Below are 115,343 nucleotides of genomic sequence, written 5' to 3' on the forward strand. Positions count from 1 at the left end.
GCAGTGTAAAAGGACATTGGCCGAAATCTCTTTTCCACCTTTCCATTCTTTCACTTTTTCACTTCTCTCCTTTTTAAAAGAATTTAATCTCTTCTCCTTCGATCTCACTCAGCAGGAGATTAGCCAACCGACTCGTGCCCAAACGGAACCATTTATTAGTCAACCATTTGTCGCCGAGCACTTCTTTTACGATTGTGTAATAGGTGAGTGCATCCATCACACTGTTGATTCCGCCTGCGGGCTTGAAGCCGATCTGTATTCCCGTCTCGTCGTAATATTCCTTGATGGCTTGGCACATCACGTAAGCGGCCTCGGGTGTAGCAGCAATTTTCTCCTTGCCTGTTGATGTTTTGATGTAGTCGGCACCTGCATACATCGATAAAATGGAGGCTTTTTTGATGTCGGAAGCATTACGGAGGCAGCCCGTTTCGAGGATAACTTTCATTGCAGCAGTGCCACACGTCTGCTTCAACTCGCTGATATCGTCACACACGCCTTCGTAATCGCCGCTGAGAAACTTGCCTACCGGCATCACGATATCAATCTCCGTGGCTCCGTCTTTCACGGCTAATGCCGTCTCGGCAATCTTTACTTCGATGAGCGCCTGCGATGAAGGGAAACTCCCGGAGACGCAAGCAATCTCCACGCCGTCTACTTCTAATGTCTCGCTCACAATCGAAGCAAAACACGGATAAACGCAGATCGTGGCTACGTGGGGTAGATTTGGGTAGGCGGCGTCAAACTGATTGACACGCTCGGTGAATGCCATCACACTCTCATCAGAGTCTGTTGTCTTGAGCGTTGTGAGTTCGATGCTACCGAAAAGGAACTTTTTTGTCTCTAAATTGTCGTTTTCGTGCACTTTTTCAGCGATGATTTGCTGCACGGCCGTGCGCACTTCATCGTCGTTGATGTCTGTGTTGTACTTGTTGAGAACCTCTTCATAGCGACTCTTTTGCGGCTCATCATGATGGTGATGATGATGAGTTGGTTCGACGTTTGGTGTTGTTGTCATTTTTATTTCAGTTTATTGTTATTAAGATGTCGTGTTTGATCGCGTGCAGTTTTCTTATCCATGTTTTTCCGAAAGGCTTCGGTTAAGTCGACACCAGTCTGGTTTGCAAGGCAGAGTAGCACCCAAAGCACGTCTGCCATTTCGTCTCCGAGATCGTGATTCTCACCTTTTTTGAAGCTCTGATCACCGTAAGTGCGGGCCATAATACGTGCCAATTCGCCCACTTCTTCGGTCAGACACGCCATATTTGTCAGTTCCGAAAAATAGCGCACACCGTAAGTCTTCACCCATTTGTCCACGAGTTGTTGGGCCGAGACAAGCGAAAGTATCTCTGTTGGAGCCTTTTCGGGGTGCGGGTGTTCCATCACCATCGTCACCGGACCATCGTTGACGAGTTCCACCTGCATGTCGGCGCCGAATTCACCAGTGGCCACCGGTTTGCCCAACAGTGTGGAGAGGCGTTTGCAAAAGGCTTCATAGAGCGGGATTGCCACCGTGTGCGGTGCGGCATTGATCCATGACGGACGGTTGCCTTTGCGACAATCGCCCATCAAAGTGAATTGACTCACCACGATGATTTCGCCCCCGATGTCGGTCACAGAGCGATTCATTACGCCTTGTTCATCGTCGAAAATGCGCAATGCAATCGTCTTTTTTGAGAGCCATTCCAAGTCTTCGCCAGTGTCGTCGGGCGCAATTCCCACGAGCACTAAAAGTCCCTGACCAATCGTTGATTTCACTTTTCCATTGATAGTGACCGTTGCTCGTTTCACCCTTTGTATGACAAGTCTCATTTTACAAAGGTATTTAATTTTGTGAAAACAACCAAATCTCTGCTCCTAAAATCATGATTTTGGTGTTGGAGAGTAATTCTTTGATACGATTTTGAGCCAATCGAAGCAGTTTGTTGATGCCGATTGATTCGCAGATTTTTGATGCTTGAGTCTTTTTGCAACTTATTGATAATCAATAGGTAATATGGATTTGTGGTGAGAATGGCATAAAAAAGATTTACAACTAACGCTTTATGAGAGTCCCACTAAGTCTCTTTTGCACGCTGATTAATGCTTTTTCGTCGTGCGATGAACTGTTTCTTGCGCTTGAAAATGGGCCAACACGATCTTGGCGCGTAGTCTTCCGACGATTGATGTGAGCGTATGGAAATCAGCTTCTTTGATGTTTTGCACTGTCTTTAAGGTTTGGAGAAGTGCCTGTTTACTTTTGGGACCGATACCGCGAATGTCGTCTAACTCGCTGTGCAACGCACGTTTGCTGCGTTTGTTACGGTGGAAAGCGATGGCATAACGGTGCACCTCGTCTTGGATATGTGCCAAAACGCGGAATAATTCTGATTTGATATTGAGCGCAATGGCAATCGGGGGAAATCCGTAAAGCAATTCGTTGGTGCGGTGACGATCGTCTTTGACCAGGCCAGCAATGGGAATATTCATTCCCAATTCGTCTTCTATGACTTTCCGAACGACTTCCATCTGCCCCTTTCCACCGTCGGTGATGATGAGATCGGGCAGCCGTTCGCCTTCGGACAATATCTTGCTGTAACGCCGACGTACCACTTCCTGCATCGATGCGTAGTCGTCTGGTCCTGTGACTGTCTTGATGTTGTATTTTCGATAATCCTTTTTCGACGGTTTCATCGCTTTGAAAACGATGCAGCCTGCCACCGCATCAGTGCCCGAAATGTTTGAATTGTCGAAACATTCGATCTGGAATGGGAGTTTGGGCAGGTGTAATTTGTCTTGCAGCTCTTTCATTAAGCGTGTCGCTCTTTGCTCCGGATTGAGCTTTTCGGTTTGTTTCAATCGATCGAATTTATATTGCTTGCAGTTCATTTCCGACAGTTCCAGCAGGCGTTTTCTCTCTCCTTGGCGCGGAATAACAAATTTTACACCTTTTAATTTCCACTCTATCTCGAATGGCACAAGGATCTCTCGGGCTGTGCTTTGCAGTCTTTCGCGGATGTCGGTGATAGCTGTGATGAGCAAATCGGCATCTGCTTCGTGTAATTTCCGCTTATATTCGAACGTAAAACTCTGGTTGATCGTACCGTTTTTGACGTGAATGTAATTGATGAAAGCATTCTTGTGGTTGTCATCATTGGTGATCGTGAAAACGTCGATATCATCGATTGTGTGGCTCACAACCTCGCTTTTAGTGCAGAAATGCTTGATCAGCAGATACCTCTTTTTCAAGACTTCGGCTTCTTCAAACTTCAATTCGTCTGCTTTTTTTTGCATCATCTCATAGATTACTTGACTCACTTTGCGGACATTCCCTTTCAAAATCTCTCGCGCCTGGGCGATGTTCTCTCGATATTCTTCATAAGAGATCTTGCCGATGCAGGGCGCGTCGCAGTTCTTGATATGAAATTCCAAACAGGCTTTATATTTTCCTTGTTGGATATTTTCAAGTTCAAGCAGATAGTGACAAGTGCGGGGTTTGCAGAGTTTGTTGATGAGTTCGAGCATTGCGTTCATACCTGTGACATTGCTGTAGGGTCCATAATAAGTGCCGAGCCTATGGTCTATGATGCGCGTTTTGAGTATTCGAGGAAATGTTTCGTTGGTAATGCAGATGCTGGGGTAGGTTTTTCCGTCTTTCAGCAACACATTGTAACGAGGATTGTATTTCTTAATGAGACTGTTTTCCAGTAGGAGTGCGTCTTCTTCTGTTTTGACAACTGTGTAAGAAATGTCATGAATCTTGCTCACAAGTACCTTTGTCTTGAATCGGTCCACCTCTTTGTGAAAGTATGATGCCACACGATGCTTCAATCGCTTAGCCTTTCCTACATAGATAATGGTGTGGTTATCGTCATAGAATTGGTAGCTGCCAGGCTTTTCGGGCATGTTTGAAACGATATTCTTTAAGCGTGAAAGACGCTTCTCGTCTTCGTTCTTTGTCATTTGATTTCTCCTTTATTTAAAGGCGATTTGTGCCTTTGTGTTTCACGTGGAACGCTATTCCCCTCCGCTGAACGATGTGAGTCTGTCGGCGATTGATGATCAACCGGGTTGTGAGTAAGATAAAGCTGTTTCCTCATTAGATGGTTTTCGTCTTGTGAAAAGCATCTGTTTGCACTGCGAAAAGCCGTTATTCGCATTTCGTTTAACGGCTTTTCGCAAGTGCTCTAAATATTCCTGATTTCTCGCTTGTTGCCTTGTGTCTTCTTGCTATACTTTTATAAGGCTGGAGATTTCAAGCTCGTTGTCGAAAGCTTCACGTCCGTTCATGCCCTCATTGACCAATTCGATGATGAAATTTGCATACACTTTCTTCGGATGGAATTTCTTAACGAGATCATAAGCTGCTTTCATCGTTCCGCCGGTTGCTAACAAATCGTCGTGTAAGAGAATAACGTCGGTTTCATCGATGGCGTCCTTGTGAATCTCGATCGTGTCTTTCCCATATTCCTTGGCATAGCTTTCTTGAACGGTCTCACACGGCAGTTTGCCGGGCTTTCTGCACAGGACGATACCGGCATTCAGACGTAATGCCAATGCGGATGACATCACAAAGCCTCGACTTTCGATGCCAACGATCTTGGTAATACCTTTGTCCTTGTAAAGCTCATACATCTCTTCGGTGATCTCTTTGAGACACTCTGGGTTTTTAAATAAGGTGGTGACATCTCTGAAATTGACGCCTTTTTTGGGCCAATCTGGAATACATCTCAGATTGTCTAACAATAGTTTGTTGTTCATTTTCAATGCGTTATGAATTTATTTAATACCTGTTTGTTTCACGTGAAACGATTATCTGTGGAGTAAAACGAGCAAAACATTGATGTCACTCGGCGATACTCCGGGGATGCGACTGGCTTGTGCGAGTGTCTCCGGATTGATTCTTGCAAGTTTTTGACGACCCTCAGTGGAGATTTCGTGCAGTTTTTCGTAGTCGAATCTGTCTTTGATCTTGATGCCTTCAAGGCGATGCATCTTCTCTGCTACGATTTTTTCTCGTTCAATATAACCATTATATTTCATTTTGATCTCGGCTGCTTCGGCTATTTCTTCACACCGGTTCGGGGCTGAATCAATCAATGTCTTTAATTCGGGAATGATCGTTGAGAGATTACCCAATGTGATTTGCGGACGCGCAATGAGATCAGCCACCTTGCAACCTTCATGAAGTGGGGTGGTGCCGATGGCTTCTAACTGCGCATTTATTTCTTTTGGTTTCACCGAAGTGGTGTTGCAGAAGTCTATGATACGAGTAATGGCTTCTTTCTTTTGCATCCACCAATCATACCGATTACGGTCGGCCAGTCCTATTTGATAGGCTCTCTCGGTGAGACGAGCATCAGCATCGTCTTGCCTTAATAAAATTCGGTATTCTGCACGGGATGTAAACATCCGATAAGGCTCGTCTACTCCTTTGGTGGTTAAGTCATCAATGAGTACTCCGATATAGCTTTCGTCCCGATTCATCGTGAATGTTTGGTTGCCAGTGCACTGTAAGGCGGCGTTGATCCCGGCTACAATTCCTTGTCCTCCAGCTTCTTCGTAACCTGTGGTTCCGTTGACTTGGCCGGCGAAGAACAGACCTTTCACGACCTTGGATTCTAATGTTTGTTTGAGTTGTGTCGGATCGAAGTAATCGTATTCGATCGCGTAGCCAGCTCGATAAATTCTTGCTTCGCGCAGAGCTGGTATCTGGTGAAGTGCGTTTAACTGTATGTCCATTGGCATACTGGATGAAAAACCGTTGAGATACATCTCATTTGTGCTTTCGCCTTCTGGCTCTAAAAACAGCGGGTGTTGATCTTTGTCTGGGAAAGTGACAATTTTGGTTTCGATGGATGGGCAATATCGTGGGCCCGTACTTTGAATTTGTCCGTTGAAAAGGGGCGAATCTGCAAGTCCTTGGTTAAGAATTTCGTGCGATTCTTTCGTTGTATAGCATGTCCAACACGGCAATTGTTTCAACTTCCGATTTTCACCGATATAACTGAATTGGTGAAAATCGGTTTCACCGTCTTGTCTTTCCATATCTTCGAAATGTACACTTCGGGCGTCGATGCGTACCGGTGTGCCTGTCTTCATTCGTGAAACGCGAATGCCGTGACGTGAGATACTTTCGCTGAAATGGTAAACTGCGGGTTCAGAGCATCGTCCGCCGGGAATCTGATAGCGTCCGATGTGCATCAATCCATTAAGAAATGTACCTGCGGTAACGATAATGCTTTTGGCTCGAAACTCTGCTCCCCATATCGTTCGAATGCCAACGGCTTCACCATTCTCTACAATCAGTTCGTCGGCTTGATCTTGCCAAATGCTTAAATGATCGATTTCATCGAGCTTTTTACGCCATTCTAAAATGAATTTCATGCGATCGCATTGGGCACGAGGACTCCATACGGCTGGTCCTTTACCACGATTAAGCATTCGAAATTGTATCGCTGTGGCATCGGTTATTTGTCCCATTTGTCCGCCGAGAGCATCGATCTCACGTACGATTTGCCCTTTCGCTATTCCTCCTACAGCTGGGTTGCAGCTCATTTGGGCGATTTTGTTCATGTCCATTGTGATGAGGCAGGTTTTTGCACCGAGTTTAGCAGCGGCTGAAGCAGCCTCACAGCCCGCATGTCCACCACCAATAATGAGGACATCATATTTAAATTGCATACGCTATAAGTTTCTGGATTGTTGAGCTTTTAAGCCAAGCGCAACGTATTCTCTCGTTACTTATTCCTTAGGATATTGCTAATCGCTTTCAATTTTTTTGTTTGTCGATTTGCAATCTCGCTTTCTTTACTTAAATTCTCTGCTTTTTCTTTTTTCCGCAAAAGTAAGAATTTTAATTTGATTTTTGGTGAAAAACCTTTGATTAATCACTAAAATATAGTATTTTTGCACACAAATTAGGGGTGAAACATCCTTATAAGTGGGTATTGTTTCACTTGAAAAGTGTGTCAGAAAGTTAGAAAAGCAAAACGGAAAATCAAAAAAATAACAATTAAATAATTAAAAATCAATCATTTATGTGGTTAATTAATTCATCTATCGGTAGGAAGGTGATCATGTCGGTAACCGGCATTGCGCTTGTCTTATTCCTGACATTTCATATGTCGATGAACGTAGTGGCACTCTTTTCGGGTAGTGCTTACAATTTGATTTGTGAATTTCTGGGTGCCAACTGGTATGCCGTCGTTGCTACAGTGGGCCTGGGTGCACTCACAGTGATTCACATTGTCTATGCATTTATCTTGACAGCGCAGAATCGTAGAGCACGTGGCGCAGAGCGTTATGCCGTTACCGACTGGAGTCCTAAGGTAGAGTGGGCATCGAGAAATATGCTGGTGCTGGGTTTGATTATTGTATTGGGTCTGCTGTTGCATCTTTTCAATTTTTGGTATAATATGATGTTTGCCGAGCTTCTGCATCTTCCCACGCGCTTCAGTCCGTCTGATGGCTTTGCATATATTCAGGAAACGTTCAACAATCCGGTGTTTGTCGTGCTCTATGTTGTATGGTTAGCAGCCCTTTGGTTTCATCTTTCGCATGGCTTTTGGAGTGCAATGCAGACCTTGGGAATCAATGGAAAGATTTGGTTCGACCGTTGGAAGACGATTGGTTTGGTTTATACGACCTTGCTGATGTTAGGCTTTTTAGTTGTCGTTTTAGCTTTCGCGTTCGGCTGTGCACCCAGTCTCTGTTGTCGATAATTCATCCTTTATTACGTAAAAAATAACGATTATGTCACAAATAGATTCAAGAATTCCCGAAGGTTCACTGTCAGAGAAGTGGACAAACTATAAAGCTCATCAGAAGCTTGTTAATCCCGCAAACAAACGTAAACTTGATATCATCGTCGTAGGAACGGGTTTGGCGGGTGCATCTGCTGCTGCTTCGCTTGGTGAAATGGGATTCCGCGTGTTCAATTTCTGTATTCAAGACTCTCCGCGTCGTGCCCATTCGATTGCTGCACAAGGTGGTATCAATGCAGCAAAGAACTATCAGAACGATGGTGATGCAGTCTATCGACTGTTTTATGATACGATTAAAGGAGGCGATTACCGTGCTCGTGAGGCTAACGTTTATCGTTTGGCAGAGGTCAGTGCATCGATTATTGACCAGTGTGTAGCGCAGGGGGTTCCTTTCGCTCGTGAATACGGAGGTATGCTTGCGAACCGTTCTTTCGGCGGAGTGCAGGTTAGTCGTACGTTCTATGCAAAGGGACAGACCGGTCAACAGTTGTTGCTCGGTGCGTATTCGGCCCTGAGCAAGGAAGTGCATAATGGCACGGTAAAACTCTATACACGCTATGAGATGGAAGATCTCGTTGTTATCGACGGCAGGGCCCGCGGTATTATAGCCAAGAACTTGGTAACAGGCAAGCTCGAAAGATTCGCTGCACACGCTGTATGTATCGCTACCGGCGGTTATGGTAACGCCTATTTCCTCTCTACAAACGCAATGGGCTGCAACTGTACGGCTGCTATTCAGTGTTATCGTAAGGGTGCTTATTTTGCCAATCCAGCCTTTGTGCAGATTCACCCGACGTGCATTCCCGTTCACGGAGATAAGCAATCGAAATTGACTTTGATGTCGGAGTCGCTGCGAAATGATGGTAGAATTTGGGTACCTAAGAAGCTTGAAGATGCCCAAAAACTGCAAGCTGGAACGCTTCAGGGTAGAGATATTCCCGAAGAAGATCGTGACTACTATCTTGAGCGGCGCTATCCTGCATTCGGAAACCTCGTTCCTCGTGATGTTGCCAGCCGTGCAGCGAAAGAGCGTTGTGACAAAGGCTTTGGCGTGAACAATACAGGTTTGGCCGTGTTCCTTGATTTTTCGGAAGCTATCGGACGGTTAGGTCGTGATGTAGTAGAGCAGCGTTATGGCAACCTTTTTGATATGTACGAGGAGATAACGAATGTAAGTCCCTATGAAAACCCAATGATGATCTACCCCGCAATTCATTACACAATGGGTGGAATATGGGTAGACTATGAACTGCAAACATCCATCAAGGGGCTGTTTGCACTCGGAGAGTGTAACTTCTCAGACCATGGCGCCAATCGATTAGGTGCCAGTGCGCTGATGCAAGGCCTTGCAGACGGCTATTATGTGATACCTTACACGATGCAGAATTACCTGAGCGATCAGATCACAGTGCCTCGTTTCTCTACAGATTTGCCCGAGTTTGAAGCGGCTGAGAAAGCTGTTCAGGCTGAAATCGACCTTATATATAATGTAAAGGGAGATGAGAGTGTCGACCATATTCATAAGAAACTCTACACGATCTTATGGAATAAGGTAGGTATGGCGCGTAATCTCGAAGGCTTGAAAGAGGCGCTTGTCGAGCTCAAAGCATTGCGCAAAGAGTTTTATGAGCACGTGCGCATTCCCGGAGAGAAGGAAGGTCTCAACGTGGAACTTGACAAAGCGATCCATCTTCGTGACTTTATTACGATGGGAGAGCTGATGGCTTACGATGCCATTAACCGTAACGAGAGTTGTGGCGGGCACTTCCGTGAAGAGTCGCAAACCGAGGAAGGCGAGGCCAAACGTGATGACGAGCACTATATGTATGTTGCTTGTTGGAAGTATGAAGGTTCTGATGATACCGAGCCTACGCTGTTAAAAGAGGATCTTAACTATCAATATATTAAGGTGCAAACACGAAATTACAAGTCGTAATTGCGTTTGTGAGTTTATAGGGTTACAAGTTTGTAAGTTAGATACGACTCATGTTTCCTTCGAAAAGAGGTATAGTCTCTATTAAAAACTCATCGACTCAATGACTCATCAACTTAAAAACTAACATTATAATGGATAAAAATATCAGTTTTACGCTTAAAGTTTGGCGTCAGAACGGCCCCACAGCGAAAGGTCATTTTGATACGTTCGAGATGAAAGACATCCCAGGTGACACCTCATTTCTCGAAATGTTGGACATTCTTAACGAACAGTTGATCGAAGAAAACAAAGAACCCTTTGTCTTTGATCACGATTGTCGCGAGGGCATTTGCGGTATGTGTTCGCTCTATATCAATGGACATCCGCACGGACCGGCCACCGGAGCCACTACGTGTCAGCTCTATATGCGCCGCTTCAACGACGGAGACGTCATCACGGTAGAGCCTTGGCGTTCGGCCGCATTCCCTGTAATTAAAGACTGTATGGTCGATCGAGGAGCCTTCGATAAGATTATCCAGGCCGGCGGTTACATCAGCGTACGCACCGGTCAGCCGCAAGATGCCAATGCAATTCTTATCCCCAAAGAGGCTGCCGACGAGGCAATGGACTGCGCTACGTGCATAGGTTGTGCTGCTTGTGTGGCTGCCTGCAAGAACGGTTCAGCTATGTTGTTCGTCAGTTCGAAGGTAAGTCAGTTGGCATTGTTGCCCCAAGGCCGTCCCGAAGCTGCTCGTCGAGCTAAAGCTATGGTGATGAAGATGGAGGAGTTAGGTTTTGGTAACTGCACGAATACGCGTGCCTGCGAGGCCGAATGTCCGAAGAACGAGTCGATAGCGAATATTGCTCGTCTTAACCGCGAGTTCATCGCTGCCAAACTCAACGACTAATTATCAATTACGCTTGGCGTAATTCAAATATTAAGGGCACATCGGTTATGGATCGATGTGCCCTTTTTCATGACCATTTGCATCATTTCCCGTTTCTTTTTGTTGTCTTGATACTGATTGATTATCGGTGAAACCTATTCCGATTAACCGTTAGCTGCCGTGCAATTAATGGTCAATCGCAGGCTGAATAGCGGTTAGTCGCAACGCGCTTAACGGTGGGCTGAAATGGTTTGATGCTCGAAAAAAGAGGCTGTTTGCTTGCCTCTCAGAAAGATAATGCGTATATTTGTCAACTGAATTTATAAAAATTACAAAGCCAAACAGATGCAACAACACGATATGAAGGCCGCACTGAAACATGATAAAGCTCTGAGCCAAATCTCTGTTGAGATTGAAGGGCACATTGCTCTTGTTGAATATGATTTACGCGATGGGATGCTTGACATTGTGCACACGTATGTTCCAAAACCTTTGGAAGGTCGTGGAATCGCTTCCGAATTGGTTCGTGCAGCTTATGATTATGCTCGCGAACAGGACGTTAAACCTGTGGCCACATGTTCTTATGCCGCGGCTTGGTTGGAAAGGAATTCCCAAAAAGTGCGATGAAAAGGGGAATTTTTGCTTTTGTTATGTGCATGATCGCCATGTGCATGACTGCTCAACGGGAGGGGAGAACAGCCGAATCGTTGAGAAAACAAGGGCTTGTCAATGTGCAACGATTGGATCCGTCCATCTTCGTTTCGTTGATGTATGCTCGTGCCGATAACTTTACGGGGAGCGTGCTTTATGACGATTTGCGCACAGCATATCTGCATCCGCAGGCGGCTGAAGCATTGGTCAAAGCGCAGCGACGGTTAAAGGTTTTGCGGCCGGATCTGAGTCTGAAAGTATATGATGCTGCACGGCCAATGACGATACAGCAACGGATGTGGAATCTGGTGAAAAACACGTCTAAAAATATATATGTCAGCAATCCCGCTCATGGCGGAGGACTCCATAATTATGGGTTGGCCGTGGATATTACACTATGCACTCTGCGCGGCGACAGCATTCCGATGGGCACTCGTGTGGATGCCATGACGCCGCTTTCGCATATCGATCGTGAGGGAGAACTGGTTGCTGCGCATCGCATCAGCCGTCAGGCACAACGCAATCGGGAACTCCTGCGTGCTGTGATGCAGTTTGCTGGATTCCGTCCGTTGCGCACCGAGTGGTGGCATTTCAATTTCAAGACGCGTGCCCAAGCCCGAAAGTCATATCGGGTGATCCACTAATATGTTTGGTAATGATTGATTCTTTGACCTTAGATTTTGCCAATCAGCATGCCGATGATGATGTGCAGCAGTTGGCTTTGCAGGCTGCACGTTGGCCAGGAATAGACCTTCTGCAAGCGATTGATCAGATTCGGGGGCACCGAACAGCACGTATCAAATTACCATCATGGGCCGCTGTGCCTGACATTGTTTATCCGCCGCATCTTTCGATGGAGCAATGTTCATCCGAACAAACGGCTGTTTACAAGGCCAACATTGCTCAACGACTGGGCGGTGAATCGTTTGTTGATCTCACGGGAGGCTTTGGAGTGGATTTTGCTTTTATCTCACAGGGATTCAAAAAGGCTGTTTATGTGGAGCAACAAGCGCATTTATGCGAGGTGGCTCGACATAATTTCGGGTTGCTTGGATTGTCGCAAGCACGTGTAATGTGTGTGGATAGCATTGCGTTTTTGCATGAAATGGAGCCTGCGAGTTTGATTTTCGTCGATCCGGCACGCCGTAATGAGTATGGCGGGAAGGCCTTTGCGATCGGTGATTGCACGCCTGATATTCGACAAATCGAAATGGAGTTGCTTGAAAAAGCGACCCATGTGCTGATTAAACTGTCGCCGATGCTTGATTGGCATAAGGCAGTTGCCGATCTTGAAAGTATCGACCGTGTGGTCGATGAAGTGCATATTGTGGCCGTGAAAAATGAATGTAAGGAATTGCTTCTGGTGCTTTCGAAAGGTGGAAAGCATAAGAATAAACCGCGGCAAGTGTTGTGTGTGAATGATGGCAGCGTCTTCTCGTATATCGAAGACGATGAAACGAAGAGTTCATTAAGACTTTTTGAGGCTGAAATACACAGCGGAATGCACCTCTATGAGCCGCATTCCGCTGTTATGAAAGCTGGATGTTTCGGTCTGCTTTCGAATAAATTCAATGTTGAAAGCCTTGCTCACGACTCTCATTTATTTGTTTCCGAAGACGTCGTTACGGGTTTTCCAGGCCGTCATTTTCGTATAAATGAGGTGGTTTCAATGAATAAAAAGGTACTCAAAAAAGCCTTTTCTTATATTCGGCAAGCCAATATCGCTGTGCGAAATTTCCCTCTTTCCGTGGCTGAACTGCGTCGGAAACTGCGTTTGAAAGATGGTGGCGATATCTATCTTTTCGCTACTACCGATGTTGTTGGCCGTCATGTACTGCTTATTTGCAGCAAAATGGGGTAGGGGATCAGTTTAGAAGCGGATCGGTCCAAACCTCAACACCGATGCATATTTGCCGTTTTGGCGAAACTGATAAATCGTAAACAGCCGACTATTATCCACTGGTGAGCTACCACCTTTATAAAAAGGTGCACCGTCATCTTCTATATCCATCGACAAGTCGGGGTAATCGGCCTCCATCTTTTTAGCAATCAACTGTGTGAAACGCTGTGCGCTGTGTTTATCTTTCGATAAAACTGTAAACCGTGCTTCGTTAAGTACGATGTTGCCAGACTTGTTTTGTCCGAATTTGAAGTTCACTTGGTGAAACCGAATGCCCATAAACTGCACGTCATTATACGTCAGTTGTTGTTCGGTAGCTATCGCCGGTTTTCCGAATTGAGCTTCGATCTGTTGCACGGCTTGTGTATAATCCATGCCGAATGTCATTCCCGACACACTGGCTTCTTGTTTTGCGCTTCCGGTTACGGACAAGATTAGCGCAAAGGCAAGAGTGAATAATTTTTTCATTTTTTGTTGTTAATCGTGTGGTTTTATGCCGCAAAGTTAATCAAAAAAGTCTTAAATGGCCAAGACTTTGTTAAAAAACATTGACTAAAAGGGTGAAATGGAAAGAAAAAAGGAAGTCGACTCACTTATGAGTCGACCTACTTCATTTGTTATTTTCAGTTGAGTTTACTCTTCTACAACAGAAAAATCATCTTTACCTACGCCGCAAAGCGGGCACACCCAATCCTCGGGGATGTCTTCAAAAGCTGTTCCAGGTTCGATGCCACTGTCGGGATCGCCTACTGCGGGATCATAAATATAACCGCAAGTTTCGCAAATGTACTTTTTCATCATGTTTTGTTTCTTAGTTATTAATCAATCTATTGTTTATCAAAATCTATAATTTTGTTTGCAAAATTCGTTCCACCCGGTCGGCGATTTGTGCCGGGGTGATGTCGTTCAAGCATGCATAATCGCCGCGTAAACAGGGTTTGTTGCCGTAGACGGAGCATGGACGACAGGGCAAATCCAATTGAACGGCATTGTCGGCCAACTGATTCCATCCCATAAAACCGGCCAAAGGATGAGTTGCTCCCCATACACTAACCACTTGAGTGGCTGTGAGTGAAGCCAGATGCATATTAGAGCTGTCCATCGAAATCATCGCATCAAGATGACTCATGAGTATAAGTTCCTGTTCCAATCCTGCCAAAACGTCGGGTACACAAATGCACTGCGCATGACGTACAGCCATGTCGGCGAGTTGTTTTCGCTCTGTTTCGCCGCCTCCAAACAAGAAAATGCGACACGAGGAGTGCCTTTGGGTCAGCAAATCAATTACTTCTTCCATCTTCGGGAGCGGATAAATCTTGCCGCGATGGGCCGCAAATGGCGCAACACCGATCCATTGTTGGAAAGACTTTTTACTACCGATGGCCGCAGGAAGGAGTTGCAAGTTGCCTCCGCTTGGTGGAAAGATAGACCGGAAATCGAGTTTCACGGGATAACCAAGACGTGCAAACACGTCGGCGTAATTTTGAAAAGCGGTGGGCTGTTGCACCAATTTCTTACAGTGTTTGGCCGTGAGCCAACGTTTTCCTCGGCGTTGTTTATTGATGTGTGCCACCTTATTGCGGCTGAGACAGAACCGCATTCGTAAGTATTTCGAGCGCAACACGTCGTGCAGATCGGCCACAGCCGTAAAGCGTTTGGCTGCCAACCGACGATAGAGTGCATTGAGTCCGCCGACACCTCGATACTCTTTCTTTATGTCGCAGCCATAAAGCCAACGTTAGGTGGCAACTTTTCGAAAAGTACACGAGCAAAAGGTCGACTCAAAACAGTGATGCGCACCTCGGGATATTGCTTGGCCAACGAATCAATGACGGGCACAGCCATGGCCACATCGCCCATAGCGGAAAACCGAATGACGAGGATGTGCTCCGTTTTCATTTCTTGGCGTAAAGCACGGGATTGGTGGACGGATCGTTATACATCTTCATTTGTCTGTAAACTTTCATATATTTCCGTCCCGCCTCGATGTCGTCGAGCAGCTGATCGATAGCTGTTCCGAGATCAATTTGCTGTTCGAGCAGCACGTTCAACTTGCTGCGACACTTGTCTATGTGTGCATCGTCGGCATCGGTGCGCTCTGCTTGTTCGCGCATATGATAGATTTTCAGGGCCAAAATAGACAATCTGTCCACTGCCCAAGCCGGACTCTCGGTGTTGATCCGTGCATCCGGCAACACATTTACATCGCTATATTTCTGCCGAAAATGGCTGTCGATCTGCTCCACAAGGTCTGTCCGGTCTTGATTAGACAGATCTATGCGGCGTTTCAGCGACAAGGCATCAGCGGGATTAATGTGGGGATCTCGGATGATATCTTCTAAATGCCATTGCACCGTGTCGATCCAGCATTTCAGATAGAGTCGGTTGTTGATCGACTCTCTTTCATACGGGTTATTGATCGGTGTATCCACGTTGTCTTTCACGTGATAATCTTCAATGGCTTGATTGAAAATTCGGTTACAGCTTTCGCTAAATGACATGGCTCGATATGTTTTTTATTTGATGCAAATATAGAAATTTAAGCGATCATAACCAAAAAAAAGTACTGTTTTTTAGTTTTTTAGGGTTTCTCTGCATGCCTTTTTACCGGCATTTCTCACATTGTATTGAGAATGCCTTATATCCCATTGAATTTCAAATATATACAAATCTTTTTGCAACTAACTGTTATATACCGTGTAAATAAGCATTAATGACACGACAACTGAGCGTTAGTTGCTCTGTGATTAACGGTTAATTGCAGCATGCAGAATCGTTTCCCGGGTGTTAATTCCGTCTTTCCATCACGAAGTATCGTGGTCTGCGCTTCACTTCGGTGTATATTTTTCCGACGTAAACACCGGTGATTCCGACGCCGGTCGTTACTACGCCGCCGATAAACCAAAGTGAAGTGAGGGTAGAAGTCCAGCCTTGTATCGTATTGCCTTGGGCGTATTCAATCAACGCAAAGCCAATCATCACAACCGAAACCAATGTCATCAGCAGCCCGATGACGGTAATCCATTTGAGCGGAGCTGTCGAAAACGACGTTATTCCGTCGACAGAGAAGCTGAGCATCTTATGCAATGGATACTTGGATTGCCCTGCCGTGCGCGCAGTCCGATTGTAAAACACGAAACCTTCATTGAATCCTAACTGACGAACTAAGCCTCGGAGAAAGAGATTCCGTTCAGGAAACGCCAGCAGTGCACGTACAGTCCGTGCGGTCATCATTCGATAATCGGCGTGGTTATAAATCATTTCCTGATCCACGGAACGCATCAGTCGATAAAAAGTTTGTGCCGTAAAGCGTTTGAAGAACGCATCTGTTTTGCGCTCTTTACGCACGCCATAGACGATGTCGCAGCCCTGCTTGACTTGCTTAACCATATCGATAATGGCGTTCTCATCATCTTGCAGGTCGGCATCTATCGATACAGCAGCATCGCATTGGTCGACAGTCTGCTCCAATCCGGCCCACAATGCGCGCTGATGTCCTACATTATGAGACAGTCGGATACCTGAAATGTTGGCGAATTTCTCGGTGAGTTGACAAATCAAAGGCCACGTCTTGTCACTGCTTCCATCGTCGACAAGCATTAAACGAGCCTCTGTTGCCGTCTCGTCTCGCAGCCTATCGACCACTGTCTGCAACTTATCCACTGCCCAACAGAGCACTTCCTCTTCGTTGTAACACGGAATAACAATATAAATTTTCATCATTTTTAGCGTATGGGGGGGTGGTTAAAAAGCCTCTATCCGAGATGTTCGGCATCCCGAATAGAGGCTTTTCGTATCATTTCAAACTGTCAGCCTTATTTCATTTTAGCCTTTAATAGGGTGGGAATTTCGCTCGTTTCGCGTGCAACCGGTACGCCGGCAGCTTCAAAAGCAGCCACTTTCTCGGCCGCAGTACCCGATCCGCTGGAGATGATTGCACCCGCGTGGCCCATCTGTTTGCCTTTGGGTGCCTCGCGACCGGAAATGAATGCCACTACGGGTTTGGTCACACAGCGTTTGATATAATCAGCAGCGCGCTCCTCGGCATCGCCTCCTATCTCGCCGATTAGTGCGATACTGTCGGTCTCCGGGTCGTTTTGGAACAGTTCGAGAAGGTCTTGGAAGTAGAGGCCTACGATGGGATCGCCACCTACTCCCACAGCAGTTGACTGTCCAAAACCGTTTGCCGTGAGGTTAGCTACGACCTCGTAAGTCAGCGTTCCGCTGCGACTGATTACGCCGGTATGTCCTTTCTTGAAGATGTTTGTTGGCATAATGCCCACCATGCTCTCATCAGGTGAGATGAGTCCGGGGCAGTTCGGCCGATGAGATTGGCCCCTTTGTCACGGATATAGCGGTAAGCCTCTACCACATCGAGCGTCGGAACGCCCTCGGTGATACAGATAATAAGTTTAATGCCGCTGTCGGCAGCCTCGAGCATCGCATCTTTTGCAAACGCAGCCGGTACGAAGATTACAGATGTGTTGGCGTTAGTAGCCTTCACAGCATCCTTAACCGTGTTGAAAACAGGTATCCCTGCAACCTCTTGTCCGGCCTTCCCGGGCGACGTTCCGCCTACAACGTTGGTGCCATACTCTTTCATTTTCGTTGCGTGGAATGCGCCGTCACGACCTGTTATGCCTTGAACGATCAGTCGTGTATCTTTATTTATCAATATACTCATTTTGTTTTCGGTTTTTAAGTTACGACTATTCGGTTATCGGTTCAACATTTGGCAGCCAGTTCTACAGCCATCTTTCCGGCCTCGCCCATCGTGTGCGCCACGTTGAATTTGGTGCCTTTGAGTAGCTCTCGGCCCTCTTTCTCGTTGGTTCCGGTTAGTCTTATCACGATCGGCATCGTGGTATCGATGAGCTTGAATGCCTCGATCAGCCCCTTAGCCACATCATCGCAGCGGGTGATTCCACCGAAGATGTTGATCAAAACTACCTTTACGTGCTTATCAGAGAGCAACAGTTTCATTGCTTCTACAATCTTCGTGGGGTTGGAACTACCACCAATATCGAGGAAGTTAGCCGGATTTCCGCCGTAAAGTTTAATCATATCCATCGTGGCCATTGCTAAACCGGCCCCGTTGACCATACAACCGATTTCGCCACCGAGGTTTACATAGCTGAAGCCTTTATCCTTAGCGTCTTGTTCTTTACGCTCTTCGGGCGTGGGTTCAAACAATTCGAACACGTCGGGATGACGGAAGAGGGCATTGTTATCGAATGTCATCTTGGCATCGATGGCTTTCAGTTTGCCGTCGCCTGTCAGTACAAGCGGGTTGATTTCGGCCAGAGACGCATCCTTTTCTTTGAACAGTCGATAGAGATTTTGCAGCAAAGGAACGGCTTGTTTTATCTGAGCCATATCGTCGAAGAGCGTGAATGCGGCCTCGCGAGCTTTGTAATCGGGCAGCCCTAACAGCGGGTCGATGGGTATTTTGATGATTTTCTCGGGCGTATCCTTAGCTACCGCCTCGATGTCCATACCTCCTTCGCGGCTGAGCATCAGTATGGCCGACTTTGATTTACGGTCGATGACGATGCTTACATAATACTCCGATGCGATATCAACAGCCTCGCCGACGAGCACTCTGTCGACAGTGAAACCCTTGATATCCATCCCCAGAATCTGCGTTGCATACTGTTTGATTTCGGCTTCATCCTTACCCAGCTTCACGCCGCCGGCTTTTCCTCGGCCGCCTGTGTGTACTTGGGCTTTTACGACAGCGCGTTCCACCCCCAGTTTTCTGTAAGCTTCGACAGCCTCTTCTGCCGTGTGGCACACCAAACTGTTGTCCACCGGCAAGCCATATTTGGCAAAAAAGGCCTTTGCCTGATACTCATAGACTTTCATAGTAAATCAAATTAGTTTAATATTAATGTTTAAATCAGTGCTGCAAATATAGATAAAATTTTTCAAGTCGAGCCTAATCAAATCCCATTTTTTCTGTGATTGCGATTAAAAAAGAGGTTTTCCTCGATTTCCAAGTCCATCTCTCTCTTATTGGGGAAGCCGGAGTGGGTTTCTGATTCATCGTTAGTTGCATTGCAACTAACGATGAATCGCCGTGCAACTAACGGTTACTTGGCTTGCAACTAACCATTAGTTAAAAATCGATCAAATCTTGTCTGCTTGTTTACTTGTCGACTTGTCAGTTATAATTGAATTACCGTCATGGTGTTTTTTCACTTTAAAATGGTCGAAACCCTTGCCGTAAACGCCCATGACAGCACTTTGCGTGACGAAAGCATGAGGATCAATGTCGTCGATCATACGATAAAGCAGGCCTGCTTCACGCTGCTTGGTGACCACGATCAACACTTTCAGGTTGTTGCCCGAGTAATAACCGCGGGCGTCGATAACGGTGCAACCGCGGTGAGGAGCTCTGCCGTGATGCGCTCGCATATCTCGTCGTAACGATCGGAGATAATAAGAAATTGCACGGAACGGCGCCCAGAGTTGACCACTTGGTCTAAAACGAAAGCCGTGATGATGAGTACCACGTAGCCGTAGATCACTTGTTCCCAACTGTGCAACACCACATAACTGAGCGTTACGATGGTCATATCGCAGAGAAGAACCACCCTTCCGAGCGAAATGTCGCGATATTTGTTGACGATTGCGGCCACAATGTCCGAACCTCCGGTGCTTCCATTGAACGAGAGTCCATATCCGATGCCCACTCCGCAGAATACTGCGCCGATGATGCTAGCCATAAATGGTTGGTCGGTCAATATCGTGGGGTGAGGGAAAAAATTGCGAAATGCGGCAACGAACATCGTGAGCAACACTACGCCATAGATCGTTTTGATGCAGAATTTGAGGCCTAACACCTTCAAAGCAATGGCCAAAAGCACTGCATTTACCCCGAAATAGGTCACCTGAACCGGCACTTTTGCACCCCAGAACACAATCGAAGAAAGTCCTGCAACACCGCCAGTGCTGATGTTGTTAGGCAACAAAAAGATGGTCCATCCAATGCAATAAGAGAGCATTCCGACGGCAATCATCACATAATCCATGATTTCTCGATAAAGTGTTTTGCGTGTGATTCGTTCCATTTTATGATCTTTTGAATGTTTTTTATCGATGCAAAGGTAGACCAAGTTTGATACACCGCAAAATAATAACACGAAAATAGCATCACAGAAGCAACTCTTTTGTGGATTAATTTCGCTATCTTTGCACTTCAAAGGAATGCCAAACGACAGAATGAACGACGACTTTGATATCAGAGGCGAACGTATTTCGCCGGCCGAACGCGACTTCGAGAATGCACTGAGACCGCCTAAATTCGCCGACTTCAGCGGTCAGACGAAAGTGGTGGAGAATTTAGAGGTGTTTGTAGAAGCTGCTAAATACCGCGGCGAACCGCTCGATCACACGCTCCTTCACGGGCCGCCGGGCTTGGGAAAGACCACGCTGAGCAATATCATTGCCAATGAATTGGGCGTGGGATTCAAGTTAACGAGCGGTCCGGTGCTTGATAAGCCGGGCGATTTAGCGGGTATTCTCACCTCGCTTGATGCTAATGACGTGCTGTTTATCGATGAAATTCATCGTCTTTCACCCGTTGTCGAAGAGTATCTTTACTCTGCAATGGAAGACTTTCGCATCGATATAATGATTGATAAAGGTCCTTCGGCACGGTCAATACAAATTGATCTCAATCCGTTTACGCTCGTTGGAGCCACCACTCGCAGCGGTTTGCTCACGGCTCCGTTGCGTGCCCGCTTCGGCATTAACTTGCATTTGGAATATTATGAGCCCGAAGTACTGGCGCGAATTATTAAGCGTTCGGCTTCGATTCTGAATGTTCCGATAGACAATGAGGCTGCTATTGAACTCGCACGACGCTCTCGCGGTACGCCCCGAATTGCCAATGCGTTGCTCCGCAGAGTGCGAGACTTTGCACAAGTAAAGGGCGATGGGCGTATCGATACAACCATATCGCGTCTCTCTCTCACGGCTTTGAATATCGATCAGTATGGTTTAGATGAGATAGATAATAAGATTCTGCTCACGATTATCGATAAATTTAAAGGCGGTCCGGTGGGAGTCTCGACCATTGCGACAGCTATCGGCGAAGACAGCGGCACCGTGGAAGAGGTTTATGAGCCGTTCCTTATCATGGAGGGATTCATCAAGCGCACGCCCCGCGGCCGTATGGCAACCGAACTTGCGTATCAACATTTCGGCCGAAATATATTTAACAGCACCGCGAGACATCCTGGATTGTTTGATGAATAAAAATATGAAGACAGGCCTTTTTATAGGAAGTTTTGACCCGTTCACTATTGGACACGATGCTGTTGTGCGTCGAGCGTTGCCGTTGTTCGATCGAATTGTCATTGGAGTAGGGGTCAATGAGCGTAAGAAATATATGTACAGCTCTGACGTAAGGGTGAAAAGCATTGCCGAACTCTATGCCGCCGAGTCTCGAATAGAGGTCAAAGCCTATAACGATTTGGCTGTAGAGTTTGCACATCGAGAGGGTGCTTGGTTCATCATTAAAGGTGTTCGGAGCATCAAAGACTTTGAATACGAGCGTGAACAAGCCGATATCAATCGGCAGATCGGCGGTATAGACACCATCCTTTTCTATGCAGAACCGAGGATGGAAAGTATCAGCTCGACAATGATTCGTGAACTGATACACTTCGGAAAAGATGTAAGTGAATTCTTACCAATGAAGAAATGATTACATATAACAGTGAAAACATCAAAATGCCGAGGCTGAAACGGCGCGAGACTTCGGCTTGGATAGAGACCGTTGCAGCTACTTACGACCGTCGGATAGGTGAAATTGGCTATATGTTTGTAGATGATGAGAAGATACTTGAAGTCAATCGGGAGTATCTCGGACACGATTATTATACCGATATTATCACTTTTGATTATGATGAAAGCGATGTTCTCAATGGTGATATCGTGATAAGTGTCGACACGGTGCGTAGCAATGCCGAGCAGTTTGGCAAGTCGTTCGACGACGAGTTGCACCGGGTCATCATCCACGGCATTCTTCATCTCTGCGGCATTAACGATAAAGGTCCCGGTGAACGTGAGTTGATGGAAGCCGCAGAAGACAGAGCACTCACACTGCTTAAGCTGCTTTCGGACAAACAATAGACGTTCAGTGGTCTGCCGATGAATTCAACTGAAAGTTTATTTCTTCATTAGGAAGGCATCAGCATCATTGAGAACAGGGAACTCCTGACGGAATTTCACCAACGCGGTCATATCCAATTGTGCCGTAGCTTCGCATTCGCGGTTAGCCTCACAAGCTGCAAGGGTATTGCCATAAGGGTCGAGAATAACGGATGCTCCGCAATATTCGCACTGTGGATCACGCCCCACGCGATTGACTCCCACCACAAAGCACTGATTCTCTATGGCTCGGGCACGCAGCAATGTACGCCACGCAGCAATGCGAGATGTAGGCCAATTGGCCACGTACAGAATGCAATCGTAGTCTTTCTGATTACGACTCCACACAGGAAAACGCAAGTCATAACACACCTCCAATAAGAATCTGATACCTCGAAAAGCAACAATTACGCGTTCATTACCACGTGTAAAGCATTTATCTTCACCGCTGTACGTGAAGAGATGACGCTTGTCGTAAATGTCGACGTGCCCATTCGGCTGAACGAAATAGAATCGGTTGTAAAATCTTCCGTCGTCATTTACGGCCACCGAACCTGCTATTGCCGCATCGCATCGGGTCGCTTTGCATTTCATCCAGTACAGAGTCTCACCATCATTCGGCTCTGCAAGTCCGTCGGGTTGCATTGCAAAGCCTGTCGAAAACATCTCGGGCAATACATAGAGATCAGCTCCTCGTTGCCTGTCGATAGCCTCGTCTGCCGCCCGAATATTGCTTGCGGGATCGGCCCAAATGATATCTCGTTGCAGTATCGATACTCTCATAGCTGCCCAGCTTCTACCATTAGCACCACGCGTTCAGTCAAACGGTCGACGCCGTTGGGGTCATACTGCTTTTTAAGACTGGCTCCGAACATCCACGCAAAGGCCTGATAAAAGCCTGCACGCACCGGACCGAGAATGGCTTGGATAAGATTATACGACGTGGAATTACATTCACGGTAAACCAATTTGATGAGAAGTTTACCCTGCGCGTAAGTCAATTTTTTCATTCTCGGCGTGTATTCCTGCTTGATACTTTGCTCAACGTTTTTGAGATGTGCGTCTCTTGCCTTCTTGTTTGGTAAGGTTTGAAGATAGTCATAAGTTTCAAGAATAATCGTGTTGCATTCTTTTGCAATAGGCAAAACTTTCTTAACGTTATACACCAAACGATTGAATGCTTGTTGTTGCTGCGCATCTTTGAACACGATAGGCGGATAAACGTAGACGTTATTCAGTTCGACATATTGAATGCTATCGCCTCTGAGCAACACTTTGCCTACTTTTACCATTGGCACAAACGTGGGATCGTTCATGTCCACGACACGATCTTCGGGATTGACATGTCCCGGACGGTCAGTCTGCGCCCGCATCTGCGAGGAACAAAACGTTACAATGGCCGATAGTATGATTATCTTCCATCTCATCGGTTGCAAATTTACAGATATTTTCTTACATCCACTCACATCTTTATTGATATTTAATATCCCCTCCAAGTCCTCGAAAAAAGGAGGTGGAATAGGTCTAAGGGGATTATCAATGCTCAATGGCTAATTCTCAAATGGCGGTAAAGCTGTTTCCAATTAAGTGTCGGTCATGGTCCGAATCACCGTTATTTGCAGCTTCATTCACCGTTGGTTGCACTGCCATTGGCGGTGAGTTGGAATACTGATTGTATGTGATTGATTCATAGTGGAATAGAAAGTGACTTCCGCTAATATAAAAAGGAGAGACATGCCGGGGCATATCTCTCCTTGAAAGGGGGATCAACCGATCGTGTGAAGATCAATAATTGGGGCCTTCGCCGAAGTTGGGCGCACCTTTGTCATACCACACGCGCTCGGTGTTGAGCAATGAGGGGTTCTGTCCATCGGTGAAAGTGAAGCCCTGCTCTTGTGCTGCTGCAATGATGAATGGTTTCATCTTGTTGAAGTCTTTGGGCTCGGTGATGTAGAACCTACGCGGTATTTCGGTGTTCGCTTTCATGCTGACCCATGGGATGAGATTGCTTCCCACCTTGGGAATACCCGTGCGGCGTACGGTGACGAACTGCTCGAGGGGTTGATAGTAGAAGTGAAGGTAGAGCTGAATATAGATCTTTTCGAGGTCTGCAGCTTTGTTTCCTGTCAACTGGTAATCGGCGTTAGCCATCATGTTTGCGATTTCCGTGTCGCCGTAAGTGACGGGTTTGTCGAACGGATCATTGCAATGTGCCTGATTGTAATAGGGTATTTTGTTGAGCGTTGCCAGTCTGTTGTAAGCCTTTGCGGATGCTTCGACACCTGTTTTGAAGTAACTGGCAGCCGATTTAGGCAGATTTGCACCGAGCAATTTAAATTCGGCGAGATAGAGATTGACCTCGGCTGTGCTCAGAGTCATTTCATAAAGCGGGTTGTCTTCGGTGTCTTGCACGACCTTTCCCTTAGGAGCTGTGGGGAAAGTGAAGTCTACGCGTCCGCGCACCATCTCTTCATTAAATGTGGAGTAAGGACGATAGGTTTTCGATGCATCGCCGTCTGTGACTTGCCAACGTGTCGAAACGAAGTAGTTGTTAGCACCGATGTAATTCTTGTCATCGTTCAAATTGATTCCGATAGGAATACCGTAATAACGCACCCAAGGTTCGCCGTCGCCTTTCCAACTGGTGAAATGCTTGTGGCCCGACGCATCGGTGGTGTAGTTTACGTTGTCAAGGATATATTGGGGAACAGCACATTTGGTGTCGCCTTTGGCTTGAGCGTCGAAGAAAGCTTGTATAACCTCAGAGTTGAAACTGTTCTTTGTGAACATCACGAGCATGCGGGGATCGTGGTTTTTCTTCATAAAGTCGAGTACATTCTTGCTTGTTGCGCCGAGACCTACATCGTTTCCGGTGCCGTAAGTGTTGTCGCCACCATCGCCGCCAGTACCTTTATTATATACGTAATCATCTTCGATAGAGCTCATGATGTTAGCTTCGCTCGCGCCAACTTCCTCTGCCAGTTTGATGGCACGTGCCCTATCTTGATGCAATAGCCGCACGGCGAGTTTGAGTTTCACACCGTTAGCAAATTTAAGCCATTTCGAAGTGTTGCCGTTATAGGCCAAATCGTTGTCTCCGAGAGTTGCTTGCGACTCTTTGTGAGCTGCAAGTGTCTTGATATCTGCATCGATTTCAGAAATCCATTGATCGAAAAGCTCTTTCTGCGAATCGTATTTCGGGGTGAGCGTGCCACCATAACGGAAGTTAACAGCTTCGCTATAAGGCATGGATCCATACATATCGCAGTCATAAAGTGCCATATACACCGAGAGCGTATTGGCCATAGCCTGATGTCTTGATATTGTTTGGCCTTTTCGGAATCCATTTCATCGATGGTTTTATGGATTTCTTTCTCATACTTTTTAGCCTCAACGTAACGCGATCCGGCACCACCCAGTTCCCCCATTTGGTTGAACAGGTCGCCAAAACTGCCTGATGGCGTGTAAGCTTGGGCGAATTTAGACACATAATTGGCGTCGTAAAACCAAAATAAATAGTCGAATGGCTGATAGGCTACTTGTTCTTGGGTGAACAAGTATTTAACATCGGCCTTGTTGATAATCGACGGATCGGTGTTGATTTTAGCATACTCGTCTGCGCTGCAACTTGCAGTGAGGATGAGCGTAGCGTCAACAGGGCAGCCGCAAAGGGCTTCATGATATTCTTGTATTTCATAATTTGGTATCTCGTTAGAATGTTGCGTTAATGGTGAAAAGATAACTTGCCGTGTAAGGTGAGAATGAACGCATACGGAATTGAGAGGCTCCTGTGCCACGAATAGACTCAGGATTCTCGTGGTTTGGTGCCGTATTGAGTAAGTAAGCAAGGTTACGCCCAGTGACACTCACAGAGAGTGCCTTGGCGCCCAAGTGTCGATAAATGCTCGAAGGGAATGCATACGAAAGAGTGATTTCACGCAATGCAATGTAATTCAATTTCTTGAATCAATCGTTGTTGATGACTCCCTGCCCCCAATTGTTCTTAAAATACGCAGTCGTTTGTAAATGAGCAGGCTCCACATAGCCTTTTTCGTAAGCCTCTTGATAAGTCTTTCCGCTGACGTCTTGCTGTTTCCCCGAAGGCGTGGTGACGATTGTTCCCTTGTCAAAAACAACATCAGGAATGAAGCCATCAGTATATTTGACACCTTTGGAATCAGCATATTGGCTGATCCATTCAATGCCTTTACGATATTTCTCGGTTGTTCCTGCAAAACCGTAAGCCGTTGCATAGCGTGAATTATAAGATGCAACATAACCGCCGAAACGTGCATCGAGCAGCATATAAAGGCTCACATTCTTATAGCGCAGCGTGGTGTTGAGTGATCCGAGGAAGTCGGGAAGCATCGAACCCACCTCTTTTACGGTGCCGCCTCGCTTATAATAAACGGTTCGGTAATTGTTCGTATAACCGACAATAGGCTTTCCTGTGGCTTCGTCTGTCTTCATCCAAGAGTCTGACATCAGCATTCCGTAAGTGGAACCGATCTTTGCCACCGAGCCGATTCGATAGTTTCCGTAATCGGGATAACCATCAAGCACGATGTAAGAAGCCACGTCTTCACTCAGCGAAACAACCTTATTGCGGTTGCGGGTATATGTGAAATTGAGATCCCATTGCCAATCGCGGTTTTTGATCGGAGTTGTATTCAGAGCGAGTTCGATACCAGAGTTCTGAATGTTTCCAGCATTGATAAGCTCTGTTTTTACGCCCGAGAAGTAGGGAACGTCGATAGACATGATTTGATTTCGCGTGTTTTCACGATAGTAAGTGAAGTCAATTCCGATGCGACTATCCACGAATCGCCAGTCAAGTCCTATCTCCCAAGCGTTCTTACGCTCTGGTTTGAGGTCCGTACTCTTGATTTTGTCGTCCAAAGAAAGGCCATATATCTTGTTATCTCCTTTGGAATAGGTCTTCAATTCGTATCCGGAATTGATGTAATAAGGTGATGTGTCATTACCCACTTGTGCCCAAGAAGCGCGTATTTTGGCAAAAGACACCCACGAGGGAAGCTGTTTCTTGAAGCTCTCGGTGATGATCCACGAACCCGAAACAGACGGATAGAAGTACGAGAAATTGCCTCTTCCATAGCTGTAAACCAATGCCGACGACCAGTCATTACGTCCGGTGATGTCTAAGTAGAGCTGATTCTTCCAGCTTCCACCCACTGCAAAGATCGTGGAAACAATGCGCTTGGTGTTGAATTTGTATCCCTCGAAGCCCGCTTGTTTCTTTGAATTCTTGATAAAGAATTGATTGGGAACGATCAATCCGTCGTTAGTCCACTCGGAATGATACTGTGCGTGCTGATTGAAATATTCTTCGCGAAGGAATCCGTGCACCTCAAATTCATCATTAATTTGCTTATTGAGGTTGGCCACGGCATAGAGATTCTCTTGCGTTGTGCTTGTATGTGTAAGCGAATAATCGCCTCCTTCGTTGGCATATTTCCATCCGGGATACTTTCCTTCGCTATCAATCGTATAATAGTTCACGTTTCCGCCCACGGCAAGTTGCAACCAAGGGGTGGCTTGAACACTCACATTGAGCACGGGTCTGATCATTCGTTCCGTGCGTTTGTAATCGTTTTCGTAAATGTTCCACCATAAACTGCGACCCGGAACAGCCCGATATTGATCGCCGTAAGCTGCATCTGCGAGTCCGCCATGTGTTCCTTTATAAAGATGTTTGTATCTCTTGACATCGTATTCGCGCGGGAATGAACCATTAGCAAACATTTCGCCGATGTTCTGTTGAGCGTTGCGCGGCTCCGACTGCGTGAAGTTCATACTGAAATCGACCGTTACCAATTTGCCCACTTTCTGTGAACCTTTGCCTAAGAACGAGAATCTGTTGAACGTGTTGCGCGGTGTTGTGCCTTTATTATACTTGTAAGAGGCCGACGCATAGAATGTTGTGCGGTCGTTTCCGCCTTGCAATGAGATGTTGGTATTGGTGTTAAAGCCTGTGTCGTAGGCGTCTTTATAGTTGTTCTTATAAATTCGATTCGAACCGAGAGACCCGTCATACTGCTCAAACTCTTTACCCGAGGCCCAGCTCACATCAGGTCCCCAGCCCGTACCTGACTGCGAAGCCTGTTCTATCATGGAGTATACGCCCTTGCTATTGGTTGCATACGCTGTCATATTATCGCCCCAACGGCTACCCGTTTTGTTGTAATAATCACCGTATTCAACGGCTCCGGGGAAATAACCTTGCAGATAACGATTCTGCAAATCAGGCGATTTGTAAACGGTTTCGAGTCCTATGCTTTGTGAGAAATGCACTGTGACACCGCCACCACCACGACCACTCTTGGTGGTGATCACCACAGCACCGTTCAAACCTCGCGATCCATAGAGCGCCGTTGCAGCTGCTCCTTTGAGCACACTCACGCTTTCGAAGTCGTCGGGATTGAGGTTTTTCAACTGGTTTCCGTAGTCGTTGATATCCGAATTCCAGTCTGCATCGCCTGAATCACTTGTTGCATTGTCAAGGATCACACCGTCGATCACGAAGATAGGTTGGTTGTTTTTGTTCAGCGTTGAGGCTCCGCGGATCTGTATTTTGGTTGATCCGAACATACCACCATCTGATTGATTGATCTCCACACCGGCCACTTTACCTTGCAAGGCAGATACGGGCGAAATGGTGTTGGCACGTTCCAATTCGCCGGCTTTCACCTCCGTAACGGCATAACCCAGTGCTTTGGCTTCGCGTTTGATACCCAGAGCCGTTACAACCACTTCGTTGAGCGCGTTTTCGTTGTCCTCAAACACCACATCGATCCGCGTTCTTCCGCCCACGGCCACACTCTTGGTCTTGAAACCGACATAGCTGAACAACAGTGTCGACTGCGGTTGACACTTGATCGTGTAATTACCGTCGATATCGGTGATGACACCCATTTTCTGCCCCTGCACCGTCACCGAAGCTCCGATAACGGGTTCTCCCTGCGCGTCTTTCACCGATCCTTTCACCGTGAAATCTTGTGCATAGAGACTCGTGACCAGCAGCATCAGCAATGCAGTCACACACACTCGCCATATAGTATGCGAGTTTTCGATCTTTTTTCTCATTCTTGTAATGTTTAAGAATTAATAAATTTGGTTTTAGTAGAGACGAAACTGTCGACAGAAAACGTTATAAAATCGGCAATTGGTAGATCTTTGTTCGTTTGTTGGTAGTATCGACTTTCTTAATGTCTCTTTTCGAATGCAAATGTAATACAATGCAAATAATCCACCAAATAAATACTTGATAAATATCAATTATGGGTGATTGGGGTGGGTTTTTACGCTCGACTGCCCCACGAAAATAATCGAAAGGCAGGGGCGTTGCTCTTACCAATCCTTTAAAAACGGAATGATGAAAATGATTTACATATTCAATTGATTCCCAATCATATACAAACGGATTTCTGACCCGCTGTTAATCGCTACGCAACTAATGGTTAATGACAAACCCAAAAGATGTGAGTTGGTGTGCGAAAGACCGTAATTTAGAAGTCTATAAGTAATAAGCGTGTTATCCGACAGGCTGTTTTCGTCCCTTGCTTGTCATTCGTCCAACGGAGCATTAGGCGCAAAACCGACAAATAAATGGTATTTGAAAGGTCGTATTGAATTATTTTCGTATTTTTGCAAAAACATGATTCAAATGACGAAAAAGACGATGGAATGGAGCAAACTCATCTCTAATAAACGGCTGGGACAGGAATATCAACACGCCGAACGCCACGATGATCGTTCTGAATTTAAGCGCGACTACGACCGACTGATCTTCTCTGCGCCGTTCAGAAGGATGCAAAACAAGACACAGGTGTTTCCTTTGCCGGGCAGCGTGTTTGTTCACAACCGCCTCACTCACAGTTTGGAGGTGGCGTCTGTGGGCATGTCGTTGGGCAACGATGTTGCTTCCAAGCTGAAAGAACGTCATTCCGGACTCGCGGGAACGCTTTTCGAGGAAATCGGAACGATCGTCAGTGCAGCGTGTTTGGCCCACGATATGGGTAATCCGCCATTCGGACACAGCGGCGAAAAAGCCATTCAGACGTTCTTTACAGAGGGTAATGGACAGGCGCTCAACGGTCGGTTAAGCGCCGATTTTTGGTCGGATATCACGCATTTTGAGGGTAATGCTAATGCATTCAGGCTGCTCACTCATCGATTTAACGGTCGGCGAGAAGGTGGTTTTGTCATGACCTATTCCACATTAGCCGGCATCGTGAAATATCCTTTTGTGAGTGGTTTGGCTGGGAAGCACAAGAAGTTTGGCTTCTTCACGTCCGAAGCGCCTGTTTTTCAGAAAATAGCCGATGAAATGGGCGTTTTCTGTAAGTCGAAGCCGGGTGAGCCGATCTGTTATGCGCGTCATCCGCTGGTCTATTTGGTGGAAGCTGCCGACGATATTTGCTATGAAATCATGGATATCGAAGATGCGCATAAGTTGAAAATCTTGTCTTTCGAAGAAACCGAAAACCTGCTACTGGGTTTCTTTGACGATGACATGCAGCAACGCATACGCCAACGCATCGTCGATGAAGGCGTGACCGACAACAACGAAAAGGTGGTCTACATGCGTGCTTGCGCTGTGGGAAAACTCGAAAACGAGTGTGTTGATGCTTTCGTCGATAACGAAGCGGCCATACTTTCGGGTACTTTTGAGGGCGGACTCATCGATCATATCCGCCCACATCAGCGTGAAGCCTATCGCAATTGCACCCGTAAATCTTATGAAGAGATCTACCATAGCAAGCCTGTTTTAGACGTGGAACTCAGCGGTTACAAGATTATGGAGACGCTGATGGACACATTCATCGGGGCGGCCGTCACGCCAGAGCGATTTCATTCGCAGCAATTGATCCGACGATTCAGCAGCCAATACGACATCAATAGTTCCGACTTGGAAACGCGCATCATGTCGGTCATCGATTATATCAGCGGTATGACCGATGTATATGCCTCGATGTGTATCAGAAAATCAATGGAATCTCGTTGCCGATCGTGTGAATGAATCGTAGAAACGCAAATCATCAATGCCTTATGAACCGCAAGTCTCTATCGCAATCTTTCTATTTTTCGCCATTTCATCGATGTTATCGAGTATCGAATGTTATCGGAAAGCGGAACGTCGGATCGTGAATGATCTCAACAGGGCACTCGTTTTGACGGTGCAGGAGCATCCGAGCGAAGAACTGACACCCGATACGCTCCGCACCTATCGCCGTCATCTCACTATCGACCAACTGAAAACTCGTGCATCGTTGGCCTATTGTCTGCACGGCGAGAACATCGACACAACATGCAGCAAACTCTTGCCAGCGGATAAATCAGCCCATTTCATCGGATTAAGAGCCTATGCCAACTGCTCGATGGCAACGATATTCAGCATCTCTGATCAACGGTTGCCGCTCTCATTGCTGTTGGTGGCCACGCTTTGGGGCTTATGGGCTGTGCTCTATGCACGCAAACATCGATTTGATACCATTTCATCGCGCTCTCTTTACGGCGAACTCACTTATTCATCGACAGTTTCTGCCTTTTTCAATAAGCGTCACGAGCAAGTACATTTCACGCCGATGCAGGCACAGTTGATGCAGATGTTTCTCATGGCCGACAGTCATCGACTTTCCCAAAGCGAGATTTTTGCTGCGCTATGGCCTAAGAAAGATGACCCCAGCGAGACGCTTCATACCTTGATCCGACGCCTGAAAACAACCTTAGAGTCTGTTTGTCGGCTCCACATTGAGGTAGAGCGCGGTCAAGCCTATCGCATTCTGAAATCGAAGGAGTGATCCGGCACTGTTTCATCAACCGGCCGCTAAACCGTCAGCCTTGATCATCCTGTCGCTAATCGTGCGCCGATGGTTGCCGATGCTGAATACCGACCGAGTTTATCCTAAAAACACTGCCGTCACCGTGTGTTTATAGGGTTCGCCCCGCTGATTCCCACATAAATTTTCCCACTGGCGGCCCCTATCCGCAATGATTCTCTTACCCAGTCCGTTGCCTCCTGATCGGCAAGCGAAGAGCCTGGGTGCGAATATCCTTATATTGATGATTTGAATAAAAGGCGGAAGATCTTTTGGTTTATTCCGCAGGTTGTATTATCTTTGTCCCTTACTAATTGGATTATCACCGTGATGAGAAATTTGTTTCATGCGGATGATATTTAATTTTCATCACGATGGTACGAAAATTTCATCACGATGATAATTCGATTTGCAAGGGATCTCTGCAATCGCAGATATAGAGGTTGTGATCACCTTGTATAGAAGGCGTGATCATTGAGTACCTATATAGATTACGAGAGTGCTTCTATGATTCAATTGCAGGTATGGAGGTTGTGATCGTTGGGGGTGGAGTGAATGAATGGTTTGATAGAAATAGAAAGGAAAGGAAGATTATGGCAGTACGTTACAAGTTGTTGAGGACCACGGGCAGCGTCTCGAAGAAGACGGAATGGAAGGCTGTGCCGGTGGAGTATCGCACGGTGGGACTGGACGATATGCAAAGGCATATCGAGCGGGCCACATCGCAGACATTGGCTGACATGGTGGGGGCACTCGAGGCGATCCGCTCGGAGGTGATCGATCAGCTCTTGATGGGCAATCGGGTTTATCTGCCGGGGTTTGGTTATTTCTCTTTGTCGATCGAGGGCGAGCGATATGAGGACCCGCGCTCGCATCGCTTTCGGCTGCGCCATGCTGCCGTGCGCGGGGTGAATTTCCGTCCTGAGAAGGCGTTTATGAAGGCGCTGCAGGAGGCGGAGTTTGAGAATGCCACGTATGACGAACCGGCGACGGAGATGCCGGCTTCGGCCAAGGTGGAGGCTGCGCTCGCAGAGCTTTTTGCCGAACAGTCGTTTATCACGCCGCATGATTTGCGCAAGCGTCTGAATCTCTCGCGTAGTGGGGTTTATCGGCTCGTTGCGCAGTTGGAGGCGTCGGGGAAGTTGGAGAATGCCGGTTCGGCTTATCGCAAGATCTTTGTGAAAGGGAAGGCGTGACGAGGCAGAATGATGGTTTTTTATGTTTACCTTTGTTGGCGGCAAGCGATGAGGAGTGATGTATAGTTCCAGGGAGAATATTACGGCAGCGGAGCTGTTCGGACGTGTCGAGGAGATCGTTCGGGCGCAGGCGGCGCGTGTGCCGGGTGTGAACAGGATGATGCACGAGGCGCTGGTGCTGACGTGCCGGGAGGGGTTGGGCGGCGAACGGCAGACGTTTGGCAATCTCTTTGCGCAGGTGGATTTTCTGTGTAAGGATCGGGGGATCGGCGTTGGCGATGCGATGGCGATTCAGCAGCTGCGGCGCGACTCCAATCGCAGTGAGCTGTTGACGACCGACGAGGTGGCGCAGGATTGTCGGGCACTGTGTTTGCTCATTTCGGCTGTGTTTCGGACGGCAGTGCCTTCGACGTTGGTGGGGCGGATTCCGGTTGTGGGAGCGCAGCCGACCGATAGGCGGACTGTTGATGATCGCTATGTGCGCTGCATGGTGCAGGCTTTGGATGGAGCGGCATTGCGGGTGGAGGTGGACAGCGATGGAGTGGGTGAGCAGTTGCGGGTGGATCTCGGTGACGAACGATGGAGCGATCTGCGGCGGTTGGTTCGGGTGGGGACGCAACTCAATCTGCTGGATTGTGCGCGCTCGGATGAGGGTGCACTGCTTCCGCGACGGATCATCTTCGAGCCTGATTTCTTGGTAGACATCAGTAGCATTGCGCGTTGCTTCACAGATTATGGTCATCATCCGCTGGCTTATACGGTGAATCGGATGATGCCGGCTGCAGTTTCGCAGGCTATTCTCTTGGGACATTTTGCGGGTGGTGCACTGGATGATATCATCGATCAAGGCTCGTGTTATGATTGGACGACGACATTCCGCAACAGTTTCAAGGAACGGGTGCTGGCTTACACCACGTGTGCCGACTTGAATCAACGGGAAGACTTCCGCACGGCTGCCATCAATCAGGCCCACAACATTGAGGAGATCGTGGATTATCTCTTTGCCGACGGCGGTCGCTATCGACGAGAGGAGGTGGTGCTCGAACCGTCGTTTGTGTGTGAAGCCTTGGGGATCCAGGGACGTGTCGACTTGATGACAACCGACTTCCGGCTGCTGGTGGAGCAGAAGTCGGGGACGAATTACAACATTCAACGCGGGTTTCCGAATGCTTATGGCAGTTTTCAGAAAGAGGATCATTATGTTCAGTTACTGCTTTATTACGGTGTGTTGCGGCATAATCTCAGGCTCTCGCGCAATCGGGTGGATGCGTATCTGCTGTATTCCAAATATCCGTTGCCGGGCGGACTGGTGTCGGTGAACTATTATGATCGACTCTTCGACGAAGCCCTCCGCTTCCGGAATCGTCTCGTGGCCTATGAGTTGGGCATCGCGCAGGAGGGTTTTGAGCGTGTCGTCGACGAGCTTTCGCCCGACACCTTGAATGAGCGTCATTGCCAGACGAGGCTCTTCCGAGAGTTTCAACGACCTCAGATCGAGGCAATTACGAATCCGCTGCATCGGCTCTCGGCATTGGAACGCGCTTATTTTTGTAGGATGATGACCTTTGTTTATCGCGAGCAAGCCGCCTCTAAACTCGGTGTGCAGGAGGGAATCGGCAACAATGGGTCTGATCTTTGGACGATGCCTTTGGTCGAGAAGCGTGAGACTGGCAATATCTATACCGATCTGCGCATCGTCAGAAAGGAGCGGAGTCATGATTATAGCGGTTTTGATACGCTCACGCTCTCGGTTCCCAAGCAGGGCGAAGACTTCTTGCCCAACTTCCGCCAAGGAGATATGATCTATCTGTATGCTTACGACGGCGAACCCGATGTGCGTCGGGCACTATTATATAAAGGTGTGATGGCCGAGATAGGTGTAGACTTCGTCACGGTGCATCTCACCGATGGTCAGCAGAATGCTCGTGTCTTTGACCTACATCGACCATCGATGCGCTATGCCATTGAGCATGGAGGCAGCGATGTGGGTACGAATGGTGCCATTCGGAGTTTGTATTCGTTTGTCACGACCACGGAGGATCGCAAGGCGCTGTTGCTTGGGCAACGGGTTCCGCGATGTGATCGTCGGGTTTGTCTCACGCGGAGTTATCATCCCTACTATGATGAGATATTGCTCAAAGCCAAGCAAGCCGTGGATTATTTTCTGCTTGTCGGTCCGCCGGGAACAGGCAAGACGAGTATGGCGTTGAGGTATATTGTAGAGGAAGAAGTCATATCCGGCCCTGGGCGAGCCGTGCTCCTGATGGCTTACACCAATCGAGCCATTGACGAAATATGCGCGATGCTGTGTGCGGCCGAGCTAAGTTTTGTGCGCATCGGTAATGAATTTTCATGCGATGAACGCTTTCGGCCCTACCTCATCGACCGCGTGATGGATGATTGTCCGAAGTTGGAGGCTGCGCAACAACGTATTCGCGAGACGACGATCTTTGTCGGGACGACGTCGGCCATGTTGTCGCACACCAACATCTTTCAATTGAAACACTTTTCGTTGGCCGTTATCGACGAAGCCAGTCAGATTTTGGAACCAGCTATGATAGGCTTACTTGCTGCGCATTTCGGGTCGGGTGAAAACGCCGTGACCCATATCGACAAATTCATTCTTATCGGCGACCACAAGCAATTGCCTGCCGTGGTGCAGCAAGAAACAGTGTTTTCTGCTGTTGATGATCCGCAATTGCAGGCCATTGGAATTGATAATTGTCGTCAATCGCTGTTCGAACGTCTTATCAAATGGGAACGATCGCAAGGTCGGGAAGACTTTGTCGGCGTCTTGCAAAGGCAAGGTAGGATGCACCCCGATGTAGCCGATTTCCCCAACAGGATGTTCTACCATCGCGAACAACTGTTGCCTGTTCCCTGTCCCCATCAAGAAGAGAGTGCGATCGACTATACTTTGCCGTCGCTCGATGCATTGGACGACATGTTAAAGAGGCATCGTGTGCTGTTCTTTCCATCAAAACCATGCCGCCGAAGCGATCTTTCTGATAAGGTAAATATTGATGAAGCTCGTATCACTGCCCGTCTTTTGCAACGCATTTATCGGTTTTACGGACCACGATTCGATGTGCAGCGCACCGTGGGCGTCATAGTTCCTTATCGCAATCAGATTGCCATGATCCGCCGTGAGATCGATAAACTCGGTATCGATGAACTTCTTTCGATCAGCATCGACACTGTGGAACGGTATCAAGGATCACAGCGCGATGTCATCATTTATTCCTTTACCGTGCAGAATCGTTATCAACTCGACTTTCTCACAAGCAATTGTTTTGAGGAAGACGACCGTTTGATTGATCGCAAACTCAATGTGGCTCTCACGCGTGCACGCCTCCAAATGATTCTCACGGGGCATCCGGAAACGCTTTCTCACAATCGAATCTTCCGACAACTCATTGATGATGTGAAAAGTAAAGGAGGATACACCTCTCTTTAAAACCCTTTTGTTATTTATTGATTTATCTCGATGTTTGCAATCGATAACAGACTATGAATAGCTGTTTTACATGATGTGAAGATGGATATAAATAAAGAAGGATGACCGAAGAGTCATCCTTGTTGCGCTTCAAGATGGGCTTGAACCAACGACCCCCTGATTAACAGTCAGGTGCTCTAACCAACTGAGCTATTGAAGCATTGCGAGTGCAAAGGTAAACCGTTTTTTTGAAACCGCCAAATAAATTCAAGAAAAATTTCGTTAGTCATGCAATTTGGAATAATTTTGGGGTAGAAAGCACGGATTGTAACGATTAAATCGTACTTTTGCAACACACAATGGGCCAGCGATATACGGTGTCCGGAAAATAAATGAAGTTGATATGAAAAGACAGATAGCATCTTGGTGCGAAGCGATTCATGCTTTTTCGCACGCCAAAAGAGCGTTAATTGCACGCCGAAAAGCATCTTTTCACATGCCAATTAACGGTATGTTTACAAACGGTTGGATATCAATGAGATGGAAAACGGCTGTGGCCTTTCTTGCGATAGGTATCCCGTTGGTTGCTCAGAACAAAGATCACAATTTCGATGTAGCTAAGAATCTGGATGTTTTCAATGCCATTTATAAGCAGTTGGATATGATGTATGTCGACACGCTTAACGCCGACGAAGTGATCGGAAATGGCATTAATGCAATGCTGCGGAGCCTCGACCCTTATACGGTTTACTTCCCGGCAGAACAGCAGAAGGAGTTGAAAGAGATCTATACAGGCAAGTTTGCGGGCATCGGAGCACTCATCCGATACTATCCGAAACTGAAATACACCGTCATCGACGAGCCTTATCGCGGTATGCCTGCGGCCGAAGCAGGACTGCGTAAGGGTGATATTATCTTGGGTATCGACGATGTTTCGATGGCGGGTAAGGACTCGAAGTTTGTCAGCGAACATCTGCGTGGTACCCCTGGAACCAGCATTGTCCTGCGAATCAAGCGTTGGTCTACCGGCAAGGAGATGCGCGTCAAGGTCACGCGCCGCATTATTAAGCAACCCGCTTTGCCGTATTACGGGATGCGAAAGGGCGGCGTCGGCTACATCAGTCTGCGTCAGTTTACCGAGGGTTGTGCCAAAGAGATGCGCCGTGCGGTGATGGATCTGAAAGCCAAGGGGATGAAATCGCTCATCTTCGACCTGCGAAACAATGGCGGAGGATCGGAACAAGAGGCTGTGGATATCGTCAATATGTTTGTGCGAAAGGGATTGACGATCGTGTCGAACCGTGGTAAACTCAAGCGCGCCAACCGCGATTACAAGACCGCAGTGGAGCCAATCGATACGCTGATGCCCATCGTCGTCTTAGTCAACGGCGGCACAGCGAGTGCCGGAGAGATTACGAGCGGCAGCCTGCAAGACCTTGACCGTGCTGTGATTCTTGGTTCCCGCACGTATGGCAAGGGGCTCGTGCAGATGTCGGTAGACCTGCCTTACAACGGGAGTCTGAAACTGACGACTAACAAATACTACATTCCCAGCGGCCGATGTATTCAAGCCATCAACTACAAACACAGTAACGGGGGATACGTTGAGCACGTACCCGACTCGCTGACCAAGGTTTTTCACACGGCCAATGGGCGTGAAGTGCGCGACGGCGGAGGCATTCAGCCCGACGTAGAAATCAAACCCGACTCGCTGCCTAACATCGCTTATTATCTCGAATATGTCGATTCCAATTCGGTGTTGATGAACTATGAGGTGGAGTATATTGCCAAACATCCCGCCATTGCGCCTGCATCCGAATTTGAACTAAGTGATACCGACTATGCCGATTTCAAGCAACGGGTGCTCAAAAGCGGGTTCAGCTATGACCGTGAAAGCGAGAAATACTTGAAGAATCTCGTTAAATTAGCCAAATTCGAGGGCTATTATGATGACGCAAAAGCCGAATTCGAGCAGTTGGAAAAGAAGTTGAGCCACAACGTGGAGAAAGATCTGGACTACAATAAAGCTGTTATCAAACAGCTGATTACTAATGATATTGTTACCGCTTACTACTATCAGAGCGGCGCAATTGAGCACTCTCTGCGGTCGGACAAGCAGATGCAGGCGGCCGAAAAACTGCTCAACACGCCACAGGAATATCGTAAACTGTTGCTACCTAAGAAGAAATGAGACGACGTGCAGATCATAACATCCGCTTGATGTGGCTCATCATGGCTTTGGCTTTCATCGTAATCCTGGCAACGGCGATGCTTTTTTATGCCGTCGTTGCCTAACAATCACAACCTTGAAAATCGATAGTTGTGCGTCTTATCCTATCTGTTTGAGCAGATAGGCACACTTTTCGGGATTACCGAGTGTCTTTCCTTGGTCGCAGGAAAGCTTCACGCAGTCGTGCCATTCGCGCTTTTCAGTGATACGTGAACGGGTGAGTTTCACCACGATATTCATCGGATTGCAGTCTTCCACGTCGCAAGTGAGGAACGTACCCATACCATAACTGTCCTGCATTCGCCCTCCGACGTATTGGTGGAGTTGGATGGCGCGGTCGATATTGAGTCCGTTACTGAACACCACTTGCTTGGTTCTGGGGTCTATTCCCAATGATTTATACTTCTGAATAATCTTCTCGGTCTGCTCTTCTTCTACTCCGCTGTCTACCCGCAGACCTGTAAACATCATTGCCATACGCTTGGACAGATTGCCGAAAAACACCTTGTCGCCGAAACAGTCATAAAGATAGATGCCGTTATCGCCGTCGTATACATCGCTGAATTTGCGCATAACGTTGAAGTTGCATTCAAAAACACCGCTCACATTCTCCTCAAATTCGATGATCTGATGGCTCATTGTGCCGATCGGAATAAGGTCGAACTTCATCGCCAGAAACACATTGCTCGTGCCCGTAAACCGCCCAGTCCAGGTGATGACCGTTATCATCGTCGTAACCGCCCTGTTCATAGACAGTTTTCATTGTGTGAACCACCATCTCTTGATGGTCGAAAGAGAGGCGCCTGCGCGTTCCCATATCGCTCAGAATGAGTCCGTTGCTGAATATCTTGCGGGCTTTTGCCTCGGCCCGCAGCTGTTCTCGCTCGGAGTTATAACGCTGAATATCACCCCGCAACTCGTGCATCAGTTCCGAAACGATGGAGAGCACGGGCATCTCCCACATGATCGCGGCATACCATTTACCCCGAATGGAGATGTGCAAATGCCCCACCTCGTCTTGCGAGACGGTCACTTCGCGCGGATCGAACCTGTAACCGCGCAGGAATGTGAAGTACCATTCGGGTAGATAATACATCCGCTGCTTCATAAACGCAATCTCCTCGTCGGTGATAATCACGTTGGGCATCAGCGCAATCTGCTCTTTCACCAGCTTGCCGAACCCTTCGGGATAAATCGTTCCGTTGCGATCGAAGAACGTATATTCCACTTCTGCCCGCGGATAAGTCTGTAAAACATAATACTGGCAACTGAAAGTATAAGCATCGTTGTCGGTGAGATGGTTGATAATCTGTCTCATTTTTTTGTTTGTTTTGCACTATATTGCGCGCAAAGTTACGTTTTTTCTGCGGGATATGTTCATCTTTCCGCTTTTAATTGATGCTTAATCGCGTTGTGACTAACGGTTAATCGCGCTCCAACTAAGCATTAGTTGGAGCGCGATTAACCGTTTGTTGATACTGTGAAAGGATCAATCAAGAAGTACTCCCACCGGGAATCGAACCCGGATCAAAGGTTTAGGAAACCTACGTTCTATCCATTGAACTATGGGAGCAGACCTATTCGGTGATGCAAAGATAATGGTTTTTCTTGATTGAGCGAAATAAATGCAAGGCGATTTTTCTGCAAAAAACGTTAGGAATAGACAGAATTCAGTTGTCGTTCGACGATTTTTGACTACCTTTGTGGGCTCAACAAGACATTTATGAATGTATCAGACTTTACGACAAAAACCGTCGACGGCGGTCTCACGCAGCCGGAAGTAGAGGCCAGTAGGCGTCTGCATGGCAGCAATATACTTACACCGCCGCGCGGCGTATCGCTTTGGAAGCTCTATCTTGATAAATATCGCGACCCGATGATCAAGATTTTGCTTCTCACGGCATTTGTTTCGCTCGTGCTGGCGTTTATCGAAGGCGACTTCATCGAGACCATCGGTATCTTCGTTGCGATATTCCTCGCCACGACGGTAGGCTTCGTTTTCGAGCGCGATGCAGCCCGAAAGTTCAGTGTACTGACGTCGCTTGATGAGGAACAACCCGTTAAAGTGAAACGCGACGGCCGTGTGCAGGAGATTGCCCGGCGTGATGTTGTCGTGGGAGACATCTTGATTATAGAGGTGGGCGACGAGATTCCGGCCGACGGTCAGTTGCTCAGCGCCGTGGATTTGCAGATCAACGAGTCGTCGCTTACAGGCGAACCGATGGTTACGAAATATGCAGACGCCGCAGGGCAACACACCGAAGACGCTTATCCAGCCGACCAAGTGTTGCGTTCGACGATGGTAATGGGCGGCCGCGGTGTGGCTCGTGTTACGGCCGTGGGCGATGAAACGGAAATCGGGAAAGTGGCTCGCAAGTCGACGGAAACCACCGGCACAGAGACGCCTCTCAATCAACAGCTTGGTAAACTGGCCCGATTCATCAGCAAATTGGGCTCGTGCGTGGCCGTGGTAGCTTTCGTGCTTTTCCTCGGTCACAGTATTTTGACCGATACGGTGTGGCATTCGGGTGATTATCTGCGGATGACCGAGCTCACGCTCAACTATTTTATGATGACCGTTACACTCATTGTGATGGCCGTTCCCGAGGGACTTCCAATGGCGGTAACGCTGAGTCTGGCCCTGAATATGCGCCGAATGTTGCGCAGCAACAATCTTGTTCGCAAGCTGCACGCCTGCGAAACAATGGGTGCAGTTACCGTTATATGCACCGATAAGACCGGAACGCTGACGCAAAACCGAATGGAAGTGCGCGAGATGGTTCCCCTTTCTGATGACGACCGATTGCTGGCCACAGCCATTGCTGTGAATACCACGGCCCATCTCGATGCCGATGATGGGCGCGGGATAGGTAATCCCACTGAGATTGCACTGCTGACGTGGGCTCAAAAGCACAGCTTTGATTATCACGAATTGCGTGAGCGAGCCGACATCGAGGTGCAACTCCCGTTCTCAACAGAGCGAAAGCTGATGGCTACCATTGCCCGTGTCGAGGGGCGCCGTTATCTTTTCGTCAAAGGAGCACCTGAAATTATTCTGGCGATTTGCCGTCTTTCGCCCGACGAAAGACCGTTACTTGCACAGCGTTTAACGGCTTTTCAGCAGGCCGCTAACCGTACTTTGGCGCTGGCTTATCGTGAGCTGCAAGATACCGAAACAGATATTGCTTCATTACTTGCTCCCCTCTCCCAAGGGAAAGATACCGGGGATGAGGCTGTCGAGCTATCGGATGCACTGCTTACACTACAATCCTTGGTTGCTATCAGCGATCCGTTGCGTCTCGATGTACCGTCGGCTGTGGCCGAATGTCGGCGTGCCGGCATTACGGTGAAGATCGTTACGGGCGACACTTCGGCCACAGCCATCGAGATTGCGCGGCAAATCGGTATCTGGACAGCCGATGACGATAAGGTTGAAGCTGCCCATCCGAACAGTCGACACATCACCGGCACCGACTTTGCAGCCTCAGCGATGAGGCGGCTTACGCCGAAGTGGAGGGGTTGAAAGTGATGTCGCGGGCCCGACCCGACAACAAACAGCGGTTGGTTCAGCTATTGCAGCGCCACGGCGAGATTGTGGCCGTTACGGGAGACGGCACCAACGATGCGCCCGCACTCAATTATGCGCACGTGGGCTTGTCGCTCGGCTCGGGCACGAGTGTAGCCAAAGAAGCATCGGATATGACTCTCTTGGACGACTCTTTCGCGTCGATCGCCCGCGCGGTGATGTGGGGTCGGTCACTGTATAAGAACATTCAGCGGTTTCTTTACTTCCAGTTGGTGGTCAATTTGGCTGCTCTATTGCTCGTGCTTTGCGCCTCACTGGTGGGTATGGCGATGCCGCTCACCGTCACCCAGATATTATGGGTTAACCTGATAATGGATACTTTCGCTGCGATGTCACTGGCTTCGCTGCCGCCTTCGCACGAAGTGATGAACGAGAAGCCGCGTCGCAGCACCGATTTCATCATCACGCGCTCGATGATTCGGAGCATCTGCGTGGCCGGTGTAGCCTTGTTTGCATTGATGTCGGGCCTCCTTCTCTATTACGAATACGATTCCGACCCAGGCATCCAATTGCATGAACTCACGATATTCTTCACTGTTTTCGTGATGCTTCAGTTCTGGAACCTCTTCAATGCGAAGTCACTCGGCTCGCATCATTCGGCTTTCCGTCATTTCTTTTTGGATCGGGGACTCATTCTTGTACTGTTAATCATCCTCGGCGGACAATGGATTATCGTGACATTCGGCGGTAAGATGTTCCGCACCGAACCTCTTTCGCCCGTCGAATGGATCTCGATCATTGCCTCGACATCTGTTGTTCTTTGGGTCGGTGAGTTGAGTCGATGGATCAAAAGAAAGCAATCGAGCAAGCAAACCATAAAGTAGTGAGGAGCAAGTCATGATAATCGTGCATGAAATAAACGGCTCGTTTCCTCCCGCAGTAGCCACAATCGGCTTCTTCGATGGTGTTCATCGCGGCCATCAGTACCTTATCGGGCATGTCGTTAACATAGCCCGAGCGTGTCGTTTGGCCTCTATGGTCATTACATTTGCTTGTCATCCGCGCCAAGTTATCGATACTGACTATGTGCCCAGGATGCTTTCTACCCCCGACATGAAGTTGGCGCGACTCGCAGAAACAGGTATTGATCAGTGCGTTGTACTCGATTTCGACCGTCGAATGGCTGCACTCACAGCGCAAGAGTTTATGAAACGTATCTTGAAAGACCGTTTCAACGTGCGCAAACTCATCATCGGATACGATAATAGATTTGGTCATGACCGATCGGAAGGCATCGAACAATATCGCATCTACGGTCAAGCGTTGGGCATCGAAGTGTTGGAAAGCCGCGGAATCACGGTTGACGGCATTCGCGTTAGCTCTTCGGTGATCCGTAAAGCCATTGAACGCGGCGATCTGATAGAGGCCAATCGCTGTTTAGGTTATGCTTACACGATTGCCGCTCATGTGGTGCATGGTTTCCGAAACGGGCATAAATTAGGCTTTCCCACGGCCAATCTCGATATGAATGAGGTGTGTCAGCTGCTGCCGCAGATAGGAGTCTATGCCTCGCAAGTGCGTATTGATGAAACAACTGAGCTACTTCCGGCGATGACAAGTGTGGGAACACGTCCCACTTTTGATGGAACGCGCCTGTCAGTAGAGACCCATATCTTGGATTTCGATGCTGACTTGTACGGCCGGAAACTTGAAGTGCAATTCTTAAAACGACTTCGTGGCGAACGGAAGTTTGCCGACTTGCAGCAACTTCAAACCCAATTGGCCGACGATGAAAGGCGTGTTCGCCAACTGAACGGCCTTTGATCAATGTATCAAAGGTTGTAACAGTTTTATAAAACGCACGTATTCTTCACACTGACAACTCTCTAATTCGTAAGCAAATGACAACAACAGCTAAAAACATTCTCAACGTCTTGTGGTTTATCGGAGTCTATCTGCTGATTCAATTCTTCGCTACCGTCATCGTGGGCATGGCTTTTCTCTTGTCTCGCGGACTATCGATGGCCGAAGCGGTCACCACATTTCAAAACGGATTTCCGATGGATCCGACGGCAATCATTGCATTGACCGTGGTGTCGAACACTCTTGTCATTCTGCTGTTTGTCATCTGCAAATGGACACCGATATCGTTGAATTATCTAAGAAGCAAGCCTTGGGGCACGCTCATGTGGGTGATATTGCTTGGTCTGGTCACCTTTGTTCCGTCTATTTGGATGGTTGAATGGATTGATGTCGACGTTCCAAGCGACATCGATAAAATGTTGAACACCTTGTTGGGTGACGGTTTCGGCTATTTGGCCATAGGTGTTTTAGCTCCCATTGCAGAAGAAATTCTCTTCCGGGGCGCCATTCTCCGTTGCCTGTTAGCACTTTTCTCGCAACGACTCCATTGGTTGGCCATCCTGCTGTCGGCCATTATCTTTGGTTTAGCTCACGGCAATATGGCGCAAGCTCCGCATGCAATGATGCTTGGGTTGCTATTCGGCTGGATGTATTATCGCACCCGAAGCATCATTCCCAGTTTGGTCTTGCATTCGGTGAACAACTCTATTATCTGCACACTCTATGCTTTCGTCCCCGGTGTCAATGACTTGAAACTTATTGATTTATTCGGAGGCAATGCACAAACGATGTGGATCTGCATTGCACTTTCGCTGCTGCTCACCATTCCTTTGCTGCTCCAACTGGCACGAAAACTGAATCGACACCAAGCGTAAAGCTGTAAAAAAAAGGAAAGGAGTCAGGCCGAATGTATAACCATTGGCTTGACTCCTTTGACTTGTTAATGCTTGATTTACTGAGCTATTCTATCGAAATCTTACTCTACTGAGATCTGACGACCTGCACTTTGCACGACTTGTGACAGCTTAGGGAGTACCACCGTGAGCACGCCGTCGTTGACTTTGGCTGCGATTTTCTCCTTATCTACGTCGTCGGGAAGCAACAATGTCTGTTCATATTTAGAGTAACTGAACTCCCGGCGCAGGTAATGTGTCTTCTTGTTTTCCTCTTTATTCTCCTGCTTCTGCTCCATCTTGATGGTCAGATTTCCGTCATTGTTGATGTTGACAATGAAGTCTTCTTTCTTCAATCCGGGTGCGGCAAGTTCCACAACATAGTCTTTTTCGTTTTCGATGACGTTGATAGCCGGTGCCGTTGCATTGGCGCGGGGCATAAAGTCAGTGTTGAAAAAGTCGTCGAATACACTCGGTAACCATGAATTTTTGTGCATAATTGGTAACATAATCAATCCTCCTAATTATTTAGTTTATTTTTGTTTCAAATTCACAGAAGATTGTGCAACAAGCATACCAACATGTAAACGAGTGTCATTTTGTCGGCAATGTGAGACAAAATGACATCTTTTCGCTTTCTAACTAACCGTTAGTTGCGCTCCAATTAACTGTTAGTTGTATGGCGGTTAATGGTTATTTGGGCTGCGATTAACCATTGGTTAGAAAACGGACAACGAGTGATTGTTTGAGAACAACTGTGTAAATCAAGGAAAGGAAGCCGTTTGCGTGCGCAGTTGCGCGTTAAAATACGGCAAAAGGTTGCACTTTTTTGTAAATTGTATTACCTTTGCCGTAACAATCCAAAGATGCGAAACGTATGCAGAACAGATGTCATCTATCCGTGCTTATACATGAACAGGCAAAGAAATACGGCACGAAACCCGTCATCACTTTCCGTAATTTCGGTAGTCTGAAATGGAAAACCGTGACGTGGAACCAGTTCTCTCTGCGCGTGAAACAGGTGAGTAATGCGATGCTCAATCTTGGAATTAAACCGCAGGAAAACATTGCCGTGTTCTCGCAAAACTGCATCCATTATCTTTATACCGATTTCGGTGCTTATGGTGTGAGGCTGTCACGATTCCGTTTTACGCCACGAGCAGCGAGCAACAGATTCAATACGTGATCAACGATGCCGCTGTTCGCTTCCTCTTTGTGGGCGAACAAGAGCAGTATGACAAGGCTCACCGCATCTTTGCATTGTGCCCCACGCTTGAGAGAATCATCATTTTCGACGACAGTGTGCGCATCAGCACCCACGATCCCAATGCTCTTTACTTCTCGGATTTCCTCGCTTTGGGTGAGAATCTGCCGCGACAGACCGAGCTGGAGCAGCGCTGGAAGGAGGCTTCGGACGACGATCTGTGCAACATTCTTTATACGAGCGGCACAACGGGAGATAGCAAGGGCGTGATGCTCAGCTATGGGCAGTATGCCGCCGGACTTGAAGCTAATGCTCGATGTGTGCCTATTGGCGAGAAAGATCGTGTGATCAATTTCCTTCCTTTCACGCATATCTTTGAGCGGGCGTGGACTTATCTATGTTTGAGTGTGGGTGCAGAACTGATCGTCAACACCTATCCCAAAGAGATTCAGCAGTCAATGCGCGAGACACATCCCACCTGTATGTCATCTGTCCCACGGTTTTGGGAGAAGGTGTATATGGGTGTCAAGGATCGGATCGATAATGCCGGAAGTTTCCAGCGTAAGCTGTTTCTGCGGGCGTTGGCCGTGGGACGGCGGTACAACGTTGAATATCTGAGTCGTGGCAAGCGGCCCCCGCTCGCTTTGCAATTGGAATATAGGATGTATAACAAGACGGTGTTGAGTCTCGTCCGCAAGCAGTTGGGATTGGAAAACCCCAATATTTTTCCCACGGCAGGCGCCACGGTGTCGCCCGAAGTCGAGGAGTTCGTCCACGCCATCGGCATTCCGATGCTCGTTGGTTACGGTCTGACGGAGAGCTTAGCCACTGTTTCGTGCGACCATAAGAATGCGCCTTACACCATCGGATCGGTGGGAAGGCCCATTGAAGGCATTCAGATTAAGATTGGAGAAAACAACGAAATCCTGCTCAAAGGTCCCACAATCACCCGCGGTTATTACAAGCGCGAGGCGTTTAATGCCACGATTTTCGATGCCGACGGCTTCTTCCGAACCGGCGATGCGGGGTATCTGAAAAACGGAGAGCTCTATCTTACCGACCGCATCAAGGACCTTTTCAAGACCAGCAACGGCAAATACATCGCCCCGCAGATGATCGAAACGATGATGCTGGTAGATAAATACATCGATCAGGTAGCTGTAGTTGCCGACCGATATAAGTTTGTATCGGCCTTGATCGTGCCCGAATTCAGGCTGATTGAGGAGTGGGCCCGCGACCACGACATACCGTTTACCAGCAGGGAAGACCTCTGTGCCAGTAGCAAAGTGCGCGATATGCTGAAAGAACGTATCGACACGCTGCAACAACCGCTGGCCAATTACGAGAAAATAAAATACATCACGCTGCTGCCTCACCACTTCTCGCTCGAGAGCGGAGAGCTTACCAACACGCTGAAACTGCGCCGAGCTATTATATATAAGAATTATAAAGAGCTTATCGATAAGATGTATGAGGAGCAACCGGACACGCAGCGCGATATCGCCAGTAACTGATTCAAGATGATTACAGCAGAACAACTCAAAGACGTAACGGCAAGGGCCGATGCACTTAACCGTTATCTCAATATCGACCGGAAGAAAGTAGAGTTTGAAGAAGAGCAACTTCGCACGCAGGCTCCTGACTTCTGGGACGACCCCGCACGTGCACAGGAGCAGATGAAGAAGGTAAAGGGCATCGAGAAATGGCTCGACGGCTATCGCGAAGTGCGCCAATATACCGATGAGCTGCAACTGGCTTTCGACTTCTATCACGACGAAATGGTAACCGAAGAAGAGGTGGATGCCGACTATCGAAAGGCTGTTGCTGCCATCGAAAACCTTGAACTGATGAATATGCTGCGCCAAAAGGAAGACCCGATGGACTGTGTCTTGAAGATCAACAGCGGCGCCGGAGGCACGGAAAGCCAAGACTGGGCACAGATGTTGATGCGAATGTACATGCGATGGGCTGAAAGCCACGGCCATCGGGTAACGATCAGCAACCTGCAAGAGGGTGATGAGGCCGGCATCAAGAGCGTGACGATGGAGATAGAAGGCGGCGAATATGCCTACGGCTACCTCAAAAGCGAAAACGGCGTGCATCGACTCGTGCGTGTGTCGCCGTTCAACGCTCAGGGAAAGCGTATGACGAGCTTTGCAAGTGTCTTCGTTTCGCCTCTTGTCGACGATACCATCGAGGTGTATGTAGATCCCTCGAAGGTGAGCTGGGACCTCTTCCGGAGTGGCGGAGCGGGCGGACAGAACGTCAATAAAGTAGAGACCGGTGTGCGTCTGCGCTATCAATACACGGATCCCGACACGGGAGAGGAAGAGGAAATCCTTATCGAAAACACCGAGAGTCGCAAGCAATTGGAAAACCGAAACAATGCAATGCGTCTGCTCAAATCGCAACTCTACGACCGGGCAATGAAAAAACGCCTCGAAGCACAGGCCAAAATCGAGGCCGGAAAGAAGAAAATCGAGTGGGGAAGTCAGATTCGTAGCTACGTCTTCGACGACCGTCGGGTGAAAGATCATCGTACAAACTACCAGACAGCCGATGTCGACGGTGTGATGGATGGCAAAATCGACGGCTTTATCAAAGCTTATCTAATGGAGTTTCCGGTGACGGAAGAGGAGTGAAAAGAGAATACATAATCTTTTGAAACAATAAACCTAAAATAACGAAAAACTATGAGTGAAAGAAGTAAACGACACCGCGCAGCGCGCGAGGCTAAGCAAGAGCAACAGGGAAAGAAAGTCTTCGGCTGGGTTCTTGGCATATTGATAGCCCTCGCCGTCGTGTTCCTGATTTATTCGATGATGGCATAATGAGCGGCTTGGAGATTGAAAGAAAATTCTTGGTGAGGAAAGGCGACGCGTTCAAACGGGCCGCCTTTTCAAGTGTACGCATACGACAGGGCTATATTCCTGCCGACGGTGCCACCGTCAGGGTGCGTATGCGCGACGACAAAGCCTATCTTACCATCAAGAGTCGCTCTGTAAACGGCGGAATGACACGCTATGAATTTGAAAAGGAAATCACGCCCGACGAGGCCGAAAACCTGTTTAAACTCTGTAAGGGCGGTTACATTGACAAACGCCGTTATTTAGTGGAAAGCGGTCGGCATACCTTTGAAATTGATGAGTTTTACGGTCTGAACGAGGGCTTGATCATTGCAGAGGTGGAACTGAAAAGTGAAACCGAACCCTTTGAAAAACCCGATTTCATCGGCGATGAAGTCACGGGCGACAGCCGTTTCTACAACTCTCACCTCCTTGTTTACCCCTTCTCTGTCTGGGGCGACATCTTGCCAACAGACAGCCGATAAGCAGTGCCAACGTGGCTCCTATCGAGTTGGCCGCAAAATCCAGCCAATCGCCGCTGCGCCGCCCGCCCGTACAGTAAGCCTGCAACAGTTCGATAAGACCGCTCATTGCGATGAGCGCTACCCAGCTCAGCGTCAGCAATCACTTCCATTCTACCGTTCGGTGCACTCGAAGATACTCGATCCATATCACCAGACACGTTCCTAAGTACATGATCGTGTGCACCCATTTGTCCATAAACTGTACACTGTCGAGTGGGGTATGCGGCGGTGTGCAAAAGCACAACACCCAAATCAGCCCGATGCACACACAAGATAAAGGATATTTTCTTAAAAATCGTATCATTGATTATCACGTCTCGTTTTACCAAATAAATCAGAATATATACCAATATTATACCAAAAGAAAAGCACCAAATGCTTTCTACAAATGGTGCTCTATACAATGTGGGCCATCTAGGGCTTGAACCTAGGACCTCCAGATTATGAGTCTGTTGCTCTAACCAACTGAGCTAAAAGCCCAACTTATACTTTAACGAGATAAGTTTCCACGTGCAAAGATACGCCATTTCGTGCAAATATGCAAATATTTTGTACTTTTTTCCCGAGTTGTTTGTATAAGTAAGCGAGCAGGCTGGGTTTTGACCGATTTACGATTGATGCTTAATGGCGCTGTTACTCATTGTTAGTTGCGCTGCGCTGAATGCTTAGTTGCGCGTTGACTAACAGTGAGTTGCATCATGATGTTTATTTTGTTGATTTTCAGGAAGATATTGTTGAGTGAAGGACTGGTGGACTTGCATTGTCTGATAAACCGGAGAGGGCAGGAGAGGTGAGCGCGAAAGGTGAGACAACAGGTGTTGTCCGAATCGAGTGCTTATAATGGCGTTTTATGCGATTCACGACGTTTTATTTTGTAATCTGCACGAATTGAAGTATATTTGCACGTTTAAAGCATTAATCGAACGATTATAATGTCATCAATAACGATAAAAACAGTAAAGACAAAAAAGGACTTAGGCACTTTCATTGACTTTCATTACGACTTGTATAAAGGTAATCCGTATGACGCACCTAACCTTTTCAGCGAAGAGATGAACACTTTACGGCGGGACAAGAATGCGGCTTTCGATTTCTGTGAAAGCGAATATTTCCTGGCCTATAAGGGCAACCGATTGGTAGGAAGGATAGCAGCGATCATCAATCACAGGGCCAATGAGAAATGGAAACGCAATTCTGTACGGTTCGGATGGATAGATTTCATTGACGAGGAGGCGGTTTCTCGCGCCTTGCTCAAAGCCGTGGAAGACTATGGTTTGCAGCACGGGATGGATGAAATCGTGGGTCCGCTGGGCTTCACCGATATGGATCCGGAGGGTATGCTCACGTTTGGCTTCGACCAATTGGGTACGATGCCCACGATCTATAACTATGACTATTATCCCCGCCATATTGAGAATGCAGGCGGTTTCGTTGTTGATACGAATTATGTTGAAAACAAATTGTATGTTCCGAAAGAGATTCCCGAGAAGTATGCCAAGATTGCCGAAATTGTAGGTGAGCGTTACGGCTTGTGCGTAAAGAAGCTGACGAAGAAAGAAATCTTTGAAGAAGGCTATGGATTTAAGATTTTCGAGATCATTAACGAGACGTATAAAGACCTCTATGGATATTCTCAACTCTCTGAAAGACAGATTAAACAATACATCAATATGTATTTCCCGCTGGCTGATCTTAACCTCATTACATTGGTAGAAGATCGCAGTGCGGGCAATAAATTGGTAGGAGTAGGCATTTCGATACCGTCACTTACGCGTGCGTTACAGAAGTGCCGGCGCGGTAGGTTGTGGCCTTTCGGTTGGTGGCATGTGCTTCGTGCCATCAAGTTTCACAAGACTAAGGTGGTCGATTTGTTGCTCATTGGCGTGCTTCCGGAGTATCGTCCGAAGGGCGTCAATGCTTTGATTTTAGCCGATCTTATTCCTTATTACCAGGCTTATGGCTTTGAATGGGGTGAGACGCAGGTGGAAATGGAGACCAATTTCACGGTTCAGAGTCAGTGGGGAGCATTGGAACCCGTGCAGCATAAGCGCAGAGCGTGTTACAGAAAGCCGTTGAAGAAAGGTGAAATAGAATGAGGGAAGATATAGAAGAAACACTTTCGGGTTCCTCGACAGCGGCAAAAGAAACCGCTTCTTACACCGATGCCAATATCCGTCATCTGTCGGATATGGAGCACGTGCGCACTCGGCCGGGAATGTATATCGGTAGGTTGGGCGATGGTTCGATGCCCGAAGACGGTATTTATGTGCTGCTCAAGGAGGTGATCGATAACTCCATCGATGAGTTTCGGATGAATGCTGGCCGACGGATTGAGGTAGATATCGATGAGAATCTGCGTGTCAGCGTGCGCGATTACGGTCGAGGCATTCCCCAAGGACCGTTAGTCGAGGCCGTGAGTATGCTCAACACGGGTGGAAAATATGATTCCAAGGCATTTAAAAAGAGCGTAGGCTTGAACGGAGTAGGTCTCAAAGCCGTTAATGCATTGAGTTCTCACTTTGAAGTAAAGTCGTTTCGCGACGGTAAGGTGCGGGCCGTTCGCTTCGAGAAAGGTAATCTGACGGGAGATGAAACGCAGCCGACACAAGACGAAAACGGTACGTTCGTCTTCTTTGAACCGGATAATTCGCTTTTCGTTAACTATGAGTTTCACGACGATATCGTTGAAACGATGCTCCGAAACTATACCTATCTTAATGCGGGTCTCATCATTATGTATAACGGAAGGCGCATCGTGAGCCGCAACGGACTTGAAGATCTCCTCAACGATACGATGACCAACGATGGGCTTTACCCCATTATCCATCTTAAAGGTGAGAATATCGAGATCGCATTCACGCATACTAACCAATACGGAGAGGAGTATCACTCTTTCGTCAATGGTCAACATACCACGCAAGGAGGTACCCACCAAAGTGCGTTTAAGGAACACATAGCTCGTACTATTAAAGAGTTCTCGGGCAAGAATTATGAGTTTGGCGACATTCGCAACGGAATCGTAGCCGCAATAGCTGTCGATGTGGAAGAGCCTATGTTTGAAAGCCAGACCAAAATCAAGTTAGGCTCGCTCACGATGGGTCCCGGCGGCGAGAGCATTAGCAAGTATGTGGGCGATTTTATTAAGCTTAATGTCGACAATTTCCTACATATTCACCCCGAGATTGCCGAGGTAATGCTCAACAAGATCACTGAAAGTGAACGCGAACGAAAGGCTATGGCGGGTGTGACGAAGCTCGCCCGGGAGCGCGCTAAGAAAGCAAACCTACACAATAGGAAGCTCCGTGATTGCCGAATTCATTTCTCCGATGTCAAAAACGACCGCAAAGAAGAGAGCGCTATCTTTATAACCGAGGGCGATTCGGCCAGCGGAAGCATTACCAAAAGTCGTGATGTGAATACCCAAGCCGTGTTTTCATTGCGTGGAAAACCGCTTAATTCTTTTGGATTGACTAAGAAAGTGGTCTACGAAAATGAGGAATTCAATCTCCTACAAGCCGCTCTCGACATCGAAGAAGGGCTCGACTCGCTACGTTATAATAAGGTGATCGTGGCCACGGATGCCGATGTCGACGGTATGCATATCCGTCTTTTAATCATCACTTTCTTCTTACAGTTTTTCCCGGAGCTTATTAAAAAAGGACACGTTTACGTGCTTCAGACCCCACTCTTTCGTGTTCGCAATCGGCGAACGAAGGTGAAAGACAAGCAGACTGTTGCCGAAGCGGATGCCAAATTGCGGAAAGGCGAACGTCGAAGCGACTTTATTACGCTTTATTGTTACAGTGAAGAGGAGCGCCGGAAGGCCGTAAGCAGTCTCGGACCCGACCCTGAAATCACGCGATTTAAAGGTCTCGGAGAGATCAGTCCTGATGAGTTTGCCCACTTTATAGGCTCGGATATGCGCTTGGAGCAGGTCACGCTGCATAAGACCGACCAGGTTCAGAAACTCTTAGAGTACTATATGGGTAAGAATACAATGGAAAGACAGAACTTCATTATCGATAATTTAGTGGTGGAAGGCGACCTCACCGACAAATAAACAATATGAAAAAACAACACATTCTTACGCTGTTCTTCGCCTTTGCGGTTGTTTCCGTTTCGGCACAACAGTATCAAAGACAAAGCGACGAGACGCCGCTGATCAAGCTGCAAATAGCTGAAGCGATGATCAAAAACAACTATGTAGACTCTGTTAATGAGTCGAAGCTCGTGGAAGACGGCATTCGCGGAATGCTCGAAAAGCTCGATCCGCATTCCACTTACACTACTGCTAAGGAAACAAAAGCCCTTACCGAGCCTCTCGAAGGCTCTTTCGAAGGCATCGGCGTGCAGTTTAATATCGTTCAAGACACGTTGCTCGTGATACAAACCATTACGAACGGACCTTCGGAAAAGGTCGGAATATTGCCCGGCGACCGTATTGTGTCGGTTAACGACACTGCAATCGCAGGCGTAAAGATGGACCGTAATGAGGTTGTACGCCGTCTTCGAGGACCGAAAGGCACGCAAGTCAGGCTCGGAATTGTGCGTCGCGGTATTCCCGGAAAGCTCGTTTTCATTGTCACTCGCGACAAAATACCCGTCAAAACCATTGATGCTGTCTATATGATCAGGCCTAATGTAGGTATATTCGTATCGGAAGCTTTGGTGCTACCACGTATCAAGAGTTTATGGAAGGTGTCGCTCGCTTAAAGAAGCAGGGTATGCAAGACCTCGTTCTCGACTTACAGGACAACGGCGGAGGCTATTTGATGGCTGCAGTAGGTGTTGCCAACGAGTTTTTGAAGCGCAACGATCTTGTGGTTTACACGCAAGGTAGAGCTTCGAAGCGTGATGAATTCCGTGCCAACGGCAACGGGCGGCTTCTCGATGGCAAAGTAGTAGTCCTTGTAAATGAGTTCTCCGCTTCGGCCGCAGAGATTGTAACGGGTGCCATTCAAGACCAAGATCGCGGCTCGGTTGTGGGGCGTCGCACTTTTGGTAAGGGCCTCGTGCAGCGTCCGATACCGTTCCGCGACGGTTCGATGATACGTCTTACCATTGCGCATTACTACACACCGTCGGGTCGCTGCATTCAGAAGCCTTATCAAAAAGGGGATATTGAAAGCTACGAACGTGAACTCGACAACCGCTATAAACGCGGAGAACTGTACAGTGCAGATAGCATTCACTTTGCCGATTCACTCAAATACCAAACTCTCCGACAGCATCGCACGGTCTATGGAGCGGTGGAATAATGCCTGATTACTTCGTTCCGCTCGACACGTTGCAGTTTACACGGTTTCATCGGATGCTCAATGCTAAGAGCATCATCATTAATGCCAATCTCCGTTACGTTGATAACAATCGTAAAACGTTGAAGAGTCGCTACAAGACTTTCGATGATTTCAATACCCGTTTCACTGTTCCACAGTCGCAGATTGATGCTATTCTGAAAGAGGGTGAGGCTCAACAGATCAAGCCGAAGGACCAAGCAGAACTCAAACGCACGCTTCCCTTGCTCCGAATACAGCTCAAAGCCCTCGTCGCTCGTGATCTTTGGGATATGGATGAATACTTCCAGATTATGAACGAGACAAATCACGTAGTGCGAAAGGCGCTCGAAGTATTGTCGCATTAATGCGTATAACGCTCTCTTCTGAAGCTATTCGCACCTTGGGCGGCGGTAAAGCGCTGACCGATTACATTGCATCGATCCCCCGAATCTTCGATTCCGAGGGCGAAATGGTCTATGATTCGCGCAACCGAATCAAAGTGTTCAATGCTCCGAACGGCGTTCTTCTGAATGTGAAACGTTATCACGTGCCCACCCATCTCAACCGACTGATCTATTCGTGGGGTATCCGTAAGCCAAAGGGAAAACGTGCTTTCGAGTATGCTGCAATGCTTTTGGCGGCGGGAATAGATACCCCCGCAGGTCTCGCTTATTTCGAGGAACGGAATGCTTGGGGGCTTTTGGGCTATTCGTATCTTGTTACTCCTCATCTCACGGGGCGTCGAATGCTTTACGAAATGGTTGAAACCGGTGAGCACGATTATGCTGGAATTGCTGCGGGTTTGGCCGATTTTACCGCCCGAATGCACGAAGCGGGCTTCCTGCATTTGGATTATTCGCCCGGAAATATCCTTTGGAGCCCCACTGTCGAAGGCTATTCTTTCTCGGTGATAGATATCAACCGAATGCGAATCGGCCCCGTTTCTATGCACGACGGATTGCGAAATCTACGCCGGCTATGGGGTCCCAAGCACTTCTTTACGGCTATTGTGCACCGTTATGCAGTGCTTCGCGGCTTCGATCCGGCGGTTTCCAAACAGTTTGCTTTAGCCCAACGGGCCCGCTTTTGGAAGCGATACGGCCGCCGACACGACATCTCTTTTCAATTGGATTTATAACGAAATGGGCAAGAATCAATACGAAATACCGCAGAACGAGCCCTGTTCCTGCATACCAAAAGATGCAGACCGATTGCGCATTGGCTATGATGCGAAACGCATTGTGGCCAATGGAACAGGCTTGGGAAACTACGGTCGTACGTTGATCAACTCGCTTTCGGCCGTCCGTTCCGACCTCGATCTCTTGCTCTATGCCCCCGACGGCGGTCGCGATAGCCTGCGTTCGCAGGTCGCTTTACGTGAAAATGTGCATTTGATTTATCCCCGTGGCCCGCAGTTTCGTCTCTACAAGGATTATTGGCGAACGCGAGGCATTATCCAAGATTTAGTCAAAGACAACGTGAATATCTATCACGGACTCTCCGGCGAACTGCCCGTCGGCATCCGAAAGACGCCGATTCATTCCGTCGTTACCGTTCACGATCTTATCTTTATGCGTCATCCGGAGTATTACCATTGGTGGGACGCGCAGATCTATGCACTGAAATTCCGGCTCACTTGCCGTGAAGCGGAGCGGATTATTGCTATTAGTGAGTGCACCAAACGTGATGTGATGCACTATGGAGGTGTTTCCGAAGACCGTATCGATATCGTTTATCAAAGTTGTGACACACTTTTCACGCAGCGGTTGACTGATGATGCGTGCGCCGAAGCAGCCCGCCGGTTACATCTTCCGCAGCGTTACATCCTCAATGTCGGTACCATCGAGGCACGTAAAAACGTACTTTTGGCTGTCAAAGCATTGTCACAGCTTCCCCGCGAGGTGCATCTTGTTGTTGTAGGACGACCTACTGACTATGCCGAACGCATCCTTCGCTATGCCCGCGAGCACGATCTTGCGGCGCGTATCCACTTCCTTCGCGGTATTTCCAACGACGATTTGTTGGCCGTTTATCAGCAAGCCGAATGTTTTGTTTATCCCTCCCGCTACGAGGGGTTCGGCATTCCGGTCATCGAAGCCATACAGAGTAGCCTGCCTGTGGTTGCCTGCACGGGTTCGTGTCTTGAAGAAGCGGGTGGCCCTTCGAGCTTATACGTAGCTCCAGATGATGTTCGTGGAATGGCTGAAGCCCTGCAACAGTCGCTCATCGGGGCATCCGGTCGTTCGCAACGCATAGCTGACTCTCGTGCCTATATCCGTCGTTTTGAGAATGGGGATATAGCTCAGCAGATGCTCGAAGTGTATAAGCGGTTGTAACATCACCGTTCATCTCAATAAAACTCACCATTAATCATCGTGCAATCAATGCTTAATTGCACGATGATTAATGGTGAGTTGGAATGCAACTAACGGTTAAAACGGTCCACTCTCTATCCGAATTTAGTTTCAAATTTTGTCCATTCCCGATATTTGCCGTATCTTTGTGCGACTTAACAACAGCTACATTAAAAGATTATGGCATATCTATTCACATCCGAATCAGTTTCGGAAGGACATCCCGATAAGGTGTCCGATCAAATATCCGACGCACTATTGGATCAGTTTTTGGCCTATGACGACCAGGCACGGTGCGCTATCGAAACATTCGTCACCACCGGACAGGTGGTCATTATGGGCGAAGTGCGCTCTCAGGCTTATATTGATTTGCAGACCATCGCACGCGAAACGATCAAGAAAATCGGCTACACCAAGTCGGAATATCAGTTTGACGGTGATTCGTGCGGCGTGCTGACGGCCATCCACGAACAGAGTGACGATATCAATCGGGGCGTAGACAACGGTACGACCGACGATCAAGGAGCCGGTGATCAGGGTATGATGTTCGGCTATGCGACCCATGAAACGGAGAATTTCATACCTGTTTCGCTGGATCTGTCGCACTTGATCATGCGCACATTGGCCGACATTCGCAAGGAGGGAAAGCAAATGACGTATCTCCGTCCGGATGCAAAGAGTCAGGTAACGGTGGAATATAGCGACGACAATATACCTCAACGGATCGACACCATTGTAGTAAGCACGCAGCACGATGAGTTTGACAGCGACGACGCACGTATGCTTTCAAAGATCAAGGAGGATGTGATCAACATCTTGATACCACGCGTCAAGGCGCAATGCGGCGACAAAGTGTTGGCTCTTTTCAATGAAAATATCAAATATTTGGTCAATCCCACAGGTAAGTTTGTGATCGGCGGACCGCACGGAGACACCGGTCTGACAGGACGGAAAATCATCGTCGACACTTACGGTGGTAAGGGAGCGCACGGCGGCGGTGCGTTTTCTGGCAAAGATTCGAGCAAAGTTGACCGTTCGGCAGCTTATGCGGCACGTTACATTGCGAAGAATATGGTGGCCGCAGGAGTGGCCGACGAGATGCTTGTTCAGCTGAGTTATGCCATCGGTGTGGCACGTCCGGTGAGTATATATGTGAATACTTACGGTCGGAGCAACGTCCGGTTGAGTGACGGCGAAATAGCACAGCGCATCGAAAAACTGTTTGATCTGCGACCGAAAGCCATTGAACGCAAATTCAACTTGCGGCAACCGATCTATTTCGAAACTGCTGCTTATGGGCACATGGGCCGTAAAAACGAGGTTGTGGAGAAAACATTCACGAGTCGGTATCATGAGAAAAAGACCATGAAAGTGGAACTCTTCACCTGGGAGAAACTCGACAGCGTGGAGCAGATCAGACGCGAATTCGGATTGTAAAATGATCGATTGACGGATGATTCAAGACGACTCGTTATCCACGATGCCTGCAACAGTGCGGCATTCAGGGCTGCTTACGCCTCAACAAGTGTTGAGAATGCTGCCCCGGGATGCCACACCCGCGCAGCAGGATTCGGCCATTCAAAAGCACATCAAGGCTTCTCCGATCCATTGGAGTAGTTGTCCCGACACGTTGCATTTACCCGGACAACCTGTTGGTAAGAGCTTTCGTCATGTCGATTTACCTCAATATTATAAGGAATCATTCTTTTCCGGCGATTCGCTTTTTCATCCCGAATTGCCCGGCGGACGTCAAGGCGTGGAAGGAGATCCCATTCCTTACACGCTTGCCGGCGACGATTTGCTCACGTCTTTGATCTTGGGATGTTTCATGTTGACGATGATAGCCTTGACCCATTCACGCAGATTCATCGTCAGACAAGTCAAAAACTTCTTCTATGTACCGAACGAACACACCACGGTTGTCAGTGAAACGACGAGTGAACTGCGGTTTCAAATACTCTTGGTTTTGCAAACCTGCCTGCTGTTTTCGCTCCTTTACTTCTTTTATATACGCGCGCATGTAGCCTCGACATTCACTGTCGAACCCTATCAAGTCATCGGAATCTATGGCGGAATCATCGCCGTCTATTTCTTGATAAAGGTGATCGCCTACGGAATAACCAACTGGGTGTTTTTTGACCGACGCTCAAACGGTTGGTGGATGAAAGCCTTTCTTTTTCTCACTTCTACCGAGGGTGTGCTCCTTTATCCAGGAGTTGTGTTGCAGGTCTACTTCAGCACGTCGTTAGACAGCGTTGTGGCCTACGCCATCGGCATCATACTTCTGTTTAAACTACTCTCTTTTTACAAATCCTATATCATCTTTTTCAGACGGAAGGGCCGTTTTCTGCAAATATTTTTGTACTTTTGTGCGCTCGAAATGCTGCCATTGTTCTCTCTGTGGAGCGTTTTAACGACAGCTACGAGTTATTTGAAGATAAACATTTAGGCCATTAAAATGATAAAGAAGATCTTGGTTTCACAGCCTAAACCGACGAGTGAAAAGTCTCCATACTTTGATATTGAAAGAGAGTTTGGTGTGGATTTTGTGTTCCGCCCATTTATAAAGGTCGAGGGATTAACGGCGAAAGAGTTCCGACAACAGAAGATTAACCTGCTCGATCACACCGCAGTGGTATTCACTTCACGACATGCCATCGACCATTATTTCACACTCGCCAAAGAACTTAGGGTGACAATTCCCGAGGAAATGAAGTATTTCTGTGTCACGGAAACAGTGGCTCTCTATATACAAAAGTATATTCAGTATCGCAAACGCAAGGTTTTCTTCGGGTCGACAGGTAAGATTGACGATCTCGTTCCTATGATGGCGAAGCACAAAACAGAGAAATATCTTGTGCCGTTGAGCGATGTTCACAACGATGATGTAAAGAACTTGCTCGACCAAAAGAAGCTGAAACATACCGAGTGCGTAATGTATCGCACCGTGAGCAATGACTTTACGGAGGACGAGATTAAGCATTTCGATTATGATATGTTGATCTTTTTCAGTCCCACCGGCGTAAAAGCACTCACCAAGAACTTCCCTTCATTCGAACAGGGAGACCTGAAAATCGCTACATTTGGCCCCGCAACGGCTAAAACTGTAGCTGATGAAGGATTGCGACTCGATCTTGAAGCGCCCACCAAAGAGCATCCGTCGATGACTGGCGCACTAAAAGCTTATCTCAAAAAGATCAAAAAATAAAGGACGGGAACAATGTCCGGAGCGTTCGGTTTGGCAAAAACGGAGCGGATATGCAGCAAGAAACTCATAGAGACTCTGTTCAACAGCGGTGCAGGAAAGTCGTTATCGGCATTTCCGTTGAGGCTTGTTTATATGCTGATAGAGCGTGATACGAGTGTCGGGTTGATGCCTCCCGTACAGGCACAGATGATGGTTAGTGTGCCGAAAAGGTATTTTAAGCGTGCCGTGAAGCGCAATCGTGTGAAACGACAAGTGCGTGAAGCCTATCGGAAAAATAAACAATTGGTGCTCTCGCGGCTGTTGGATACACCCGACAAAGCTGTTGCAATGGCGTTTATTTGGATGGATGGAAAGCTGCAAGATAGTGCTTTCGTAGAGCAACGGATGATCAATCTCTTGACACGTCTTGGTGAACGGCTATGCGAGTGATACTTACCCTGTGGCGTGGAATATTGTGGGTGCTGACCCGGTTGCTGCTTGTTCCCATTCTGTTTTACCGGCAGTTTATTTCTCCTTTCACACCACCCTCGTGTCGATTTACGCCTACTTGCTCTGAATATGCGCGCCAAGCGCTGATCAAATACGGTCCCATCAAAGGCCTTGCACTTGCCGTTTGGCGAATATTACGGTGTAATCCGTGGGGCGGAAGCGGGTATGATCCGGTGCCATAAAATATTAATGTCCCCTCCTTTCAGCCTTTTGAAAATGGGGAGAAACATAAATATACAATGATGAAAAACTTTGTTGAAGAACTGAAATGGCGTGGTATGCTGGCGCAAATAATGCCGGGTACCGAAGAACTCCTGCAAAAGGAGATGGTAACTGCATATTTAGGAACTGACCCGACAGCTGATTCGCTGCACATCGGACACCTTTGCGGCATTATGATGCTGCGTCACTTGCAGCGCTGCGGACACAAACCTATCGTCCTGGTAGGTGGTGCCACGGGGATGATTGGCGACCCTTCGGGCAAGAGTCAGGAGCGGAACCTTTTGGATTCGGATACGCTTTATCATAACCAAGAGTGCATTAAGGCGCAGGTTGCCAAGTTTCTCGACTTTGAAGGAACCGCTCCCAATGCCGCCGAAATGGTCAATAACTACGACTGGATGAAAGATTTCACTTTCTTGGATTTCGCTCGTGAGGTGGGAAAACACATCACCGTAAACTATATGATGGCTAAAGATAGTGTGCAAAAGCGGCTCAACGGCGAAGCTCGAGACGGTCTTTCGTTCACTGAATTCACTTATCAGCTCTTGCAGGGATACGATTTTCTGCATCTATATAAGACCAAAGGGTGCAAGCTTCAACTTGGAGGTAATGACCAATGGGGTAATATGACCACTGGATCCGAGCTCATTCGACGTACTCTGGGCGGTGAAACTGAGGCCTTTGCATTGACTTGTCCGCTTATCACTAAGGCCGATGGAAAGAAGTTTGGAAAGACAGAGAGCGGCAATATCTGGCTTGATTCCAAACGCACAACGCCTTATGCGTTTTATCAATTCTGGTTAAACGTGAGCGATGAAGATGCCGAACGCTATATCAAAATATTCACAAGTCTGGATAAAGAGACTGTCGACGCTCTCGTAGAAGAACACAAACAAGATCCCGGTCGCCGTATCTTACAGCGCAGATTGGCCGAAGAAGTCACACTGATGGTACATTCTCGTGAAGCGTTGGATACCGCCATAGAAGCCTCGAATATTCTTTTCGGCAAAGCAACGAAAGAGAGTTTGCTGCGATTGGACGAACAAACGCTGCTCGATGTGTTTGAAGGTGTGCCCCATTTCACGTTAGCCAAGACCGACCTGGGCTTACCGGCTGTCGAACTCCTTACCCGCGACGATGTAAAAGTTTTCTCGAGCAAGGGCGAAATGCGTAAAATGGTACAGGGCGGAGGCGTTTCTCTCAACAAGGAAAGGCTGGAATCGTTCGACCGTCTCATCACTTCCGACGATTTGATCGATGGTAAATACCTGCTCGTTCAGCGCGGAAAGAAGAACTATAATCTGTTGATAGTAAACAAGTAAACGGATAAACAAGTGGGCGAGTGATAACAGTCGCAATTGCCAGTGGCTCTTCTTGCCCACTTGTTTACTCGTTTTTTTCATTCTGTACTTTCCAAATCGAAGTGCCACAAGCGGTTCATTTATTGGTCGATTGCGAGTTAAGTGATAAATATTATTCACGCTTTTCTTTGGTGTTTAAAAATATTTACTTACCTTTGCCACCGTTAATTCAGAATTGACGATTCAGATATGACAATAAAAGCAAATATAAACAGCAGTAGCGCGATGCAAAAGAGCTTCGTTTCTCTTGCATCTTTTAACGCTTTATATTTGCATATCTCGGAAAAAGTCTTAACACACACACACACACACACATCGCACCTGGCGTAGCGTCATTTTAAGTCTTCGCTTACGCGCGCGCGTAAGGAGGCGGCTAAACATCTATAAACAAAGGGCTTCTCTGAGTTCCCTTTGTTCTTCTTTTTATGCCTTTTTTCCAACCGGACAAAAAGCAAAAAATAAGACAAATTATTCATCAAAACAGAAAAATTATGAAGAAGAATCAGCTAAAAAGTGAACGCTACTTTACACCTCAGTGCGAAGTAATTGTGTTAGCCAACGAGCAGGCCCTACTGGCCGGCAGTCCGCGTGTACGTCCCGGCGGTGGAGGATCGGGCAATGTAACGATTAACCCTTTGGATCCAGACGATGGCGGTGATGACGACGACATCGAAGCACCGTAAAGGATGAAAACAAAGTCAGGCGAAAGCAATTGAGAAAAAAACTTAGATGCAAGTCAATGGAAAATTAAAACAATAATGTATGAAAAAGAAATCGTATTTATTCAATAACACACTTGCCGCCGCGCTGTTCGTAGCCGTGGCGCTAACCGTGGATTCGTGTGCCGACAACGACCTTGACAATCGCAACGGCGAAGGCAACAAAAGCGCCGCCGTGAGCTTTGACGTCAAAGACGTACAAGAGGCCGTGCTAGCTGACCAAGCCTCGAATGCAACTGGAAGTCGCGCTGGTGAAGCCGCCTCTTTTAATAACCAGTTGTGCGAACTCGGTCTGACGCAGGCCGACTTTGAACCACAGATACTCGAAGCCCAAACGCCCGCCGGTATGGAGGCCTGCCTAGTAGAAACCACGATTCCGGGCATCAACCCCGTGCAACACGATCCGCAGACCCGTGCTACGGTTACGAAAACGCTTGCGGCCGATTTCAGCACACTGGCTACCGTGCAACCTCGCCGACAGCTGTATCGTCGACACCCGACTGGTTCTACAACGCCCGCACAAAGAGCAACGGCGAGCTGTATGACAAACTCTATTGGAACTGGGACAGCAACCACTTCGGTCGCTTCTACGCTGTTTTTCCAGAAGTGAAAACCGCGTATAGCAAGATCAAACTCTCGCCAAACACACACGGCGGCAATCCCTACGTCGAATTCGAAGCCGACCCTGATGTAGCCAACCAAAAAGATCTAATGACGGCTTGCTCGGGCGTGGTAGAGTACCAAACGCGGGGCGTGGCACCGAATACCAGCCTGGCCTTCCGCCATGCCTTGACTGCGGTACATTTCACCGTAGGTCAAAACCTCTGGGCTGGCCAAATTACGAAGATCAAAATCAGCGGTGCTATCAGTAAAGGAACATACACGTTGAACAGTGATCCAACTCAACCCGGCACCTGGGCTCCGGGTAGCACCACTGGCACGTTTACGCTCGACGGCATTAACATCAATACCGCTACCAATCCCGGTTCGTAATTACCGACGACAATGGCAACTACACGTTCTTTATGATTCCGCAGCAAGTGACCGGCAAGAACATCTATGTCGATATCTACTTTCAAGATGGCAAGACGATCCACGTGTTGCTGAAAGGCGCCTGGAAGGCCGGCACTACGAAGACCTACACCTTGAGCAACAAACAGAGTAACTGGGATTACAAAATCGAGGCCACCGATCCAGCTGCCATTGCCTACGATCAGTCTCAGAGTACTGCCTACACCATTCGTAGTTATCGCCAAGCTGGCAGTGTGCAGATCCCCGTTGCATGGAAAGTAATAGGCTATGATAATAACGGCGACGGCGTTTTCAACATGAGTGAAAAACCTACATGGCTAACCTCATTAAGCCTGACCGAAGGCCATGGAGGTACGGCAGCCGAAACAGGTACGGCAACGGTATCGACGGCACAACTGATCGATAAACTTAAGATTCGGCAAAATACGCTGAAAGCAGCCTCACCTAAAGGTAGCGCCGCAACGCCTTATAATCTGTCGAATGCAAATGGCGGAGCAACAGTGGAGAATACAGCAAATAGCTATGTGATTTCTGCGCCAGGTTACTACCGTATTCCACTGGTGTATGGCAATGCAATCAAAGGAGGTGCAACCAATAGTAGTGCTTACCAAACGACACAAACTGGTAGCCGTATCTTACAACATTTCAAAGACCATGCGGATCAGAATATCACGAATCCTTGGATTACACAAACGAATGGTGGTGCCAATGTGCCTAACGGGGCAAAGATCGTGTGGGCTGACGAGAGTGGAATGGTAACGAATCTATCCATAGTAGGTAGTGGAACGAACGCTTTCCTACAATTCGAGGTTCCCGCTTCGGCAATTAAAACAGGAAATGTAGTGATAGCTGCAACCAAAAATGGAACTGTAGTTTGGAGTTGGCATCTCTGGTTCACTGAAGCAGATGTGCTTAACACTATTGCTTGTACCAACTTCCAAAATGTTGTTTATAATTTCACCAAAGAAGCACTCGGTTGGAAATACACAACTTGGAAAGTTACAACTTACGATCAACCGCGCAGCGTGAAAGTAAAGGTAGAGCAAACACAGGCCAATAATGGAACGAAACAGGAGGCCGTCATAACCATTACACAGAACCCGGGTGCTGTCAGGGAAGGATATACCACGCTCTATCAATGGGGCCGTAAAGACGCTCTGGCAGGAACAGATGACATTAAGGAGGGGAGCTATTCTTTTGACCCGATTACGGGAATGAGCGGTCGCTCCTTAGGATATGCTATTCAACATCCCGAAAACATGTTTAACTTATGTAGAATTGGTAGTTATATTGATGGTTATTATAACTGGTGTGTCCCCAACTACGATAATCTCTGGTCGGCAAACAATACAGTCCGAGGAACAGTCGATGCTCCCGTGGTCAAGACCATCTATGATCCTTGCCCCGTAGGCTTCCATACACCCGCGTCGAATGCCTTTACTGGTTTCTCCAAAACGGGTGTCCAAACAGCAATTCAGTCAGAGATCAATGCCGCAGGTAGCTGGAATTTCGGTTATGACTTTTACAACAAGCTAACTTCTCCCGATGCTACTATTTACTTTCCAGCTTCGGGAAATCGGAATCCATCCTACAATGGCGACAGAACCGCAGTAAATACCTGCGCCTATTCCTGGACGGCTGTTCCATATGATTCGAACAACGGTTATACCTTTTCAAGCTGGACAACCACGAATCTAAATCCGGCATATATTTATTGGCGTTCGTTAGCTTGCCCGATCCGCCCTGCAGCAGAATAAGTAAGCGCAGTCCGTGCAACAGGTTGAACGGGCTAGCGAGCGCCGCGGGATAAAAGCAAACAGCTTGCACGAGGCAGCGGATGCAGCAGAATAAAAACAAGCAGCTTGCATGGGGCAGCCGAAGCGGCGGGATGAAAACAAACGGCTTGTACGGGCTAGCGAGTGCGGCAGGATGAAAACATGCAGTTTGCACGGAGTTTCCCGAGAAGGCAGCAATATTTTTTAATTTAAAATATTACGTTTATGGATACGTTACCGAAAATTGTGAGAGTGGGCCGATCGCTCGGATCGATGTTTAGCAACGCGCGACATGCGCAGTATCACCGCGAATTGTACGGGCTGGTGGCAGCCGTTCCACAGGCGAAACTGCACCTTGATGCCAGTGTGATGAGGATTTGGAAAGCATCAATCGACCTCGAAATCAAGATCACGGAAGAAGCCGCCGCGTCACTGAACACCAAGCAGATGGAAAAACTGGACAATGAACGCGACGACCTGCTGACGAATATCTTCGGCGTGGTGCGCAGTCAGAAGAAATCGCCCGTGGAGCTGGTTCGCAAGGCAGCCGAAAAGCTCGACTTGGTGTTCCGACCCTATGCGGGCATCCAGAAACAAGCCTACGACGAGGAATCGCTTCGCATAGCCGGGATGCTCGACGACATCACGAAGTGCACTGACAAGGTTACGGTGCTGGGCCTCGCGCCCGTGTTCGCGCGCCTCAAAGCAATCGAAACGGAGTATGCCAAACTGCAAACCGAGCGCCGGGCCGCTGCCTCGGTCAACAAGCTGCCGCAGGCGCGCGAGGTTCGTCCGCACACCGACGAAGCGTTCGAAGTGGTTTGCCAGCATATCCAGGCTAGCTACCTGTTTACGAACGTTGCCACCGACCGCACCTTGATTGAGAACCTGGTTGCGCAGATGAATCGTGCCGCCGCCGACTTTACCGGCACGCACAAACAGAGCGCGGCGCAGAAAAAATCGGCGGCCGATAAGAAGAAAGTCGAAGAGCTGCTGCCCGCTTTCGAAGCCTCCGAGGGATTCGCTCCCGGCACGCTGAAGCTGACCGGCAAAACGGCTAAAGGCGAGGGCAACGTCAAGCTCTACGAACTCGTTTCCTTGAGCGGCAACACCCTTTGGGTGAAAATCGATGGCGACAAGCTTGTGAAAGTCGAGGCGCCTAAGGAAAGGTGAAAGGGCGAAGACGTCAACGAGGCACTTCGCAAGATTAAAGGCGGCGAGCAACTCCCATGAGTAGCTCGCCGCTCACTTACTTGTTAACTCACCAACTTATTCCCTTGTCAACTTTTTCCTAAAAACATTTGGTGGTGGCCCGAAAAACCATTACCTTTGCACCCAATTGATGTCCTATGGTGTAATGGTAGCACAACAGGTTTTGGTTCTGTTTGTAGTGGTTCGAATCCGCTTAGGACAACAAATGAGGAGAAATGGTCTCACAATGACCGTTTCTCCTTTTTGTTTTTAATTGTTTTCGATCATCCTCAAACGGTTGTTCATGATTGGAGAAATCGCTTGGGAAAATTTCGTTTCAATTGGATTGAAAAACAAGTCATGCCGATACGATTTTATCTTTGCATGTCATTGAGGATCAACGAGATGTTAGTTGGCTTGCAATAAAGCGTTAATGGCAAGCCAACTAATGGTTAGTTAGCGTGCGAAAAAGCGTTAGTTGGGATTTTATCAAGCGCAAATGCTTGGGACTTTCAGCTTTATTGTCTATCTTTGCGAAGTGAGAACAAGTTGAAAACTCACTTGTTGCAAACGGCTATTAACGGAGGAATAGACTATGATGGACGAACTGAAAGACAAGCTGCACAGTGAACAGTGCTCGCTGGTGGTGCTGCACGAGGGAAACATTCGTACTTTCGACGGGCGCGGCGTACGCACACTCTATGATCTGATGACCAACGAACCCGAAGTGTTTCTTGGTGCCAAATTGGCCGATAAAGCTGTGGGACGCACGGCAGCAAGAATGATGGTTGAGGGCGGTGTATGTGAAGTGTATGCCGATGTGATCAGCGAACAGGCCTTTTCTACGCTCGAAGATGCCGGCATCAAAGTGACTTACAATAGTAAAGTCAATCACCAGGACTTTCTGAATATATGGAAACGGTTGGGTGAAATTACCGATTGATTCGTCTCTTTGGCTGCAATTTTATAGGTGAAATGGGATATTCATTTCTGAATTGATTGATTGCGTGTCTACAAAAAATGCATGAATAGATGCAATATTTCCGATTTTGTGGATTTAAGAAGTAGACAAACAACAAAAGATATCAGTATATGAAAAAAACATTTTTAGCCTTTTGCGGCATCTGCTTAGTGCTGTGCAGCGTGAGTTTTACGTCGTGTCTCAACGAAGACAACAATGATCGTTCCAATTTTCCGAATGCTATCGTAACGGTGAAACCGGCCACTGCCAAAACATCTTTTTATTTGCAATTAGACGATTCGACCGTGTTGAGACCGGTCAATATGACTAAATCGCCTTACGGTGATAAAGAGGTGAGAGCCTTTGTGAACTTCAGTGTAACCGAAGCCGGGCATAGCAAGCGTGATTATCCAGTGCAGGTGAATTGGATCGACAGTATTCTGACCAAACAAACGGCACCGAATTTGGGTGATAAAAATGCTGAAACCTATGGCAAAGATCCTGTAGAAATCATCAAAAATTGGGTTACGATCGCCGAAGATGGATATTTGACATTGCGCTTCCGCACGTATTGGAGTGGTCGGGTAAGCCATAAAGTGAATCTCGTTGCAGGTTCGAATCCCAAGGATCCGTATGAAGTGGTGTTTTATCATCATGCCAACGGCGACATTCAAGGCCGTGTCGAGGATGGTGTTGTAGCGTTCAGACTGTCCTCGTTACCTGATACCCAGGGTAAGACTGTCAAACTCAAATTAAGATGGATGTCGTATAGCGGAGAGAAGACGGCCACATTCGATTATTGCACCCGTAAATCAAGCAATAACAACCGGCGGATTTCGGAGGGCTCATTTGTCAAAACCTTAGAATAAAGTCATAGCGCGATGTCTGTTGATTATACGGACATCACGCTTCATTTCATAGACAGATTATTTGTTAGTAGGCTTCACTGCGCCCGACTTCAATCCTCATTTGAGAATAAAGAATTGGTGTGGCATGTTCTGACTTGCAGTGAATCGCCGCGCAATCAACCGTTAGTCTGCGTGTGATTAAGTGTTAGTTACACGCCGGTTAACGGTTAATCATGCGCCAAAATTCCAATCCGTAAATCTCAATTTCCCATTCTCAGCAAAGTGTTAAAATGGTAAGGCGATCGGGATTAAACAGATCCTGCGCCACGCGTTGCAGTTGATCGGCCGACACCTCATCGATACGGTGAAAGAGATCGGTTATATCTTTCTCACGCCCATAGTGCAAATAGCTCTTTGCGAAATCGAGTGCAAAGTTCTCACGGTTATCGCACGATACGCCGATTTGCCCTTTAATCTGTTTCTTCGCGGCATTCAGGCGGGTGGCAGTAAGGGGCTTTTGCATCACGCGATCGAGCTCGCGGGCCACCAACCGACGGCAACGCATCGTGTCTTTGGGGTCGCACCCGAAGTAGATGCACCACACACCGGTGTCTCCGTAACTCACCATCGAGCTCTCAACGGTATAAACCAGTCCGCGACGTTCACGCAAAGCGAGATTCAGGCGAGCGTTCATCCCCGGTCCGCCGAGGATGTTATTGAGCAAGTACAGGGCTATTCGGTCGGGATGATGGGCACCGTAAGCCCGGTTTCCGATCATCACGTGGGCCTGATGCGTGCCCATATCGCGGATGATTTCACGCGGAGTGTAAAGCGGCAGAGCGGTCTTAGAGGGTGCTGCTGACGGCTCGCCGGCAGACGAAAACACTGTCGGCGCGTGACGAGGAAAGATTGCCGTGGCCCGCCGTAACATTTTGACGAGGCGGCAGAAATCGATATCGCCGTAAGCAAAAAACACGGCATTGTGCGGCTGATAGTGCTTGCCGGTGAAGCGCAGGGCGTCTTCGGTAACGTAAGTGCGCAGCCGTTCGGCCTTGCCTAAGATGTTATGCCCCAGCGGGTGATGATCGAAGAGGATGTTTTCAAATTCGTCATAGATCAGCTCCGCAGGCGAATCGTTATAGCTCTCGATTTCATCGCAGATCACTTCCACCTCTTTATCGATTTCGGTTTGCGGATAACGGCTGTGGAAAACGATGTCGGTGAGCAGGTCGATGGCCCTCGGCGTATGCTCCTTTAATATCGCGGCGTAGAATACGGTGTCCTCTTTCCCCGTGAAGGCATTGAGGTCTCCACCAACGCTTTCAAGACAATTGAGGATGTGCCACGCCTTTCGGCGCTTCGTTCCTTTAAAAGTCACGTGCTCGCAAAAGTGTGCTAGGCCTTCTTCTCCGGGCATTTCGTCGCGCGTTCCGGCGCAGATCTCATACCCGCAGTAGACCACCGGCGATGCCGACGGTCGGTGAATGATGCGCAATCCGTTGGGAAGCGTCGCCGTGTTATACGTCACTGCACGCTCCTTCCTGCTCTTCTTGCTTGCGTTGTGCTACGTTGCCGCTCTTCGGGTTGTAGCCTTTGGCGGGGTTTCCGAGCAGGAACGGGATGAAGATGAGCAGTGCAATGACTGCCAGATCAATCAGTCCCACGGTGAGAATGATGTGGTTCAGCGTTTCACGCGACAGTTGCCATGCCTCCGGCAACGCAATATTCCAAACGTTGATCACGGCATAAACGATGACCAGCAAGATAAGCAGGAGGATGCTCCAAGCGATTCCTTTGATGTATTTCATATCTGTATGCTATGCAATGAGCGATTTACAGTTCGGTGAGCAGCTCTCGTTTCTTCTGCTCGTAATCAGCTTCGGTAATGATGTTTTCGTCTCGCAGCAAGCGCAGGCGCGTCAAACGCTTGGTCAAATCGTCGTCACCACCGCGGCTTTCAGTCATTGCCTGCGTGGCGGCTCCCATCTGTTTGCCCAATTCGAGACCTACACCCATTTGCAAACCGCTGCCTGCCAGCCCGCCTTCATTGCGTGCAGCATCGCGCAAGGCACGCAGTTTTTCGAGCTCGGTATAGGTGAGTCCACCTGCTGCTGCGGCTTGTGCGTCGGCCGAGACATCAGCAATCCTACCGATACGGGCCTGTGTCTGCTCATCGAATTGCGTGCCGTTGATACGAAAATCGGTCAAAGTGAACCCCAGCTTTTCGTATTCGCCGTTGAATTGTGTGGTAAGCGCCTCGCCGATCTCAGCGAGATGGCCGTCTATTTCGGTGTAAGCATATCCCAATCCGTGCAATACCGAGACGATGTTCTGCGACAAACGATCGAGCAACAAGTCGCGAACAGACTCGCTGCCAACGACAGGTTGCGGGCCCACAATATTCTTGAAGAAAAACGAAACGTCGCTGATACGATACGAGAATGTGCCGTAAGCGCCCATCTCTACGGGCAGACGGTATTGCGAGTCGATGAATTTCACGGGCGTGGCAGTACCCCATTGCTGGTTGACTATTTGCGTTTTGCGAAAGAAATAGATGCAAAGCTTGTGCTCACTTTCAAATCCCTGACGCAGCTTTATGAGGTTCGTGAAGAAAGGTTCGTTAGCTGTTTTCAGATTGAATATGCCTTCATCGGTTAGCACATCGGCCACTTTGCCTTCGTAAACGAGCACTGCTCCCTGGCCCGGAGCAACGATGAGCTTGCTCGCATTGATGACTTCGTCGTGCCGGGAAGGGTGCTTATACCAGACGATTTGCGGGTTGTCGTCGTGCCATTGAATGACAGTCGACAACTGATTGTGAAATAGATTACTGATGGACATAAGTTGATAAGTTGGTGGATTGGGGAGTTTTGCCTCTCTTGCTCTTACTTTTTGTGGCCGAGAGGAGTTCCCGTTATTAATTAAAGATCTGTAAACTATGCGTTTCCCCATTATTTCCGAGGAGCCATGCCGTGTTATAATCGACGATGAGAAATCCCTGTGCAACTTTCACCACGGGCTCTATGTAGCCGTCTTTAAAGTCGCTTGGGGCCTGTATTGACCATTTCCGTCGAGCTGTTTTGCTATCTAATAGTTGGTAAATATAGACAGCATCGGGAGCCGCTGTGGGTTTATACCGAATCAATAGTTCGTTATTGTCAAACCAAAGAACTGTTGGCGAGAAGTAATGAGCACCCGGTGTGAAGTCGGAATACTTGATTAAGCGAGCCTGTTTACGGCCGAACGTGCTGATAAAAGCCTTTTTCGAGCCTGCGTTTCCAAAGGAAATACCCGCTTTCTCACCGAAATCGCGACACCAGCCAAACGACCAATAGTCGTCGTGTGGATATCCGACCTGCCAGTATTGCGTATATTTGATAAGCTGAATAGGCTCTTCTGGGTAGTCGTGCGTGGGATGGGAGAAGTTGAATGCGGTGCGAATCACGGGGTTGGGTAGCGCTTCGGCGGTTGCATTGAAGTACTGACGCTGTGTATACACCTTATTAATAATAGGCAAATAATACCGTTCTTTGCCGAGATTCGTCATAATCTTGAACCCGTCGGAATCGTCTTTGCCGATGAATTCAATGGTTGCAAAACCGTCGCGTAATGCCGAAATGTTTTTATACAAGGTTACTTCTCGCAGCGCATAGGTGGTTCTATCCAGCTCAAACCACTTGTTTTTGTTGATCAGGATGTTGAGCGTTCCGTCCTCAAAAAGTTTATAACTCACATTATCTAACTTGTCAACGGGAAGCGTTAAGTCTGAGAGTTGCTCCTGTTTTTCCACATCATAGAGTCGCATTACGTAGCTTTGGCTTTGGGTCTGATAGTCGCCTGTGCTCAACATACCAAATACTGCGACGACTGCTCGACCTTCTTTTCCGGCAAACGGGACGATTTTCTCGATTCGGAAAATCTCGTTTTCTTTGGCAGTTGATGTGTCTACTGTCGGCGTTGTGTCGTTATGCTGAGTACCGGTATGACTGAACCCGCCCATTATTGCAACGAAAACAAACACCGTTATACCTACAATCGCGGCGAGAATAGCCTTTGTTCCCTTACCGAGTATCTGCTCCAACCCAGGCGTTTCGTACCGATGATGGATGGTAATATCGTCGTTATCAAGGAAGAATTCACTCGAACATGACTTGCATCGATAGTGTTCCGGCTTGATTTCTTCTATTTTCGTACTCCCGCATTGCGGGCATTTGATCACTTGAATACGTTTACTCATCACTTGTTTACAGGCTTATGTGAGTACAAAAATACACATTTTTTGTAAAAGATCCACTATGTGACAGAAGTAAATTAATTCCTGATCCCTGACACATCATTCCTCATCCCATTTGTGATTAACCGTTAGTTACACTGCGTTTTATGCTTAGTTGCGTTGCGAAAAACTGTTAATCGCACGACAACTCAGTGTTACTTGACAGGCATGCGGAATAAGAGCGGATGCGGAGTAAACGAAATTATGTGTGTTTTACTTTGTTTTTTGCCTAAAATTGCGGACCTTTGCAGCTTGAATGATAGAATATAACGAATGGTTCATTAACAAAAAACGCTATGATAGAAATCAAAGATAAGGTCTACTATGTAGGCGTCAACGACCGCAAAAAAGCGCTCTTCGAAGGGCTTTGGCCACTTCCCAACGGTGTGTCTTACAACTCTTACCTCATCGACGACGATAAAATCTGCCTGATAGATACCGTCGAGGTGGACTTCTTTACGCAGTTTCTCGAAAACATCCGGGAAGTGATCGGCGATCGTCCGATAGACTATATTGTCATCAATCATATGGAACCGGATCACAGCGGGTCGCTCTCGCTGCTGCGGAAATATTATCCCAATATCCAAGTGGTGAGCAACAAGAAAGCATTCGATATGCTGCGGGGCTTCTACGGTATATCGGGCGGCGAACACGAAGTGACAAACGGCGATACGCTTGAACTCGGACACCACACCCTGCAATTCTTTCTCACCCCGATGGTGCATTGGCCTGAGACGATGATGTCGCTCGATATAACCGACAAGATTCTCTTCGCAGGCGACGCATTCGGCTGCTTCGGTGCCTTGAACGGCGGTCTGATCGACAGCGAAATCAACTGCGACGACTTCTGGCTGGAGATGATTCGCTACTATTCCAACATCGTAGGAAAGTACGGAACACCCGTTCAGAACGCCCTGAAAAAGCTCGCTGGCATCCCGCTTGATTACATCTGCTCTACGCACGGCCCTGTATGGCACGAGCATCTTAATAAAGTAGTGGCGCTCTATGACCGAATGAGCCGCTATGAAACCGAAGAAGGACTCGTGATTTGTTTCGGAACAATGTATGGCAACACCGAACGGATGGCCGAAGTGATTGCACGCGCAGCCAGCCAGGCAGGAATCAAGAACATTGTAATGCACAATGTGTCGAAGACACACCATTCTTACATCATCCGCGACGTGTTCCGCTATCGCGGACTCATTGTCGGCGCCCCCACGTATAACACCGGACTCTACCACGAAATGGACGTACTGCTGAGCGAACTGGCCAACCGCGACATCAAGAATCACTATCTCGGATGGTTCGGAAGCTATGGATGGGCCGGTAAGGCAGTAGCTAAAATCAAGGAATGGAACGATACGCAACTGCACTTCGAACCCGTGGGTACGCCCGTGGAGATGAAGCAAGCGCTCACACCCGAGATTACTTCGCAGTGTCGCGAACTGGGAAAGGCCATGGCCGAACGGCTGATGAAAACGCAGGAATAGACCGCTTTTGTAGACGAATGCTTGTCTTGACGGCAAAAGGGACAGGCATATTGATAACGACAAACCATGTAGATGGATAACAAGAAGCGTGTCTCTGTGTTGATAAAAAGAACCGATCATGGCAAATAAAGACGTGGGGCAAACCCCGATGATGAAGCAGTTCTTCTCGTTTAAGAACCAATATCCTGACGCAGTGTTGTTGTTTCGCTGTGGCGACTTCTATGAAACGTATTGCGAAGACGCCGTAGTGGCAGCCAAGATTCTCGGAATTACGCTTACGAAACGCAGTAAAGAGGGAATCGAAATGGCCGGATTCCCCCATCACGCACTTGATACTTACCTCCCGAAGTTAGTTCGTGCGGGCCGACGAGTGGCAATCTGCGATCAGCTTGAAGATCCGAAACTCACCAAGAAGTTGGTCAAGCGCGGTATTACGGAGTTGGTTACGCCCGGAATAGCGATGAACGACACTGTGCTGAACTATAAAGAAAACAACTTCTTGGCTGCCGTACACTTCGGGAAGGCATCTTGCGGTGTGGCATTTCTGGATATTTCTACGGGCGAGTTTCTGACCGATGAGGGGTCGTTTGATTACATTGAGAAGCTCTTAGGCAATTTCTCGCCTAAGGAAGTGCTGTATGACAGGGCGCATAAAGCCGAGTTTGAACGGCAATTCGGTACTAAATTCTGTGTGTTTGAGCTTGACGATTGGGTTTTTACGGAACAGTCGGCACGGCAGAAACTATTAAAACACTTCGGCACAAAGACTTTAAAGGGCTTCGGTGTGGAGCATTTAAAAAGCGGAGTCATTGCTTCGGGTGCTATTCTTCAATACCTCGAGCTGACCCAACATACGCACATCGCACACATCACGTCGCTCAGTCGTATTGAGGAAGAACGCTATGTACGCCTTGATAAATTCACAATCCGCTCGCTGGAATTGCTCCAACCGATGCAGGAAGACGGTGCATCGTTGCTCGATGTCATTGATCAGACGGTGACACCGATGGGCGGTCGGATGCTGAAACGATGGGTGGTGTTTCCTTTAAAAGATGAGAAGCGCATCGAACAAAGGCTTGACGGTGTGGAATATTTCTTCCGCGAGCCCGACTTCCGACAGTGTATCGATGAACAACTCCACCGCATTGGCGATTTGGAACGCATCATTTCAAAAGTCGCCGTGGGCCGAGTCTCACCGCGAGAAGTTGTTCAGTTAAAGTACGCATTGCAGGCTATCGCCCCTATCAAAACAGCTTGCACTCACGCAAAGAATGAAAGCTTGACGCAGATCGGTGAACAATTGAATCTGTGTGAGAGCATTCGAGATCGCATCGAGCGTGAAATCCAACCCGATCCGCCGCAATTACTCGTTAAAGGTAATGTCATTGCAGATGGATTCAACGCCGAACTCGATGAGCTTCGACGCATCTCTAATAACAGTCGCGAATACCTTTTGCAGATTCAACAGCGTGAAATCGAGCAGACGGGTATTGCAAGTCTCAAAGTGGGTTATAATAACGTGTTCGGCTATTACCTTGAAGTGCGCAACACTTACAAAGATAAGGTTCCGCAAGAGTGGGTTCGTAAGCAGACGTTAGCACAAGCCGAGCGTTATATAACACAAGAGTTGAAAGAGTATGAAGAGAAGATTCTCGGAGCTGATGAGAAAATTCGGTCGCTTGAAGAACGACTCTTCACCGAACTGGTGACGGCTATCCAGGAGTTTATCCCGCAGATTCAGATCGATGCTAATGTCATTGCACAACTCGATTGCTTGCTTTCGTTTGCCAAAGCGGCCGAAGATCATCACTACATCCGGCCTCAAATTTGTACCGAAGACACGCTCGATATCAAACAGGGAAGACATCCTGTGATCGAGACTCAGCTGCCGGCGGGCGAGCAATATGTGCCGAACGACATCCTGCTCGATAACGACAAGCAGCAAATCATTATCATTACGGGTCCGAATATGGCCGGAAAGTCGGCTCTCTTACGGCAAACGGCATTGATTGTATTGCTTGCTCAGATGGGTAGTTTTGTCCCGGCCGAGAGTGCAAGGTGGGTTTGGTAGACAAAGTCTTTACTCGTGTGGGGGCCAGCGATAATATATCGTTAGGCGAATCTACGTTTATGGTTGAGATGACCGAGGCTGCCAACATTCTCAATAACGTGTCGCCGCACTCGCTTGTGCTGTTCGACGAGTTGGGACGAGGTACAAGTACATATGACGGAATCAGCATTGCGTGGGCCATTGTGGAGTATTTGCACGAGCATTCAAAGGCCCGTTCGCGTACGCTTTTTGCCACTCACTATCACGAACTCAATGAGATGGAGAAAAATTTTGCGCGTATTCGTAACTATAACGTCAGTGTTAAGGAGGTGAATAATAAGGTAATCTTTCTCCGAAGACTCGAACGCGGAGGCTCGGAACATTCTTTTGGTATCCACGTAGCTGAAATTGCGGGTATGCCTAAGAGCATCGTGAAACGTGCCAATGTCATTCTGAAACAATTGGAAGCCGACAACAGCAATGTGGGAACGGCCGGAAAGGCAGGCGTAAAGCATCTCGACGAGAGTCGGGAAGGCTTGCAACTCAGTTTTTTCCAGCTTGACGATCCTGTGCTTTGCCAAATCCGAGACGAGATTCTGGGACTCGACGTCAATCATCTTACGCCTGTCGAGGCGCTCAATAAGCTTAACGATATCAAGAAGATTGTAGGAGGGAAATCGTGATCAGATGTTTGTTAATGGCGGCTTTGTGTTGTTTTTCATCCGGTAAAGCTGCTGCCGAAGAACGTATTGACCCCATTCTATACGGCAATATGGACCATTGGGTGGTGCGAAATATCAAAGAGTCGTCCATCATTGGCGGTAATTCGAAGACACTTTATGAGATAGGCCCCGACCGAACGATTGACGGAAACATCCCGTATAAGAATCTCGGGCATTCTCCTTGGGCTACTTCTAACGTGTTGGCCAAAGTGATGGGTATTGTCAAAACCAATCAGTCGGTTTATCGCGAACCGCGAGGTACAGGCTATTGTGCCAAGTTAAGCACCCACATCGAGCACGTCAAAGTACTCGGTTTGGTCGACATCAGTGTCTTGGCAGCAGGTTCTGTCTTCCTCGGAGATATGCACGAGCCTATCACGGGCACAAAAGACGGCGAGAAAAGTCTTAATTGGGGCATCCCGTATAACAAGAGGCCAACGGCTCTCCGATACGATTATCAGGTGGTATTGGCTGCAAGTCCTAATCGCATTAAGCAGACCGGATTCAGCAAAGTATCCGCAGTGCCGGGCAAAGACTGTGCTATCACCGTACTGCTTTTGCAGAAACGGAGCGAAGACGCCAAAGGAAACATCACAGCAAAACGCGTCGGAACGATGGTTGTTGAGTACAATCGCAATACCAACGGATGGGTTAACAATTCCACATATCGTATTCTTTACGGCGACATCCGCAGTCAATTGGGTTATAATGAGCGCCTGATGGGCTTGCGATCTACCGACTATGCCCGTAACAGTAAGGGTAAAAGTGTGCCCATTAAGGAAATAGGGTGGGCCGGGAAAGATGAAATGCCGACACATCTTGTGCTTCAATTCTCGTCGAGTAACGGCGGAGCTTTCATCGGTTCACCTGGAAACACATTCTGGATAGATAATGTCAAGCTGGTTCAATGAGGCTTTTTAAACATATCGTCAACCGTTACTCCGCTCCGCAGGTCATCTTCTTTCAGGCACTCTTTGTACTGAGTCTGCCCAACATCTGCCTATCTTTTACAGAGCCTTTGCCGCTTGTGGGCCGCCTGGTCAATATTATTCTGCCCGTCTCCTTATATATATGGGCCCTCTCGCTGTCGCCGAAAATAGGCCGAACGGTGTGGTTTCTCTTTCCGTTTCTCTTCCTTTCAGCCTTTCAGATGGTGCTACTCTATCTGTACGGTCACTCCGTGATAGCCGTTGATATGTTCTTAAATCTCATCACAACGAATACCGGCGAGGCGCTGGAATTACTCGACAATCTCCTTCCAAGCATTGTTTTCGTGGTCTTGATCTACGTTCCGCTCTTGTTGCTTGCCGGTTTTTCGATGGTTCGAAGGCAACAGCTCACCCAACCATTCTGTCGTATCGGTCGGCGAGCAGGTGCTGTCGGAGCTGCCGCAGGATTGTTACTCCTCTTTTTTCTAATCGTCTCCAACCATACAACGATAGATCATCGAGACCGTTCTCCATCATCAATCGCCAATTCTCAATTACCCAAAAGCTATACAGTTACAGATGACCTATATCCCGTCAACGTGCTGCACAACATCTGGTTGGCTGTCAGTCGTACTTACGCCACGACCCATTATGCCGAGACTTCGCGCCGCTTCACCTTTCGGGCAACATCTACACACAATCCCGACGAGCGTGAAATATATGTCCTTGTGATAGGGGAGACGGCCCGCGCCATCAACTTTCAGCTCTGCGGATATCGTCGAGCCACCGACCCGCAATTGCTTTTCGTACCGCATCTTGCCGTTTTCAAGCGTGCACTTACACAGTCTAACACCACGCATAAGAGTGTTCCGATGCTTCTTTCAGCCGTTTCGGCCGTCGATTTCGACAGTGTTTACCACCAAAAAGGCATCATTACGGCTTTTAAAGAGGCTGGATTCCACACGGTATTCTTATCTAATCAATTACCCAATCACTCCTTTATCGACTTCTTCGGACAAGCAGCCGACGAGTGGAAATTTATTCGCGCACATTCATCTAAGGCCGATCCCGACGGTTATGACGACCGACTCCTGCCGCTCTTAGACGCTGTTCTCAAGCAGAACAGGCGCAAAGAGTTTATCGTTTTACACACCTATGGGTCGCATTTTGAATATCAAAAGCGTTATCCCCGTAGTCTGTCGTATTTCAAACCCGATGAAGCCAGCGAGGCAGAAATTTCCAATCGGTGCTCGCTCGTTAATGCTTACGACAACACCATTCGTTACACCGACCGTCTGTTGGCCGAAGTGATGCACCGAATCGAGGCTACCGGCGCTATGGGTGCATTGGTTTACGCTTCCGATCACGGTGAAAACATCTTCGATGATAGCCGTCATCTCTTCCTTCACGCATCTCCTCGGCCCTCTTATTACGAGCTGCACGTACCGTTGATGGTATGGCTTTCGACTCGTTATTGTGGTTTACGCCCCGGCGTTTTGCCTGTGCTCGCCGCCAACTGTAATCGATCGGTTGCTACAAACCTGTCTGTTTTCCACACGATGATAGACCTTGCAGGCCTCCGCACACCGTATTTCGACCGCCGCCGCTCTGTTGCCGCCTCGGCTTATCGTCCTCTTCCACCCGTTTATCTCAACGATCACAACGAGCCGATTCCCCTCAATCGGATGGTCACCGATGCCGAAGACATCGCCCGTTTCAAGCAAGCAGGAATGCCGTTGCGGACTAATCCTTAATCATTTTCGGGTAAACATCATTCTCATTAACCGTTAGCCGCGTGACAACTAACCGTTAGTCGCATGCCGTTTAACGGCTTCTCACACGCCCATTGATCGTCGATTGCATCGGGATTGAGAACACAATGCCTGTCAAGTGTATTGATATCGGTCACTCCAAAAGGGGATAGCGCATTGACAGTCATCATGAAAATACTCATTAACGAGTATTGCCGGAGTTCTTTTTTTGTATTATCTTTGCTCTTGTCATTCTATATTGGGATGACATAATATAAAAATTATCAAGGCAATGAGTAAGATTACAGATTTGTTAGGCAAGGAAGCGGAATACTATCTGCGCCACGAGTGCAAGACAATAGACAAGAGTCTGCTGTATCTTCCGGGTAAAGACATCATCGAAAGGGTGTGGTTGGACTCTGATCGCAACATTCGCACCATCGAGAGTCTGCAACAATTGTACGGGCACGGACGGCTGGCCCATACGGGATATGTCTCCATTCTTCCCGTGGATCAGGGCATCGAGCACTCTGCCGGAGCCTCTTTCGCCCCCAATCCGCTTTATTTCGATCCAGAAAATATTGTCAAGTTGGCTATCGAAGGGGGCTGTAACGCTGTGGCTTCTACGTTCGGTGTGCTGAGCGCCGTGGCCCGTAAGTATGCCCACAAGATACCTTTTGTGGTGAAACTCAATCACAACGAACTTCTCACTTACCCTAATTCCTATGATCAAGTGATGTTCGGCACGGTGAAAGAAGCGTGGAATCTGGGTGCCGTTGCTGTCGGAGCGACCATCTATTTCGGGTCAGAAGAAAGTCGGCGGCAACTCATTGAGGTAGCCGAAGCATTCGAGTACGCCCACGAGTTGGGTATGGCTACCATCCTATGGTGCTATCTTCGCAACAACGCTTTTAAGAAAGACGGCGTCGATTATCATAGTTCTGCCGACCTGACAGGCCAAGCTAATCATCTCGGTGTAACCATTAAGGCCGACATTGTGAAGCAAAAGTTGCCCTCAAACAATGGCGGTTTCAAAGCCATCGGCTTCGGACGGACCAGCGAAAAGGTGTATACCGAACTCACGACAGACCATCCTATCGACCTGTGTCGCTATCAAGTGGCCAATGGTTATATGGGACGCGTGGGCCTGATCAATTCCGGTGGCGAGTCGCACGGTGCTTCCGACTTGAAGGATGCAGTCATAACGGCCGTTGTTAACAAGCGAGCTGGTGGCATGGGACTCATCAGTGGGCGCAAGGCTTTCCAAAAACCGATGGCCGAAGGAGTTGAGTTGCTCAACGCTGTGCAGGATGTTTACTTAGACAAAGAGGTGACTATCGCATAAAAACGGCCGTTTGAGCGAATCGCAAAACATGTTATCTACATCAATAGTAAGGCAGACCTGAGAGTCTGCCTTACGTGTTTCTAATTGCATTTTACGGTTAGATGCTTTGTGTTTAGCTGTTAATCTTTGAATCTAAGACGCTTAGATTCAGAACAAATCAAGCTCAGCAATAGTCGCGACAGGACTTTCTGCGGCAGCTTCTTGCACGTCAATGCGAACGAAACGGGCCTTAAACGGATGTTTAAAGACGTGTGTTCGCCGTGTGGGATCATTAATCAGATTGCCGAATTCGATGTTATCGCCTTTCTTCCAAGTCTTTCCGTCAATGCTGTAAACGAGTTTGAAGCGAGCCAACAAACCGTCGGCCGTATCTGTGGGCGGTGTATATTGCAGCCCATAAAGCTGTCTGACAGCTCCCAAATCAAGCGTGATGCTCCGTTGATTGTCGGCTTCGCTTCGCCAAAATGTGCGTTTATCGGCATCCAAGATCAGATTTGCTTCATGTCCTTTCACCTCGCTACTTACGGCTGTTAGGCTCCAATGAGCTTTTGTCAACGGCACTTGTTCGATCGCCACAGGTCCCGTTTCACCGTTGAGAACGGCTATTGCTTTCACGATTCCACGTTCGAGCGTAAAGGGGACAGTGTAAAGCGCACTGTGGACAGTAGGTTCCGAGCCATCGACCGTATAATAAATCTTGCAGCCGAGACTCAATCTTGCGGCCGCATCGGCATCTCCTTTCCACGCGAAACCTTGTGGTTTGGGTACAATCGTTACCTTACCGGCGCGGTCTTTGCGTATCGAAAGCTGCGGCGGACGCGATGAGTAATGGTAAGCTCCGACGCTGCTGATAGCCGGTGTGAGCCGCGATTGCAAAATGCGCAACCGCAAGCGAGACGTCGTAACGTCTTGGAAGCGGAGTATTCGCTTATAACCGATGTTGGTGGCACGGGCTATTTCCTGCCACATCCCATTGATCCAAGCATCCACGGCGTGCTCTTCCACACGCTCGCTACGCTTTGCCACAGCCTCTTGCAGCATCAACCGATTGAGCGTGATGGGCTTAGGAAGCGTGAAAACAATAGGTTCCGTGTATTCGATAAACGTCTCGTCGTCATTATCAAGCAGGGCTTTCGGTGCGTCGATGGCCGCATCGAGCAGATTGGTTGAATAAGTCTCGCGGATACGCTTACCCACTTCGCGCAGCACATCGACGTCTTTCTGTGAGAACTTTCCGTCTCGATTGGGCGGAATGTTAAGTAAAAACGTGGAGTTGCCGCCCACAGATCGCTCGTAAATATCAAACACATCGTCGGCTGTTCGCACGCCTTGGCGGTCGTCATCACGATAAAACCAACCTTCGCGAATCGACGTGTTGGTTTCCGCTTGTTGGTAATGCAAGAAGCGGGCTTTATACAGTTGATCTCGACTTCCGAGATCTTTCTCTGTCAAATCGCCGAAAGACGTCATCCGATCAGGATCTTCTTGGTAGGGGATAACGTTCCATTCCGTGTCGCGGGTACCGCCTCCCTCGTTGCCGCACCAGCGTACATCTTCTCTGCCGAATATCACTGCGCGGGGCGCAAGGGTGTGAATGAGCTCCTTCCAAGCCATATAATGATAGGTCTGTCCACCCTTATTGCGAGGATGGGCGCCGTCGAACCACACCTCATCAATGTCTCCGTATTCGGTAAGAAGCTCGAAAAGCTGATTGAGAAAGTATTCGTTGTAATCGTCAACAACGAACCGAAAGCGGGTTTTATTTACAAAAGGACGCCCCGGGACGTCGCGAGGAATCGTGCGAAGCGTAGCTTTGCTTCGGTTGCCGTAGAGCCCATCACCCTCCATTTGGTACAGATCGGCGGGCGAAAGATAGATTCCTAAGCGGATGCCGAACTTGCGGCAAGAAGCTGAAAGATCGCGAAGGATATCGCCCTTTCCGCCTTCAAAGCCTGTCGACATCAGTCCATGACGTGTGTAGCGACTGTTCCAGATCACGAAACCGTCGTGGTGTTTCACCGTGAGCAGCACCATCCGGATGCCCGCCTCTTTTAAAGAACGGCACCATTGGTCGGTGTCTAAGGTCTTCAAATCGAATATTCGAGGGTCTTCTTTGCCCGTTCCCCACTCGCGACGGGTGAACGTGTTCGGACCGAAATGCACGAAAGCGATGAACTCTTTTCGCAGAGCAGCCAACTGGTTAGGAGTCGGAACCACGTGCGCAGCCTTCTCGATGATGCGTGCTTGACTGTCATCGGTCGCTATGGCTATGGTGTTAGCGTATCTGATCGAGTCGCTCGTGCCGACCGCCAAAGCATCAATGTCTGTGCCGGCCGCCGTTAACAACAGTGCCGCAGCTAACAAGCGGCAGTGCCGAGAAATGTTTTTTTCCTTCATTATAAGATTGCGATAGGTTTATTTTTGCTTGAAACGGTTGTCGTTCTTTCTGCAAAAATAAGACAAATTACCCGATTATCACTTACAAATAGCCGTAAATTGCACTTTCATTCGATATCTTTTTGCTTTCGTGCGCATCCCATCGGTTCACCAACCGCAGCAATCTGGTAAGATCGTTTTTATACAAATCGGGGTAATACAGCGTGCAAACATACCACACGCCACGTCCTCTGACGTATTTCCGACGGTAAGAATAGCCCTCGATCGGCCGTCCACCTTCATACATTCGACCGTCAATGACAAACGCATCATGTCCCACTCGCCATTTCGAAGCGTGCAACTTGCGGACTATCCAACGGGCAGTTTGCATTGTGGTGAGTTCTTTCCGATCTTTCGACACATGACATTCCATCGTGATTTTCACCCAATGATCCCAGTAAGTGAACCGTGCACCTCCGATGAAATGGTCGTTTTTTGTGTCTTCGCGATGCATAAACGTCGGATAGGTCATCGTGAATCCGAAAGTCGTATCATGATATTCGGCCAGTGGACACGAGTTCACTGCCTCGCGCAACACGTTGCAGAAAGGTTGCTCTGGTTGTGTGTTACGAATCCATTCGAATATTCCGGCTATGAGTAAGAAGGCAAAAAAGGCACTCAATAACTTCCGCATAGGCTTGATTTTGATCCTCGCAACAAAGGTAAAAAGCCTTTGCGAAATCCCTATTCACAACTGTCTGACATTTGTCTGACAATCTTTCCCCCGCCAACCAACACTTACTTGCGTCGCATTTAACCGTTAGTTAGCGTGCTCTTAATACTTACTTGCAAGGCAACTGACTGTTAAACGCAACGCCATTTATTATCATTCGCAACACGAGAAACAAATGCTCATAAATCGTTAAATACTAAGGGATTTTGCAAATGGTCTCATTTTTTATGACTATCTTTGCCGAATGAAGATACAAATCATCAATAATGGGCATCAGCCTTTGCCTGTTTATGCCACCGAAAAGAGTGCAGGGATGGACCTTCGGGCCAACATCGACGAACCCATTGTACTGCATCCGATGGAGCGACGACTGATTAACACGGGGTTGCACATCGCTCTTCCCGACGGATTCGAGGCCCAAGTACGTCCCCGCAGCGGCTTGGCGCTGAAGCACGGAGTAACCGTTCTCAACTCGCCGGGTACAATCGACGCCGATTATCGCGGTGAAATAATGGTGCTTTTGATTAATCTTTCGCAACAAGACTTCGTTATTCGCGACGGAGAACGTATTGCCCAGCTCGTGGTTGCACGTTACGAGGGAGCACAGTGGGTAGAAGTAGAATGCTTAGACGAGACCGAACGCGGCACAGGAGGCTACGGGCATACGGGTGTGAAATAAACAAATGAAATTCACGTTACGACATATCGCGCTCTGCGTTGTGGTGGCCCTATTGTCGACCACAGCTCTTTTATCAGCTACTGCACACCAAGCGGCAGAGCAACAAACCGCTTTTTCGCCTGCCGGCAGGCCCTTTTCAAGCGATAACTCACACGCGCAGAATTCTCAACGCACAATTCCTAATTCTCAATTCTCACTTTCTTCGCAAGACAGCATACGCTATAACTACTTCTTTCTTGAAGCCGTTCGGCAGCAGAATGCCGGTCATTATGCCGCCGCTTTCGACCTATTGAGCCATGCCTTGACCATCAATCCAAGGGCAGCCGAAGCCTATTTCGCTCGCGCAACATACTTTTCGGAATTGCAACAAGACTCTTTAGCCTTGGTCGATATTGCCGAAGCAGCTCGCCTGAATCCTGCAAATGACACGTATATGGAGCGTCTTGCCATCGCGTATATCAATCGACAGGATTTCGATAAGGCCATCGCGACCTATGAAGAATTGGCCCAACGCGATCGCACGCGCAGTGATATTCTCAATATTTTGGTGCAACTCTACGAACGACAAAAAGATTATCAGAAGATGATTCGCGCCATCGACCGCATTGAAGAGAACGAAGGTAGCAGTGAAGAGATCACGCTTTATAAGATGCGTGTTTATGATTTGATGGGCGATAAGAAGTCGGCTTATCGTGCGTTGAAGGCTCTTTCGGACAAGCATCCCAGTGATTTGACTTATCGAGTGATGCTGGGCAACTGGCTGATGCAACACGATCGGTCTCGGGAAGCATTCAAGATATTCAGTGCTGCACAGCGAGAAGACCCTGATAATACAGCTGTCGAGAGTTCGCTTTACGATTATTACAAGGCCACGGGACAAGATTCGGTGGCGCAATCGTTGATGGAACGGATGCTGATCAGCCCGAAGACAGATACGAAAAGTCGTATCTCGATGCTCCAACAAGTGATTCGTGAGAATGAAGAACACCGTGATGACAGCACGAAAATCATCTCTTTATTGCATCAGATGATGCAAGCTAACCCCAAAAGTAGCGAGATTGCCGAGGTGAATGCCGCTTATGCTACGCTGAAAAAGCTGCCGCAAGACACGATTAACCGTGCTTTGTTGCACGTTTTACACTTAGCGCCCGATAATGCAGGTGCCCGTCTCCAACTCATTCAGGCCGAGTGGCCTACGAAAAACTGGGATCGGATTATCGAATTGGCATCTCCCGCCCTGCAATATAATCCCGAAGAAATGGCGTTTTACTATTTTATGGGATTGGCTTACTATCAAAAGGACGAGCGAGACAAGGCACTTGAGATGTTCAGAAAGGGCGTAAGCGAGATCAACTCACAAAGCAATGCCGACATTGTATCCGATTTTTACGCGATGATGGGCGACATTCTATATCAAAAGGGACGGTCGGCCGAGGCCTTTGCAGCTTATGACAGCTGTTTGGTTTGGCGTGAAAACAATATCGAATGTTTGAATAACTATGCCTATTATTTAAGCGAACGGGGTGAGAATCTGCACAAAGCGGAACAAATGAGCTACCGAACCGTCAAGGCAGAACCTAAAAATGCGACCTTTCTTGACACTTATGCGTGGATTCTCTTTATGCAAGGACGCTATGCAGAAGCGCAGATTTACATTGAGCAAGCTGTCGTCTGCGACACCGCTTCGGTGCAAAACGCAACAATATTCGAGCACGCCGGCGACATCTATGCACGTAACAACAACATCGGGAAAGCCTTAGAATATTGGCAAAAGGCGCTTAAAACCGGCAGCAAAAGTGTTTTATTACCCCGTAAAATCAAGTTAAAGAAATATCTCAAAGCGTGAGTCGGACAGTCGACTTACCATTCAAGACTAAACGAAATAAGATGAATCGAATAACCCTTAACGTTCTCTTCGCCGGCGTTTTGTTGCTTCTTGCATCGTGCGGAGCCAAAAGAGCCGTCGTAAACGACGCGCATCGGGCACAGACACAGGCCCAAGCGTCGGCCGATCGATCAGCAATGAGCAAGTTGGCAGCCGTTCAACGCATCTATGATAACCAAGTTTACGCACCGAATATCACCGGATCGATGTCTTTCAACATACAAGGCGGAGATAAAGACATCACTGTTCCCGGTTCGGTTCACTTGCGTAAGGATGAAGTAATACGGTTGCAACTATTCATTCCGATTATCGGCAGCGAGGTGGGAAGATTGGAGTTTACACCCGATTACGTGTTGCTCATCGACCGGATTCATAAGGAGTACATCCGAGCCGACTATTCGCAGCTCGACTTTCTGCGTGCTAACGGACTGAATTTTTACAGTCTTCAAGCGCTATTTTGGAATCAATTGCTCTTGCCCGGAGCCAAAAGCGTGGGTGAGGAAGACCTCAAACGCTTCGACGTCGACCTCGATGCGGCCGGCACTTCGCTGCCCGTGATGCTGCAAAAAGGTCTGATGCGCTACCGGTGGGACACCGATCGTGGGACAGGGCGTATTACTCGTGCCACCGTTCATTATGCTTCGGCAGCACACGGCACGTCTGATCTCACGTGGAATTACAGCGACTTTCGCAGCGTTGGGGTAAAGATGTTCCCCGCAAAGCAGTCGTTCCGCTTCACCACTACGGCCACCAAGCAGCGCCATACGGTGCAAGTGGCTATCGAAATGAATGATGTCAAGACCGACAGTAACTGGGAATCGCGCTCCAAAGTGTCTGAAAAGTATAAGCGTGTAGAGGCTCAAGACCTACTCGGTAAAATCTTAAATATGTAAATGAAACGCATTGTCATTTTATATTTAGCCGTTTTTTGCGTCCTCGGTTCAGGTGCGCAGCAGCGTCGCTCCGCACAAAAGGCGCAGCCGAAAACTACGAAAGTAGTCAAGAAAAAACCTGCAACAAAGGGCAAGAAAGCACCGGCTGTTAAGGCAAAACGCCCTTCGAGCACTGCGGCGGCATACGCTTCGGTGCGTAAATTGCAGTCACAACGGGCCGAAATACAGAAGAAAATTAAGCAGCAAGAACGTGCCCTGCGCGCCAATCAGGCTGATGTCAAACAGCGATTGCAGAACTTAATGGTCATCAACAGCGAGATAGACGAGCGCCAAAAGTCGATCGATGGCATTCAGAAAGACATCCATCAGATCGATGGTAACATCGGAATCCTCAAATCGCAGTTGCAAACCTTAGAGCAGCAGTTGACCGATCGCAAAACCAAATATATCCAATCGATGCGCTATATGGCCCGTCACCGCTCCGTTCAGGATAAGATGATGTTCGTATTTTCGGCTAAAAACTTCACGGAGATGTATCGCCGGCTTCGCTTTGTGCGCGAATATGCGGCATTCCAACGGGCTCAAGGCGAGATTGTCAAGGCCAAACAGCTGCAAGTAAATGATAAACACAAGCAGTTGGAGACCGTCAAAGGCTATAAGAACAACCTGCTCTACAAAGATAAACGCGAGCACGCCGCCCTACAAACGAAGCAAGATGAGCAGAAGAAAGTGGTGCAGAACCTGCAAAACCAACAGCGAACCATTCAGGCGATTATTGCTGAACAGCGCAAGAAAGACGCTGCACTAAATGCCATTATCGACCGAATGGTGGCCGAAGAGGTTGCAAAAGCCCGGGCACGAGCCGCTGCCGAGGCCAAACGAAAGGCCGAAGCAGCTGAGGCTGCACGGCGTCGCGCACAGGAGTTAGCTCGTAAAAAGGCAGCAGCCGAGGCTGCCGCACGTGAGAATCAGCGCCGAATTGCCGAGCAAAAGCCCGTGAAGCACAGCTGAAAGCAGAAGCCCGAGCAGCAGCTCAGGCTGAAGAGAACGCTCAGAAAGCCCGACTCGCAGCCGCGGAAAAGGCTAAAAAAGAGGCAGCCGATAATGAAGCGCGGGCCGCCGCAGAGCGAAAAGCACGCACGGAATTGGCTGCTCGTGAGGCCGAAGCGGCCCGATTGGCTGCCGAACGCAAGGCAATGGCCGAGCAAGAACGTAACAACAGGGCTATAGCAGAGGCTAAAAAGAATGCGGAAGAGGCTCGCCGGCTCAGTACTGTGGATCGAATGATGTCCGGCGGATTTGAAGCTAATAAAGGAAGACTGCCTATGCCCATTACAGGCAGCTATCGGGTGGTAAGCCATTTCGGGCAATACAACGTGGAAGGATTGAAGAATGTAACGCTCGATAACAAAGGAATCAACATCTTGGGACAGTCGGGCTGTATGGCACGAAGCATCTACGACGGCGAAGTAAGCGGCATTTACGGCTACAGCGGCACGTATGTCGTGATGGTTCGGCACGGTGCTTACATTTCCGTTTACTGCAATTTGAAGTCGGTAAGTGTATCGAAAGGGCAGCGGGTAAGCACTCGTCAGAGTCTCGGAGCTGTCGGAACCGACAACATCTTACAGTTCCAGCTTCGTCGGGAAGCCGCTAAACTCAACCCCGAAGTGTGGTTGGGGCGGTGAGGATTGACGATTGTCAATTCGCAATTGAAAATAAGGCCGTTTTTCAGTAACTGTTAATCGCACGACAACTAAGCATGAATTGTCGTGCGTTTAACGGTTAGTCACACGGCGTTTAACGGCTTTTCAGAAAAGAGAATATATACAGTAGCCTTTATAGGACTATGTTCTTATCGTTGAAAAACACTTCGGATGCTATTCAAGTATTTGCTATTCGCCCACAAATATTAACTGTTAATCTCTATTAAGTGAACTTTGTGTTCAGTCTTCCGTTGTACTTTTGCAAGTGAAAACCAAATAAAATCATGAACAAAAAGAATAATTTAACACCACGAAAAGGGAAATGGAACAAGACGAAAAACTGAGAATGACCGACGATTCGGTCTGTGAAACACTATCCGCAACGTATGCACGACAACATTTAGTGCACGCTTTCGTAAGACTACTCAATGCTTCGCCCGATGACGGATTGCATTGGATCGGGACGAAAACGGATTTTTTTGAAATCGCATATATTGTTTTTGATGACGGATCTGCTTATAACGAACTGGGGCAACGACCCTCTTTTTCAGAACTTGTGACGCGTGCCTGTGCTGTCTTTCATGTCGACAGACCGGCTAATCCACGGGCTTATGTCAATCGTGCACACGTTCGTAAAGGCACATTTCTGCGTCCGTTGTTGGAACGCTATCGGCTGATGCTCACCACGGGAATGAATGTGGATCCGCTATCGAGATTCATCTGCTGCCGCAAATCGCATCGGAAACCCGGATGTAAATGAGTGAGACGACTGATCAATACGCGTTTTCAGAGATACAAAATGGCCTCGTTGCTTGGTTAAAAAGTAAGTCGAGGATGCTCAGATTGGGTTGGAAGCCGTGTTTCTGTTCATAAACTTGATAGTATCTGCGGGCTTGAAAATCGGCGTCGGGCAACGGATGCTTCGGTCGAATAGCGTCTCGGAAATCGGCTATCGTGCTCTGTTCTGCTGTCGAAGTTGCTGAAATGTCTGTTGATCGGGGTGCGTTGACATATTCATCGGTGAGTTTTAGGCTTGGCATTAGGTCTAAAAGCTCACACATCTTATGGGTAATGGCCAGGTTGAAATCGAAGAGAAAGTTCCATTTTTGAGTGAAAAAAGGCTGTAAGTCATCTGCATAGAAGTCGAAAAAAGGGCTTTCTCCGTAGGCCGAAAGCAGTGCATTCCAGTGCAATCGACGCCAATCGGCATGATCGCTGATGCGAATATCGCGCATGAGACACTTGGGTCCGTCATATCGCTTGATAGGAATGGAGAGCGCTTGCAGGCCGTTTGTCGTAGCGATTACACATCGGTTGCGATAAGTTTGTTTACAAAAATGATCGTAACGCTCGATCAAACACGTGTCGAACCGATTGAGTTTCTGATACCATTGCACCGGTCCAAAATAGGTGGAAGATAACAAGGCTACTGCCATAGACGAAGATTGAAAAGTCGGATGGCTCGTCCTTGGATGCTGTGTCGATGCACAAGCGTGCGCGATTTGCCCGTATTCACCATGTAGTAATAGCAATTTGGACAACCGCAACGCGTGCAACAATGAGTCGGAAGACGATAGTCGGCTTGTCCGATACGGACAGTATCACCGGGAACAGCTGTTATTCGGGCCACGAGTAAGCAGCTATCACCATATACTATAAGGTCGCCCGCAGTGAGATTTGTACGCGAAAGTCGGTTCACCAACACGTGATCGCCGGCCTGTAAGTGCCATTCTGCATGGTTTTCAGGCACGGTGTAGATGGTGAAAAGATAGGTTCGGACGGACCACATTGCTACAATGGCCGTCGCGAAAACGATGAATGACTTAACGAGCGTATGCATAGCAAGGTGAAAAAGTGAAAAGGTGAGAAAGTGAAGAGATTGGAATCTTGCTCTTTTCAACTCTTCGCTTTTTCACCTTTTCATCTTTTATTTAATGTCATCTACACATTTAAAGAGTCGGTTCCAGCGTATTCCGCTAAATCCTTTATGGTCGGGCGAATGCGACCACCATATAAATATCGGCTTACCAACAATGTGATCTTCGGGCACGAAACCCCAATAGCGAGAGTCAGCAGAGTTATGTCGGTTGTCGCCCATCATCCAATAGTAATCCATTTTGAACGTATATCGATCCGTCTTTTTACCATTGATGTAGATCGAATGCCCTTTCACATCCAATTGATTATGCTCATACACGCGTATCGGACGCTCATATAGCGGCAGATTACGCATGGTTAGCTTCACAGTCTGTCCTTTTTTAGGAATCCAAATGGGGCCGTAATTATCGCAAGTCCATCCTGTCACGCTGTTAAGTGGATAGAGGCGCTCGGCCGAAGTATCCATATTGAGCTTCACTTCGGCCACAATATCCTTGCGCGCACGCAATACTTTCGCGGCCGACTCGGTGAGAGGCATACTGCCGGTTTGATTGAGACTCATGATGTCTTCTGTCGTTATGCCCAATTGTTCGATCAGATTCTCGGGCAGACTCTGCTTCAATTTCACGAAATAAGAATACTGAACGTTGTCCGGTTCCTTGTTAGGCTTGCCGTCAAGATAAACGATTCGGTTTCTGATCTGCAATGTTTGGCCTGGCAATCCCACACAACGCTTCACGTAATTCTCACGTCGATCGGTGGGCCGAGATATGATATCGCCATACTCGCGGGGGTTATCCGCAATGTAGTTGCGCCCTAATGCATAGATGTTTGCAAAGTAATGGCGCTGCGCATCAAGGCTAAGCGTATCCGGATTTATTGCAGGATGCTGCTGTGAATAGAGTTGACTGCCAAACGAATAGACCATTTGATAATAGTCACTGGCTTGCCATTGCGGATCGTTGACAAGCGTATCGCCGGCCGGGAAATTGAAAACCACGATGTCATTGAGCTTCACGTGTCCCAAACCTTTCACTCGTCGATAGTCCCAATGTGGCCAATCGAGATACGATTTCATATTGATCAGTGGCATGGTGTGCTGTGTGAGCGGCATTGTGAGCGGTGTCTCGGGAATCCGCGGGCCATAACTCATCTTGCTTACAAATAGATAATCGCCTGTGAGTAACGACTTTTCGAGCGATGACGAGGGTATGACGTAGTTCTGGAAGAAGTAAAGATTGATGAAATAAACGGCCACCAACGCGAAAACCAACGCATCTACCCAACTCATGATGAAGCGAACTGGCCGCTCAGCATCCTTCCACCATTGCCAGTGAATGCGCTTGGTGATGTACACATCATATATAAACGGTACCACAAGAAGCCCCCACCAACTTCCAACCCAATACAGGAAGAGCAGGTAAAGCACCAGCACGCAGACGAATTTGGTCCATTGCACTTTGGGATTGAGCTTAGCTCTCTCTTTGTCTATCATTTTTTCAACTATTTATTCGTTGTTAAAGGGAATTCGATAAGAACGGAAACAGATCACTCGTGGTGAGTAATCCCGAGTGTGTTGCCGTGTATTCGGCCGCCAAGACAGCTCCGAGTGCAAACCCTTTACGATTGTGTGCATCGTGCGTCAGCGTAATCCGGTCGGCCTCACTGTCGTAAACCACCGTGTGAATACCCGCCACTTCGCCTCTTCGGAAACTCTCGACGGGGATCGCATCAGCATCGGCCGCATTGCTTCCCGACACCGTTCCGTCGGCCGCATGCAGTTCGCCTTTTACCCATTGGTGCTTGCGATCGAGTTGGTCGATGATGTCTTCGGCCAACGTAATCGCTGTCCCGGAAGGTGCATCGAGTTTATGCACGTGATGCGTCTCCTCAATTCGCACGTCATATTGCGGAAATTGATTCATCAACCGCGCCACATAGCGATTCAGAGCAGTAAAAATTGCTACGCCGATCGAGAAATTCGAGGCCCAAAACAGTGTCTGACCATCCTCCGTACACAATCGTTTCACCTCCTCGCCGTGTTCTTTCATCCACCCCGTAGAGCCGCTCACCACCTTCACATGGTGCTTGAAAGCCCGCAGGTAATTGCCGAAAGCTGCCTGAGGCGTCGTAAATTCGATGGCCACATCGGCCGAAGCGAAAGCCTCACTATCAAAATCCTGCTGGTTATCGACATCGATAATGCACACGATTTCATGTCCGCGGCTACGTGCTGTCTGCTCGATCATCCGCCCCATCTTGCCATATCCGATTAGTGCTAACTTCATTTCAAACGTTTTAAAACCTTGCAAAGTTACTGATTTTTGGTAGAATACGCAAGGTGGCAATTCATAATTCCATTCTAATTAACGGTTGGTTGTGCTGCAACTAATGGTTAGTCAGCGCACGATTAACCGTTAGTTAGCGTGCGATTAAGCATGAATTAAAATCCGCCTCATGTCTAACCTCTTAACGTAGAGGGTTGAAACAGCTGTTGACTATCAATTATCAACCATCGACTTAATTTCTATTACTATATTATATAAAGGAGAGTTGCACACTAAAATGTTAAAAGTGGGGGTGCGAAGGGGCAATTTATAAAATCTTTTTTGAATTCTCTTGGTCGATACCTCATTTTTATTTAATTTTGTGACCGATAAATTAAGATTGATCAATAATATCTTTTGACAGATATCCGATATGAAAATAGATCCGCAGAGTCATGACTCTGCACGATCATATCCTAACTATGGAAAGAAGATCGAGGCCAACAGTCGTCCTATTTTGACAGTGGCGACAAGCATTCGCGTGCTATTTGAATCTCAAAAAAACAATGACTAAAACCTTTTAAATGTATAAAAAATAACACAGTTAAACAGCAATCGTATGAAAAGATTTTGTTTATTCATCTTCGGCTTGCTCGTAACGACAGCACTCATGGCCCAAAACTGGGCAGTCAGTGGCGTTGTTAGAGATGCCGAAACAGGTGAACCGCTGGTCGGAGCCACCATTATCGAAGTGGGAACCAGCAACGGAACAGTCACCGATGTGGATGGGAATTTCTCCCTAAAACTGACGAAACAGGCGACACAAGTGCGCTTTTCGTATCTCGGTTACACGGATCAGACCTTGCAGGCAAAAGCCGGACAGTCGATGACTGTGCGACTCAAACCGCTCGCTCACGAGTTGGGAGAAACGGTCGTTATCGGTTATAGCGGAACGATCATTCGTTCGAAGCTCACCAATTCGATCTCAAAGGTAAAGAATGAGTCGCTTACCACGGGTATGTTTTCAAATCCGGCACAGGCGCTCAGTGGTACAGTTGCCGGCCTTCGAGTGATTCAAAACTCGGGTGATCCGAATGCTTCGCCTACCATTGTGTTGCGAGGTGGAACCGATTACAATGGATCGGGTACGCCGTTGATTGTTGTCGACGGTATGATTCGCGGCAGCATGAACGATATCAATCCCAATGACATTGAGTCGATGGAGGTGATGAAGGATGCAGGAGCTACTGCTATTTACGGTTCGCGAGCCAATAATGGTGTGATTTTAATCACGACTAAAAAGGGAAAAAGTGGTGAAGGAAAAATCAATTTCAACTCAAAACTGTCGTGGAACCACTTCAACAATCCTTATAAATTCTGTGATTCGCGTGATTATCTTTACTATGAACGTCGCTCCTATTTATATGCCCAGCAAAAGGGAACAGCCAATTTAAACTCGCTCAGCGGTAATCAACCTTATGGAACAGGCAATGATTACAATGCCGATGGTAATAAGAGTTCGGCTGGTTTGTGGGGAGTCTATCTCAAAGAGAATCTCAGTGAAGACCTGTATAATAAGTTGTTGGGTGAAGGTTGGGAAACAATGATCGATCCGGTAACGGGTAAAGAACTCGTGTTCATCAACAACCACATGGAGGATTTCAATATCAAAACACCGAGTTTTTCACAAGATTACAACCTGAGTTACAGTGGTGGAAACGATAGTGGACACTATTACGCTGGCTTGGGATACAATAGGAGCGAGGGAAACGCAATCAATAACTTCAATCGAAGATTGTCGGCGTTGCTCAATGTAGACTATAAAATCAAACCGTGGATGACTTCGTTGTCTAACTTCAACTTCTCAACGACCAAGTATCGGGGTATCTCTCCGTTCACGGGTGAGGCCAATTACTTCTCTCGTAACTTCTCTTATCCACCCACATTCCGTGCTTATAATGCAAACGGTGAATTGCTTTTGGGTAAGAACTCGGGTGATGGTAATCAACAGTTCTTGGCTAGTGCATGGGACAATGATTACAGTCGGCAGAAGTTTACATTCTCTCAGGATTTCCGAATCACACCGATCAAGGATCTGACTATTGATTTCAAAGGCGACTGGTTTTATGAATATTATACCTATGAGTCGTTTTACCACACGTATCTCAGCTCTCCGGGAAGATATAATACAGCGCATAACTCATATGCACAACACGAAAGGCAGCTTACACAAACATACAATATTCTGTTGAACTACAACAAGAGTTTTGGCAATCACAGCCTTTCAGCCTTGGCAGGATGGGAGTATTTCCATCAAAAGTACTTGGAAATAGAAGCCAGCGGACATAATCCGAACAACAATTACTTTAAAGATCTCCAATACACTATTACTGATGAAGGTGCTCGAAGCATTGATTCGGATCATGCAAAATTCATTACCGAATCTTACTTTGCACGTCTCAATTACGACTATGAGGCTAAATATTTGGCCAGCTTTACGCTTCGTCGCGACGGTATTTCAAAGCTCAGCAAAGACAACCGATGGGGAACTTTCCCCGGAATGTCACTTGGATGGGTGTTTACTAAAGAAGACTTCATGTCGCGTTTACCGTGGTTGAGCTTCGGAAAACTGCGTGCTTCATTCGGACGTAATGGTAATGTAAACAAAGATTGGGTTGGAAACTACACCATTCAGGGTGCTTATGGACAGAGTATTTACAATGGTGACCTGGCGTTTTCACTCAGTTCATTGCCCAACTACTACTTAACGTGGGAGACATCGCGTACCTTTGAACTTGGCCTTGACCTCGGATTCCTCGATAACAAAATACAAGCCAACTTCACATGGTATGATCGTCGCACATCGAATAAGTATGCCAACATCACGGTTCCGGCATCTTCGGGATGGACAAGTCATACCTCCAACAACGGAACATTGCAAAACCGAGGTGTTGAATTGGAGTTAAATTACCACGTATTGAATACCGGCGACTGGCGTGTTGACCTCGGATTCAACATCGCCAGCAATATGAACAAGATCCTGAAGCTGCCTACCAACGGTCGTGAAAAGAATCGCCAAGGCGGCTTCGAAGTGTATACCGGCAATGGAACAGAGAAGAAATGGGTCGGCGGTTGGGCCGAAGGCGAACGTCCCGGAGACTTATATGTATTCCAGGCAGAGGGTATTTACAAGTCATACGATGAAATTCCGGGCAACCTTTTGGATAAAACCACATCCGAAAATGGTGGTAGCAACAAGATCCTTTACGGCCCGACGGCTTACAAAAACGAAGGAAAAGCCAATGGAGGATTGGCTATCATGCCCGGCGATGTTAAATGGAAAGACGTCAACGGAGATGGAGTCATCGACAACTATGATATGGTGAAAGTGGGAAATACCACTCCCAAATGGACGGGCGGCTTCAACTTGTCGGCTTCTTGGAAAGGACTCACGCTCTCGGCACGCCTTGACTACGCTCTCGGATTCAAGACTTACGACTCTCGGACATCGTGGATCATGGGTAATATGCAGGGTACTTACAACACGCTTACCAATGTAAAGGACACTTGGTCACCTGAAAATCCCAATGCAAAATATCCTATTTATATTTGGGCCGACCAATTAAATGCTCGTAACTATGACCGAACCAGCTCGATATTTGCCTATAATGGCGATTATCTTTCATTCAGAGAGCTTACTCTCTCGTATGATTTGCCCAAGTCATTGCTTACTCCGCTGCGCATCGAAGCAATGCGATTGTCTGTCACTGGGCAGAATTTGGGCTACTTATGCGAGGCTCCTTACTTCTATTCTCCTGAGGTTTCGAACAACAACGGAGGATATCCGCTGCCACGGATGTTGGTTCTCGGTTTGAATGTGACATTCTGATGACCAGCCAGAAACCTATCTATCGAAATGAATTATCAAATCAATGAGATAACAATGAAACGTATCAATATATTCATCAGCCTCTTGGCACTGGGCTTTCTGACCGCTTTTACCAGCTGTGAATCGCTTGATCAGACGCCCGAAGATTATTTTACTAACAATGCTTTTTGGAAAGATGCAACGCAGGTAGACGGTTATATGACCGGGCTTCATAGCTGGTTGCGCAGTAGTTATTCAACGCTTTTCTCGATGGGAGAACTTCGTGGTGGTCTGCTTGGCGACGGAGATGATGGCACCGGAACATCGGTATTCAATGAATCGATGACCGCCCAAACCATCATTAAGCAAGATTTGCGTGCCGACAATGCTTATTTCAGTACGTGGAATGGACTTTATGCTAATATCGTACGCGTCAATTTGGCCATTAATAAGATACCAGAGCTTACTTTCCTAAGCGATGCCTATAAGAATTTTTATCTTGGACAGGCTTACGGAATACGTGCTTTTTACTATTATTTGCTATATGCGACATGGGGCGGAGTGCCTTTGGTGACCGACGCTCAGATCCTCAACGGTGAGATTTCAGCCGCTACACTCTCGCGGCCTCGCGCCAAAGCCTCTGAGATCATGGCACTGATCAAGAAGGATCTCGATGCTTCCGAAAAGGCATTTGTCGCTTATGGAGGCGAAACTTATGGCGATCAGTATAATTGGAGCTTGTATGCCACCTTGCTGTTAAAGGCCGAAGTTTATACGTTTGCAGCTAATGTGACTGTCGGCGATCAGCAAGCTACGGGCACAGCAGACCTCCAAACAGCCAAGACTGCATTGCAAACCATTATCAATAGTGGGAAGTTTGAGTTGAAAGACGACTTTTATCAAGCTTTCCGCAGCGACTACAAGAATAAGAACAAAGAACTGATCTTCTCTGTTCCATTCAATAAGACCGATGTCGTTTATATGCCTGTCATTAGTCAATGTCTTGCTCAGGGCAACTACTTTACGGCAGCTTACGATCTCAATGACCAAAAGTTATCGCTCAAGAATAATGATAAGTACGGTACGAATACGTTTGTCGATGGAATCGTTCGCTATCAATATAAGGAAACGTTTTGGCGTTCGTTCGACGTAACCGACACTCGTCGTGACTTCACTTTCTTCGCAGTGAAAAATAGCAAAACATCAGCTGCAACGGGAAGTAACTTTGGTGTGCTCATGAAAAAGTTTGCCGGGACTTATTATCCCGATGAAGGCAGACATCGTTTGGATTCCGACGGCCCGGTGTTTAGATATGCCGAGGTTTTGCTTTTGATGGCAGAAGTGGAGAATGATTTAGGCAATGACCCCTCGACTTACATCAATCAGATTCGCAAACGCGCGTATGGCACAGGATATCCGGTATATACGAATCAGTCGCAATACCAAAACACACTGGCCATTTTAAGCGAGTTGGACAAAGAGTTTGTATTTGAAGGCAAGCGTTGGTTTGCTCTGCTGCGCATGAAGAACGCTGCAGGTAAGTCGCTCGTATTTGAACCGGCTGTCAATTATCCGTTCATTCCCGGGACCAATCGCACTCCGATACTCCCCGAAAGCGAGTCATACAAAATGCTGTGGCCTGTTTCCGTGGGTACGATGACAAACGATCCAGCTATCACGCAGACACCAGGCTATAAATAATAACCGGTCAATCGACTGACAGTGAACCATTGATGTGCCCGTGCTTTCTCTTCGACAGGAGAATGCGCGGGTATTTTTGCTTTTTTCGTTAGCAAGTATTTGGCCATGTTTTCATTTGCACTTGTCAATCAATGAGTTGTGCCCCTCATTCCCTATCACTGTTAATCAGCGGGCAATTGACGGTGAATTGGACTCCAACTAACCGTGAATCGCAGCGCGATTGACGGTTTATGAGTTGATCCATGCAATGTATTCTCTGTTTCTATGAAAACAATTCGCGCAGCACAGAGAGCGATTTGAGTTCGGGAAAAGCGGGCAAATGCAGGCGATAATAGGTGATGATGAGTTCCAAACAACGGTTGCGCTCAATGCGCGACATAGCAAAGAGATGCATCGTTTCATAGTTCATCCGCATCAGCAGACAGATTTTGGCGGCCTCATCGGGACGCAGAAAGTCGGCGTGCAACGGAGCTTCGGGGGTGAAATTACTGTTGCGGAGATCGAAGAAATCACCTTCGCAATAGTCGTCAAGATTAGGATAGAAACCCAGGAAACGCGTCAGTCGCATCATGAACACCAAATGAAAATTGGAAAACGATCGTTGTGCGCCGTCCAACCAGGCCAGGCTCGTCGTCACATAGTTGAACAGCGGCAGATCGGCTTGCTCGCTTCGGGTGGCATGATAGAGAAATTCGGCCAGGAAAAGCGATATTGACAGCTTATAGGGATCGAACGGAATGGAAGCGAAAGGCATCACAATGGTTTCCTCTTTGATGTGTTGCAAACGCGAACGTTGTCGGTAATCGAATGTGATTTCCACGACCGTCATCGGTTGGAAAAACGACTTTCGCAGGCGGGATCGGGCCGATTTGGGCAGCCGACAAATAAAAGACAGTCGGCCGAATTGCTCGGTGAGGAAGTCAACCACCCTTTGCGATTCGCCGTATTTGATGGCGTTGAGAACGATGGCACGCGTTTTGATTTGCATTGGTGTTATCAATTAAAATTCAATGAGTTACAAACGGGTTTGCGAGAGGCCGTTAAACGGCGTGCGAATTACCGTCAGTGAGCGTGCGTTTAACGGTGTTTGGCACCGCGCTTAACGATCACTTGCAGATCACAAAAATACGAAAAATCAATAGACTAATGAAAAAATGTGGTTGAAAATTTGGCTGAATCAATAAAATACCGTACCTTTGCAGCCGCAAAACAAGCAGGTTTCGGTCCCTTCGTCTATCGGTTAGGACGAGAGATTTTCATTCTCTAAAGAGGAGTTCGACTCTCCTAGGGACTACTTAACAATAAAAACAGAAAACGAAGATGGCAAATCACAAATCAGCACTGAAACGAATTCGTCAGACGAAAACGAGGACATTGCACAACAAATATTACGCAAAGACAATGCGTAATGCCGTTCGCAAGCTCCGCGCCATTACGAATAAAGAAGAAGCCGTGAAGCTTTATCCTGTGGTTCAGAAGATGTTGGACAAACTTGCTAAGACCAATATCATCCATAAGAATAAGGCTGCCAACTTGAAATCAAGCCTCTGCTTGCATATCAGCAAGCTGGGATAAAGCGGGCGTTCTCGGTTAATATATCTGAGGTCACATCCTTTCGGGGATGCGGCCTTTATTTGTTTATTCCTGTTATGACATGAAACGGCGGTCGGACAGGCGGTTGTTTTATGCAATTTTTGCAGCATAAGATTGCCGTATTCGGCAGTTTTTTCGTATCTTTGCAAAGTATATTTTTTCCCAAAACGAAAATGGCAGAAAAACAAAACAACGAGAATAATTACTCGGCCAGTAACATTCAGGTACTCGAAGGACTTGAAGCGGTTCGCAAAAGACCCGCAATGTATATCGGCGATATCAGCGAAAAGGGACTCCATCACTTGGTCAATGAGACCGTAGACAACTCGATCGACGAAGCAATGGCGGGCTATTGCACCGACATTGAGGTTACAATCAATGAGGATAACTCCATTACCGTGCAAGACAATGGCCGTGGAATACCCGTGGATGAGCACGAGAAGCTGCACAAATCAGCCTTGGAAGTAGTGATGACGGTGCTCCACGCCGGCGGAAAATTTGATAAAGGGTCTTACAAAGTCAGTGGAGGGCTCCACGGAGTAGGCGTCAGTTGCGTCAATGCACTATCCTCTCGGATGTTGTCTCAGGTGTTCCGCGACGGCAAGATCTATCAACAGGAATACGAACAGGGTCGACCGTTGTACCCGGTAAAAGTTATCGGCGAGACGACTCTGCGCGGAACACGCCAGCAGTTTTGGCCGGATCCGACGATATTCACCACGACTGTCTATAAATGGGACATCATTGCGAGCCGTATGCGAGAGCTTGCTTACCTCAATGCAGGTATCAGAATCACGCTGAAAGACCTGCGCCCGGACGATGAAGGCAAGACAAAGACCGAGGTTTTTCACGCCAAGGATGGTCTGAAAGAGTTCGTTCGCTATGTCGATCGGCACCGTACGCACCTCTTCGATGATGTCATTTACTTGAAGACTGAAAAGCAAAGCATCCCCTTTGAGGTTGCCATTATGTACAATACAGACTATTCCGAGAATATCCATTCATATGTCAACAACATCAATACGATTGAAGGCGGTACACATCTCACAGGTTTCCGCATCGCATTGACACGTACTTTGAAAGCATATGCAGATGCAGATCCGATTATTTCGAAGCAAATCGAGAAGGCAAAGATAGAGATTGCGGGCGAGGATTTCCGTGAAGGACTCACGGCTGTGATATCAATTAAGGTGGCGGAACCGCAGTTCGAGGGACAGACCAAGACCAAGTTGGGCAACAGCGAAGTGGCAGGCGCCGTGCAACAAGCCGTCGGTGAGGCGCTTACTTATTATTTGGAGGAGCATCCGAAAGAAGCAAAACAGATCTGCGACAAGGTAATTCTCGCAGCCACTGCACGTATCGCGGCTCGCAAGGCACGCGAAAGCGTACAACGAAAGAACCCGATGTCGGGCGGAGGATTGCCCGGTAAGCTGGCCGATTGCTCCAACAAAGACCCCAAAGCGTGTGAAATCTTCCTCGTAGAGGGTGACTCTGCGGGTGGATCCGCTAAGCAAGGACGAGACCGTTACACACAAGCCATCCTGCCATTAAAGGGTAAAATCCTCAACGTTGAGAAGGTTCAGTGGCACAAAGTGTTTGAAGCGGAGTCGGTAATGAATATCATTCAAAGCATAGGTGTACGTTTCGGAGTCGACGGTGAGGGCGACCGCGAGGCCAATATCGATAAACTAAGATACGATAAGATTATTATTATGACCGATGCCGACGTCGATGGATCGCACATCGACACGCTGATTATGACGCTGTTTTATCGTTTTATGCCTAAGGTTATTCAAGACGGACACCTCTATATAGCTACTCCGCCGCTCTATCTCTGCACCTATCGTAATAAGGTTAAAGAATACTGCTACACCGATCAGCAGCGACAAGCGTTCTTAGATAAGTACGGCGAGGGCGTAGAAGACGGTAAGAACATCCACACCCAGCGCTATAAAGGACTCGGAGAGATGAACCCCGAGCAGCTGTGGGAGACCACAATGGATCCTAAAACACGATTATTGAAACAAGTAAATATAGAGAATGCCGCTGAAGCTGATGAGATTTTCTCGATGCTAATGGGTGATGATGTAGAGCCGCGACGTGAGTTTATCGAGGCAAACGCAACCTATGCGAACATCGATGCATAACCGTTTGTGGCAAGCTGCCCACCGCACTCTATGATAAAGCGGCGAGCTACTCTCTCTCCAGAGTAGCTCGCCGTATTTCATTTTGCGAGGTGCCTCGTTAACTTGTCTACTTCTTCACCACCTCAAACGACATGCCTTTGAGGCGTTTTTTGAGGGAGACGCCCGGCGTGAAGATAATACGGGGCCTGATGTCTTTCGTGTTGAAGTCTTTAGCGGTGGCGGCGCCCTTGCTCGAGAGCGAAATGCGAAGCGTGCCAAACTCGCCCATCTGGATGCTGAAACCATCGATCAGCGCCGGCGGCAAGCAGTCGACAAAGTTGGCCAACACGTTCAGGATATCGCCGCGCGTGAGCGACGATCGCCCTGCTATCTCGTCGGCAATCTCTACTAATGTCTTCGTGCCCAGATTCACGGCGTTGCCATACCATTTTACTTGCGCTTTGTTTTGCGGATTCTTCCGCTTTACTAAGTTAACTTTCATCGTCATTTTATATGTTTGTAAGTAATTGATTCTCAATATATCGGGAAGCCGAAAAATTACATACGGTTGGAAGAAAATTTCTTCCCGCATAGAAATTTATTTTCTTCCGGGAGAAAATTTTGCCGCAACCGTATGTAAATTCCTGACCAACCGTATCATTAAAATATGATATATTTTTAATAAGCAGCGAAAGAACGGACTTCATATAAATAATTCCGGCTCCCTGAAGACCATGATAAAATCGTGCGATCGATATTAACCGTACCACCATCGTATCCGCCGTATTCGCTCTGACATTCTGTACTTGTCCATTCAAGATATTGGAATGTATCGCCTCCTACTTGTGTTAATGCTGTATAGAATAAATTCCCATACCACTCATAACTTTTCGCCTGAGTAACAGTAGTTCTATCACCAAAGCCTAAGGGGAAAATATATGTATAGTCATAATGAGAGGGGAGATACCATTGCAGTGCTGGTGTGCCTGTGTAGGTTACCTCGGGATCATAATAAGCAGCTGTTACAAAAGATGTGAATATGAAAGGTTTATTGGCTTTTATTCCATAACCGCTCGCAGTAGTGCTCGGATTCCAAGTATCGTCTCTCCCACTTGTGGCAGAACCATTTAAAGCATCAGATAAGTTAGCAACTGTGCGTGTGGTGAGTTTATTATGATAGTAAATAAGATCTGTGGCACACCAAGTTGATCGTCCTGCTGTTTTTAAAGCCATAGCCATGCGTTTCCCTTTATCTAAAACAATGGCAATTGGTGTTTTGGTTCCGCCACCGTAAGTAGTTTCGCGGAAGAAACCGGTAGTACCATCACTCATCAGATAAGTGTAATTAGGCTTCATCTTTATTTTAATGGTATAAGAGCCGTTAGCCTCTAGTTGTTTGCTAGTGGTACTTAGTTTTGCAATATTCATGTCGAATGGTTTCCAAAAGATGGTACCGCTAAGGTTGTTTAGCTTCAGGTTAGCTATGTCCATACCCGGCAAAAAATAAAAATACGGAGCCGGTGAGGTGTAACTGTAATACTTCCCATGGTCAGAAGCTGTGTATTTTGGTTCTGTGCTAGCCGATGAATTATTAGTTGTAGCTGGCATAGTAGCTGTGGCAGTCGGAGTATAAGTGTCCATCGTCGGATCGTAAGATACGTTTTGTGCAACAGTAGCACCGATAGATTCGATAGTAGAAGTCAGAGCAGGCATATCTTTCTGTGCTACAACCTTCGTTTGTATTCGGCAGCCGGCGTGTTTCGATGAGAGATTGATAGGTTGATCGACCGTTGTAAGCGTGATTTGTTGCCGGCCAATGCGAGCATCTTTAGCATTGGCTAAAGCAATCTCTAAGTTGTTACCGTTAGGCGTTACCTTATCATTGAAGCAGATAAACGTGTAGGTTCGATTTTTTCCTAGCATCATGTATGTATTATAGCCGGCATCGGGGGTAAAACCTGTGCTGGTAAATGTTCCTTTGAGTTCGCCTTGCAGTGCACCGTTGTGGTAGGCACGAATCGTGTAATGCACAGGGCCGGTAACACTACGTGTTGTAGCTTGCTTTTCGGCAGGTGCATTCTCGATAGATACTTCAGCTTCGCAGTCGCCTGTATCGATGATTTGAGGTTTTGTTGTTGTTTTCGAGCGCGTTAGTTCAGTGTCGGCACCGAATCCCTCTTCGGTGATAGTGAAGCGTACGCCTTGTGTTTCTTCTCTTTGTTCGTTGTTATTATCGTCGTTGGTGCTACAGCTTGCTGTCAATAACAGCAGGGCTGCGCTAAGAAATATATACTTTTTCATGTTGTTGTCTATTTACTTACTACTTTTTACTACTCTGTTTCAAACTCTCCTGCGTCAATATCGCCTTTATCATCCCAATCGTCTTCTTCAAAACCGGGAGCGCTCGGCGTTACTTTTGGGCTACCGCAGATAAATGTTTCTGTCGCCAACTCTATGATGGCGCATTCGGGCTTCTCGTAGCCCACTAAACTCTCTTTTCTGTTCATTGTTTTCTTTATATTTTTGGGTAAATATTGTGCGTTATCTTGCTCTTGCCAGAGTTGGTAAAAGAGCATGAAAAAGCGAACAAAGGGAATGTTTATTACGCCCTTTGTCTTTAATAAATCTCCCCTTTTTACTGGGGAAAATCTACGCTCTACGCGCGCGCGTATGCGAAGACTTAAAATAATGTTACGCCAGGTGCGATGTGTGTGTGTGTGTTAAGACTTTTTCTGAGATGGCCAAATATAAAACGTTAAAAGATGCAGAGAATTTGGAGATTCTCCGCAAGCCTTTGCCACTCTGATATGTCATTGCTAAATGGTTCACGGCGGCAAAGGTAGATAAAAGTTTTTAACCGGCCAAGCTTTTGTGCAAAAAAGTTTTTGTAGGAAGCTCTGTTTTTCCGTATCTTTGTAGCCACAAAAAAAAGCAAAACCAATGAATGTAAAGATCGAAGAGTCGTGGCGACAGCACATCGGAGCCGAATTCGATAAGCCGTATTTTGCTCAACTGACAGCGTTTGTGCGTCAAGAATACACGCATTACACCTGCTTCCCACCTGGGAATAAGGTGTTTAATGCGTTCGATCTATGCCCTTTCGACCGCGTAAAAGTGGTTATCATCGGGCAAGATCCTTATCACGAGCCGGGCCAAGCGCATGGACTCAGCTTCTCGGTCAATGCCGGTGTGCCTTTCCCTCCATCCTTAGTGAACATCTTTAAAGAGATCGAGATGGATTTGGGGACACCTATGCCTCCATCGGGCGACCTCACCCGCTGGGCTGAACAAGGCGTTTTGCTGCTCAATGCAACGCTTACCGTGCGGGCTCATCAGGCCGGAAGTCACCAGCGAAAAGGCTGGGAAGAATTCACCGATGCCGCCATTCGAGCTTTGAATGCTGATCGCGAGCATTTGGTTTTTATTCTTTGGGGCGGCTATGCACGGTCAAAAGTCGCGCTGATCGACAGTTCGCGTCACCTTATTTTACAGTCAGTCCATCCCTCGCCTTTATCTGCCAATCGAGGCGGATGGTTCGGCAATCATCATTTCTCGCAGTGCAATGCCTATTTGCAGCAGCATGGCGAGCAACCCATTCACTGGTAAATGATAGACAAACAGATCATGCCAATCATCCAAGTGGGCAACGTACTCCTTTCGTCCGACATCCTGACAGAGCGCTTCTGTTGCGATTTAGAGGCCTGCAAAGGCATCTGCTGCGTCGAAGGAGATGCCGGCGCACCAGTCACATTAGATGAAATCAGCAGTATTGAAGACGCGCTCGACACTGTTTGGAACGATCTCTCGGCCTCGGCTCAGGCCGTTTTAGACAAGCAGGGAGTAGCTTACACCGATCGCGAAGGCGATTTGGTGACAAGCATTGTTGGCGGAAAAGACTGTGTGTTTACGTGTTATGCCGACGGAGTTTGTCTCTGTGCCTTAGAGAAAAGCTACCGGACGGGTGCAACGAAGTTCTGCAAACCTATCTCGTGTGCCCTCTATCCGATTCGCGAAAAACGATTCGATGGCGGTCTGATCGGCCTCAATTATCATCGTTGGACCGTTTGCCGGGATGCCGTTAAAAAAGGTCGGGCGTTGGATCTGCCGTTATACAAGTTTCTGAAAGCCCCGCTTATCCGTCGCTTTGGTGCGGAATGGTATCGCGAATTGTGCGAAGTGGCCAAGGAATTGGGTAATTAAGAATTGAGATTCTCCGACTTGTCAACTCATACATAATGGACATTTGGTGGGCTGAAAGCTTTCAAATGTCCATTATGCTGATAAATCAAAAAGTAAAACCTTAATCTAACTCCCGTTTATTGAGTCTCTATGCTATTCAGGCGAGGCGTTGCCGACAATGTTCCAGGATGTCGAGAAGCTCGGCCGAAGTGGTGGCACGCAACATGGCAATGCGTGTTTGACGAAAATCGGGAATGCCTTTGAATATCGGACTTGCAGCCAAATGGCGGCGTGTGTGAAGTATGCCGCGATATTCGTCGATGCGACTGATATTGATTTTGAGTTGTTCTTCGAGAATATCGAGCTTCCGATTGACATTCAAAGACATATCAACGGGCTGTCCGTCAAGCCTATCCCGAATCTCTTTGAATATCCACGGTCGGCCGAAAGTGGCTCTTCCCACCATGATCGCATCCACTCCGTAACGTTCAAAGGCCATCTGTGCCTGTTCGGGCGACGCAATATCGCCATTCCCGATGATCGGAATCCGGATGCGAGGGTTGTGCTTCACTGCGCCGATTAATGTCCAGTCGGCCTCGCCTGTGTACATTTGGCTGCGCGTGCGACCATGAATCGTGAGCGCCTGAATGCCGCAATCTTGCAGACTTTCGGCCAAATCACCAATAATCAGATTGTTTTGATCCCATCCCAAACGCGTTTTCACCGTAACGGGCGTGTGAACCGCCTTGACAACTTCGCGTGTAATATCGAGCATTAACGGCACTTTGCGCAGCATTCCGGCACCAGCACCTTTGCCGGCAACCTTTTTCACAGGGCAACCGAAGTTGAGGTCGATCACGTCTGGATGTGCTTGCTCCACGATTCGAGCGGCTTCCACCATCGACGCAACATCCCGGCCATAAAGCTGAATGCCCACAGGACGCTCTTCATCGCTGATTGTCAGCTTGTTCACTGTCGACTGAATGGAGCGCACCAGAGCCTCGGCACTGATAAATTCGGTATAAACCATGGAGCTCCAAACCGCTTGCAAAGTAGCCGAAAGCCAATATCTGTCACGTCTTCCATCGGTGCGAGAAAGACGGGGTGAGGCCCGAATTCAATATTTCCGATCTTCATTCATCTCTTGTTTGCTCTCTTTTCAGAACGTCGACAAGCTCTGTTTTGGGCTTGCTTTCAACGCTTTTTAATCCTTATTGATCAGAATACGCATCGAGTTTCTTCAAGAAATAGTCTTTGAAATCGCGCCAATGATAATATGGAGCGATGTCGGTTTTGATGGGAAGAGTGGCTTCGTCTTCACAAAGCAACACTTTGAAGATGACATCTTGATCTGTGGGCGATTTGCGATAGAACACGAATTGCAGGTTAGAAGCCATCGGAACGATCTTATAGTCGCACCAATCGGCATCGTCCAACTGCTCCAAATCGGTGATCTGTCGGCCATAACCATTGAGATCCAAGAGACAAGTGAGCGGCATCACCATCGTGTCGTGCCCGTAACGAAGCGTTGCCCCAGGGTGCGGAAGAGCCATACAGCTGTCGGCTTCGGTGATGATTCGGCGCAACAGATTGCGTTGGGAGTAAGGTTGAATACCACCAGTGAGCGGTGACGGGCCGTAACCGATATACCAATAAGCATTGTCTTTGAGCCAGTTATCATAGAGTTCGCCCTGCGTAAAGAGATCGTAGAGCGACAGTTTGTGTCTCAGTTCGGTGCTCTGCACATCGCTGGCGAGCTTGTAAAGCAGTCGATTCAGCTGCGAAGCATCGATGCGTTTGTGCCAGTAATCATCGTCATTAAACAGCGTCCGCATCACTCTCTCATAGTTATCGTGCTTTTTTGAGAAGGCTTCCAATGCCTTGCGAGCCTGGGGGGTAGAGCGTTTGGCTCTCAACACGGTGTCGGTCTGATTCATATAATACATGTCGTGATGGCTCGCATCGTGCGTAATTTGCAATTGCGGATTGGCTATGAGCAACTGCTGCAATGCGTTTTCCATCGACAAGATACAGCGGATGATGATCGTACTCTTGGCATCCACATGTGTCTTTCCGGCAAAAACTTCGGGGAATCGTTCATACATCCGCTTGGCAATCGCTCTGTGTTGTTCGGCGCCCCGCTGTGTCAGCTCGCCGTCGCGATGATAAGCCTCGTCGCGAATCAGCTTGACTTTGCGCAGCACTTCCTTGCCTTTGGGTGTCAGTTTACCCAAACTGTCGGCCCGCATCAGTATCATATATGGCAGATTATAGGCCTGAGCACCGATGAGATAACGCGAGCCATGGCGACCATAATGACTGATATAAAACGGGTGATACCCTTTGGGCGCTGGCGTGAGCGCTTTTTGCGGACCAGGATAAGCCACATAGCTGCTGGCCGAAAGATTTTTGTCTCGTTCGAAATCCTTGCGTGCCTGTTGCGCAGAAACGCAGAGTGCGAAAAGCAATGAGGCAGCAATAATAAAGTTTCTTTTCATAAATCAGTGGTTGTTAGTGGTTGCAAACTTACGCAAAAAAATCCAGTTACAATGCCCTTCTACATAAAAATGTGGATGTCGGGCAGCAAACAAATATCTCCTCCATAGCGAAATACGTTGCCCTCTTCTCTTGTTGAAAAGGGCCTGAATCTTATATCTCGTGTTGACAAAATAGGGATTACCATGCCATGAACTGTTATTCGCGTCCTGATTAACGGTTAGTTGCATGCTGATTAATGGTTAGTTGCGATGTGATTAACGGTGAATTGGAAACCTCTTGATTCCCTATTTTAGTGCAAAATATTTGTAATGAAACGGCAGTTTGTCGTTTTTATTTTGTTAATTTGCAGTTTTAGATATAATCAAATCAAGATATTAACGCGCTAACATACGATGAAAAAAGAGAAAAAAGGCGGCAAACGGATGAATAAACAACAGCTAACTGATCGGTTGGTGAGTTTCTTTCAGTCGCAACCTGATAAGACTTTCACGTTCAAAGACATATTCCGATCGCTCAAACTCACTACGCATCCGCTCAAAATGTTGGCCATCGATACGATGGAAGAGCTGGCTTGGGATGATGTTCTTACCAAGGTGAGCGACAACACTTATCGACTCAGCCGTATGCAACAAGTGGCCGAGGGGCGATTTATGCGTAAAGCCAACGGCAAAAATGTTTTCATACCCGACGAAGGGGGCTCTCCGATGTTCATTTCAGAGCGAAATTCGATGTCGGCATTAAATGGTGACCGCGTGAAAGTATCTGTTATGGCGCGCCGAAGGAATCATATCCGCGAGGGAGAAGTCATTGAAATCCTTCAAAGAGCGAAGGATCGGTTTGTCGGCCGACTGCGAGTGGACAAGAATATAGCCTTTCTCGTAACACAGGAAAACCTCTATGTACACGATATTATCATACCCAAACGCAAATTGAAAGGCGGTAAAACCGATGACAAAGCTATCGTGAAAGTGACCCAATGGCCTGATAGCGACCACAAAAATATTATTGGCGAGGTGGTGGATATTATCGGACAATCGGGTGATAACGATACGGAAATGAACACGATATTGGCCCAATACGGTCTGCCTTATCGTTATCCGAAAGCTGTGGAAGATGCAGCTGAGAAGATTTCGGGTGTTGTCACGCCGGCGGATTTGGCCCAGCGGGAAGACTTCCGTACGACATTCACCTGCACGATAGACCCCAAAGACGCGAAAGACTTCGATGATGCGCTCTCGATTAAACGGCTAATGGATGGCACGTGGGAGGTTGGCGTGCATATCGCCGACGTTTCTCACTATGTTGCCGAGGGGTCGATCATCGATAAAGAAGCAGTGAAACGCGCCACATCTATTTATCTCGTAGATCGTACAATACCGATGTTGCCCGAGCGTTTGTGCAATTTCATCTGCTCGCTAAGGCCCAATGAGGAGAAACTGGCATACAGTGTGATCTTTGTTTTGAATGAAGATGCTGACGTGAAGAGCTTCCGTATCGTGCATACAGTAATCAAAAGCGATCGCCGTTATGCTTATGAAGAAGTGCAAGAACTGTTGGAACGCAATGGAGTCATTGATGGAACGGGGCAACCTGCACCTTCGGCGCCCCGCGGAGGATACCAAGGCGAAAACGCAGCAGCGCTCATTCAGCTTGACAAATTGGCTAAAAAATTGCGCGAACGACGGTTTAAAAACGGTGCGGTGAAGTTTGATCGTGAGGAGCTTCACTTCGATGTGGATGACCAAGGGCGCCCCGTTCGCTGTTATTTCAAGCGTTCAAAGGATGCCAATAAGCTTATCGAAGAGTTTATGTTGCTTGCCAATCGCACCGTGGCAGAGAGTATTGGCAAGGCGAAACGTGGTAAAATGGCCAAAACTTTGCCTTACCGCGTGCACGACCAACCTGATCCGCAAAAGTTGGAAACACTTCGCGAGTTTGTCGTTAAGTTCGGTTACAAAATAAAAACGGCCGGAACCAAAGGCGAAACAGCGCGCAGTCTCAACAAACTGATGAGTGAATGCGAGGGCCGAAATGAGCAAAATCTGATTCAGATGGTAGCTCTTCGGGCGATGATGAAAGCTCATTACACTATTCATAACATCGGACACTTCGGCTTGGCATTTGATTATTACACCCATTTTACATCTCCAATTCGTCGTTATCCCGATTTAATGGTGCATCGTTTACTCACGCGTTACGCCGCCGGAGGGCGTAGTGCCAACAAGGATCATTATGAAGAGCTGTGCGAACATTGCTCAGACATGGAGCAAGTGGCCCAGAATGCGGAGCGCGATTCAATTAAATACAAGATGGTTGAGTTTATGAGCGACAAACTCGGAGAAGAGTTTGACGCCCATATCAGCGGAATTCAGGCTTTCGGAATCTATTGCGAGATTGATGAAAATCACTGCGAGGGACTGGTCCCGATGCGTGATCTGGATGACGATTACTACGAGTTCGACGAGAAAAACTATTGTCTCGTGGGCCGAAGACATCATCATCGCTATCAGCTTGGCGATGCCGTGCGCATCAAAGTGGCGCAAGCTAATTTGGAAAAACGGCAGTTGGATTTTGTGTTGGTGGAATAGAGGAAAGAAGGAAGAAGTAAAGGAGTAAGTAATAAGTAGTAAGAAAATAAACAGTTGCTCACAACTTGCTCCCTTATTACTTACTCCCTAAACTCTTATTCAAAATAATAAAGGAATGTCGCGATACCTTCGAGCGCCGGTTTTCGCTGCCCTTCGATTTCGATTTTGAATGCAATCTCAGTTTTGCAGATGCCCCGCAGATTACTGATGGCGTGCAACTTGGTGGATAAACGCACGCGACTACCCGTGACAACAGCCTGTCCGAAGCGCATCTGATCCATCCCGTAGTTGACCAACATCTTGATATTCCGCACATCAACGATCTGATTCCACAGATAGGGCAACAGTGAGAGCGTGAGATATCCGTGTGCAATCGTACTCTTAAACTGACTTTCCCGTTGTGCACGTGCAGTGTCTACGTGAATCCATTGATGGTCAAGCGTGGCGTCGGCAAATAGATTGATGCGCTCCTGATCAATCTTCAACCATTCCGAAACACCCAAATCCTCGCCCAAATGGGCCGCAAACTCTTCGTAAGAATTAATTACTAATTTCTCCATTCTATGTTGTTTTATTGATATTTGCAGATAAATCTCCGTTTTATCCGCTGCGAAGTTAGCGAAAAAACGGGAGGTTTGCAAATATATTAGCAATGAGACTGGTTTGCCATTAACGGTTAGTTACACGCTGATCAACGGTTAATTGACGTGCGATTAACGATTAGTTGCCATGCGATTGATGGTGAGTTGGAAAACGCTTCACGCTTGCCTTTTTGGACACAAGGAGGAGAGAGAAATCTATCATACCATTCCATCACGTGCGCAATGCAGATAATCTTTGGATCGAGTGAGCCGACTTAGTCTGAAAGTCATGGATTTTCGCTTTCAAATAGCGCTGGAATCCGGTATCGCCCAAGACCTCGATGTCATCGTAAAGACCTAAAACAAAGCGTCCAATGCCGGTGTAACTGCACACGTCCAGGTGCAGATGCCAACGCGAATCGGATGCAGGCACGAGAATATTGGCCGCTTGCGGATATTCTTCTGTAAAGAGATTGCAGGACAATTGACCCAACAACAGGTCGATACCAAACCGTTCTTCGCCGCTGAACATAAACACATCAGTGAACACGCGACGATGACGAGCTTCGTTTCCCCATGCCGCATCGACGATCTCCACATCTCTCATCCGCGCCACTTTGAATGTCTTATTCATCCCCGAAAGGATTTCATAACAGCGCACATCGTTGTTGCCGTTCATTAGTTCAAACGGTTCCACGAAGCGATCGGTGACTGTGCAGCTGTGCGGTGAGGAATAATCGCGGAGCCGCACCACACTTTTGAACTTGATGGCATCGATGAGTTTCTCTACGTTATGAGCCGATCGCGACAGCATTTGCGGATCGTTGGTAACACGGAAATCATAAAATCGGTCGAGTTTAGCTTGCAAATGCGGAACAAGCGGATTGTTTTTGTCAGCGCGTTCGAGTAAACGACGGATGAAAACAGCCTCGTTTTCCGTGAAATCGATGCCTTCACGCAATCGCATAAAGAATTTGGAATGGCGCCCCAAACGGTAATAATAACCATGTTTGATGACCTCAAATCCTGCATCTCGCAAGAATTCGAGATAGTAATAGAGGTTGCGGGTCGTCACACCGAGCGCTTTGCAGAGATCCTGCACCGTGTAATCGGTGTTTCGAGTGAGCAGGATGAGCAACTCAAGTTCTCTTTTCAGTTTGTCGTGTCGCATCTCGGTGTTTTGCGTTTGATCAGAGATGGATATTCGTTTCGATCTTGTTATAAAACTGTTCCAGCACGGCAAGCATCTCTTTGGGTAGTCGGGTGCAAGTTTGTTCGATGAGTTTCTCGGGCAGATCATAATGTGCTTCGGCGATAGAACCGGTGATAGCGGCCTTCGTATCAGTGTCGCCGCCCGCCAAAACAGCCAATCGAATGGCATCTTCGAAGCTCTCGCTGTGCAGGAAACAACGCAATGCCATCGGCACAGTCTCTTGACATGTGGCATCGAAATGGCCTTCGCTGCCGATCTTGTAAACGTCGCGCAGAGACGGAATCTCATAACCGAAGCGCCGGTTGACGGCTGTTTCTAACTCGTCTTTGGGCACGCGGCATGTGCGAAGCCAGTAAATCGAAGCGGCAACACATTGTGCTCCCTTGATGCCTTGGGGATGACTGTGACTCACTTTGGCTGAACGCGCAGCCTCGTCGAGCACGGTGTGGAAATCGTCGAACAGCCAACCGATGGAGCTGACACGCATGGCCGATCCGTTGCCGAATGAATCCGTGGAAGCCGAATCGGGCGAATGGAGCCACGATTCGAATCGATAGCCGTAACCACCCATGGGTTGCGGATAGCGCGCGCACCATTCGAGCAGCGCCTCTTGATAGCTTCGCTCGTTGAGAGCGGCATCGGCCACGGCGATAGTACAGATCGTGTCGTCGGTGAAATAGCATTCGTTGGTGAAAAGTTCGAACCCTTTTCGCGGGGCGTTTCCAAACTCGAAACGCGACCCGATGATGTCTCCAATGATGGCTCCTAACA

General features: G+C 47.8%; 83 protein-coding genes, 5 tRNA genes and 14 pseudogenes (1 of these 102 running past the window's edge). 58 read left to right on the forward strand and 44 right to left on the reverse strand.

The genetic code is table 11. From position 1 onward, the window contains the following. Positions 1-73: 73 nt before the first annotated feature. From deoC to mnmG, 6 genes and pseudogenes are all read right to left on the reverse strand, one after another. Positions 74-1,015, reverse strand: a complete 942-nt coding sequence (deoC, locus tag JCM12259_RS02755; protein ID WP_025065327.1) for a deoxyribose-phosphate aldolase — start codon at positions 1,013-1,015, stop codon at positions 74-76. Between the two features lie 2 nt (positions 1,016-1,017). Continuing rightward, a complete protein-coding gene (locus JCM12259_RS17130) occupies positions 1,018-1,380 on the reverse strand; it encodes a nucleotide pyrophosphohydrolase (protein WP_234396534.1) in 363 nt (120 codons plus the stop codon). Further along, positions 1,360-1,809, reverse strand: a pseudogene (gene dtd, locus JCM12259_RS17135) (D-aminoacyl-tRNA deacylase); the annotation flags it as partial. The pseudogene dtd and the gene JCM12259_RS17130, both read right to left, overlap by 21 nt. A gap of 267 nt (positions 1,810-2,076) precedes the next feature. Next, a complete protein-coding gene (uvrC, locus tag JCM12259_RS02765) occupies positions 2,077-3,939 on the reverse strand; it encodes an excinuclease ABC subunit UvrC (protein ID WP_025065329.1) in 1,863 nt (620 codons plus the stop codon). A 267-nt stretch (positions 3,940-4,206) separates the two neighbouring features. Next, positions 4,207-4,737, reverse strand: a complete 531-nt coding sequence (locus JCM12259_RS02770; RefSeq protein WP_025065330.1) for an adenine phosphoribosyltransferase — start codon at positions 4,735-4,737, stop codon at positions 4,207-4,209. 51 nt (positions 4,738-4,788) lie between these two features. Further along, positions 4,789-6,660, reverse strand: a complete 1,872-nt coding sequence (mnmG, locus tag JCM12259_RS02775) for a tRNA uridine-5-carboxymethylaminomethyl(34) synthesis enzyme MnmG (RefSeq protein ID WP_025065331.1) — start codon at positions 6,658-6,660, stop codon at positions 4,789-4,791. Between the two features lie 356 nt (positions 6,661-7,016). On the opposite strand from mnmG, the gene JCM12259_RS02780 reads away from it, so the two are divergent. The 6 genes from JCM12259_RS02780 (at position 7,017) to JCM12259_RS02805 (ending at position 13,056) form a co-directional block, all read left to right on the forward strand. After that, positions 7,017-7,700, forward strand: coding sequence for a fumarate reductase (locus JCM12259_RS02780; RefSeq protein ID WP_025065332.1), 684 nt, complete (start codon positions 7,017-7,019; stop codon positions 7,698-7,700). A 31-nt stretch (positions 7,701-7,731) separates the two neighbouring features. Then, positions 7,732-9,678, forward strand: coding sequence for a fumarate reductase/succinate dehydrogenase flavoprotein subunit (locus JCM12259_RS02785; RefSeq protein WP_025065333.1), 1,947 nt, complete (start codon positions 7,732-7,734; stop codon positions 9,676-9,678). 131 nt (positions 9,679-9,809) lie between these two features. Continuing rightward, on the forward strand, positions 9,810-10,565 hold the full coding sequence (locus JCM12259_RS02790) for a succinate dehydrogenase/fumarate reductase iron-sulfur subunit (protein WP_021584889.1): 756 nt from the start codon (positions 9,810-9,812) through the stop codon (positions 10,563-10,565). Between the two features lie 324 nt (positions 10,566-10,889). Next, positions 10,890-11,171 (forward strand): GNAT family N-acetyltransferase, encoded by a 282-nt coding sequence (locus JCM12259_RS02795; protein WP_374188297.1) that lies wholly within the window; start codon positions 10,890-10,892, stop codon positions 11,169-11,171. A gap of 23 nt (positions 11,172-11,194) precedes the next feature. Beyond that, complete coding sequence (locus tag JCM12259_RS02800; RefSeq protein WP_374188299.1) at positions 11,195-11,839, forward strand: M15 family metallopeptidase; 645 nt, start codon at positions 11,195-11,197, stop codon at positions 11,837-11,839. A gap of 11 nt (positions 11,840-11,850) precedes the next feature. Further along, positions 11,851-13,056 carry a THUMP-like domain-containing protein gene (locus JCM12259_RS02805; protein WP_025065336.1) on the forward strand — a complete coding sequence of 402 codons (1,206 nt, stop codon included), beginning with the start codon at positions 11,851-11,853 and terminating at the stop codon, positions 13,054-13,056. A gap of 9 nt (positions 13,057-13,065) precedes the next feature. Here the strand turns inward: JCM12259_RS02805 and JCM12259_RS02810 are convergent, their stop codons facing one another. The 8 genes and pseudogenes from JCM12259_RS02810 to JCM12259_RS13500 all read right to left on the reverse strand — a co-directional run bounded on the left by JCM12259_RS02810 (position 13,066) and on the right by JCM12259_RS13500 (position 20,168). Next, positions 13,066-13,563, reverse strand: a complete 498-nt coding sequence (locus tag JCM12259_RS02810; RefSeq protein ID WP_025065337.1) for a hypothetical protein — start codon at positions 13,561-13,563, stop codon at positions 13,066-13,068. Between the two features lie 165 nt (positions 13,564-13,728). Further along, the gene (gene rd / locus JCM12259_RS16030; protein ID WP_060544564.1) at positions 13,729-13,893 is read right to left on the reverse strand and encodes a rubredoxin; all 165 of its coding nucleotides are present in this window, start codon (positions 13,891-13,893) and stop codon (positions 13,729-13,731) included. Between the two features lie 46 nt (positions 13,894-13,939). After that, positions 13,940-14,994: pseudogene (locus JCM12259_RS13490) on the reverse strand (glycosyltransferase family 9 protein). Further along, positions 14,991-15,596: a DUF4254 domain-containing protein gene (locus JCM12259_RS02825; RefSeq protein ID WP_025065338.1), complete on the reverse strand. Its 606-nt coding sequence runs from the start codon at positions 15,594-15,596 to the stop codon at positions 14,991-14,993. Before JCM12259_RS02825 ends, JCM12259_RS13490 begins: the two are co-directional and overlap by 4 nt. 286 nt (positions 15,597-15,882) lie before the next feature. Beyond that, complete coding sequence (locus tag JCM12259_RS02830) at positions 15,883-16,815, reverse strand: glycosyltransferase family 2 protein (RefSeq protein ID WP_025065339.1); 933 nt, start codon at positions 16,813-16,815, stop codon at positions 15,883-15,885. 95 nt (positions 16,816-16,910) lie between these two features. Then, positions 16,911-17,779, reverse strand: a pseudogene (sucD, locus tag JCM12259_RS13495) (succinate--CoA ligase subunit alpha). 41 nt (positions 17,780-17,820) lie between these two features. Continuing rightward, a complete protein-coding gene (gene sucC / locus JCM12259_RS02840) occupies positions 17,821-18,960 on the reverse strand; it encodes an ADP-forming succinate--CoA ligase subunit beta (RefSeq protein ID WP_025065340.1) in 1,140 nt (379 codons plus the stop codon). A 264-nt stretch (positions 18,961-19,224) separates the two neighbouring features. Beyond that, positions 19,225-20,168 (reverse strand): annotated as a pseudogene (locus JCM12259_RS13500) (YitT family protein). Between the two features lie 151 nt (positions 20,169-20,319). Here JCM12259_RS13500 and ruvB point away from each other — a divergent pair. Genes ruvB through ybeY form a run of 3 tightly spaced genes read left to right on the forward strand, consistent with a single transcriptional unit; the run spans position 20,320 to position 22,236 of the window. After that, positions 20,320-21,357, forward strand: coding sequence for a Holliday junction branch migration DNA helicase RuvB (gene ruvB / locus JCM12259_RS02850; protein WP_025065341.1), 1,038 nt, complete (start codon positions 20,320-20,322; stop codon positions 21,355-21,357). Between the two features lie 4 nt (positions 21,358-21,361). Continuing rightward, on the forward strand, positions 21,362-21,808 hold the full coding sequence (gene coaD / locus JCM12259_RS02855; protein WP_024991428.1) for a pantetheine-phosphate adenylyltransferase: 447 nt from the start codon (positions 21,362-21,364) through the stop codon (positions 21,806-21,808). Next, positions 21,805-22,236: an rRNA maturation RNase YbeY gene (gene ybeY, locus JCM12259_RS02860; protein WP_025065342.1), complete on the forward strand. Its 432-nt coding sequence runs from the start codon at positions 21,805-21,807 to the stop codon at positions 22,234-22,236. The genes coaD and ybeY overlap by 4 nt, the downstream gene beginning before the upstream one ends. A 36-nt stretch (positions 22,237-22,272) precedes the next feature. Here the strand turns inward: ybeY and JCM12259_RS02865 are convergent, their stop codons facing one another. The 4 genes and pseudogenes from JCM12259_RS02865 to JCM12259_RS13510 all read right to left on the reverse strand — a co-directional run bounded on the left by JCM12259_RS02865 (position 22,273) and on the right by JCM12259_RS13510 (position 29,358). Further along, positions 22,273-23,037 (reverse strand): amidohydrolase, encoded by a 765-nt coding sequence (locus JCM12259_RS02865; protein WP_025065343.1) that lies wholly within the window; start codon positions 23,035-23,037, stop codon positions 22,273-22,275. Continuing rightward, positions 23,034-23,681, reverse strand: a complete 648-nt coding sequence (locus tag JCM12259_RS02870) for a DUF4294 domain-containing protein (protein WP_025065344.1) — start codon at positions 23,679-23,681, stop codon at positions 23,034-23,036. Before JCM12259_RS02870 ends, JCM12259_RS02865 begins: the two co-directional genes overlap by 4 nt. Before the next feature lie 358 nt (positions 23,682-24,039). Beyond that, positions 24,040-25,560 (reverse strand): SusD/RagB family nutrient-binding outer membrane lipoprotein, encoded by a 1,521-nt coding sequence (locus JCM12259_RS13505; RefSeq protein ID WP_234396531.1) that lies wholly within the window; start codon positions 25,558-25,560, stop codon positions 24,040-24,042. Positions 25,561-25,965: 405 nt separating this feature from the next. Further along, positions 25,966-29,358 (reverse strand): annotated as a pseudogene (locus JCM12259_RS13510) (SusC/RagA family TonB-linked outer membrane protein). A gap of 595 nt (positions 29,359-29,953) precedes the next feature. Between JCM12259_RS13510 and dgt the strand changes: the two are divergent. The 4 genes and pseudogenes from dgt (at position 29,954) to JCM12259_RS02900 (ending at position 36,746) form a co-directional block, all read left to right on the forward strand. Further along, positions 29,954-31,290, forward strand: a pseudogene (gene dgt, locus JCM12259_RS13515) (dGTP triphosphohydrolase). 26 nt (positions 31,291-31,316) lie between these two features. Then, the gene (locus JCM12259_RS02890; RefSeq protein ID WP_036888451.1) at positions 31,317-32,075 is read left to right on the forward strand and encodes a winged helix-turn-helix domain-containing protein; all 759 of its coding nucleotides are present in this window, start codon (positions 31,317-31,319) and stop codon (positions 32,073-32,075) included. A 611-nt stretch (positions 32,076-32,686) separates the two neighbouring features. After that, positions 32,687-33,289 (forward strand): HU family DNA-binding protein, encoded by a 603-nt coding sequence (locus tag JCM12259_RS02895; protein WP_025065346.1) that lies wholly within the window; start codon positions 32,687-32,689, stop codon positions 33,287-33,289. Between the two features lie 58 nt (positions 33,290-33,347). Next, positions 33,348-36,746 (forward strand): DEAD/DEAH box helicase, encoded by a 3,399-nt coding sequence (locus JCM12259_RS02900; RefSeq protein ID WP_025065347.1) that lies wholly within the window; start codon positions 33,348-33,350, stop codon positions 36,744-36,746. A gap of 125 nt (positions 36,747-36,871) precedes the next feature. On the opposite strand, the gene JCM12259_RS02905 is transcribed toward JCM12259_RS02900, so the two are convergent. Continuing rightward, a tRNA-Asn gene (locus tag JCM12259_RS02905) sits at positions 36,872-36,945 on the reverse strand. 315 nt (positions 36,946-37,260) lie between these two features. On the opposite strand from JCM12259_RS02905, the gene JCM12259_RS02915 reads away from it, so the two are divergent. Then, positions 37,261-38,916 carry a S41 family peptidase gene (locus tag JCM12259_RS02915; RefSeq protein ID WP_025065349.1) on the forward strand — a complete coding sequence of 552 codons (1,656 nt, stop codon included), beginning with the start codon at positions 37,261-37,263 and terminating at the stop codon, positions 38,914-38,916. Between the two features lie 138 nt (positions 38,917-39,054). Here JCM12259_RS02915 and pncB read toward each other — a convergent pair. Together pncB and JCM12259_RS02930 are read right to left on the reverse strand one after the other, a co-directional pair. Continuing rightward, positions 39,055-40,273 (reverse strand): annotated as a pseudogene (gene pncB / locus JCM12259_RS13520) (nicotinate phosphoribosyltransferase). 183 nt (positions 40,274-40,456) lie between these two features. After that, positions 40,457-40,528: transfer RNA gene (locus JCM12259_RS02930), tRNA-Arg, on the reverse strand. A 150-nt stretch (positions 40,529-40,678) separates the two neighbouring features. On the opposite strand from JCM12259_RS02930, the pseudogene JCM12259_RS13525 reads away from it, so the two are divergent. The 3 genes and pseudogenes from JCM12259_RS13525 (at position 40,679) to JCM12259_RS02945 (ending at position 45,219) form a co-directional block, all read left to right on the forward strand. After that, a pseudogene (locus tag JCM12259_RS13525) lies at positions 40,679-43,365 on the forward strand (calcium-translocating P-type ATPase, PMCA-type). Between the two features lie 13 nt (positions 43,366-43,378). Beyond that, positions 43,379-44,305: a bifunctional riboflavin kinase/FAD synthetase gene (locus tag JCM12259_RS02940; RefSeq protein ID WP_025065350.1), complete on the forward strand. Its 927-nt coding sequence runs from the start codon at positions 43,379-43,381 to the stop codon at positions 44,303-44,305. A 77-nt stretch (positions 44,306-44,382) separates the two neighbouring features. Beyond that, positions 44,383-45,219, forward strand: a complete 837-nt coding sequence (locus JCM12259_RS02945) for a CPBP family intramembrane glutamic endopeptidase (RefSeq protein ID WP_025065351.1) — start codon at positions 44,383-44,385, stop codon at positions 45,217-45,219. Between the two features lie 101 nt (positions 45,220-45,320). Here JCM12259_RS02945 and JCM12259_RS02950 read toward each other — a convergent pair whose 3' ends face one another. Further along, a complete protein-coding gene (locus tag JCM12259_RS02950; RefSeq protein WP_025065352.1) occupies positions 45,321-45,734 on the reverse strand; it encodes an Hsp20/alpha crystallin family protein in 414 nt (137 codons plus the stop codon). A gap of 380 nt (positions 45,735-46,114) precedes the next feature. On the opposite strand from JCM12259_RS02950, the pseudogene JCM12259_RS13530 reads away from it, so the two are divergent. The 4 genes and pseudogenes from JCM12259_RS13530 to JCM12259_RS02970 all read left to right on the forward strand — a co-directional run bounded on the left by JCM12259_RS13530 (position 46,115) and on the right by JCM12259_RS02970 (position 49,772). After that, positions 46,115-47,955, forward strand: a pseudogene (locus tag JCM12259_RS13530) (AMP-dependent synthetase/ligase). Between the two features lie 6 nt (positions 47,956-47,961). Further along, entirely contained in the window at positions 47,962-49,083 is a 1,122-nt protein-coding gene (gene prfB, locus JCM12259_RS02960) for a peptide chain release factor 2 (RefSeq protein ID WP_025065353.1), read from the forward strand. Positions 49,084-49,134: 51 nt separating this feature from the next. Then, positions 49,135-49,272, forward strand: a complete 138-nt coding sequence (locus JCM12259_RS16890) for a hypothetical protein (protein WP_021584048.1) — start codon at positions 49,135-49,137, stop codon at positions 49,270-49,272. Beyond that, on the forward strand, positions 49,272-49,772 hold the full coding sequence (locus JCM12259_RS02970; RefSeq protein ID WP_025065354.1) for a CYTH domain-containing protein: 501 nt from the start codon (positions 49,272-49,274) through the stop codon (positions 49,770-49,772). Before JCM12259_RS16890 ends, JCM12259_RS02970 begins: the two co-directional genes overlap by 1 nt. Before the next feature lie 139 nt (positions 49,773-49,911). Here the strand turns inward: JCM12259_RS02970 and JCM12259_RS17720 are convergent, their stop codons facing one another. Both JCM12259_RS17720 and JCM12259_RS02975 read right to left on the reverse strand, forming a co-directional pair. Continuing rightward, on the reverse strand, positions 49,912-50,115 hold the full coding sequence (locus JCM12259_RS17720) for a hypothetical protein (RefSeq protein ID WP_374188298.1): 204 nt from the start codon (positions 50,113-50,115) through the stop codon (positions 49,912-49,914). A gap of 102 nt (positions 50,116-50,217) precedes the next feature. Then, positions 50,218-50,291 (reverse strand) — tRNA-Ile (locus JCM12259_RS02975). Positions 50,292-50,743: 452 nt separating this feature from the next. On the opposite strand from JCM12259_RS02975, the gene JCM12259_RS02980 reads away from it, so the two are divergent. The 19 genes and pseudogenes from JCM12259_RS02980 (at position 50,744) to JCM12259_RS03055 (ending at position 69,268) form a co-directional block, all read left to right on the forward strand. Then, positions 50,744-51,907: a hypothetical protein gene (locus tag JCM12259_RS02980; RefSeq protein ID WP_025065355.1), complete on the forward strand. Its 1,164-nt coding sequence runs from the start codon at positions 50,744-50,746 to the stop codon at positions 51,905-51,907. Further along, a complete protein-coding gene (locus tag JCM12259_RS02985; protein WP_025065356.1) occupies positions 51,904-53,871 on the forward strand; it encodes a DNA topoisomerase IV subunit B in 1,968 nt (655 codons plus the stop codon). Before JCM12259_RS02980 ends, JCM12259_RS02985 begins: the two co-directional genes overlap by 4 nt. A 5-nt stretch (positions 53,872-53,876) precedes the next feature. Beyond that, positions 53,877-55,452, forward strand: a pseudogene (locus JCM12259_RS13535) (S41 family peptidase). Continuing rightward, on the forward strand, positions 55,452-56,225 hold the full coding sequence (locus tag JCM12259_RS02995) for a lipopolysaccharide kinase InaA family protein (RefSeq protein WP_025065357.1): 774 nt from the start codon (positions 55,452-55,454) through the stop codon (positions 56,223-56,225). Before JCM12259_RS13535 ends, JCM12259_RS02995 begins: the two are co-directional and overlap by 1 nt. Before the next feature lie 4 nt (positions 56,226-56,229). Then, on the forward strand, positions 56,230-57,423 hold the full coding sequence (locus JCM12259_RS03000) for a glycosyltransferase family 4 protein (RefSeq protein ID WP_025065358.1): 1,194 nt from the start codon (positions 56,230-56,232) through the stop codon (positions 57,421-57,423). Positions 57,424-57,621: 198 nt separating this feature from the next. Further along, entirely contained in the window at positions 57,622-58,878 is a 1,257-nt protein-coding gene (gene metK / locus JCM12259_RS03005) for a methionine adenosyltransferase (RefSeq protein ID WP_025065359.1), read from the forward strand. Between the two features lie 16 nt (positions 58,879-58,894). After that, a complete protein-coding gene (locus JCM12259_RS03010; RefSeq protein WP_025065360.1) occupies positions 58,895-59,890 on the forward strand; it encodes a DUF4271 domain-containing protein in 996 nt (331 codons plus the stop codon). Between the two features lie 9 nt (positions 59,891-59,899). Beyond that, complete coding sequence (locus tag JCM12259_RS03015; RefSeq protein ID WP_025065361.1) at positions 59,900-60,649, forward strand: uroporphyrinogen-III synthase; 750 nt, start codon at positions 59,900-59,902, stop codon at positions 60,647-60,649. A gap of 12 nt (positions 60,650-60,661) precedes the next feature. Beyond that, positions 60,662-61,078: a ribonuclease P protein component gene (locus JCM12259_RS03020; protein WP_025065362.1), complete on the forward strand. Its 417-nt coding sequence runs from the start codon at positions 60,662-60,664 to the stop codon at positions 61,076-61,078. Beyond that, entirely contained in the window at positions 61,069-61,320 is a 252-nt protein-coding gene (yidD, locus tag JCM12259_RS16045; protein WP_081784148.1) for a membrane protein insertion efficiency factor YidD, read from the forward strand. Before JCM12259_RS03020 ends, yidD begins: the two co-directional genes overlap by 10 nt. A 60-nt stretch (positions 61,321-61,380) precedes the next feature. After that, entirely contained in the window at positions 61,381-62,682 is a 1,302-nt protein-coding gene (tyrS, locus tag JCM12259_RS03025; protein WP_025065363.1) for a tyrosine--tRNA ligase, read from the forward strand. 530 nt (positions 62,683-63,212) lie between these two features. Continuing rightward, entirely contained in the window at positions 63,213-63,404 is a 192-nt protein-coding gene (locus JCM12259_RS03030; RefSeq protein ID WP_025065364.1) for a hypothetical protein, read from the forward strand. Positions 63,405-63,483: 79 nt separating this feature from the next. After that, positions 63,484-64,050, forward strand: a complete 567-nt coding sequence (locus JCM12259_RS17145; protein WP_051559124.1) for a hypothetical protein — start codon at positions 63,484-63,486, stop codon at positions 64,048-64,050. Further along, positions 63,978-64,433, forward strand: a complete 456-nt coding sequence (locus JCM12259_RS16450; protein WP_234396536.1) for a fimbrillin family protein — start codon at positions 63,978-63,980, stop codon at positions 64,431-64,433. Before JCM12259_RS17145 ends, JCM12259_RS16450 begins: the two co-directional genes overlap by 73 nt. A gap of 32 nt (positions 64,434-64,465) precedes the next feature. Further along, a complete protein-coding gene (locus JCM12259_RS16455; RefSeq protein ID WP_051559130.1) occupies positions 64,466-66,229 on the forward strand; it encodes a hypothetical protein in 1,764 nt (587 codons plus the stop codon). 243 nt (positions 66,230-66,472) lie between these two features. Then, entirely contained in the window at positions 66,473-67,420 is a 948-nt protein-coding gene (locus tag JCM12259_RS03040) for a DUF6261 family protein (RefSeq protein ID WP_036888453.1), read from the forward strand. A 170-nt stretch (positions 67,421-67,590) separates the two neighbouring features. After that, a tRNA-Gln gene (locus JCM12259_RS03045) sits at positions 67,591-67,661 on the forward strand. Between the two features lie 372 nt (positions 67,662-68,033). Then, positions 68,034-68,381 carry a DUF1893 domain-containing protein gene (locus JCM12259_RS03050; protein WP_025065366.1) on the forward strand — a complete coding sequence of 116 codons (348 nt, stop codon included), beginning with the start codon at positions 68,034-68,036 and terminating at the stop codon, positions 68,379-68,381. Positions 68,382-68,530: 149 nt separating this feature from the next. Then, positions 68,531-69,268: a NigD1/NigD2 family lipoprotein gene (locus JCM12259_RS03055; RefSeq protein WP_025065367.1), complete on the forward strand. Its 738-nt coding sequence runs from the start codon at positions 68,531-68,533 to the stop codon at positions 69,266-69,268. Between the two features lie 253 nt (positions 69,269-69,521). Here JCM12259_RS03055 and JCM12259_RS03060 read toward each other — a convergent pair whose 3' ends face one another. The 4 genes from JCM12259_RS03060 to JCM12259_RS03075 form a co-directional block, all read right to left on the reverse strand. Beyond that, entirely contained in the window at positions 69,522-70,775 is a 1,254-nt protein-coding gene (locus JCM12259_RS03060) for a M16 family metallopeptidase (protein WP_025065368.1), read from the reverse strand. Further along, complete coding sequence (locus tag JCM12259_RS03065) at positions 70,765-71,055, reverse strand: hypothetical protein (protein ID WP_021584913.1); 291 nt, start codon at positions 71,053-71,055, stop codon at positions 70,765-70,767. The genes JCM12259_RS03060 and JCM12259_RS03065 overlap by 11 nt, the downstream gene beginning before the upstream one ends. A 25-nt stretch (positions 71,056-71,080) precedes the next feature. Then, a complete protein-coding gene (locus JCM12259_RS03070) occupies positions 71,081-72,088 on the reverse strand; it encodes an SPFH domain-containing protein (protein ID WP_025065369.1) in 1,008 nt (335 codons plus the stop codon). 76 nt (positions 72,089-72,164) lie between these two features. Continuing rightward, positions 72,165-73,484 (reverse strand): hypothetical protein, encoded by a 1,320-nt coding sequence (locus JCM12259_RS03075; protein ID WP_025065370.1) that lies wholly within the window; start codon positions 73,482-73,484, stop codon positions 72,165-72,167. 332 nt (positions 73,485-73,816) lie between these two features. Between JCM12259_RS03075 and JCM12259_RS03080 the strand changes: the two genes are divergently transcribed. The 4 genes and pseudogenes from JCM12259_RS03080 to JCM12259_RS03095 all read left to right on the forward strand — a co-directional run bounded on the left by JCM12259_RS03080 (position 73,817) and on the right by JCM12259_RS03095 (position 80,465). Further along, on the forward strand, positions 73,817-75,010 hold the full coding sequence (locus JCM12259_RS03080) for an FprA family A-type flavoprotein (protein ID WP_025065371.1): 1,194 nt from the start codon (positions 73,817-73,819) through the stop codon (positions 75,008-75,010). Between the two features lie 151 nt (positions 75,011-75,161). Beyond that, positions 75,162-77,743: pseudogene (gene mutS, locus JCM12259_RS13545) on the forward strand (DNA mismatch repair protein MutS). A gap of 14 nt (positions 77,744-77,757) precedes the next feature. Continuing rightward, positions 77,758-78,693 (forward strand): PCMD domain-containing protein, encoded by a 936-nt coding sequence (locus tag JCM12259_RS03090; RefSeq protein ID WP_036888455.1) that lies wholly within the window; start codon positions 77,758-77,760, stop codon positions 78,691-78,693. Beyond that, complete coding sequence (locus JCM12259_RS03095) at positions 78,690-80,465, forward strand: phosphoethanolamine transferase family protein (protein WP_025065373.1); 1,776 nt, start codon at positions 78,690-78,692, stop codon at positions 80,463-80,465. Before JCM12259_RS03090 ends, JCM12259_RS03095 begins: the two co-directional genes overlap by 4 nt. Positions 80,466-80,491: 26 nt before the next feature. On the opposite strand, the gene JCM12259_RS16685 is transcribed toward JCM12259_RS03095, so the two are convergent. Then, positions 80,492-80,665 carry a hypothetical protein gene (locus JCM12259_RS16685; protein WP_156409597.1) on the reverse strand — a complete coding sequence of 58 codons (174 nt, stop codon included), beginning with the start codon at positions 80,663-80,665 and terminating at the stop codon, positions 80,492-80,494. An 89-nt stretch (positions 80,666-80,754) separates the two neighbouring features. On the opposite strand from JCM12259_RS16685, the gene JCM12259_RS03100 reads away from it, so the two are divergent. Beyond that, positions 80,755-81,807: a class I fructose-bisphosphate aldolase gene (locus JCM12259_RS03100; protein ID WP_025065374.1), complete on the forward strand. Its 1,053-nt coding sequence runs from the start codon at positions 80,755-80,757 to the stop codon at positions 81,805-81,807. Between the two features lie 147 nt (positions 81,808-81,954). Here JCM12259_RS03100 and JCM12259_RS03105 read toward each other — a convergent pair whose 3' ends face one another. Continuing rightward, the gene (locus JCM12259_RS03105) at positions 81,955-84,204 is read right to left on the reverse strand and encodes an alpha-L-fucosidase (RefSeq protein ID WP_025065375.1); all 2,250 of its coding nucleotides are present in this window, start codon (positions 84,202-84,204) and stop codon (positions 81,955-81,957) included. Positions 84,205-84,286: 82 nt separating this feature from the next. Beyond that, positions 84,287-84,877, reverse strand: a complete 591-nt coding sequence (locus JCM12259_RS03110) for a hypothetical protein (protein WP_025065376.1) — start codon at positions 84,875-84,877, stop codon at positions 84,287-84,289. Between the two features lie 283 nt (positions 84,878-85,160). On the opposite strand from JCM12259_RS03110, the gene dut reads away from it, so the two are divergent. The 5 genes and pseudogenes from dut (at position 85,161) to JCM12259_RS13555 (ending at position 90,839) form a co-directional block, all read left to right on the forward strand. Then, positions 85,161-85,595 carry a dUTP diphosphatase gene (gene dut / locus JCM12259_RS03115; protein WP_021584871.1) on the forward strand — a complete coding sequence of 145 codons (435 nt, stop codon included), beginning with the start codon at positions 85,161-85,163 and terminating at the stop codon, positions 85,593-85,595. Positions 85,596-85,599: 4 nt separating this feature from the next. Next, positions 85,600-87,441 (forward strand): tetratricopeptide repeat protein, encoded by a 1,842-nt coding sequence (locus JCM12259_RS03120; protein ID WP_081784149.1) that lies wholly within the window; start codon positions 85,600-85,602, stop codon positions 87,439-87,441. Positions 87,442-87,482: 41 nt separating this feature from the next. Continuing rightward, positions 87,483-88,373 carry a lipoprotein insertase outer membrane protein LolB1 gene (lolB1, locus tag JCM12259_RS03125; RefSeq protein WP_025065378.1) on the forward strand — a complete coding sequence of 297 codons (891 nt, stop codon included), beginning with the start codon at positions 87,483-87,485 and terminating at the stop codon, positions 88,371-88,373. Next, positions 88,374-90,061 (forward strand): annotated as a pseudogene (locus JCM12259_RS13550) (murein hydrolase activator EnvC family protein). 340 nt (positions 90,062-90,401) lie between these two features. Beyond that, positions 90,402-90,839, forward strand: coding sequence for a hypothetical protein (locus tag JCM12259_RS13555; RefSeq protein WP_025065379.1), 438 nt, complete (start codon positions 90,402-90,404; stop codon positions 90,837-90,839). Between the two features lie 26 nt (positions 90,840-90,865). Here the strand turns inward: JCM12259_RS13555 and JCM12259_RS13560 are convergent. From JCM12259_RS13560 to dapB, 4 genes and pseudogenes are all read right to left on the reverse strand, one after another. After that, a pseudogene (locus tag JCM12259_RS13560) lies at positions 90,866-91,515 on the reverse strand (WbqC family protein). Beyond that, a complete protein-coding gene (locus JCM12259_RS03145) occupies positions 91,506-91,919 on the reverse strand; it encodes a S26 family signal peptidase (RefSeq protein ID WP_025065380.1) in 414 nt (137 codons plus the stop codon). Before JCM12259_RS03145 ends, JCM12259_RS13560 begins: the two are co-directional and overlap by 10 nt. Before the next feature lie 87 nt (positions 91,920-92,006). Further along, positions 92,007-93,452, reverse strand: coding sequence for a signal peptidase I (gene lepB, locus JCM12259_RS03150; RefSeq protein ID WP_025065381.1), 1,446 nt, complete (start codon positions 93,450-93,452; stop codon positions 92,007-92,009). Positions 93,453-93,474: 22 nt separating this feature from the next. Beyond that, a complete protein-coding gene (gene dapB, locus JCM12259_RS03155; protein ID WP_025065382.1) occupies positions 93,475-94,245 on the reverse strand; it encodes a 4-hydroxy-tetrahydrodipicolinate reductase in 771 nt (256 codons plus the stop codon). Between the two features lie 598 nt (positions 94,246-94,843). Between dapB and JCM12259_RS03160 the strand changes: the two genes are divergently transcribed. Both JCM12259_RS03160 and JCM12259_RS03165 read left to right on the forward strand, forming a co-directional pair. Then, positions 94,844-98,113 (forward strand): SusC/RagA family TonB-linked outer membrane protein, encoded by a 3,270-nt coding sequence (locus tag JCM12259_RS03160; RefSeq protein ID WP_025065383.1) that lies wholly within the window; start codon positions 94,844-94,846, stop codon positions 98,111-98,113. 54 nt (positions 98,114-98,167) lie between these two features. After that, the gene (locus JCM12259_RS03165) at positions 98,168-99,793 is read left to right on the forward strand and encodes a RagB/SusD family nutrient uptake outer membrane protein (protein WP_025065384.1); all 1,626 of its coding nucleotides are present in this window, start codon (positions 98,168-98,170) and stop codon (positions 99,791-99,793) included. A gap of 262 nt (positions 99,794-100,055) precedes the next feature. Here JCM12259_RS03165 and recO read toward each other — a convergent pair whose 3' ends face one another. Beyond that, positions 100,056-100,781 carry a DNA repair protein RecO gene (gene recO, locus JCM12259_RS03170; RefSeq protein ID WP_025065385.1) on the reverse strand — a complete coding sequence of 242 codons (726 nt, stop codon included), beginning with the start codon at positions 100,779-100,781 and terminating at the stop codon, positions 100,056-100,058. Positions 100,782-101,015: 234 nt separating this feature from the next. Between recO and JCM12259_RS16460 the strand changes: the two genes are divergently transcribed. From JCM12259_RS16460 to gyrB, 3 genes are all read left to right on the forward strand, one after another. Further along, a tRNA-Glu gene (locus JCM12259_RS16460) sits at positions 101,016-101,087 on the forward strand. A 26-nt stretch (positions 101,088-101,113) separates the two neighbouring features. Then, positions 101,114-101,368 (forward strand): 30S ribosomal protein S20, encoded by a 255-nt coding sequence (gene rpsT, locus JCM12259_RS03175; RefSeq protein ID WP_025065386.1) that lies wholly within the window; start codon positions 101,114-101,116, stop codon positions 101,366-101,368. Positions 101,369-101,559: 191 nt separating this feature from the next. Then, positions 101,560-103,533, forward strand: a complete 1,974-nt coding sequence (gyrB, locus tag JCM12259_RS03180; protein ID WP_025065387.1) for a DNA topoisomerase (ATP-hydrolyzing) subunit B — start codon at positions 101,560-101,562, stop codon at positions 103,531-103,533. Between the two features lie 106 nt (positions 103,534-103,639). On the opposite strand, the gene JCM12259_RS13565 is transcribed toward gyrB, so the two are convergent. The 3 genes from JCM12259_RS13565 to JCM12259_RS13570 all read right to left on the reverse strand — a co-directional run bounded on the left by JCM12259_RS13565 (position 103,640) and on the right by JCM12259_RS13570 (position 106,019). Next, on the reverse strand, positions 103,640-104,014 hold the full coding sequence (locus tag JCM12259_RS13565) for an HU family DNA-binding protein (protein ID WP_036888478.1): 375 nt from the start codon (positions 104,012-104,014) through the stop codon (positions 103,640-103,642). A gap of 176 nt (positions 104,015-104,190) precedes the next feature. After that, positions 104,191-105,774, reverse strand: a complete 1,584-nt coding sequence (locus JCM12259_RS03190; protein WP_051559132.1) for a hypothetical protein — start codon at positions 105,772-105,774, stop codon at positions 104,191-104,193. 68 nt (positions 105,775-105,842) lie between these two features. Next, positions 105,843-106,019, reverse strand: a complete 177-nt coding sequence (locus tag JCM12259_RS13570) for a fatty-acid--CoA ligase (RefSeq protein ID WP_148299562.1) — start codon at positions 106,017-106,019, stop codon at positions 105,843-105,845. A gap of 433 nt (positions 106,020-106,452) precedes the next feature. Between JCM12259_RS13570 and ung the strand changes: the two genes are divergently transcribed. Both ung and JCM12259_RS03210 read left to right on the forward strand, forming a co-directional pair. Next, positions 106,453-107,118, forward strand: coding sequence for a uracil-DNA glycosylase (gene ung / locus JCM12259_RS03205; RefSeq protein ID WP_025065390.1), 666 nt, complete (start codon positions 106,453-106,455; stop codon positions 107,116-107,118). Further along, on the forward strand, positions 107,119-107,712 hold the full coding sequence (locus JCM12259_RS03210; protein ID WP_036888460.1) for a DUF3109 family protein: 594 nt from the start codon (positions 107,119-107,121) through the stop codon (positions 107,710-107,712). A gap of 136 nt (positions 107,713-107,848) precedes the next feature. Here JCM12259_RS03210 and dusB read toward each other — a convergent pair. Together dusB and JCM12259_RS03220 are read right to left on the reverse strand one after the other, a co-directional pair. Next, positions 107,849-108,828, reverse strand: a pseudogene (gene dusB, locus JCM12259_RS13575) (tRNA dihydrouridine synthase DusB). A 74-nt stretch (positions 108,829-108,902) separates the two neighbouring features. Further along, entirely contained in the window at positions 108,903-110,189 is a 1,287-nt protein-coding gene (locus JCM12259_RS03220) for a histidine-type phosphatase (protein WP_025065392.1), read from the reverse strand. Positions 110,190-110,582: 393 nt separating this feature from the next. On the opposite strand from JCM12259_RS03220, the gene rnr reads away from it, so the two are divergent. Continuing rightward, on the forward strand, positions 110,583-112,778 hold the full coding sequence (gene rnr / locus JCM12259_RS03225) for a ribonuclease R (RefSeq protein WP_025065393.1): 2,196 nt from the start codon (positions 110,583-110,585) through the stop codon (positions 112,776-112,778). Positions 112,779-112,873: 95 nt separating this feature from the next. Here the strand turns inward: rnr and JCM12259_RS03230 are convergent, their stop codons facing one another. The 3 genes from JCM12259_RS03230 to JCM12259_RS03240 all read right to left on the reverse strand — a co-directional run. Then, positions 112,874-113,338 carry a MaoC family dehydratase gene (locus JCM12259_RS03230; RefSeq protein ID WP_025065394.1) on the reverse strand — a complete coding sequence of 155 codons (465 nt, stop codon included), beginning with the start codon at positions 113,336-113,338 and terminating at the stop codon, positions 112,874-112,876. A 253-nt stretch (positions 113,339-113,591) separates the two neighbouring features. After that, positions 113,592-114,530, reverse strand: coding sequence for a helix-turn-helix transcriptional regulator (locus tag JCM12259_RS03235; protein WP_025065395.1), 939 nt, complete (start codon positions 114,528-114,530; stop codon positions 113,592-113,594). 19 nt (positions 114,531-114,549) lie between these two features. Further along, positions 114,550-115,343: the 3' portion of an ADP-ribosylglycohydrolase family protein gene (locus tag JCM12259_RS03240; protein ID WP_025065396.1), read on the reverse strand. The gene runs 1 nt beyond the window's last position; the window shows 794 of its 795 coding nt (coding positions 2-795); only part of the start codon is in view: it crosses the right edge, with 2 bases visible at positions 115,342-115,343; its stop codon occupies positions 114,550-114,552.

The organism is Hoylesella enoeca JCM 12259, from assembly GCF_000613405.1.
In the GTDB taxonomy this organism is placed as follows: domain Bacteria; phylum Bacteroidota; class Bacteroidia; order Bacteroidales; family Bacteroidaceae; genus Prevotella; species Prevotella enoeca.

Excerpts from the sequence above, each read along its gene's own strand:
- lepB (WP_025065381.1), bottom strand. The coding sequence starts at position 93,452 with ATGATAGACAAAGAGAGAGCTAAGCTCAATCCCAAAGTGCAATGGACC.
- metK (WP_025065359.1), top strand. The coding sequence starts at position 57,622 with ATGGCATATCTATTCACATCCGAATCAGTTTCGGAAGGACATCCCGAT.
- recO (WP_025065385.1), bottom strand. The coding sequence starts at position 100,781 with ATGCAAATCAAAACGCGTGCCATCGTTCTCAACGCCATCAAATACGGC.
- rpsT (WP_025065386.1), top strand. The coding sequence starts at position 101,114 with ATGGCAAATCACAAATCAGCACTGAAACGAATTCGTCAGACGAAAACG.
- JCM12259_RS03100 (WP_025065374.1), top strand. The coding sequence starts at position 80,755 with ATGAGTAAGATTACAGATTTGTTAGGCAAGGAAGCGGAATACTATCTG.
- JCM12259_RS13505 (WP_234396531.1), bottom strand. The coding sequence starts at position 25,560 with ATGGCCAATACGCTCTCGGTGTATATGGCACTTTATGACTGCGATATG.
- JCM12259_RS02830 (WP_025065339.1), bottom strand. The coding sequence starts at position 16,815 with ATGAAAATTTATATTGTTATTCCGTGTTACAACGAAGAGGAAGTGCTC.
- JCM12259_RS03145 (WP_025065380.1), bottom strand. The coding sequence starts at position 91,919 with ATGCATACGCTCGTTAAGTCATTCATCGTTTTCGCGACGGCCATTGTA.
- JCM12259_RS03030 (WP_025065364.1), top strand. The coding sequence starts at position 63,213 with ATGAAGAAGAATCAGCTAAAAAGTGAACGCTACTTTACACCTCAGTGC.
- JCM12259_RS02795 (WP_374188297.1), top strand. The coding sequence starts at position 10,890 with ATGCAACAACACGATATGAAGGCCGCACTGAAACATGATAAAGCTCTG.
- JCM12259_RS02790 (WP_021584889.1), top strand. The coding sequence starts at position 9,810 with ATGGATAAAAATATCAGTTTTACGCTTAAAGTTTGGCGTCAGAACGGC.
- JCM12259_RS02980 (WP_025065355.1), top strand. The coding sequence starts at position 50,744 with ATGTCATCAATAACGATAAAAACAGTAAAGACAAAAAAGGACTTAGGC.
- JCM12259_RS02785 (WP_025065333.1), top strand. The coding sequence starts at position 7,732 with ATGTCACAAATAGATTCAAGAATTCCCGAAGGTTCACTGTCAGAGAAG.
- ung (WP_025065390.1), top strand. The coding sequence starts at position 106,453 with ATGAATGTAAAGATCGAAGAGTCGTGGCGACAGCACATCGGAGCCGAA.
- rd (WP_060544564.1), bottom strand. The coding sequence starts at position 13,893 with ATGAAAAAGTACATTTGCGAAACTTGCGGTTATATTTATGATCCCGCA.
- JCM12259_RS03165 (WP_025065384.1), top strand. The coding sequence starts at position 98,168 with ATGAAACGTATCAATATATTCATCAGCCTCTTGGCACTGGGCTTTCTG.
- JCM12259_RS03110 (WP_025065376.1), bottom strand. The coding sequence starts at position 84,877 with ATGCGGAAGTTATTGAGTGCCTTTTTTGCCTTCTTACTCATAGCCGGA.
- JCM12259_RS03015 (WP_025065361.1), top strand. The coding sequence starts at position 59,900 with ATGATAAAGAAGATCTTGGTTTCACAGCCTAAACCGACGAGTGAAAAG.
- JCM12259_RS03020 (WP_025065362.1), top strand. The coding sequence starts at position 60,662 with ATGTCCGGAGCGTTCGGTTTGGCAAAAACGGAGCGGATATGCAGCAAG.
- JCM12259_RS13565 (WP_036888478.1), bottom strand. The coding sequence starts at position 104,014 with ATGAAAGTTAACTTAGTAAAGCGGAAGAATCCGCAAAACAAAGCGCAA.
- JCM12259_RS03010 (WP_025065360.1), top strand. The coding sequence starts at position 58,895 with ATGATTCAAGACGACTCGTTATCCACGATGCCTGCAACAGTGCGGCAT.
- JCM12259_RS03080 (WP_025065371.1), top strand. The coding sequence starts at position 73,817 with ATGATAGAAATCAAAGATAAGGTCTACTATGTAGGCGTCAACGACCGC.
- JCM12259_RS02995 (WP_025065357.1), top strand. The coding sequence starts at position 55,452 with ATGCGTATAACGCTCTCTTCTGAAGCTATTCGCACCTTGGGCGGCGGT.
- yidD (WP_081784148.1), top strand. The coding sequence starts at position 61,069 with ATGCGAGTGATACTTACCCTGTGGCGTGGAATATTGTGGGTGCTGACC.
- JCM12259_RS03220 (WP_025065392.1), bottom strand. The coding sequence starts at position 110,189 with ATGAAAAGAAACTTTATTATTGCTGCCTCATTGCTTTTCGCACTCTGC.
- JCM12259_RS02945 (WP_025065351.1), top strand. The coding sequence starts at position 44,383 with ATGACAACAACAGCTAAAAACATTCTCAACGTCTTGTGGTTTATCGGA.
- JCM12259_RS03095 (WP_025065373.1), top strand. The coding sequence starts at position 78,690 with ATGAGGCTTTTTAAACATATCGTCAACCGTTACTCCGCTCCGCAGGTC.
- JCM12259_RS16455 (WP_051559130.1), top strand. The coding sequence starts at position 64,466 with ATGATTCCGCAGCAAGTGACCGGCAAGAACATCTATGTCGATATCTAC.
- dapB (WP_025065382.1), bottom strand. The coding sequence starts at position 94,245 with ATGAAGTTAGCACTAATCGGATATGGCAAGATGGGGCGGATGATCGAG.
- ruvB (WP_025065341.1), top strand. The coding sequence starts at position 20,320 with ATGAACGACGACTTTGATATCAGAGGCGAACGTATTTCGCCGGCCGAA.
- uvrC (WP_025065329.1), bottom strand. The coding sequence starts at position 3,939 with ATGACAAAGAACGAAGACGAGAAGCGTCTTTCACGCTTAAAGAATATC.
- JCM12259_RS02940 (WP_025065350.1), top strand. The coding sequence starts at position 43,379 with ATGATAATCGTGCATGAAATAAACGGCTCGTTTCCTCCCGCAGTAGCC.
- JCM12259_RS16890 (WP_021584048.1), top strand. The coding sequence starts at position 49,135 with ATGAGTGAAAGAAGTAAACGACACCGCGCAGCGCGCGAGGCTAAGCAA.
- JCM12259_RS02900 (WP_025065347.1), top strand. The coding sequence starts at position 33,348 with ATGTATAGTTCCAGGGAGAATATTACGGCAGCGGAGCTGTTCGGACGT.
- JCM12259_RS16685 (WP_156409597.1), bottom strand. The coding sequence starts at position 80,665 with ATGAGTATTTTCATGATGACTGTCAATGCGCTATCCCCTTTTGGAGTG.
- JCM12259_RS03000 (WP_025065358.1), top strand. The coding sequence starts at position 56,230 with ATGGGCAAGAATCAATACGAAATACCGCAGAACGAGCCCTGTTCCTGC.
- JCM12259_RS02890 (WP_036888451.1), top strand. The coding sequence starts at position 31,317 with ATGCCTTATGAACCGCAAGTCTCTATCGCAATCTTTCTATTTTTCGCC.
- dut (WP_021584871.1), top strand. The coding sequence starts at position 85,161 with ATGAAGATACAAATCATCAATAATGGGCATCAGCCTTTGCCTGTTTAT.
- JCM12259_RS17130 (WP_234396534.1), bottom strand. The coding sequence starts at position 1,380 with ATGGAACACCCGCACCCCGAAAAGGCTCCAACAGAGATACTTTCGCTT.
- tyrS (WP_025065363.1), top strand. The coding sequence starts at position 61,381 with ATGAAAAACTTTGTTGAAGAACTGAAATGGCGTGGTATGCTGGCGCAA.
- JCM12259_RS03235 (WP_025065395.1), bottom strand. The coding sequence starts at position 114,530 with ATGCGACACGACAAACTGAAAAGAGAACTTGAGTTGCTCATCCTGCTC.
- JCM12259_RS03090 (WP_036888455.1), top strand. The coding sequence starts at position 77,758 with ATGGCGGCTTTGTGTTGTTTTTCATCCGGTAAAGCTGCTGCCGAAGAA.
- mnmG (WP_025065331.1), bottom strand. The coding sequence starts at position 6,660 with ATGCAATTTAAATATGATGTCCTCATTATTGGTGGTGGACATGCGGGC.
- JCM12259_RS03040 (WP_036888453.1), top strand. The coding sequence starts at position 66,473 with ATGGATACGTTACCGAAAATTGTGAGAGTGGGCCGATCGCTCGGATCG.
- JCM12259_RS02950 (WP_025065352.1), bottom strand. The coding sequence starts at position 45,734 with ATGCACAAAAATTCATGGTTACCGAGTGTATTCGACGACTTTTTCAAC.
- JCM12259_RS02870 (WP_025065344.1), bottom strand. The coding sequence starts at position 23,681 with ATGAGATGGAAGATAATCATACTATCGGCCATTGTAACGTTTTGTTCC.
- JCM12259_RS02985 (WP_025065356.1), top strand. The coding sequence starts at position 51,904 with ATGAGGGAAGATATAGAAGAAACACTTTCGGGTTCCTCGACAGCGGCA.
- JCM12259_RS17720 (WP_374188298.1), bottom strand. The coding sequence starts at position 50,115 with ATGATACGATTTTTAAGAAAATATCCTTTATCTTGTGTGTGCATCGGG.
- JCM12259_RS02865 (WP_025065343.1), bottom strand. The coding sequence starts at position 23,037 with ATGAGAGTATCGATACTGCAACGAGATATCATTTGGGCCGATCCCGCA.
- gyrB (WP_025065387.1), top strand. The coding sequence starts at position 101,560 with ATGGCAGAAAAACAAAACAACGAGAATAATTACTCGGCCAGTAACATT.
- JCM12259_RS03050 (WP_025065366.1), top strand. The coding sequence starts at position 68,034 with ATGATGGACGAACTGAAAGACAAGCTGCACAGTGAACAGTGCTCGCTG.
- JCM12259_RS03230 (WP_025065394.1), bottom strand. The coding sequence starts at position 113,338 with ATGGAGAAATTAGTAATTAATTCTTACGAAGAGTTTGCGGCCCATTTG.
- JCM12259_RS02780 (WP_025065332.1), top strand. The coding sequence starts at position 7,017 with ATGTGGTTAATTAATTCATCTATCGGTAGGAAGGTGATCATGTCGGTA.
- JCM12259_RS02800 (WP_374188299.1), top strand. The coding sequence starts at position 11,195 with ATGTGCATGATCGCCATGTGCATGACTGCTCAACGGGAGGGGAGAACA.
- JCM12259_RS02915 (WP_025065349.1), top strand. The coding sequence starts at position 37,261 with ATGAGATGGAAAACGGCTGTGGCCTTTCTTGCGATAGGTATCCCGTTG.
- JCM12259_RS03070 (WP_025065369.1), bottom strand. The coding sequence starts at position 72,088 with ATGTCCATCAGTAATCTATTTCACAATCAGTTGTCGACTGTCATTCAA.
- rnr (WP_025065393.1), top strand. The coding sequence starts at position 110,583 with ATGAAAAAAGAGAAAAAAGGCGGCAAACGGATGAATAAACAACAGCTA.
- JCM12259_RS13555 (WP_025065379.1), top strand. The coding sequence starts at position 90,402 with ATGGAACAAGACGAAAAACTGAGAATGACCGACGATTCGGTCTGTGAA.
- JCM12259_RS13570 (WP_148299562.1), bottom strand. The coding sequence starts at position 106,019 with ATGAACAGAAAAGAGAGTTTAGTGGGCTACGAGAAGCCCGAATGCGCC.
- JCM12259_RS02825 (WP_025065338.1), bottom strand. The coding sequence starts at position 15,596 with ATGTCATTTAGCGAAAGCTGTAACCGAATTTTCAATCAAGCCATTGAA.
- JCM12259_RS03075 (WP_025065370.1), bottom strand. The coding sequence starts at position 73,484 with ATGAGTAAACGTATTCAAGTGATCAAATGCCCGCAATGCGGGAGTACG.
- JCM12259_RS03055 (WP_025065367.1), top strand. The coding sequence starts at position 68,531 with ATGAAAAAAACATTTTTAGCCTTTTGCGGCATCTGCTTAGTGCTGTGC.
- JCM12259_RS02805 (WP_025065336.1), top strand. The coding sequence starts at position 11,851 with ATGATTGATTCTTTGACCTTAGATTTTGCCAATCAGCATGCCGATGAT.
- JCM12259_RS03105 (WP_025065375.1), bottom strand. The coding sequence starts at position 84,204 with ATGAAGGAAAAAAACATTTCTCGGCACTGCCGCTTGTTAGCTGCGGCA.
- JCM12259_RS02970 (WP_025065354.1), top strand. The coding sequence starts at position 49,272 with ATGAGCGGCTTGGAGATTGAAAGAAAATTCTTGGTGAGGAAAGGCGAC.
- lolB1 (WP_025065378.1), top strand. The coding sequence starts at position 87,483 with ATGAATCGAATAACCCTTAACGTTCTCTTCGCCGGCGTTTTGTTGCTT.
- JCM12259_RS03065 (WP_021584913.1), bottom strand. The coding sequence starts at position 71,055 with ATGAAATACATCAAAGGAATCGCTTGGAGCATCCTCCTGCTTATCTTG.
- JCM12259_RS17145 (WP_051559124.1), top strand. The coding sequence starts at position 63,484 with ATGAAAAAGAAATCGTATTTATTCAATAACACACTTGCCGCCGCGCTG.
- deoC (WP_025065327.1), bottom strand. The coding sequence starts at position 1,015 with ATGACAACAACACCAAACGTCGAACCAACTCATCATCATCACCATCAT.
- JCM12259_RS02810 (WP_025065337.1), bottom strand. The coding sequence starts at position 13,563 with ATGAAAAAATTATTCACTCTTGCCTTTGCGCTAATCTTGTCCGTAACC.
- coaD (WP_024991428.1), top strand. The coding sequence starts at position 21,362 with ATGAAGACAGGCCTTTTTATAGGAAGTTTTGACCCGTTCACTATTGGA.
- sucC (WP_025065340.1), bottom strand. The coding sequence starts at position 18,960 with ATGAAAGTCTATGAGTATCAGGCAAAGGCCTTTTTTGCCAAATATGGC.
- JCM12259_RS03120 (WP_081784149.1), top strand. The coding sequence starts at position 85,600 with ATGAAATTCACGTTACGACATATCGCGCTCTGCGTTGTGGTGGCCCTA.
- prfB (WP_025065353.1), top strand. The coding sequence starts at position 47,962 with ATGATTACAGCAGAACAACTCAAAGACGTAACGGCAAGGGCCGATGCA.
- JCM12259_RS03210 (WP_036888460.1), top strand. The coding sequence starts at position 107,119 with ATGATAGACAAACAGATCATGCCAATCATCCAAGTGGGCAACGTACTC.
- JCM12259_RS02770 (WP_025065330.1), bottom strand. The coding sequence starts at position 4,737 with ATGAACAACAAACTATTGTTAGACAATCTGAGATGTATTCCAGATTGG.
- JCM12259_RS02895 (WP_025065346.1), top strand. The coding sequence starts at position 32,687 with ATGGCAGTACGTTACAAGTTGTTGAGGACCACGGGCAGCGTCTCGAAG.
- ybeY (WP_025065342.1), top strand. The coding sequence starts at position 21,805 with ATGATTACATATAACAGTGAAAACATCAAAATGCCGAGGCTGAAACGG.
- JCM12259_RS03160 (WP_025065383.1), top strand. The coding sequence starts at position 94,844 with ATGAAAAGATTTTGTTTATTCATCTTCGGCTTGCTCGTAACGACAGCA.